The organism is Kribbella pratensis (assembly GCF_004365355.1).
Taxonomy (GTDB): domain Bacteria; phylum Actinomycetota; class Actinomycetes; order Propionibacteriales; family Kribbellaceae; genus Kribbella.
Map to the genome: position 1 here is coordinate 444087 of NZ_SODP01000003.1, position 114039 is coordinate 558125.

At 68.8% G+C, this 114039-nt stretch carries 109 protein-coding genes and 1 pseudogene (2 of these 110 running past the window's edge); 73 read left to right on the plus strand and 37 right to left on the minus strand.

What is annotated here, in order from left to right:
* From EV653_RS29900 to EV653_RS29930, 7 genes are all read left to right on the plus strand, one after another.
* On the plus strand, positions 1-5 hold the 3' portion of the coding sequence (locus EV653_RS29900; protein WP_134107662.1) for an aminotransferase class IV. 694 nt of this gene lie to the left of the window's left edge; the window shows 5 of its 699 coding nt (coding positions 695-699); the start codon falls outside the window, past its left edge; it ends in the stop codon at positions 3-5.
* A gap of 708 nt (positions 6-713) precedes the next feature.
* On the plus strand, positions 714-1619 hold the full coding sequence (locus tag EV653_RS29905) for an SPFH domain-containing protein (protein ID WP_134107664.1): 906 nt from the start codon (positions 714-716) through the stop codon (positions 1617-1619).
* A gap of 13 nt (positions 1620-1632) precedes the next feature.
* Positions 1633-1842, plus strand: a complete 210-nt coding sequence (locus tag EV653_RS29910) for a hypothetical protein (RefSeq protein WP_238160533.1) — start codon at positions 1633-1635, stop codon at positions 1840-1842.
* Complete coding sequence (locus EV653_RS29915) at positions 1835-2599, plus strand: GOLPH3/VPS74 family protein (protein ID WP_134107668.1); 765 nt, start codon at positions 1835-1837, stop codon at positions 2597-2599. Before EV653_RS29910 ends, EV653_RS29915 begins: the two co-directional genes overlap by 8 nt.
* Positions 2600-2658: 59 nt before the next feature.
* Positions 2659-3018, plus strand: a complete 360-nt coding sequence (locus EV653_RS29920) for a GntR family transcriptional regulator (RefSeq protein ID WP_134107670.1) — start codon at positions 2659-2661, stop codon at positions 3016-3018.
* On the plus strand, positions 3018-3914 hold the full coding sequence (locus EV653_RS29925) for an ATP-binding cassette domain-containing protein (protein WP_134107672.1): 897 nt from the start codon (positions 3018-3020) through the stop codon (positions 3912-3914). Before EV653_RS29920 ends, EV653_RS29925 begins: the two co-directional genes overlap by 1 nt.
* A complete protein-coding gene (locus EV653_RS29930; RefSeq protein ID WP_134107674.1) occupies positions 3911-4672 on the plus strand; it encodes a hypothetical protein in 762 nt (253 codons plus the stop codon). The genes EV653_RS29925 and EV653_RS29930 overlap by 4 nt, the downstream gene beginning before the upstream one ends.
* A 398-nt stretch (positions 4673-5070) precedes the next feature.
* Here EV653_RS29930 and EV653_RS29935 read toward each other — a convergent pair whose 3' ends face one another.
* The 4 genes from EV653_RS29935 to EV653_RS29950 all read right to left on the minus strand — a co-directional run bounded on the left by EV653_RS29935 (position 5071) and on the right by EV653_RS29950 (position 10487).
* Entirely contained in the window at positions 5071-7716 is a 2646-nt protein-coding gene (locus EV653_RS29935) for a glycogen debranching protein (RefSeq protein ID WP_238160534.1), read from the minus strand.
* A gap of 43 nt (positions 7717-7759) precedes the next feature.
* Positions 7760-8764, minus strand: a complete 1005-nt coding sequence (locus EV653_RS29940) for a LacI family DNA-binding transcriptional regulator (protein ID WP_134107676.1) — start codon at positions 8762-8764, stop codon at positions 7760-7762.
* A 75-nt stretch (positions 8765-8839) separates the two neighbouring features.
* Complete coding sequence (locus EV653_RS29945; protein WP_134107678.1) at positions 8840-9616, minus strand: LLM class flavin-dependent oxidoreductase; 777 nt, start codon at positions 9614-9616, stop codon at positions 8840-8842.
* A gap of 130 nt (positions 9617-9746) precedes the next feature.
* On the minus strand, positions 9747-10487 hold the full coding sequence (locus tag EV653_RS29950) for an SDR family NAD(P)-dependent oxidoreductase (RefSeq protein WP_134107680.1): 741 nt from the start codon (positions 10485-10487) through the stop codon (positions 9747-9749).
* A 118-nt stretch (positions 10488-10605) separates the two neighbouring features.
* Between EV653_RS29950 and EV653_RS29955 the strand changes: the two genes are divergently transcribed.
* From EV653_RS29955 to EV653_RS29965, 3 genes are read left to right on the plus strand one after another with little or no spacing between them, the layout of a single operon-like run.
* Complete coding sequence (locus tag EV653_RS29955; RefSeq protein ID WP_305000376.1) at positions 10606-12099, plus strand: DNA-3-methyladenine glycosylase 2; 1494 nt, start codon at positions 10606-10608, stop codon at positions 12097-12099.
* A gap of 2 nt (positions 12100-12101) precedes the next feature.
* Positions 12102-12656: a GNAT family N-acetyltransferase gene (locus tag EV653_RS29960; protein ID WP_134107682.1), complete on the plus strand. Its 555-nt coding sequence runs from the start codon at positions 12102-12104 to the stop codon at positions 12654-12656.
* Positions 12653-13144, plus strand: coding sequence for a methylated-DNA--[protein]-cysteine S-methyltransferase (locus tag EV653_RS29965; protein ID WP_238160535.1), 492 nt, complete (start codon positions 12653-12655; stop codon positions 13142-13144). Before EV653_RS29960 ends, EV653_RS29965 begins: the two co-directional genes overlap by 4 nt.
* 16 nt (positions 13145-13160) lie before the next feature.
* Here EV653_RS29965 and EV653_RS29970 read toward each other — a convergent pair whose 3' ends face one another.
* Both EV653_RS29970 and EV653_RS29975 read right to left on the minus strand, forming a co-directional pair.
* Complete coding sequence (locus EV653_RS29970; RefSeq protein WP_134107685.1) at positions 13161-14372, minus strand: cation:proton antiporter; 1212 nt, start codon at positions 14370-14372, stop codon at positions 13161-13163.
* Position 14373: 1 nt separating this feature from the next.
* The gene (locus EV653_RS29975; protein ID WP_134107687.1) at positions 14374-14850 is read right to left on the minus strand and encodes a cation:proton antiporter regulatory subunit; all 477 of its coding nucleotides are present in this window, start codon (positions 14848-14850) and stop codon (positions 14374-14376) included.
* 127 nt (positions 14851-14977) lie between these two features.
* On the opposite strand from EV653_RS29975, the gene EV653_RS29980 reads away from it, so the two are divergent.
* The 3 genes from EV653_RS29980 (at position 14978) to EV653_RS29990 (ending at position 19012) form a co-directional block, all read left to right on the plus strand.
* Positions 14978-15520: a PadR family transcriptional regulator gene (locus EV653_RS29980; RefSeq protein ID WP_134107689.1), complete on the plus strand. Its 543-nt coding sequence runs from the start codon at positions 14978-14980 to the stop codon at positions 15518-15520.
* A gap of 76 nt (positions 15521-15596) precedes the next feature.
* A complete protein-coding gene (locus tag EV653_RS29985; protein ID WP_134107691.1) occupies positions 15597-17618 on the plus strand; it encodes an NADPH-dependent 2,4-dienoyl-CoA reductase in 2022 nt (673 codons plus the stop codon).
* Positions 17619-17812: 194 nt separating this feature from the next.
* Positions 17813-19012 (plus strand): FAD-dependent monooxygenase, encoded by a 1200-nt coding sequence (locus EV653_RS29990; RefSeq protein ID WP_134107693.1) that lies wholly within the window; start codon positions 17813-17815, stop codon positions 19010-19012.
* A 103-nt stretch (positions 19013-19115) separates the two neighbouring features.
* Here the strand turns inward: EV653_RS29990 and EV653_RS29995 are convergent, their stop codons facing one another.
* The 5 genes from EV653_RS29995 to EV653_RS30015 all read right to left on the minus strand — a co-directional run bounded on the left by EV653_RS29995 (position 19116) and on the right by EV653_RS30015 (position 24477).
* Complete coding sequence (locus EV653_RS29995; protein WP_134107695.1) at positions 19116-19706, minus strand: TIGR03086 family metal-binding protein; 591 nt, start codon at positions 19704-19706, stop codon at positions 19116-19118.
* Positions 19707-19905: 199 nt separating this feature from the next.
* The gene (locus EV653_RS30000) at positions 19906-20496 is read right to left on the minus strand and encodes an HhH-GPD-type base excision DNA repair protein (protein ID WP_134107696.1); all 591 of its coding nucleotides are present in this window, start codon (positions 20494-20496) and stop codon (positions 19906-19908) included.
* Between the two features lie 21 nt (positions 20497-20517).
* Positions 20518-22548: an iron ABC transporter permease gene (locus tag EV653_RS30005; RefSeq protein ID WP_134107697.1), complete on the minus strand. Its 2031-nt coding sequence runs from the start codon at positions 22546-22548 to the stop codon at positions 20518-20520.
* Positions 22549-22676: 128 nt separating this feature from the next.
* On the minus strand, positions 22677-23651 hold the full coding sequence (locus EV653_RS30010) for an ABC transporter substrate-binding protein (RefSeq protein ID WP_134107698.1): 975 nt from the start codon (positions 23649-23651) through the stop codon (positions 22677-22679).
* Positions 23652-23661: 10 nt separating this feature from the next.
* Positions 23662-24477: an ABC transporter ATP-binding protein gene (locus EV653_RS30015; protein ID WP_134107700.1), complete on the minus strand. Its 816-nt coding sequence runs from the start codon at positions 24475-24477 to the stop codon at positions 23662-23664.
* Between the two features lie 97 nt (positions 24478-24574).
* Between EV653_RS30015 and EV653_RS30020 the strand changes: the two genes are divergently transcribed.
* On the plus strand, positions 24575-25492 hold the full coding sequence (locus EV653_RS30020) for a GntR family transcriptional regulator (protein WP_134107702.1): 918 nt from the start codon (positions 24575-24577) through the stop codon (positions 25490-25492).
* Positions 25493-25520: 28 nt separating this feature from the next.
* Positions 25521-26396, plus strand: a complete 876-nt coding sequence (locus tag EV653_RS30025; RefSeq protein WP_238160536.1) for a hypothetical protein — start codon at positions 25521-25523, stop codon at positions 26394-26396.
* Positions 26397-26399: 3 nt separating this feature from the next.
* Here EV653_RS30025 and EV653_RS30030 read toward each other — a convergent pair whose 3' ends face one another.
* The gene (locus EV653_RS30030) at positions 26400-27347 is read right to left on the minus strand and encodes an NAD-dependent epimerase/dehydratase family protein (RefSeq protein WP_134107705.1); all 948 of its coding nucleotides are present in this window, start codon (positions 27345-27347) and stop codon (positions 26400-26402) included.
* 164 nt (positions 27348-27511) lie between these two features.
* On the opposite strand from EV653_RS30030, the gene EV653_RS30035 reads away from it, so the two are divergent.
* The 5 genes from EV653_RS30035 to EV653_RS30055 all read left to right on the plus strand — a co-directional run bounded on the left by EV653_RS30035 (position 27512) and on the right by EV653_RS30055 (position 31567).
* Positions 27512-28972: an LCP family protein gene (locus tag EV653_RS30035; RefSeq protein WP_238160537.1), complete on the plus strand. Its 1461-nt coding sequence runs from the start codon at positions 27512-27514 to the stop codon at positions 28970-28972.
* A gap of 57 nt (positions 28973-29029) precedes the next feature.
* Positions 29030-29386, plus strand: a complete 357-nt coding sequence (locus tag EV653_RS30040) for a YciI family protein (protein ID WP_134107707.1) — start codon at positions 29030-29032, stop codon at positions 29384-29386.
* A gap of 118 nt (positions 29387-29504) precedes the next feature.
* Positions 29505-29882 carry a YciI family protein gene (locus tag EV653_RS30045; protein ID WP_134107709.1) on the plus strand — a complete coding sequence of 126 codons (378 nt, stop codon included), beginning with the start codon at positions 29505-29507 and terminating at the stop codon, positions 29880-29882.
* Between the two features lie 36 nt (positions 29883-29918).
* Positions 29919-30734 carry an alpha/beta fold hydrolase gene (locus EV653_RS30050; RefSeq protein WP_134107711.1) on the plus strand — a complete coding sequence of 272 codons (816 nt, stop codon included), beginning with the start codon at positions 29919-29921 and terminating at the stop codon, positions 30732-30734.
* Positions 30735-30940: 206 nt separating this feature from the next.
* Positions 30941-31567, plus strand: coding sequence for a superoxide dismutase (locus EV653_RS30055; RefSeq protein WP_134107712.1), 627 nt, complete (start codon positions 30941-30943; stop codon positions 31565-31567).
* A 97-nt stretch (positions 31568-31664) separates the two neighbouring features.
* On the opposite strand, the gene EV653_RS30060 is transcribed toward EV653_RS30055, so the two are convergent.
* The gene (locus EV653_RS30060) at positions 31665-32447 is read right to left on the minus strand and encodes an alpha/beta fold hydrolase (RefSeq protein ID WP_134107714.1); all 783 of its coding nucleotides are present in this window, start codon (positions 32445-32447) and stop codon (positions 31665-31667) included.
* Positions 32448-32635: 188 nt separating this feature from the next.
* Here EV653_RS30060 and EV653_RS30065 point away from each other — a divergent pair, with 188 nt between their 5' ends.
* Together EV653_RS30065 and EV653_RS30070 are read left to right on the plus strand one after the other, a co-directional pair.
* Complete coding sequence (locus EV653_RS30065) at positions 32636-33082, plus strand: phage holin family protein (protein ID WP_134107716.1); 447 nt, start codon at positions 32636-32638, stop codon at positions 33080-33082.
* Positions 33079-33420 (plus strand): DUF3618 domain-containing protein, encoded by a 342-nt coding sequence (locus tag EV653_RS30070; protein ID WP_134107718.1) that lies wholly within the window; start codon positions 33079-33081, stop codon positions 33418-33420. The genes EV653_RS30065 and EV653_RS30070 overlap by 4 nt, the downstream gene beginning before the upstream one ends.
* A gap of 18 nt (positions 33421-33438) precedes the next feature.
* Here EV653_RS30070 and EV653_RS30075 read toward each other — a convergent pair whose 3' ends face one another.
* Positions 33439-34695 (minus strand): RNA polymerase sigma factor, encoded by a 1257-nt coding sequence (locus EV653_RS30075; RefSeq protein WP_134107720.1) that lies wholly within the window; start codon positions 34693-34695, stop codon positions 33439-33441.
* Positions 34692-35596: pseudogene (locus EV653_RS30080) on the minus strand (TIGR03564 family F420-dependent LLM class oxidoreductase). Before EV653_RS30080 ends, EV653_RS30075 begins: the two are co-directional and overlap by 4 nt.
* 94 nt (positions 35597-35690) lie before the next feature.
* Between EV653_RS30080 and EV653_RS30085 the strand changes: the two are divergent.
* The gene (locus EV653_RS30085; RefSeq protein ID WP_202871891.1) at positions 35691-36224 is read left to right on the plus strand and encodes a TetR/AcrR family transcriptional regulator; all 534 of its coding nucleotides are present in this window, start codon (positions 35691-35693) and stop codon (positions 36222-36224) included.
* 54 nt (positions 36225-36278) lie between these two features.
* Positions 36279-39266, plus strand: a complete 2988-nt coding sequence (locus tag EV653_RS30090; RefSeq protein ID WP_166679663.1) for a glycine--tRNA ligase — start codon at positions 36279-36281, stop codon at positions 39264-39266.
* A gap of 1 nt (position 39267) precedes the next feature.
* Here the strand turns inward: EV653_RS30090 and EV653_RS30095 are convergent, their stop codons facing one another.
* Both EV653_RS30095 and EV653_RS30100 read right to left on the minus strand, forming a co-directional pair.
* Positions 39268-40254: a GDSL-type esterase/lipase family protein gene (locus tag EV653_RS30095; RefSeq protein WP_134107726.1), complete on the minus strand. Its 987-nt coding sequence runs from the start codon at positions 40252-40254 to the stop codon at positions 39268-39270.
* On the minus strand, positions 40251-40946 hold the full coding sequence (locus EV653_RS30100) for a GntR family transcriptional regulator (RefSeq protein WP_202871892.1): 696 nt from the start codon (positions 40944-40946) through the stop codon (positions 40251-40253). Before EV653_RS30100 ends, EV653_RS30095 begins: the two co-directional genes overlap by 4 nt.
* 107 nt (positions 40947-41053) lie before the next feature.
* Between EV653_RS30100 and EV653_RS30105 the strand changes: the two genes are divergently transcribed.
* The 6 genes from EV653_RS30105 (at position 41054) to EV653_RS30130 (ending at position 49498) form a co-directional block, all read left to right on the plus strand.
* Positions 41054-42097: an isocitrate/isopropylmalate dehydrogenase family protein gene (locus EV653_RS30105; RefSeq protein WP_134107729.1), complete on the plus strand. Its 1044-nt coding sequence runs from the start codon at positions 41054-41056 to the stop codon at positions 42095-42097.
* Positions 42094-44562, plus strand: a complete 2469-nt coding sequence (acnA, locus tag EV653_RS30110) for an aconitate hydratase AcnA (protein WP_134107731.1) — start codon at positions 42094-42096, stop codon at positions 44560-44562. Before EV653_RS30105 ends, acnA begins: the two co-directional genes overlap by 4 nt.
* Positions 44559-46331: an aldehyde dehydrogenase family protein gene (locus tag EV653_RS30115; RefSeq protein ID WP_166679619.1), complete on the plus strand. Its 1773-nt coding sequence runs from the start codon at positions 44559-44561 to the stop codon at positions 46329-46331. Before acnA ends, EV653_RS30115 begins: the two co-directional genes overlap by 4 nt.
* Positions 46332-46426: 95 nt before the next feature.
* Positions 46427-47149 carry a VIT1/CCC1 transporter family protein gene (locus EV653_RS30120; protein WP_134107733.1) on the plus strand — a complete coding sequence of 241 codons (723 nt, stop codon included), beginning with the start codon at positions 46427-46429 and terminating at the stop codon, positions 47147-47149.
* Positions 47146-48918: an FAD-binding protein gene (locus EV653_RS30125; protein ID WP_134107735.1), complete on the plus strand. Its 1773-nt coding sequence runs from the start codon at positions 47146-47148 to the stop codon at positions 48916-48918. Before EV653_RS30120 ends, EV653_RS30125 begins: the two co-directional genes overlap by 4 nt.
* A gap of 10 nt (positions 48919-48928) precedes the next feature.
* A complete protein-coding gene (locus tag EV653_RS30130; RefSeq protein ID WP_134107737.1) occupies positions 48929-49498 on the plus strand; it encodes a Chromate resistance protein ChrB in 570 nt (189 codons plus the stop codon).
* On the opposite strand, the gene EV653_RS30135 is transcribed toward EV653_RS30130, so the two are convergent.
* The gene (locus tag EV653_RS30135) at positions 49495-50421 is read right to left on the minus strand and encodes a MurR/RpiR family transcriptional regulator (protein ID WP_134107739.1); all 927 of its coding nucleotides are present in this window, start codon (positions 50419-50421) and stop codon (positions 49495-49497) included. The two genes, EV653_RS30130 and EV653_RS30135, sit on opposite strands and share 4 nt — an antisense overlap.
* A 195-nt stretch (positions 50422-50616) precedes the next feature.
* Between EV653_RS30135 and EV653_RS30140 the strand changes: the two genes are divergently transcribed.
* From EV653_RS30140 to EV653_RS30210, 15 genes are all read left to right on the plus strand, one after another.
* The gene (locus EV653_RS30140) at positions 50617-51855 is read left to right on the plus strand and encodes a C45 family autoproteolytic acyltransferase/hydolase (protein ID WP_202871894.1); all 1239 of its coding nucleotides are present in this window, start codon (positions 50617-50619) and stop codon (positions 51853-51855) included.
* Between the two features lie 43 nt (positions 51856-51898).
* The gene (locus tag EV653_RS30145) at positions 51899-52921 is read left to right on the plus strand and encodes an ABC transporter substrate-binding protein (RefSeq protein ID WP_134107743.1); all 1023 of its coding nucleotides are present in this window, start codon (positions 51899-51901) and stop codon (positions 52919-52921) included.
* A gap of 1 nt (position 52922) precedes the next feature.
* Complete coding sequence (locus EV653_RS30150; protein WP_134107745.1) at positions 52923-53984, plus strand: FecCD family ABC transporter permease; 1062 nt, start codon at positions 52923-52925, stop codon at positions 53982-53984.
* On the plus strand, positions 53981-55009 hold the full coding sequence (locus EV653_RS30155) for a FecCD family ABC transporter permease (protein WP_134107746.1): 1029 nt from the start codon (positions 53981-53983) through the stop codon (positions 55007-55009). The genes EV653_RS30150 and EV653_RS30155 overlap by 4 nt, the downstream gene beginning before the upstream one ends.
* Positions 55010-55019: 10 nt before the next feature.
* The gene (locus tag EV653_RS30160; RefSeq protein WP_134107748.1) at positions 55020-55829 is read left to right on the plus strand and encodes an ABC transporter ATP-binding protein; all 810 of its coding nucleotides are present in this window, start codon (positions 55020-55022) and stop codon (positions 55827-55829) included.
* Positions 55830-55838: 9 nt separating this feature from the next.
* Positions 55839-56813 (plus strand): threonine/serine dehydratase, encoded by a 975-nt coding sequence (locus EV653_RS30165; protein WP_134107750.1) that lies wholly within the window; start codon positions 55839-55841, stop codon positions 56811-56813.
* A 163-nt stretch (positions 56814-56976) separates the two neighbouring features.
* Positions 56977-57777 carry a COG4280 domain-containing protein gene (locus tag EV653_RS30170; protein WP_134107752.1) on the plus strand — a complete coding sequence of 267 codons (801 nt, stop codon included), beginning with the start codon at positions 56977-56979 and terminating at the stop codon, positions 57775-57777.
* On the plus strand, positions 57774-57992 hold the full coding sequence (locus EV653_RS30175; RefSeq protein ID WP_134107754.1) for a hypothetical protein: 219 nt from the start codon (positions 57774-57776) through the stop codon (positions 57990-57992). Before EV653_RS30170 ends, EV653_RS30175 begins: the two co-directional genes overlap by 4 nt.
* A 163-nt stretch (positions 57993-58155) precedes the next feature.
* Complete coding sequence (locus EV653_RS30180) at positions 58156-59607, plus strand: TldD/PmbA family protein (protein ID WP_134107756.1); 1452 nt, start codon at positions 58156-58158, stop codon at positions 59605-59607.
* The gene (locus EV653_RS30185) at positions 59604-60941 is read left to right on the plus strand and encodes a metallopeptidase TldD-related protein (RefSeq protein WP_134107758.1); all 1338 of its coding nucleotides are present in this window, start codon (positions 59604-59606) and stop codon (positions 60939-60941) included. Before EV653_RS30180 ends, EV653_RS30185 begins: the two co-directional genes overlap by 4 nt.
* Before the next feature lie 78 nt (positions 60942-61019).
* Positions 61020-63293 carry an aminotransferase class III-fold pyridoxal phosphate-dependent enzyme gene (locus EV653_RS30190; RefSeq protein WP_134107760.1) on the plus strand — a complete coding sequence of 758 codons (2274 nt, stop codon included), beginning with the start codon at positions 61020-61022 and terminating at the stop codon, positions 63291-63293.
* Positions 63294-63479: 186 nt separating this feature from the next.
* On the plus strand, positions 63480-64388 hold the full coding sequence (locus tag EV653_RS30195; protein WP_134107762.1) for a ribonuclease Z: 909 nt from the start codon (positions 63480-63482) through the stop codon (positions 64386-64388).
* Positions 64389-64492: 104 nt separating this feature from the next.
* Positions 64493-65617 carry an EfeM/EfeO family lipoprotein gene (locus EV653_RS30200; protein WP_202871895.1) on the plus strand — a complete coding sequence of 375 codons (1125 nt, stop codon included), beginning with the start codon at positions 64493-64495 and terminating at the stop codon, positions 65615-65617.
* Positions 65614-66843 carry an iron uptake transporter deferrochelatase/peroxidase subunit gene (gene efeB / locus EV653_RS30205; protein ID WP_134107764.1) on the plus strand — a complete coding sequence of 410 codons (1230 nt, stop codon included), beginning with the start codon at positions 65614-65616 and terminating at the stop codon, positions 66841-66843. Before EV653_RS30200 ends, efeB begins: the two co-directional genes overlap by 4 nt.
* A 20-nt stretch (positions 66844-66863) precedes the next feature.
* Positions 66864-68531: a phospholipase C gene (locus tag EV653_RS30210; protein ID WP_134107766.1), complete on the plus strand. Its 1668-nt coding sequence runs from the start codon at positions 66864-66866 to the stop codon at positions 68529-68531.
* 20 nt (positions 68532-68551) lie between these two features.
* Here EV653_RS30210 and EV653_RS30215 read toward each other — a convergent pair whose 3' ends face one another.
* Both EV653_RS30215 and EV653_RS30220 read right to left on the minus strand, forming a co-directional pair.
* Complete coding sequence (locus EV653_RS30215; RefSeq protein ID WP_134107768.1) at positions 68552-69370, minus strand: alpha/beta fold hydrolase; 819 nt, start codon at positions 69368-69370, stop codon at positions 68552-68554.
* Between the two features lie 16 nt (positions 69371-69386).
* Complete coding sequence (locus EV653_RS30220) at positions 69387-70364, minus strand: helix-turn-helix transcriptional regulator (RefSeq protein ID WP_134107770.1); 978 nt, start codon at positions 70362-70364, stop codon at positions 69387-69389.
* Between the two features lie 63 nt (positions 70365-70427).
* Between EV653_RS30220 and EV653_RS30225 the strand changes: the two genes are divergently transcribed.
* On the plus strand, positions 70428-71570 hold the full coding sequence (locus tag EV653_RS30225) for an epoxide hydrolase family protein (protein ID WP_134107772.1): 1143 nt from the start codon (positions 70428-70430) through the stop codon (positions 71568-71570).
* On the opposite strand, the gene EV653_RS30230 is transcribed toward EV653_RS30225, so the two are convergent.
* On the minus strand, positions 71559-72398 hold the full coding sequence (locus EV653_RS30230) for an oxidoreductase (RefSeq protein WP_202871896.1): 840 nt from the start codon (positions 72396-72398) through the stop codon (positions 71559-71561). The two genes, EV653_RS30225 and EV653_RS30230, sit on opposite strands and share 12 nt — an antisense overlap.
* A 90-nt stretch (positions 72399-72488) precedes the next feature.
* Between EV653_RS30230 and EV653_RS30235 the strand changes: the two genes are divergently transcribed.
* Entirely contained in the window at positions 72489-73046 is a 558-nt protein-coding gene (locus tag EV653_RS30235) for a TetR family transcriptional regulator (protein ID WP_134107774.1), read from the plus strand.
* An 83-nt stretch (positions 73047-73129) separates the two neighbouring features.
* Entirely contained in the window at positions 73130-74674 is a 1545-nt protein-coding gene (locus EV653_RS30240; protein WP_202871897.1) for a S1C family serine protease, read from the plus strand.
* Between the two features lie 126 nt (positions 74675-74800).
* On the opposite strand, the gene EV653_RS30245 is transcribed toward EV653_RS30240, so the two are convergent.
* Positions 74801-75634 (minus strand): NAD-dependent epimerase/dehydratase family protein, encoded by an 834-nt coding sequence (locus EV653_RS30245; protein WP_134107776.1) that lies wholly within the window; start codon positions 75632-75634, stop codon positions 74801-74803.
* A 135-nt stretch (positions 75635-75769) separates the two neighbouring features.
* Between EV653_RS30245 and EV653_RS30250 the strand changes: the two genes are divergently transcribed.
* The 3 genes from EV653_RS30250 (at position 75770) to metH (ending at position 81531) form a co-directional block, all read left to right on the plus strand.
* Positions 75770-77215: an MFS transporter gene (locus EV653_RS30250; RefSeq protein ID WP_134107778.1), complete on the plus strand. Its 1446-nt coding sequence runs from the start codon at positions 75770-75772 to the stop codon at positions 77213-77215.
* Positions 77212-77748: a TetR/AcrR family transcriptional regulator gene (locus EV653_RS30255; RefSeq protein ID WP_134107780.1), complete on the plus strand. Its 537-nt coding sequence runs from the start codon at positions 77212-77214 to the stop codon at positions 77746-77748. The genes EV653_RS30250 and EV653_RS30255 overlap by 4 nt, the downstream gene beginning before the upstream one ends.
* A gap of 168 nt (positions 77749-77916) precedes the next feature.
* A complete protein-coding gene (metH, locus tag EV653_RS30260) occupies positions 77917-81531 on the plus strand; it encodes a methionine synthase (protein ID WP_134107782.1) in 3615 nt (1204 codons plus the stop codon).
* Here the strand turns inward: metH and EV653_RS30265 are convergent.
* Positions 81416-82426 carry a hypothetical protein gene (locus EV653_RS30265; protein ID WP_134107784.1) on the minus strand — a complete coding sequence of 337 codons (1011 nt, stop codon included), beginning with the start codon at positions 82424-82426 and terminating at the stop codon, positions 81416-81418. The genes metH and EV653_RS30265 overlap by 116 nt on opposite strands.
* Positions 82427-82530: 104 nt before the next feature.
* Between EV653_RS30265 and sigJ the strand changes: the two genes are divergently transcribed.
* The 4 genes from sigJ (at position 82531) to EV653_RS30285 (ending at position 85176) form a co-directional block, all read left to right on the plus strand.
* Complete coding sequence (gene sigJ / locus EV653_RS30270) at positions 82531-83391, plus strand: RNA polymerase sigma factor SigJ (protein ID WP_134107786.1); 861 nt, start codon at positions 82531-82533, stop codon at positions 83389-83391.
* On the plus strand, positions 83388-83747 hold the full coding sequence (locus tag EV653_RS30275; RefSeq protein WP_134107788.1) for a DoxX family protein: 360 nt from the start codon (positions 83388-83390) through the stop codon (positions 83745-83747). Before sigJ ends, EV653_RS30275 begins: the two co-directional genes overlap by 4 nt.
* Positions 83744-84220 (plus strand): GNAT family N-acetyltransferase, encoded by a 477-nt coding sequence (locus EV653_RS30280; RefSeq protein WP_134107790.1) that lies wholly within the window; start codon positions 83744-83746, stop codon positions 84218-84220. Before EV653_RS30275 ends, EV653_RS30280 begins: the two co-directional genes overlap by 4 nt.
* Positions 84221-84324: 104 nt before the next feature.
* On the plus strand, positions 84325-85176 hold the full coding sequence (locus EV653_RS30285) for an HAD family acid phosphatase (RefSeq protein ID WP_134107792.1): 852 nt from the start codon (positions 84325-84327) through the stop codon (positions 85174-85176).
* A 77-nt stretch (positions 85177-85253) separates the two neighbouring features.
* Here the strand turns inward: EV653_RS30285 and EV653_RS30290 are convergent, their stop codons facing one another.
* Entirely contained in the window at positions 85254-85928 is a 675-nt protein-coding gene (locus EV653_RS30290) for a TetR/AcrR family transcriptional regulator (protein WP_134107794.1), read from the minus strand.
* Positions 85929-86026: 98 nt separating this feature from the next.
* Here EV653_RS30290 and EV653_RS30295 point away from each other — a divergent pair, with 98 nt between their 5' ends.
* Together EV653_RS30295 and EV653_RS30300 are read left to right on the plus strand one after the other, a co-directional pair.
* Complete coding sequence (locus tag EV653_RS30295) at positions 86027-86959, plus strand: SDR family oxidoreductase (protein WP_134107796.1); 933 nt, start codon at positions 86027-86029, stop codon at positions 86957-86959.
* The gene (locus EV653_RS30300) at positions 86956-87717 is read left to right on the plus strand and encodes a class I SAM-dependent methyltransferase (protein WP_134107798.1); all 762 of its coding nucleotides are present in this window, start codon (positions 86956-86958) and stop codon (positions 87715-87717) included. The genes EV653_RS30295 and EV653_RS30300 overlap by 4 nt, the downstream gene beginning before the upstream one ends.
* Here the strand turns inward: EV653_RS30300 and EV653_RS30305 are convergent.
* The gene (locus EV653_RS30305; protein WP_134107800.1) at positions 87680-88237 is read right to left on the minus strand and encodes a GNAT family N-acetyltransferase; all 558 of its coding nucleotides are present in this window, start codon (positions 88235-88237) and stop codon (positions 87680-87682) included. The genes EV653_RS30300 and EV653_RS30305 overlap by 38 nt on opposite strands.
* 60 nt (positions 88238-88297) lie before the next feature.
* Between EV653_RS30305 and EV653_RS30310 the strand changes: the two genes are divergently transcribed.
* Complete coding sequence (locus EV653_RS30310; protein ID WP_134107801.1) at positions 88298-88591, plus strand: YciI family protein; 294 nt, start codon at positions 88298-88300, stop codon at positions 88589-88591.
* Here EV653_RS30310 and EV653_RS30315 read toward each other — a convergent pair.
* On the minus strand, positions 88588-89127 hold the full coding sequence (locus EV653_RS30315) for a dihydrofolate reductase family protein (RefSeq protein ID WP_134107803.1): 540 nt from the start codon (positions 89125-89127) through the stop codon (positions 88588-88590). The two genes, EV653_RS30310 and EV653_RS30315, sit on opposite strands and share 4 nt — an antisense overlap.
* A 54-nt stretch (positions 89128-89181) precedes the next feature.
* Complete coding sequence (locus EV653_RS30320; protein ID WP_134107805.1) at positions 89182-90624, minus strand: polysaccharide lyase 6 family protein; 1443 nt, start codon at positions 90622-90624, stop codon at positions 89182-89184.
* A 218-nt stretch (positions 90625-90842) separates the two neighbouring features.
* Between EV653_RS30320 and EV653_RS30325 the strand changes: the two genes are divergently transcribed.
* Positions 90843-91658 (plus strand): SAM-dependent methyltransferase, encoded by an 816-nt coding sequence (locus EV653_RS30325; RefSeq protein ID WP_134107807.1) that lies wholly within the window; start codon positions 90843-90845, stop codon positions 91656-91658.
* Between the two features lie 335 nt (positions 91659-91993).
* On the plus strand, positions 91994-92866 hold the full coding sequence (locus EV653_RS30330; protein ID WP_134107809.1) for a DUF3800 domain-containing protein: 873 nt from the start codon (positions 91994-91996) through the stop codon (positions 92864-92866).
* Here EV653_RS30330 and EV653_RS30335 read toward each other — a convergent pair.
* Positions 92830-93585: an SDR family oxidoreductase gene (locus EV653_RS30335; protein ID WP_238160538.1), complete on the minus strand. Its 756-nt coding sequence runs from the start codon at positions 93583-93585 to the stop codon at positions 92830-92832. The genes EV653_RS30330 and EV653_RS30335 overlap by 37 nt on opposite strands.
* Positions 93586-93753: 168 nt before the next feature.
* Here EV653_RS30335 and EV653_RS30340 point away from each other — a divergent pair, with 168 nt between their 5' ends.
* Positions 93754-94131: a YciI family protein gene (locus tag EV653_RS30340; protein WP_130440784.1), complete on the plus strand. Its 378-nt coding sequence runs from the start codon at positions 93754-93756 to the stop codon at positions 94129-94131.
* A 287-nt stretch (positions 94132-94418) separates the two neighbouring features.
* Positions 94419-95000 (plus strand): adenylate kinase, encoded by a 582-nt coding sequence (locus EV653_RS30345; RefSeq protein WP_134107813.1) that lies wholly within the window; start codon positions 94419-94421, stop codon positions 94998-95000.
* Between the two features lie 77 nt (positions 95001-95077).
* On the opposite strand, the gene EV653_RS30350 is transcribed toward EV653_RS30345, so the two are convergent.
* Complete coding sequence (locus EV653_RS30350; RefSeq protein WP_134107815.1) at positions 95078-95710, minus strand: hemerythrin domain-containing protein; 633 nt, start codon at positions 95708-95710, stop codon at positions 95078-95080.
* A gap of 56 nt (positions 95711-95766) precedes the next feature.
* Here EV653_RS30350 and EV653_RS30355 point away from each other — a divergent pair, with 56 nt between their 5' ends.
* Entirely contained in the window at positions 95767-96816 is a 1050-nt protein-coding gene (locus EV653_RS30355; RefSeq protein WP_134109332.1) for a lipoate--protein ligase family protein, read from the plus strand.
* On the opposite strand, the gene EV653_RS30360 is transcribed toward EV653_RS30355, so the two are convergent.
* From EV653_RS30360 to EV653_RS30370, 3 genes are read right to left on the minus strand one after another with little or no spacing between them, the layout of a single operon-like run.
* The gene (locus tag EV653_RS30360) at positions 96800-97609 is read right to left on the minus strand and encodes a PhzF family phenazine biosynthesis protein (RefSeq protein ID WP_134107817.1); all 810 of its coding nucleotides are present in this window, start codon (positions 97607-97609) and stop codon (positions 96800-96802) included. The two genes, EV653_RS30355 and EV653_RS30360, sit on opposite strands and share 17 nt — an antisense overlap.
* On the minus strand, positions 97606-98235 hold the full coding sequence (locus EV653_RS30365) for a dihydrofolate reductase family protein (RefSeq protein ID WP_134107819.1): 630 nt from the start codon (positions 98233-98235) through the stop codon (positions 97606-97608). The genes EV653_RS30360 and EV653_RS30365 overlap by 4 nt, the downstream gene beginning before the upstream one ends.
* Before the next feature lie 20 nt (positions 98236-98255).
* Positions 98256-98615 carry a hypothetical protein gene (locus EV653_RS30370; RefSeq protein WP_134107821.1) on the minus strand — a complete coding sequence of 120 codons (360 nt, stop codon included), beginning with the start codon at positions 98613-98615 and terminating at the stop codon, positions 98256-98258.
* A gap of 38 nt (positions 98616-98653) precedes the next feature.
* Here EV653_RS30370 and EV653_RS30375 point away from each other — a divergent pair, with 38 nt between their 5' ends.
* Positions 98654-99037, plus strand: a complete 384-nt coding sequence (locus EV653_RS30375; protein WP_202871898.1) for a VOC family protein — start codon at positions 98654-98656, stop codon at positions 99035-99037.
* Here the strand turns inward: EV653_RS30375 and EV653_RS30380 are convergent.
* The 4 genes from EV653_RS30380 to EV653_RS30395 form a co-directional block, all read right to left on the minus strand.
* Positions 99025-99630, minus strand: a complete 606-nt coding sequence (locus EV653_RS30380) for a DUF1707 SHOCT-like domain-containing protein (protein ID WP_134107823.1) — start codon at positions 99628-99630, stop codon at positions 99025-99027. The genes EV653_RS30375 and EV653_RS30380 overlap by 13 nt on opposite strands.
* Complete coding sequence (locus EV653_RS30385) at positions 99627-100322, minus strand: PadR family transcriptional regulator (protein ID WP_134107825.1); 696 nt, start codon at positions 100320-100322, stop codon at positions 99627-99629. The genes EV653_RS30380 and EV653_RS30385 overlap by 4 nt, the downstream gene beginning before the upstream one ends.
* Before the next feature lie 74 nt (positions 100323-100396).
* Entirely contained in the window at positions 100397-101116 is a 720-nt protein-coding gene (locus EV653_RS30390) for an LmeA family phospholipid-binding protein (protein WP_134107827.1), read from the minus strand.
* Positions 101116-102015 carry an NAD-dependent epimerase/dehydratase family protein gene (locus EV653_RS30395; RefSeq protein WP_238160539.1) on the minus strand — a complete coding sequence of 300 codons (900 nt, stop codon included), beginning with the start codon at positions 102013-102015 and terminating at the stop codon, positions 101116-101118. The genes EV653_RS30390 and EV653_RS30395 overlap by 1 nt, the downstream gene beginning before the upstream one ends.
* Positions 102016-102061: 46 nt before the next feature.
* On the opposite strand from EV653_RS30395, the gene EV653_RS30400 reads away from it, so the two are divergent.
* Together EV653_RS30400 and EV653_RS30405 are read left to right on the plus strand one after the other, a co-directional pair.
* Positions 102062-102808 (plus strand): phosphatase PAP2 family protein, encoded by a 747-nt coding sequence (locus EV653_RS30400; protein WP_166679621.1) that lies wholly within the window; start codon positions 102062-102064, stop codon positions 102806-102808.
* The gene (locus EV653_RS30405; protein ID WP_134107833.1) at positions 102745-103416 is read left to right on the plus strand and encodes a phosphatase PAP2 family protein; all 672 of its coding nucleotides are present in this window, start codon (positions 102745-102747) and stop codon (positions 103414-103416) included. The genes EV653_RS30400 and EV653_RS30405 overlap by 64 nt, the downstream gene beginning before the upstream one ends.
* A 4-nt stretch (positions 103417-103420) precedes the next feature.
* Here the strand turns inward: EV653_RS30405 and EV653_RS30410 are convergent, their stop codons facing one another.
* A complete protein-coding gene (locus EV653_RS30410; protein WP_134107835.1) occupies positions 103421-104809 on the minus strand; it encodes a chloride channel protein in 1389 nt (462 codons plus the stop codon).
* 455 nt (positions 104810-105264) lie between these two features.
* Here EV653_RS30410 and EV653_RS30415 point away from each other — a divergent pair, with 455 nt between their 5' ends.
* The 7 genes from EV653_RS30415 to EV653_RS30445 form a co-directional block, all read left to right on the plus strand.
* The gene (locus EV653_RS30415) at positions 105265-106644 is read left to right on the plus strand and encodes a DUF2252 domain-containing protein (protein ID WP_238160540.1); all 1380 of its coding nucleotides are present in this window, start codon (positions 105265-105267) and stop codon (positions 106642-106644) included.
* Between the two features lie 51 nt (positions 106645-106695).
* Positions 106696-107523, plus strand: coding sequence for an MIP/aquaporin family protein (locus EV653_RS30420; protein ID WP_166679622.1), 828 nt, complete (start codon positions 106696-106698; stop codon positions 107521-107523).
* A gap of 89 nt (positions 107524-107612) precedes the next feature.
* Complete coding sequence (locus tag EV653_RS30425) at positions 107613-108224, plus strand: DUF1345 domain-containing protein (RefSeq protein ID WP_202871899.1); 612 nt, start codon at positions 107613-107615, stop codon at positions 108222-108224.
* A gap of 130 nt (positions 108225-108354) precedes the next feature.
* Entirely contained in the window at positions 108355-109800 is a 1446-nt protein-coding gene (locus EV653_RS30430) for a cytochrome ubiquinol oxidase subunit I (protein WP_202871900.1), read from the plus strand.
* Positions 109797-110840 carry a cytochrome d ubiquinol oxidase subunit II gene (locus tag EV653_RS30435; RefSeq protein ID WP_134107841.1) on the plus strand — a complete coding sequence of 348 codons (1044 nt, stop codon included), beginning with the start codon at positions 109797-109799 and terminating at the stop codon, positions 110838-110840. Before EV653_RS30430 ends, EV653_RS30435 begins: the two co-directional genes overlap by 4 nt.
* A gap of 64 nt (positions 110841-110904) precedes the next feature.
* Complete coding sequence (locus EV653_RS30440) at positions 110905-112764, plus strand: glycoside hydrolase family 15 protein (RefSeq protein ID WP_134107843.1); 1860 nt, start codon at positions 110905-110907, stop codon at positions 112762-112764.
* Positions 112761-114039, plus strand: the 5' portion of a protein-coding gene (locus tag EV653_RS30445; protein ID WP_134107845.1) for an NAD(P)/FAD-dependent oxidoreductase. It continues 56 nt past the right edge of the window; only the first 1279 of its 1335 coding nucleotides appear in the window; the start codon lies at positions 112761-112763; its stop codon lies off the right edge, out of view. The genes EV653_RS30440 and EV653_RS30445 overlap by 4 nt, the downstream gene beginning before the upstream one ends.

Sequence of the window (114039 nt, forward strand, 5' to 3'; positions counted from 1 at the left end):
CCTAACCCCCGCCTATAACCCCGCCCCGCCCTCGCCCCGCCCTCGCCCCTGCTCCGCCCCCGCTCCGCCCTCGCCCCTGCTCCGCCCCCGCCCCTGCTCCGCCCCCGCCCCTGCTCCGCCCTCGCCCCTGCTCCGCCCTCGCCCCTGCTCCGCCCTCGCCCCTGCTCCGCCCTCGCCCCTGCTCCGCCCTCGCCCCTGCTCCCCCCCGCTCCGCCCTCGCCCCTGCTCCGCCCCCGCTCCGCCCTCGCCCCAGCTCCGCCCCCGCTCCGCCCTCGCCCCAGCTCCGCCCCCGCTCCGCCCTCGCCCCAGCTCCGCCCCCGCTCCGCCCTCGCCCCAGCTCCGCCCCAGCTCCACCCCCGTCCCAGCTCCGCCCCAGCTCCACCCCCGTCCCGCCCGCCGACCTCGCCCCGGCCTCGCCCTCGCCTCGCCCTCGCCTCGCCCTCGCCTCGCCCTCGCCTCGCCCTCGCCTCGCTCCGCCCTCGCCCTCGCCCCGCCCCCGTCCCGGCGGCTCGAACGTTTGAGGGGTTGACCCCCGAGACGGTCGCTTGGCCCCGGAGATTCCGGGTACGCAACCGACCGTCTCGGGGGTCAACCCCTGAGAGGTTCGGTGGTCGGTGGTCGGGGGACGGGGCCGGTGGTGCGGCTGAGGCATCGCTTGTAAATGTGATATCACTTTGCTACCTTTGCGCTATTCGAGCAAGGGAGCGTGCGTGATGGTGGATGTCGCGGTGGAGATGCCGGCGCCGAAGGTGACCGAGCGGGCCGGCCGGGATCTGAACGGATGGCCGATGGCGCTGCTGGCCTTCGTGTTGCTGGTGGCCGGGGTGTCCGGGCTCATCATCGGCGCCACCCATGATCGAGGCCCGCAGGTCGTGGGTGGCATCGCGGTGTTCGTGGTCGGCCTGATCGTCGCCGCCGGGCTGACCGCGGTCTCGCCGGGCCGGGCCAGGGTGCTGCAGATCCTCGGGCGGTACGCCGGGACCGTGCGCACCAACGGTCTGCGCTGGGTGAATCCGATCTCCTCGCGGCGCGAGGTCTCGACCCGGATCCGCAACCACGAAACGGCCGTTGCCAAGGTCAACGATGCTGACGGCAACCCGATCGAGATCGCCGCGGTCGTGGTCTGGCAGGTCGAGGACACCGCGCAGGCGATGTTCGAGGTGGACGACTTCGTCGAGTTCGTCGCGATCCAGACCGAGACCGCGGTCCGGCACATCGCGAACAGCTACCCGTACGACGTCCACACCGAGGATGGCGTGCTGTCGCTGCGGGACAGCACCGACGAGATCACCGAGAAGCTGTCGGCGGAGATCGGTGCGCGGGTTCACGCGGCGGGTGTGCATGTGATCGAGTCGCGGATCACGCACCTCGCGTATGCACCGGAGATCGCCCAGGCGATGCTGCGGCGCCAGCAGGCGGGTGCGGTCGTCGCGGCCCGGCAGCGGATCGTCGAAGGTGCGGTCGGCATGGTCGAGCTGGCGCTGGACCGGCTGTCCGAGCACGAGGTGGTCGAGCTGGACGAGGAACGGAAGGCGACGATGGTCAGCAACCTGATGGTGGTGCTGTGCGGCGACCGTGACGCCCAGCCGGTGGTCAATGCCGGCTCGCTCTACCAGTGAGTGGTCGTCTGCCGTGGCTGTCGAACGCAAGAAGATCCTGCTCCGGCTGGATCCCGTGGTGCACGACGCGCTGGCCCGCTGGGCGGCCGACGACCTGCGCAGCACCAACGCTCAGATCGAGTATCTGCTCCGCCGAGCCCTGGCCGACGCCGGCCGCCTCCCCGGTGGCCTGAGCAAACCCCGCCGCCCCGGCCGCCCTCCTAAGGAGGAAGACGATGGCTAGGAAACCCACAACAATCGCGGCACGTGATCAGCTGGTGCGTCGAGTGCCTCGTGGCCCGGCTGGACCTGCAGGTGCGGGCAGAGGTGACGACAGGCGTGCGCCGAAGGTTGTTGCTCTTGGCAACCTGCAGGTTCCGGAGTCGTTGGCGGCGCGGATGTTCTTGCTGGCTTGTGATTCGGAGCGGCAGCGGCTGGTCGCTCGGGGGAAGGTTGGGAAGGTGATGCGGGCGGCGGCCTTGGTTGACCTCGTGCTGGGCGGGAATCTTGTTGATGACGGCGGGCGGGCTCGGGTGACGAACGCGCCGGTTCCGGCCGATCCCGTGCTGACGGGAGTGCTTGAGGAAATGCGGGCGGCGGGACCGCGGCGATGGCGGCATTGGGTTGAGCGGCGGCCGGGGGCGACGGTACGCCGGGTGCGCGACGAGCTGGACCGTGCACGGTTGATCAAGGTCGAGCCGCATCGCATCCTGGGGATCTTCCCGGCGGACCGCATCACCATCCGCCACCCGCTGATGCGTCGGCAGCTTCTGCAAGCCGCGCACGACACCCTCCGCGCCTCGCGGCTCGTCTCCCGGGTGGACCTCCGCGACGCGTCGATCGTCGTACTCGCGTCCACCGCGGACCTGCGCACGATCGTCACCAAGGAGCAGCGCATCCGCCACAAGGACCGCCTGGCGCAGCTCGCAGTCCGCGTCGGCCCCGTCGTACCGGCTCTGAAGAAGGCGCTCCAGCAGACGCAGTACTCCGCGGGCGGGTGACCCTGCGAGGGTCTACGGTTCGTTACTCAAGTACCTAACCAGGGAAGGGGGTGGGGGTTGTGTTCGACGACCGGAGTCCGATCTATCTGCAGATCGCGGAGCAGATCAAGAACGACATCGTGACCGGTGCGCTGGCCGAGGACGAGCAGGTGATGTCGACCAACCAGTACGCCGCCTTCTACCGGATCAACCCGGCCACCGCGGCGAAGGGGTTCGCGCAACTGGTCGACGAGGGCGTGCTGTACAAGAAACGCGGCATCGGGATGTTCGTCTCCCCGAACGCCCGCGACCTGCTCCGCACCGGCCGCCGCGACTCGTTCTTCGCCGACGTCGTCGACCCGATGATCCGCGAAGCCAAAGCAATCGGCATCCCGTTGAAAGACATCCTCCAGCACATCCGCAGCTATGGAGACGCTTGATGACCACCGCCCTGACTGTGAGGACCGAGAACCTCTCGGTGCGGTTCGCCGGGGTGCCGGCGTTGGATCGGCTCGATCTGCGGCTGGCGCCCGGGAAGATCCACGGCCTGCTCGGCCGGAACGGATCCGGTAAGAGCACGCTCGCCGCGGTCCTGGCCGGGTTCCGCCGGCCCGACGAAGGTCGGGTCCTGATCGAGGGCGGCGACCTCGGTACGCCGCAGGAGCCGTACGAGAACGCCGTCGTCACCAGCCGCGTGTGCCTGATCCGCGAGTCCGGCGACCGCCCCGAGGCAGTGTCGGTCAAACAAGCGATCGCACTGGCCGCTGCGCTCCGCCCGTATTGGGACGCCGACCTCGCGGGCGATCTGCTGGACCGCTTCGAAGTACCGCTGAACAAGAAGATCCAGAAGCTCTCCCGCGGAAAGAAGTCAGCGCTCGGCGTCGTTCTGGGCCTGGCCAGCCGGGCCCCGCTGACAATTTTCGATGAGAGCTACCTGGGCATGGACGTCCCGTCGCGGAACCTGTTCTACGACGCGCTGCTCGCCGACTACACCGAAGTACCGCGCACAGTCGTGCTGTCCACCCACCTGGTCAGCGAGGTCAGCGCGATGCTCGAAGAGGTCGTCATCCTCGACAACGGCCGCCTCGTCACGCAGTCCCCGGTGGACGCACTGCGCGGTCGGGGCGCGTCGATCGTCGGGCCGGCCGCGGCCGTGGACAAGTTCACCGCGGGCTTCACCGTGCTCGCGGAGGAGCGGCTGGGCGGCACCAAGTCCACCACGGTCCTCGGCGACCTCGACCCGGCGCTCCTCGCGCAGGCGACTGCGGCCGGCCTGGAGATCGGTCCGGTCGGCCTGCAGGACCTCTTCGTCCACCTGACCGGAGCCCGCTCATGACCACGACAGCCGAGGCGGCGCTTCCGCGGGAAGCAACCGACTGGCGCCGGCTGAAGACCGTGCTGTTGTCGATGGCAGTGGGTCTGCGGCAGATGCTCGTCGGCTACTGGATCGTGATGATCGTTGCGTTCCTGGTCATCGGGCTCGTCATACAGCTCGCGACGAGCGGCGTCACCAGCAGCATGTGGGACTACGGAACCCAGTCACCGAAGTACTTCTCGCTGGCGATCGGGGTGACGCTCACCCCGGCGTACCTGGTGTTGCTCGTTGCCCACGGCGTCACCCGGCGGATGTATGCAGTTGCCTCAGGCATCTATCTGACCGGCGCCGCGGCGGCCACCTCGATCGTGTGGGTGCTGGCCTACCAGGTGGAGCACGCGCTCTACGCGTCGCAGGGCTGGCCCGACACGTTGACCAACCCGCACCTGTTCACCAGCACCTCGCAGATCGGTCTGGTGTTCACCGAATTCTTCCTGCTGATCCTGTCCCACGAAGTGACCGGCTGGTTGCTCGGCATCACCTTCGTCCGGCTCGGCTTCTGGCGCGGTCTGCTGATGCTGCCGCTCGCGTTGATCCCCGCGGTGGCCGCCGAGTTCCTGCTCGTCGCGCAATGGCTCGCCGGCATCCTCACCAACGCCGGATATCACCGGCCGCCACTCGCCGTCGCCGTACCGTCCGTCCTTCTGGTCAGCGCGCTCGGCGTGTATGCCGGGTATCGCATTCTGCAACCGATGGCACTCAAACCTGCTAAGGGCTAAGACACGTTATGCACAGGGGGTGTGCATAACCGGGACAGTTTCTGTGGATTGCCGCGCAATCACTGTGGACGACCAAAACTGTTGTCAGGAAAGGCTTGTGCGACCTCCGCTGAGAGCGTAGAAATATCGACACGCCGCTTCGGACTGGAGCGGTGGGTCGATCGGAAACCGAGGGCCCTCGCGGTGGGGATCCCCACCGAGGTAGACCGGTGACGGGGTCTGCCGGCCTCCACGGACCCGTATCGGGAAGCTGGAGACGTCACTTTCCTTCAGCTGGTGCGGGCCCCTCCGGCTCATACTCGGAGGGGCCCGCCATCTTGAACTCGGCGGTCCGGGAAAAATGCGGAAAACAGAACCCCGAGGTCGCGAACGACCTCGGGGTTCTGCGTACGGAGTTCTCAGCGGAGTGTGATTCTCAGTTCGGTGTGAGAACCCTTCGCCGGCACCTGGACCTCCGTCCCGCGGGTGGTGGTGACGAGCTTGTACTGCGCCGACCGGCCGTCGACCGTCACACTCCTCACCTTCGCCCCGGACGGGAGTACGGCGCCGACCGTGAGCGTCGCGCCGACGCCCTTCACGGTCACATCGGTCGACAACGCCTTACCTGTAAGGCGTGCGGAGACATCGATCGAGCCGCGACCGACCCGGATGTTGCTACCGGCCACCTTCTGTTGTCCGGCCGGAACCTGCGGCACCACGGCGATCCTGCCGTGCCCGAGGTCCGGGTCGACGCCGAGCTGCTGGTGGACCACCGGCCAGAGGATGCCGTACGCGCCCCACGCCTGCAGCGCCATCGAGCGGTCGTAGAACGGCCGGCCGATATTCGCCGCCGAGTCCGGCGACGGGGCGATCTCCGGCATCGCGCCGGGGGTCTCCCAGACCGACGGGTCGAGCTGGATCCGGGCGTTGCCGGTCGTGTACGCCTGTTGCTGCTTCGCACCCATCCGGCCGAAGTTGCCTTCCGCAACGGCCATGATCGACGTGTTCAGACCGAAGATGCTGCGCTCACTCTTCACCTGCGACACGACCGGATCGCACGTTGCGCCGGGGTTGCCGGCCGGGTCCGAGGTCGCGCCGGTGCCGGTGTGGAACAGGCCGAATTCGCCTGTGTAGCAAGCCGTTTCACGCTGGTCGAGTGCGATGTTTGCGTGGTCGGTCGAGGCGAGCGGCGAGGCCGGCTGACCGGGTCGGTCCAGTACCGCCTCCATCGGTGTCACACCGATCCAGTGCCGCTGGAAGATCGGAGTGTTGTCGTTCGCCGGGTTGGCCGGGTCGTCGATCGAGTCGGCGTACCCCTTCGCCTGCGGTACCCACCACTGTGCCTCGAAGCGGGACTCGAGGTCGTTCGCGCGGGTGGTGGCCCACTGCTGCACCTTGGTGTCGTGCTTGGACGCGGCCAGGTCGGCGAGGTCGGTCAGACCGCGGATCAGGTAGACGGTGTTGTCCAGCTTCTCCACGCCCATTCCGGTGCGTTCGACGTTGCCCAGGCCCTCCGGCCAGCCGTCTCCGTCCTTGTCCAGTTCGCGGTACACGTACTGCAGGTTCCGCACGCTGAAGTCGTACATCTCGTCGCGGAACTTGTTGTCACCCGTCCACCGCCACAGCAGCGCGACCGTGCTCGGGAACTTCACCGTCTCGTCGGTGTTGCCGGCGCTCTGGTTCGAGCCGAAGTACACGGAACCGGTCGGAGTGACCTCGTGCGCGACCTTGCCGCTGCGGTTGTTCAGGATGTCGCTGACGTCGCGCAGCGCCTTGAGATGGTCCTTGACGGTGTCGAACTGACCAGCTGCGACCGCGGCGAACGCGGTGTACTCACCATCGGTCGCGAACAGCCACGGATAGTCCGGGAAGCCCGCGCCGAACCAGCGCGCGGTCTGGACGGTCCCGGCCGGTGCCGGGTAGTCCTTACCTTCGTTGACGTCCCGGATCTGCAGGTTGTGCGCCTCCTGCACCGAGTCGGCGAGGTTCTGCTTGCTCCACTCGACGCTCTGCTGCAGCAGCCGGTCACCAGGAAGGTCCACTGCGGATTGTGCGTCGATCTGCTGCCGTGCGGAGGTCTTTGCCCGCAGCAACTTCTCCGGGTTGCTCAGGGCCTTGCCGTACTCGCGCTGCGCGGCCCGGCTACCCTGGTCCGATCCGGCCACCGCGAACCAGATCGTCTTCTGCTGGCCCGCTGACAGCTTCACGTCGTACGTGAGCCGGCCGCCCGTGCCCTTGCCGACGAGCGAGTCGTCACAGCGTGCGGGCGTCGTCCCGTCCTTCGGGCAGATCACCGCGGGACTCTGCGGCCCGCGGTGGTCCGGACCAAGGGCGTGATCCGTCGGACGCAGGGACGATCCGACGAACGCGGCATAGTCGTGCGCCGTCGCGTTCGGGTACGACGGAGTGCCCTGCTCGCGGAACCGGAGCGCTCCGTCGGTGTAGTCGCCGGTGTCCGGCAGGTTGGCGTCGGCTGCGCCTGGAGTCGTCCAGTCCCACGGGTACGACTGCATCAGCTCGGAGTGCGCGTCCACGTCGAGCTTGACCGTCTTCGCCGTACTCGAGCTGAGGGTGAGGCCGACCAGCGTCGCGCGGACCCCGTCGGGGACGAAGTCCGTACGGCGTACGTCGACGGAACCGGAGTAGTCGATCCGGCTGTAGCCGTGACCGCTGGTGTACTTCGCGGCGGCGACGTCCTTGCCGAGCCAGTTGCCGTCGAGACCGAACCAGATGCCGTCGAGCAGCTTGATCGGCTGGCTCCAGAAGCCACCCATCTCGCCGCGGATGTGCCAGCCGGACGCGGGGTAGAGGCCCGTCTCGTCGCCCATCGCGTAGGCACGGTCGCCGACGACCAGCGACCGCCGGTCGGGGAGGCGAGTGGTCTCGGACAGCTCGGACGATCCGGCCGAGGCTGTCGGGGTGGAGCTGGTCCTGGACGGCCCGGCGATGGCCGAGGCGGTGCCCGCGAGGACGGTCGCGGCGGCGAGCAGGGCGATCCCGGCCGTTCGGCGTACCGGTCTGCGGCGGGGTGGAGAGCTACTGCGGTTGGTCGGATAGGGAGTCATGGCGGTTCCTCCTTCTCACGGCGCCCGGGGGACAGCGCCGAGGTCAGCCAGGGGCTGAGCTGCCCCTGATCACCAGTTCTGGTTGCAGCAAGCGTTCGCTCGGCGTGCCGTCGGGCGCGCCGGTGAGGATCGTGATCAGTTCGGCGGCGATGTCGTCCATCGGTTGCCGGAGACTGGTCAGGCCGGGGGAGACGACGTCCGCGAGCGGTGAGTCGTCGAAGCCGGTGACGCCGACCTGATGGCCGGCGGTGAGGCCACGGCGGGTGAGTTCGCGGAGCGCACCGAGCGCGAGAACGTCGCTCAGGGCAACGATCCCGTCGATCTCGCGGCCGGCGTCGAGCAGCGCCGCGGTGGCCCGGGCGCCTTCGTCGAGGCTGTCCTCGCGGCAGCGCACGGACAGTCCGCTGATCGGCAGGCCGAGTGCCTTGCATTCGTCGCGCCAACCGCCCGCGCGATCCTCGGCCAGACCGGACGTCTTCGGCCAGCCCAGGAAGGCGATCCGGCGGCGGCCGGTCTCGTACAGGTGCCGGACCGCCATCGCGGAACCGGCCGCACCGTCGACGTCCACCCACGGACCGGGCTGCGTGGTCTGCTTCCACACCCGGCCGAAGCTGACGAACGGGATGCCCTGCTCCTTCAGCCAGCCGTGCCGCGGATCGTGCGTCTCGGTCTGCGACAGCACGAACCCGTCGACGAGCCGGCGGGCGTGCAGATCGTCGTACGTCGGCATGCCGTCGACGCCGGGCGGTGCCGTGAACAGCAGGATGTGCCGGCCGGTGCGTTCGGCGGCGGCACAGAGGGCGTGCAGGAACTGGTCCATCACCAGATGGGTCTGGTTCGGCCAGTTCGGGACGCAGTAGCCGATCAGCTCGACCGCGCTGGTGCGCAGACTGCGGGCGTTACGATTGGGCCGGTAGTTGAGCAGCTCGATCGATTTGTTGACGCGTTCGAGCGTGTCCGGCCGGAGCCGGTGCGGGGCGTTAAGGGCGTTCGACACCGTCTGCACCGACACTTCGGCGTGGGCGGCGACCTGCTTGAGCGTAGCCACAGCGACCTCCCACGGGCGTTTTGAACGTTAAAAACATCCGCAGTCTGCCCCGGCCTCTCCAACACTGTCAACGGTTCAGAGCGACGGCGGCCCCTGCCGGATAATCGCCAGCGTCTCCTCGACCCCCATCGGCGCGATCCACCGCCCCCACCACGCGGCCCCCGCCGCCGCGAACGCCGCCGGCTCACCCCCACTGACCTTCACTTCGCGCGCGCCGTCGTCCAGCAGCCCGCGGACATCGTCAGGAGTGATCTGCTGCGGCGCATCCGTGCTCCCCTTGTAGGCACAGGACCCGCCCCACCGCAGAATCCGTCGCCTGACGGCAGGCACCAACATGTTCCCGCCCACCCAGACAGGAATCCGCGGCTCCTGCACCGGCCGGGCCGTCAGTTGCACGTCCTCCAAGCGGTAATGCTTCCCCGTGAAACTGACCGGCTCGCCACTCCACAGCCGGTCGATCAGCTCCAGCCCTTCGTCGAGCATCTCGGCCAGCACCTTCGGACTCTTCTCCTCCAGGAACGGATCGCCCGGATCCCCGATCCCGACCCCCAGCACCATCCGGCCGTCGGAGAGGTGGTCCAGTGCAACAGCCTCGGCCGCCACCTTCCAGGGCCGCCGCCGGGGCAACGGTGTCACCGTCGTACCGATCCGGATCCGCTCGGTCGCCACCGCCATCGCCGCCAGGCAGATCCACGGGTCGTACGTCGGCAGGGACGCGTCGCCCTGGTAGACCAGGTAGTCCTCCAGGAACAGCGCATCCCAGCCAGAGTCCTCCACCGCGCGGGCAAGCTCAGCCAGCCCCCGCGGATCCCGCCCGTCACCTACTGCCCCGACCGTCACGGAAAACTTCACAGCCCGACGCTATCCATCCCCACCGACAGCCGGGAGGCGGATCTCCAGGCCATCACAATTGCGTGCTCCGGAGCGGATCCCGCGTGACGGTCGCCTGGGCGCCCGATTGTGATGGCCTGGGGATCCGGACTCAGGCGGTGTGGCCGCCGTCGATGGTGAGTTCGGTGCCGGTGATGTACGCCGCGTGCGGGCCGGCCAGGTAGGTGATCGCCGCCGCGACCTCGAGCGGGCTGCCGAAGCGGTCCAGGGCGAGGTCCGCGATCTGCGCCGCCGCGAACGGACCGTCGGCCGGATTCATATCGGTGTTGATCGGGCCGGGCTGGACGACGTTCGACGTGATGTTGCGTGCCCCCAGTTCGCGGGCCAACGCCTTGCTCAGCCCGACCAGTGCGGCCTTGCTCATCGCGTACAGCGTCATGCCAGGACTCGTGACCCGGCCCGCGGCGCAGCTGCCGAGGTGGATCAGCCGGCCACCGTCGGAGAGCAGCGGTACGGCGGCCTGTGTCGCGGCGTACACGCCTCGTACGTTGACCGCGAGCACTCGGTCGACGTCGGCGAGGGTGAGATCACCGATCGGCGCGATCGCTCCCACGCCGGCGTTGTTCACCAGAATGTCCAGCCCGCCGAGGGATTCCGCAGCCTGTCGTACGCCGTCGCCGACCGCGACCGCATCCGCCGCATCGACCGCGAGGGCAACGGCACGCCGCCCGAGGCTCTCGATCTCCTTCACCACTGTTGCCGCCGCATCCGCGGACGCGTTGTAGGTGATCACGACGTCGGCGCCCTTCGCTGCCAGCGCGATCGCGGTGGCCGCTCCGATCCCGCGGCTGCCACCTGTCACCATTGCCTTCTTGCCAAGCAGTTCGTTCATGCCGACCAGTCCACGCGAGCCGCGATGGTGAAGCTGGCGAGAATCCGCCACCGGATCGTCGCGTCGCAAAACCGCGATCCGCCCCACCTCCATGTCGTAAAACCGCTAGCGACTGTCGGTGGCGGCAGGGATGCTGGAGGACGTGTACGAGTGCAGGGAGCGATGTGTCCGGGCCGTCCAGTCCAAGGATGCGCGGTTCGACGGGTGGTTCTTCACCGCCGTTCTGACCACGAAGATCTACTGCCGGCCGAGCTGCCCGGTGGTGCCGCCGAAGGTCGAGAACATGCGGTTCTACCCGAGCGCGGCCGCGGCGCAGCAGGCCGGATTCCGCGCCTGCAAGCGGTGTCGTCCCGACGCGAGCCCGGGCTCCCCGGAGTGGAACGACCGCGCCGACCTCGTGGCCCGTGCGATGCGCCTGATCGCGGACGGCGTCGTCGACCGCGACGGCGTGCCGGGCCTGGCCGGTCAGCTCGGGTATAGCGTGCGGCAGGTGCAGCGGCAACTGCTGGCTGAGCTCGGCGCCGGCCCGCTCGCGCTGGCTCGGGCGCAGCGTGCACAGACCGCGCGCCTGCTGATCGAGACGAGCAACCTGCAGATGGCCGACGTCGCGTTCGCCGCCGGGTTCTCGAGTGTGCGGACGTTCAACGAGACGGTGCAGGAGGTCTTCGCCCTCTCTCCGACCGAGCTGCGCCGCCGCGCCCGCCGGGGTACGACGACTGCCGCGCCGGGCACGATCTCGCTGCGTCTCCCGTTCCGCGCGCCGTTGACGCCGGACAATCTGTTCGGTCACCTGATCGCGACCGGCGTACCAGGTGTCGAGGAGTGGCGGGACGGGCACTACCGGCGCACCCTGCGACTCCCGCACGGTCATGGCGTGGTTGCGTTGCGGCCCATGCCCGACCACATCGCTTGTCAGCTCTCGCTCACCGATCAGCGCGACCTGGCGATCGCAATCAGCCGCTGCCGGCGGATGCTCGACCTCGATGCGGATCCGATCGCGGTCGACGACCTGCTGAGCGAGGACCCGGTGCTCGCGCCGCTGATCGTGAAGGCGCCGGGGCGCCGGGTTCCGCATACGGTCGACGGCGAGGAGTTCGCCGTACGCGCGGTGCTGGGGCAGCAGGTGTCGACCGCGGCTGCACGGACGCACGCTCATCGCTTGGTGGTGCAGCACGGTGAGCCGATCGAGGATGCGGCCGGCGGGCTGACGCATCTGTTCCCGACGATGCCGGCGCTCGCCGGGCTCGACCCGGAGACGCTGGCGTTTCCGAAGTCCCGGCGTACGACGTTGATGACGCTGGTGCGGACGCTGGCCGAGGGGGAGATCGATCTCGGCGCCGGTGCGGACTGGGATCGCGCACGGGAGCAACTCGCGGCGCTGCCGGGGATCGGGCCGTGGACGGTCGAGTCGATCGCGATGCGCGCGCTCGGTGACCCGGATGCCTTTGTGGCCAGTGATTTAGGTATCCGCTACGCCGCCCGTGACCTAGGCTTGCCCGAGGCCCCCAAACTCCTGACCGACCACGCCCGTGCGTGGCGGCCTTGGCGTGCGTACGCCGTCCAGTACTTGTGGGCCACCGGCGACCATGCGATCAACAAGATTCCGGAGTGAGAATGACCGACCTGACCACCGACCGTCTGTTGCTGCGTCAGTGGCGTGACTCCGACCGGGAGCCGTTCGCCGCGTTGAACGCCGACCCGGCGGTGATGGAGCACTTCCCGGCGCTGCAGACCCGAGAGCAGAGCGACGACCTCATCGACCGGAACATCCCGGAGCTCGACGGCCGCGGCTGGGGCCTGTGGGCGATGGAGGTGAAGGACACCGGCGAGTTCATCGGCTTCACCGGGCTGAACGTGCCGACCTTCGAGGCGCCGTTCCTGCCCGGCGTCGAGATCGGCTGGCGCCTGGCGAAAGGTGCCTGGGGCAACGGTTATGCGACCGAGGCGGCCCGGGCCGTGCTGGCGTACGCGTTCGGACCAGCCGGATTGAGCGGGATCGTCTCGTTCACCGCGACCACCAATCTGCCGTCGCAGCGGGTGATGCAGCGGATCGGGATGGTGCACGACCAGGCCGGCGACTTCGACCATCCTCGTGTCGAGGACGGCCACCGCCTGCAGCGGCACGTGCTCTACCGGATCACCCGCGCCCAATGGGAATCCACTCAGTGACGTACGCAGTCATCGACAGCCCGCTCGGTCCTCTCACCCTCGTGGGGACCGACGCGGGCGCGCTCACCGGCCTGTACATGGACCAACAGCGCTACCGCCCCGAGGAATCCGGCTTCGGTGACCGTGACGACTCGACCTTGCGCGCGGTCGCCGAGCAACTGGACGAGTATTTCCACCACGGCCGCACGAAGTTCGACGTACCGCTGCACCTGGTCGGCACGGATTTCCAGCGCCGGATCTGGACCGCCCTGCAGGACATCCCGTACGGCGAGACCACCACGTACGGCGGTCTCGCCTCCGCGCTCGGGCTGAAGCCGCAATCGGCCCGCGCGGTCGGCCTCGCGAACGGGAAGAACCCGATCAGCATCATCGTCCCGTGCCACCGCCTGGTCGGCTCGACCGGCAGCCTCACCGGCTACGGCGGCGGCGTCCACCGCAAACAGGCCCTCCTCGATCACGAGCGCGGACTCCAGCCACTGATCAACTGAGCCGGCGCAGGCGCATTCACGCTTGCGGTTGGCGGTCGAGCTCCTCGGCGGCGGGTTTGGTCAGTGCGGGCGATCCGCGCTTGAACAGGCGCCGGGCCAGCGGCTCGGTGTAGCGGGCGGCGATCGGGCCGAGGACGACCAGGATCAGCACGTACGCCGTGGCGAGCGGCCCAAGCTTCGGCTCGACCCCGACGGCCAGGCCGGCGATCACGATCGAGAACTCACCGCGGGCCACGAGCGTCCCACCCGCCCGCCAGCGTCCTGCGGTCGAGATGCCGGCCCGGCGGGCGGCGTACCAGCCGGTGGCGATCTTGGTGAGTGCCGTGAGTACGGCGAGGCCGAACGCGATCGCCAGCACCGGCGGGATCTTCGCGGGGTCGGTGCTCAACCCGAAGAACACGAAGAAGACTGCGGCGAACAGATCACGGAGCGGAGCGAGCAGGTTCCGCGCACCGTGCGCGACCTCGCCGGACAACGCGATCCCGACCAGGAACGCGCCCACTGCCGCCGACACCTGGAGGTGCTGCGCAATCCCCGCGACGAGCAGCGTCAGACCAAGCACGACCAGCAGCAGCATCTCGGGGTTGTCGGACGACACCGCCCGGCTGATCACCCGCCCGTACCGCAGCGCGATGAACAGCACCACGCTCACCGTCCCCAGCGAGATCAGCAGCGTCACGCTTCCACCGGCCAGCCCGACGCCCGCGAGCAGAGCGGTGAGGATCGGCAGGTAGACCGCCATCGACAGGTCCTCGAGCACCAGGATCCCGAGTACGACGGGGGTCTCGCGGTTGCCCAATCGTCCGAGGTCCCCGACCACCTTCGCGATCACGCCCGACGACGAGATCCACGTGACACCGGCCAACGCAACCGCGGCCACCGGACCCCAGCCGAGCAGCAACGCCACGGCAGCACCCGGTAACGCGTTCAGCAGGAAGTCCACCGCACCCGAGACGTACTGCGTCTTCAGCGTGCCGACCAGATCGGACGCGGTGTACTCGAGGCCGAGCAGCAACAGCAGCAGGATCACGCCGATCTCGGCGCCGGTGGCAACGAATTCCTCACTCGCTGCCAACGGCAACAATCCGCCGTGCCCGAACGCGAGCCCGGCCAACAGATACAGGGGGATCGGAGAGAATCCGAGCCGGCCCGCGATCCGGCCGAGGATGCCCAGGGCAAGGATGACCGCGCCCAGCTCGATCAGCAGAGCGGTGATGTTCTCGTGCATCTCACCCACCCGCGATCAGGTCGGCCACGGCGTCCACGCCCTCGCGCGTGCCAACCACGACCAGTGTGTCGCCGGTCGCGAACCGGAAGTCCGGCGTCGGCGAGGGCGTCGCCCCGGTGCGCCGCAGGACGGCGACGATCGATGCGCCGGTCCGGCTGCGGGCCTGGGTGTCGCCGAGCGTCCGGCCGGAGTACGGCGACTTGGCCGTGACCGGGATGTGCTCGGTGACCAGGTCGATCTCGAGCTCGCCGCGGACCGGGTCGATCCGCTCGGGGATCAGCAGTTGGGCCAGCGCGGCAGCCTCGTCGTGACCGAGCGGGACCGTGGCCTGGCAGGTGTCGTCGTCCTCCGGATCGTGGAAGCCGAGGAACCGCCGGCCGTCGTTGTGCACCACCACCGAGACGTGTTTCCCGCCCTCGGTGACCAGGTCGTGCCGCGTGCCGATCCCTGGCAACGTCGTCTTGGTCGGGTGATTCATGAGGCTCCGATCAATAGATGGCGTCTGCAACCATTCTCTCAAACCCTGAGCACCCGGTCCGGCTCCTGGATGTGACCTGGCTTGCAATCAGGTGCAGTGCAACGAGTTGCATAGGTACGCTCCGGTCATGGCGCTGGAGCACGCGATCCTGGTCTCGTTGACCGAGCGCGCCGGGTCCGGCTACGAGCTGGCCCGGCGGTTCGACCGGTCGATCGGCTATTTCTGGCCGGCCACCCACCAGCAGATCTACCGGGTGCTGCGCCGGATGGACGAGGCCGGCTGGGTGAAGCACACCGAGATCGCGCAGGAGGGCCGGCCGGACAAGAAGGTCTACCGGGTCGCGGCCGCCGGGCGGGCGGAGCTCACCCGCTGGCTGGCCGAGCCCGAGGATCCCGCCGTACTGCGGGACGGGCTCGGCGTGAAGCTCCGCGGCGCCTCGCTGGGCTCGGTGGATGTCGTCCTCAAGGAGATCGAGCGGCACCGCGCCGAGCACGCGACGCGGCTCGAGGTGTATCGCAGCATCCAGAAGCGCGACTTCCCGAAGCCGTCCACGCTGCACGGCCGCGACCTCCACCAATACCTCGTGCTGCGTGGCGGCATCCGCGCCGAAGAGTCGTTCACAGCCTGGTGCGACGAAGTGATCGAAGCCCTCCGGAAGGACAACCCATGAGCGAGCGCAGCGAGTTCATCAGAAAGCACAGTCCGTCTCGTGCCTCAGCCGCGCCCGGAGCGAAGCGAGGACGCGGATGAGTTCGTATCCGCACGTGCTGGAGCCCTTGGACCTCGGGCATGTGGTGCTGCCGAACCGGGTGATCATGGGCTCGATGCACACCGGCCTCGAGGACCGGCTGAGCGATCTGCCCAAGCTCGCGGCGTACTTCGCCGAGCGCGCGCGTGGTGGGGTCGGGCTGATGGTGACAGGTGGCTACGCCCCGAACCGCACCGGCTGGCTGACGCCGTTCGGATCGAAGCTGACCAGCCACCGACAGGCTCGCCGGCATCGCCTCCTGACCGATGCGGTCCATGACGCAGGCGGCCGCATCGCGCTGCAGATCCTGCACGCCGGCCGGTACTCGTACCACCCGTTCAGCGTCTCGGCGTCCGCTCTCAAGGCCCCGATCAACCCCTTCAAGCCCCGCGCTCTCACCGACCGCGGAGTGTTGAAGCAGCTGAAGGCGTACGTCGACTGCGCGGCGCTCGCCCGCGAGGCTGGGTACGACGGCGTCGAGATCATGGGCTCGGAGGGGTACTTCATCAACCAGTTCCTGTCCGAGCGCACGAACAAGCGGACCGATCGCTGGGGCGGCAGCCCGGAGAACCGCCGCCGGCTCGCGGTCGAGATCGTCCGGCAGACCCGGGAGCGGGTCGGCGACGACTTCCTGATCATTTACCGGCTGTCGATGGCCGATCTCGTCGAGGGCGGCCAGACCTGGGACGACGTGGTTGCGCTGGGCAAAGAGATCGAGGCCGCCGGGGCGTCGATCATCAACACCGGCATCGGCTGGCACGAGGCGCGCGTGCCGACCATCGTCACCTCGGTCCCGCGCGCGGCTTTCACGTCGGTCACTGCGGCGTTCAAGCCGCACGTGAGCATCCCGGTCGTCACCTCGAACCGGATCAACCTGCCGCAGGTCGCCGAGGAGGTGCTGGCGCGCGGCGATGCCGATCTGGTCAGCATGGCCCGCCCGTTCCTGGCCGATCCGGAGTGGGTGCTGAAGGCAACGACTGACCGGGCCGACGAGATCAACGTCTGCATCGCCTGCAACCAGGCGTGTCTGGACCACGTGTTCGCGAAGAAGAAGGCGAGCTGCATGGTCAACCCGCGGGCCGCTCGCGAGACCGAGTTGCAGCTGCTGCCGACGCGTCGTACCAAGAGCATCGCGGTTGTCGGTGCGGGTCCTGCCGGGCTGGCTGCAGCCGTAACCGCGGCGGAGCGCGGGCACCGGGTCGAGCTGTTCGAGGCGGATGCGGAGATCGGCGGGCAGTTCGGGATGGCGCGGCGGATCCCGGGCAAGGAGGAGTTCGCCGAGACGATCCGGTACTACCGGCGGCGGCTCGACCTGACCGGCGTGAAGCTGCACCTGGGCCGCCGCGCGACCGTCGAGGACCTGGCCGGCTTCGACGAGATCGTGCTCGCGACCGGCGTCGTACCGCGGATTCCGGCGATCCCCGGGATCGACCGTCCGACGGTCCTCTCGTACGCCGAAGTCGTCCGCGACGGAAAGCCTGTTGGTGAAACGGTCGCGGTGATCGGGGCCGGCGGGATCGGCGTGGATGTCAGCGAGTTCCTGACCACGCCGGAGTCGCCGACGCTGGATCTCGCGGCGTGGAAGGCGGAGTGGGGCGTCGGCGATCCGACCAAGCTCGCCGGCGCGCTCGGCGTACCGCATCCGGAGCCGTCCCCGCGGAAGGTGTACCTGCTGCAGCGCAAGCCCGGGAAGATCGGCGCCGGCCTCGGCAAGACCACGGGCTGGGTGCATCGAGCCGCGCTGAAGAACAAGCAGGTCGAGCAGATGCGCGGCGTCAACTACGAGCGCATCGACGACGAAGGTCTGCACATCACCTTCGGCCCGAAGCACGAGAAGCCGAAGGTCCTCGCCGTCGACACCGTCGTCGTCTGCGCCGGCCAGGAACCGGTCCGCGACCTCGCCGACGCTCTCCGCGCCACCGATCGCCCCGTTCACCTCATCGGCGGCGCCGACGTCGCGGCGGAGCTGGACGCCAAACGCGCCATCGACCAGGCCACTCGTCTGGCCGTCACTCTTTAGAGCGGACCTGGGGCACTCATCAACTGTCGCGCTCGCGCCGACCGCACGCTCAGCGCGGGCCGGCTGATGGCTGCGCGGCGACGTTGGTGAGTGGTGCAGGTCCGCGGCGCCGGGTGCACTAGTGCGCGGTGGCGAGGCCCGGGCTGACTAGTGCACCGTTTACGGCGTACGCGCACTAGTCAAAGGGGTGAGTGATGAAGACTGTTCTGATCTCCGGTGGTGGCATCGCGGGGCCGGCGTCGGCGTTCTGGTTGCGGCGGTTCGGGTTCGCGCCGACGGTTGTCGAGATCGCGCCGGGACCGCGGCCGGGCGGGCAGACCGTCGACCTGCGCGGGGTGTCGCGGGTCGTCGCCGAGCGGATGGGCGTGATGCCGGCGGTCTCGGAGGCGAAGATGCACGAGCGCGGGCTCGAGTACGTCCGGGCCGACGGCACGCGGTCCGCGGTGATGCACGCGGAACTGCTGGACGGCGCCGGCCCGGTCGCCGAGATCGAGATCCTGCGCGGTGACCTTGCCGCGATCCTGACCGAGGCGACGGCCGGCGTCGAGTACGTGTACGGCGACTCGGTCACCGAACTGCAGCAGGACGCGACGGGGGTGGAGGTGACCTTCGCGAGCGGGACCCGGCGGCGATTCGATCTGGTCGTCGGTGCGGACGGGGTGCACTCGCGGGTGCGGCGGCTGGCGTTCGGCGCGGAGTCGGAGTTCGTGCATCACCTCGGCGGCTACACGTCGTACTTCACCGTCGAGACGCCCGAGCCGCTGGACCACTGGTTCAAGGTGTACACCGCTCCGCGCGGTCGCTGGGTCGGGCTGCGGCCGGATCACGATCCGCAGTACGCGAAGGCCTTGCTGAGCTTCCGGTCGCCGGTCATCAGCTACGACCGGCGCGACCTCGCCGCGCAGAAGCGGCTGGTGCGGGAGCAGTACGCCGGGCTCGGCTGGCACACGTCGAAGATCCTGGCGCAGCTCGACCAGGCCGACGACTTCTACCTCGACAGCACGAGCCGCGTCGTCGTACCGGAATGGTCTCGTGGCCGGATCACGCTCGTCGGCGACGCCGGGTACTGCGGTTCGCCGATGGCCGGCCACGGTACGGCGCTGTCGCTCGTCGGGGCCTACGTACTCGCGGGAGAGCTGGCCGCTGTCGACGGCGATCACGCCCGCGCATTCCCTGCGTACCAGGCCCGAATGCAGGCGTACGTCGACCAGCGGATGGAGCTCCCGCCGGGCGGGATCAAGATGGCGATGCCGATGTCGTGGTTCGGCATCCGGTACCGCGATTTCGTCCTCCGGACGATGACGTCGAAGCTGATGTCCGGCGCGCTGGCGAAGATGACCGTGGTGAAACCGGACGCGATCGAGCTGCCGGAGTACCGAGCTCGTGTCCGGTGATTCCGCGCCTACTGCGCGGCACTCGGCACGGCACCTCGCCCCCGCGCGCCGATGCACCGCACCGAGCACCTGCTCGCGACGGCGCGGAATCACCGGACACGAGCTAGTCGAGCGGGGACACCCACTCCGGGTTGCGACCGAGCAGGCCCAGTAGCTGGTCGAGGTCGGGGGCCGTGCCGGAAACCTTCACGATCCGGTCGAACGCGTAGCCGGGTCCGCGGTTGGCCTCGGTGTCGGGGATGCGGCGAGCCAGCGTGAGCGCCATCTCGACCATGTCCGGTGGCGGGTTGTACGGGACGTCGATCGCGCGGGCGAGATCCCAGGCGTGGACGACGCAGTCGAGCTGGTGGAACGTCAGCGCGATCCGGCGCGGGAACGAGCCGAACTCGCGCACCTCCACCAGCCGGTCCAGTGCACCGCCGTCGGCGAACGCGTCAGCGACCCGCACGTTCGACCGTCGGTACGCGCCGGCCGGGTTGTCGGCCAGCCTGCCGCCGTTCCAGGTGTGGATGGAGGCGGAGCCGTTCAGGGCTGCGGCGGCGAGGCCCTCGTTCTGACTGACCACATGACGGAGGAGGCCGCGGACGGTCCAGTCGGGGCACGGCGTGGGAAACCAGAGTTGCTCGGTCCGCACCTGCATCACGACTTCCCCGAGCACTGCGCCGGCACGACGATCCAGATCCCGGATGTCCATCCGCTCTCCTCCCGTGGCTGCCCCAGCCGAGCATAAGACGGGAGGCCGCCTCCTGCAGGAAACCGCGTGGTTCACAAGGGACAACCCGCACGCAGAAAGCCCGACCTGCAACAGGTCGGGCTCCGGTGTCGCGGGATGAGGTCCTCTCCGGCAATCCAGGGACGCCGTCGGTGACCAGCCGTTCGGCGAAGCGCAGGACCTAGGCGCCGGCGACTTCCTTGGCGGCGGCTTTCGCGGCCTTCTTGAAGTTGCGGACCTCGGCCAGCGAGGCGGCGTCGGTGACGTCGGCGATCGAGCGGTGCGAGCCGCGGTCGCCGTAGTGCCCGGCGGCCTCACGCCAGCCCTTGGGCTGCACGCCGCGCTGCTTGCCGAGCATCGCGAGGAAGATCTTCGCCTTCTGCTCGCCGAACCCCGGCAGTGCCTTCAGCCGCTTCAGCACCTCGGCGCCGTCCGGCTTCGGGCGGCCGCTCAGCCAGATGTTCTCGGTCTCGCCGTCGTACTTGTCGATGATGTGCTGCGCCAGCGCGTGCACCCGGCGCGCCATCGACCCGCCGTACCGGTGGATGGCCGGCGGGGTGACGCAGAGCTCGACGAACGTCTCCAGGTCGGACGCGGCGATCTTGTGCAGGTCGAACCCGTCCATCCGGTTCGCGATCTTCCACGGCCCGGAGAAGGCGTGCTCCATCGGGTACTGCTGGTCCAGGAGCATCCCGACCAGCAAGGCGAACGGGTCGTCGTTGAGCAGCTTGTCGGCATCCGGATTGCCGGTGAGGTGCAGTTCGCGCAACATGCCGCCCATCTTGACACGACCTCAGCGCGCAGGCACCCGCGTTCGCCAGAGCAGATAGACGAAGTACGGCGCTCCGATCAGGGCGGTCAGCAGGCCGGCTGGGATCTGGGCCGGGGCGAGGACGGTACGGCCGAGGCTGTCCGCGACGCTGACCAGGATCGCGCCGAGCAGCGCCGCAACCGGAAGGATCCGCGCGTGCCGCCCGCCGACCAGAGCGCGCGCAGCGTGCGGGGCAACCAGCCCGACGAATCCGACCACACCGATCGCGGAGACAGCGGCCGCGGTCAGCAGAGCCGCCGCCAACAGCATCAGCAGTCGCGTTCGCTCCAACCGCACACCCAGGATCCGCGGGACGTCATCGTCAAGTGCAAGCAGATCGAGCTCCCGATGGGCATGCGCAACAACTGGAGTCAGGACTATCAGGGCGATCGCCACTGGCAGCACCTGCGGCAGAGTCCGACCGTACGTACTCCCTGACAACCACGTCATCGCCAAACTCAGATTCCACGGATCCGTGGCAACGATCAGCAGCGTGATGATCGCCGTCGCCACGGACGAGACCCCGACCCCGATCAGCACCAACCGGTCCGAGCTCAGTCCGCCCCGCCAGGAGATCAGATACACCAACCCGAACGTCACCACCGCCGCGACCGCCGCGACCCCGGACAGCAGCCAGATGCTTGCTGAAGGCAACAGGATGAGCGTGGCGATCGCGCCGACCCCGGCGCCGCCGGTGATCCCGAGGAGGCCTGGTTCGGCCAGCGGGTTGCGGCACACCGCCTGCACCGTCGTACCGGCGATCGCGAGCGCGGCGCCGCACAGCAGCGCCGACACAACCCGTGGGAAGCGCTGATCCAGCACGAAGGTGATCGCGCGACCCGACGCGCCGTTGATCCAGTTCGCGAGGTCACCGGTCCGAAGGAGCGCGTCACCGGTCAGCATCGCGCCGACGCCGGCCGCGACCAGCAGTACGACAAGCGTCGCCGTCACGATCCAGAACGTACGGCGACTACGCAGACCGCTGCTCGTCCCTCCGGGGGAGCGGCTCGGGCCGGAGTCGCGGTGGCGGCGGGCCAGCCAGATGAGGACGATTGCGCCGACCACCATCGTCATGATCCCGGTCGGAATCTCCACCCCGGCCTGGCCGCCGAACGCGGCCCGCAGTACGACATCCGAGGCGAGTACGACGAGGACGCCGGCGAGACCGGAGAGTGGGAGCAGTACCCGGTGCCTGAGCAGGCCGGGAACGAGCGGCGCGACGAGGCGGACGAGGACCGGTGCGACCAGGCCGACGAAACCGACCGGCCCCGCCACGGTAACGGCCGCGGCGGAGAGCATGACGGTGACGAGCGTGGTGAACACGCGGATCCGGCGTACGTTCACGCCGAGGACGGATGCGGTGTCGTCGCCGAGGGCAAGGATGTCGAGTTTCGCGGCGAGCAGGAACGCGGCGAGGATGCCTAGGGCAACGATCGGCGCCATTTGGCCGACCGCGCGCAGGTCGGTCTGGACCAGCGTACCGGCGCCCCAGGCGAACGTGCCGACCGTCTCCTCCCGGTACAGCAGCAGGAGCAGCGTGGTGACGCCGGCCAGCGCCATCGCGACCGCCGACCCGGCCAGGATCAGCCGGGTCGGCCCGGTGGAGCCGCCCACCGACAACACGAGCACCAATCCCGCGGCGGCCAGCCCGCCGACGAACGCGACTCCACCGGCGGGCAGCGCCGGCAACGACACCCCGAACGCGGCCACGATCACGACGGCCAGATACGCCCCCGCGTTGACCCCCAACGTGTCGGGTGAAGCAAGCGGGTTCCGCGCCAACGACTGCAACCCCGCTCCTGCAACCCCCAGGGCGAGACCTACCAGCGCACCGGCAAGCAACCGCGGCAGCCGAGACGCCACCAGCACGTTCGCAGCGTTGTCGGTCCCCCGCCCGAACACCAGCCGCAGCAGGTCGCCGGCGCCGACGCTTGACGTCCCCTGGATGAGATGCACGGCAGCCAGCACCACGATCGCCGCGACGGCAACCGCGAACGCACCGGCCACCCGCATCCGCCGAGGCGCGGTCCGCTCCTCCGTCTCAGGGGCCGACCCCGCAGTTGGTGGGTTGACCCCTCGGATTCCCGGGGGGCAACCCACCAACTCGGGGGTTGACCCCTGAGACGTCGGATGTTGCTGGGTCAAGACGTGACTGCCTGTACGGCGGCGTCGATGAACTGCTCGGTGGACTTCGGGCCGCCGAACATCCAGATGCCGTCGGGCAGCCGGTGGACCTTGCCGGACTTCACGAACGGCAGGTTCTTCCAGATCGCGTTGCCGGCCAGGTCGCCGCCGAACACGTCGCCGCCGTCGTTCTTGTTCGCGATGTAGAGGAAGTTGCCGTCGGGCAGCTTGGTCAGACCCTCGAGGTCGGTCTGCGCGAGCCCGTAGTCCTTGTCACCGGCGCCGGTCCACCCGTTCTTCAGACCCAGCTCGGTGGCGACCGCGCCGAGCAACGACCCGGTCGTGTGCATCCGGATCGAGATTGTGCTGCCCTGCTTCCACCCGTCCGCCATCGTGAACCCGGTGCCGGCCTTGCCCGCGTCGGCGATCTTCTGCTTGCCGTCGGCAACTGCCTTGTCGAAGTCGGCGTTCAGCTGCTTGGCCTGGTCCGCCTTTCCGACCGCCTGGCCGATGAGATCCAGGTTCGTCTTCATCTGCGGGATCGCGTTCTTCGCGTCCGCGCCGCGGATCACCAGCACCGGCGCGGCCTTCTCGAGTTGCGTGATCGTGTTCGCGGCTTCATCGGTCGTGGTGATCACCAGATCGGGGTCGAGGGCAACGATCGCGTCGACGCTCGCCTCGCCGCGGGTGCCGACGTCCTTGACCTGTGGCTCGAGCTTCGCCGCGGTGACCCAGTTCGTGTAGCCCTTGGTGTCCGCGACGCCGACCGGCATCACGCCGAGCGTGACCAGGTTCTCGGCGGCGTTCCACTCCAGCGCGACGACCTTCTTGGCGGGTGCCTTCAGGTCGAGCTTCTTGTTCCGCGCGTCGGTCAGCGAGACCGGCTGCGCGGCAGCGTCACTGGCGTCGTCGGAGGCGGCGGGTTCACTCGTGCCGCAGGCGGTCAGGCCCAGGAGGGCAGCAGCAACCAGAGCGATGGCGGTTCGTCTCATCAGAGTGCCTTCAGGTAGTCGTGACGCGGGACAGGTGCTTGCCGATGGGGCGAGTGGTGACCAGACCGGTGGCCGGATCGGTGCCGACCTCGATGGTGATGCCGTACGTCTCGGTGAGCGCGTCCGCTCGCAGTACCTCGTCCGGCGTACCGGTCGCACGCACCCGTCCCTGATCGAGTAGTGCGATCCGGTCCGCTACCGCAGCGGCCTGGTTCAGGTCGTGCAGTACGACGCCGACCGCGACCCCGTGCTCGTCGGCAAGCTCGCGCATCAGGTCGAGGATCTCGATCTGGTACCGCAGGTCGAGGAACGTGGTCGGCTCGTCAAGCAGGAGTACGCCGGTGTCCTGCGCGAGACAGGTTGCGAGCCAGACGCGTTGCAGTTCGCCGCCGGACAATTCGTCGACCGCACGCTCGGCCATCGACGTGACACCGGTGACCGTCATCGCGTGCTCGATCGCGCGCGGGCCGTCCGCGTCGTCGTTGCGCCAGCGGCTGCGATGCGGATGACGTCCGAACCCGACGACGTCGCGCACGCTCACGCCGTTCGGGGTCGGCCGGGACTGCGAGAGCAGCGTGACCTTGCGGGCGAACTCCTTCGCCGACAGGTCGAGCGCGTTACCGCCGCCGGGAAAGGTGATGCTGCCAGCGTCGGGGTGATGGAGACGGGCGAGTGCGCGCAGCAGCGTCGACTTCCCGCTGCCGTTGGGACCGACGAGTGCGGTCACGCGGGCGGGCTCGAGGTGCAGCGAGGCGCCGTCGACGACGCGCCGGCCGTGGTACCCGAGGCTCAGCTCGTCGCCGGTCAGCCCGATCGTCTCCCGCATGCGACAGAGGATAGCCTTACCTAAGCTGACCTGTCAGCACGAGTATCGTTCCGGATAGTGCGCGTACATTGTATGTGCACTATTTCGGGAGGGTCGGATGACGCAGTACGAAATGATCGCCGCCGAGCTGCGACGGCGGATTCAGGCGGGTGAACTGAAGCCGGGGGATCGGGTGCCGTCGACGCGGGCGCTGGTGCGCGACTTCGGAGTGGCGATGGCGACCGCGACGAAGGCCTTGCAGGCGTTGCAGGCCGAGCGGCTCGTGCATCCGAGCCCCGGTGTCGGGACGGTGGTCGGTCCACCTCCCCGGGCTGCGCGCCGCGCGCTGCGACCGGGCCGGCATCCGGATCAGCAAACGGATCAGCAACCGGAGCTGAATCGCGACGAGGTCGTGCGGATGGGCATCGCGATCGCGGATGCCGAAGGGCTGGCCGCGTTGTCGATGCGGCGGATCGCGAGCGAGCTTGGGGTGTCGACGATGGCGCTCTACCGGTATGTCGGCGGCAAGGACGCGCTCGTCGTACGGATGGTCGACGCGGCGATCGCGGAGTTCCCGCTCGGGACGCCGCCGGACGATTGGCGCGAGGCGATCGCGATGGTGGCGCGGGTGCACTGGGCGGCGTACCGGCGGCATCTGTGGCTCGCGAGTGCGATCAGTCTGAGCCGGCCGCAGCTGGTGCCGCGGTTGCTTCCGCACACGGATGCGGTGCTGCGGGCGCTGCAAGGTTTCGAGAAGAGTGCGGCGCTGTCGACGATGATCAGTCTGTTCGCGTACGTGCGCGGCGTGGCGCTGGTGATGGAGGCCGAGGCGCAGGCCGAGCAGGACACCGGCGTGACTGCCGACGAGTGGGTCACGGAGCAGGCCGACAAGTTGGGCGCGATGATCGCGATGGGCGATCTGCCGGCGTTCCGCGAACTGCTCGCGGACGGGTTCGACTATGAATACGACCTGGACAAGTTGTTCGAGTTCGGCCTCGACGTCTTCCTCGACGGGCTCTCCGCGCGGCTACTCTAAGTGCTGACGACTTCTCCCGGAGGTGGCGATGGAGCCGGTGTTCGCGCCGGGTGTGCCTGTGGGTGTACGGCGGTTGTACGAGCATCGGCCGGAGTTGTTCGTCGCGGCCGATGCGGCCCGCCCGAAACGGCAGACGTCGTGGTCGGTGGCGCCCGGGAACACGTTCGGCACGTTGCTCGTGTGGCTTGCGGTGTGCGTGGGCGGATGGATCCTGGCGCTGATCGTGATGGCTGCGACGCTGCCGACCGCGGTCGCGGCCTGGGCGGCGGTCGTGCTGGCCGGCATCGCCGTACTCGCCACCGGCGGGATCGTGGTGAAGTCGATGGTCGAGGACCGCGGGCACAAGGCGGTCCGGCTCCAGCACGGGAAGTACCTGCTGCCGGAGGACTTCGACGAGGCCGCGGCGCGGCTGCTCGGGCGTGCGCAGCGTGCGGTCAAAACGGTGCTTGAGGCAACAGTTACTCGCCGCGGGCTGCTCGACGAGGTGAAGAACGAGCTGGTTCTCCCGGAGCAACTCTGGGACATCGCGCAGGTGCTGCGGGAGCAGACAGTACTGCGTGCGCGGCAGAAGGACATCGCTCGCGGGATGGAGACCGCCGAGCTGGACGCCGTACTCGGACCGCAGCGCCGCGCCCTCGCGCTCTCCGTCGATGCGATCAAACGCAAGGTCGATCTCCTCGACCGGTACGCCGACCGGGTCCGCTCCGCCGACGCCGCGCTCCGCGCCGAGGCGGCCCTGGAAGACGGCGACCGCTACATCGAACTCCTCGCCCGCACCGAACCGGTCGGCGACACATCGATCGTCCAAGGCTTCACCGACGAGGCCACGGCGCTGAAGGACACGCTGACTCGCACGATCAACGCGGCGCGGGATGCAGGCAGGACGCTGGCGCTGCCGGAGTAACGGCTACTGCTGCGCGAGGAGCTGTGCTTCCTGCTCGGGCGTCAGACCGAGGCTGAGCTCAGGCGTACCGCGGTCGAGGTCCCACTGGAGGACGTCGGCCACCGTTGTCCGCAGCGGGGTGACGGGCATGCCGACCGCGCGGGCCTTCGCCGGGCTACGGCGACGCTCGCCCCACTCCGCTTCCGGGTCCATCAACGGGAAGCGCGGCGGGACCGCGTCGAGCGGGATCGGCACGATGTCGACCGTGGTGTGCGAGAGGTCTGCCGCGACCTCGATGAGCTCGGCGATCGTGGAGTCGGGGCCAATCGCGTTGAACGCGCCGGCCCGCTCGTCGGTGATCAGCTGCACCACGAGTCGCGCGACGTCGCGGCTGTCGATGAGTTGCAGCGGCGCCTCGGGCTTGGTCGGCAGCGCAACCCGTCCGCCACGAGCACCCCGGCGGATCCAGTACAACGCAGTACCGGACGAGTCGCCCGGACCGGTCACTCGGCCCGGACGGACGATCGTTGCCCGATCGCCGTACCGCTCCAGAACGTCGTCCTCGCACGCGACCTTGCAGGGACCGTACGTGTCGTTCGTCAGTACTTCGGCATCGCGCATCGGCTCGCGGCGGGGCGCGTTCTCATCGGTCCCGGCCGGCAGATCGCGGACGTACACGGCGTGGCTTGAGACGAACACATACCGCCCGCCCCGGTCACCGAGGACGTCCATCGCCTGGTCGACGTCTCGGGTCCGGAAGCCGCTCAGGTCGACCACCGCGTCCCACTCGCCCGTCCGCAGCGCGTCGTAGTCCCCGGTCTCCCGGTCGCCGACCAGCTCCGTGACCTCCGCGGGGAGCGGTGACCCGCTCTTGCCCCGGCTGAACGACGCGACCTCCGCTCCGTGCGCCAGCGCGTCCTCGACGATCGCGCGTCCGACAAACCCGTTTCCGCCCAGCACCAGAATCTGCACGATCGGTCAACCTACCGGCCGGTGCCCGGCGATTGACAACCGATTAACGCTGTAACACGTCTGAAGAGGTACAGGGTGTGGTACTTGACGCACACTGGAAGCGGACGGCGACAGGGGAGCCAATGGGGAGACGTGCGCGCGCGGCGACGAGACGGCCACGATCGGTGCCGAAGTTGCTGGGGCTGACCCTGTTGGGCGCACTGCTTCCAGGACTCGGGTTGATCGTCGGTGGCCGCCGGCGGATCGGCGCGTTCGTACTCACCCTGTTCCTCGGGCTCGTCGGCCTCGGTGTGTACGTCGGACTGACCCGGCGGGAGGAGGTCCTCGCCGCCGCCGTCGTACCGAGCCGGCTGCTGATGACGTCGGTGCTGATCGGCGCGGTCGCGTTCGGCTGGATCGTCGTCGTCGTCGCGTCGCACCGGTCGTTGCGTCCGGCAACGGGCGGCAGAGGCGGGCGGGTGCTCGGGGCCGGGTTCGTCGGGATCCTCTGCTTCGCGATCGCGGCGCCGGCTGCGATCGGCGTACAGAGTGTGCTCGCGCAGCGAACGCTCGTGCAGGACGTGTTCCAGGCGCAGGGCGAGTCCAGGTCCGCGACCCGGCCGACGACGGTCAACGTCAAGGACCCGTGGGAGGACAAGCCGCGGCTCAACCTGCTGCTGCTCGGCGGCGACGACGCGCCGAGCCGGGAGGGGGTGCGGACCGACACGGTGATCGTGGCGAGTATCGACACCAGGACCGGCAACACCGCGCTGATCTCGCTGCCGCGGAACCTGACCTTCATGCCGTTCCCGAAGGACTCGCCGCTGTACAAGTACTACCCCAACGGCTTCGGCAAGGAGGGGCTCAGCCTCGACGGCCGGCTCGAGTGGATGCTGACCGCCATGTACCAGAACATCCCCGACGCGCATCCCGGCATCCTCGGCCCGTCGGACAACGAGGGCGCCGACGTGGTCAAGCAGTCGGTCGGTGAGGCGATCGGGCTGAAGCTCGACTACTACCTCCAGGTGAACCTGCAGAGCTTCCCGGAGATCGTCGACGCGCTCGGCGGGATCAAGGTCAACGTCAACGAGCGGGTCGCGATGGGCGGTATCAGCAGCTCGCACATCCCGCCGAAGGAATGGATCGAGCCCGGCCCGAACCAGCACCTCGACGGACGGCACGCGCTCTGGTTCGCCCGCGGGCGGTACGGCGCCGACGACGACCAGCGGCAGATCCGGCAGCGGTGCGTGATCAAGAGCATCGTCGACGCGGCGGATCCGCAGACCCTCGTGACGAAGTACAAGGCGATCGCGAAGGCCGGCCGGCATCTGCTCCGGACGGACATCCCGCAGGAGCTGCTCCCGGCGATGGTCCAGCTGGCGCTCAAGGTCAAGGCCGGCACCGTCTCCAACGTCACGCTGGACCCGGAGAAGCTGCGCCTCAAGTACCTCCACCCCGACTACCAGGCCCTCCGCGACACCGTCGAGAACGCCCTCGAATCCACCCCGCCCCCGACGGCCACGCCGACCACCCCCACCCCCACCACCCGCAAGCCGACCACAACCACCACAACCCCACCCCCGGGCCCCACCCAGAACCTCGTCGACGCCTGCGCCTACAACCCCAACGGCGACCAACCCAACTGAGCGTCAGCACGGAGCTGAGGCCTCGCTCGCCAAGACCATGCTCGGTAGCTTGGCCGCATGCGCTTCGACCGCTACACCGTGATCCTGCTGACGCTGCGCCCGGACGCACCGGTGATGACGGACGACGAAGCCGCCGAGTTGCAGGACCGCCATCTCGCCCACGGCGCCGACCTGCAGGATCGCGGACTGGTGCTGGCTCGCGGCCCGCTGGCCGACCAGGACGACGAGCGCTATCGCGGCTTCTCCGTCTGGTCGGTCGACGCCGCCACCGCCCGCCGGCACGCCGAGGCCGACCCGGCGGTGCGCGCCGGCCGCCTGGCGGTCGAGGTCATGACCTGGATGATGCCGGCCGGCAACCTGCAGTTCTCGCAGGTGCGCGCGCCCAGGTCGATCGCCGAGGCAACCGCCGACTAGCGATGTAACGAATGAGGGGAGCCGGCAGTTCCGATGATTTGAGTTCGCGTGTCGATCTGGTGGCCACCCGCTCGACGTGAGAGTAAGTGATCGATCGACACGACGAGGAGCAGCAGCGATGCGCTACATGATCATCAACAAGACCGACGCCGACAGCGAGGCCGGGAAGTTGCCGCCGCCGGAGGTCGCGGAGGGGGTCGGCAACGTGGTCGAGGACCTGTCGAAGGCTGGTGTGCTGCTGTTCGCGGAGGGCGTGCACCGCAGCTCGCTCGGCGCCCGGGTGAAGGTCGAGGACGGCCGGCGTACGGTCACCGACGGTCCGTTCGCCGAGACCAAGGAGCTGGTCGGCGGCGTGATCGTCGTCGAGGTGCGCAACCGCGACGAGGCGATCGAGTGGGCCGCCCGGCTGGCCGAGGCGCTCCGCGACGAGGTCGAGGTACGCCGGGTCGTCGACGAGGCCGATTTCGGCCCGGACTCGGACATCTTCCAGAACTGAGTGTCCATTCGTGCCACCGTCGTTCGTGGAGGTGGCATGACCAACACACTGAAGGTCCCCGAGGCGGAGTTGTACTACGAGGTGCGCGGATCAGGACCGTTGGTGGTCCTGGTCGGCGCGCCGATGGACGCGGACTCGTTCGCACCCCTGGCCGACCTGCTGGCCGGTGACTACACCGTGCTGACGACCGATCCGCGGGGGATCAAGCGAAGCACTCTCGATCCCGGCGGTACGTCGCGACCCGACCAGCGGGCCGATGACCTGGCCCGGCTGATCCGGCACATCGACGCCGGGCCCGCCATCGCACTCGGCTCGAGCGGGGGAGCGGTCAGCGTGCTGGCGCTCGCCCAGGAGCACCTGGACCTGGACCTCGTCGGCGCGGTGATCGCCCACGAGCCGCCGCTCGACCGGCTGGTCGAGGACGGCGACGAGCTGCTGGCGAAGTCCGAGAAGCTGATGACCGACTACCTGGCCGGTGACGTGGTCGGGGCCTGGCAGCAGTTCTTCCGGCTGGCCAATCTCGGAGTACCGGACAAGGTCGTCGAGATGATGTTCAGCGGCGAACGCGACCCGCAGCAGGTCGCGGCCGAGCAGTTCTGGTTCTCCCATGAGATGCGGGAGACGATCACCTGGACGCCGGACCTCGACAAGCTGCGTACGGCGAACGTCGTCATCGGGATCGGCGCCGATTCGACCGCTCAGCTCTGTGAGCGAACCTCCGAGGCCCTCGCCTCTCAGCTGGGCATCGAACCCACCCGTTTCCCCGGCGGCCACACCGGCTTCGCCGACCGGCCGGAGGTGTTCGCCGAGGCCCTCCGCGCGGAGCTGAAAGTCCTTCATCAGCCTCGGTGAGACCCCTCGCGGGCCGTTGGGCGGAGTATGTGAAGCTGGGGGTGTCCGGTGTGAGTGACGTGGCATCGGGCACCGGGGTCGAGGTGGGTGCCGCGTTCGTCAGCGTGGTTCCTTGACCTCAACCGTGGTTCAAGTTTCAAGCTGGTGCCGCTGACAACAGGACATCGGAGATACCGGCCCCAGGGGGCCCCGACGAAGGAGCAGAGTTGACCACGTACACGCTTCCCGATCTTCCCTACGACTACAGCGCGCTCGCGCCGAGTATCGCCGGCGAGATCATGGAGCTGCACCACGACAAGCACCACGCGACCTACGTGAAGGGTCTGAACGACACCCTGGACAAGCTGGCCGAGGCCCGCGAGAAGGGTGACTTCGGATCGATCGTCGGGCTCGAGAAGACGCTTGCCTTCAACCTCGGCGGGCACGTCAACCACTCGATCTTCTGGAAGAACCTGTCGCCGGACGGCGGCGACAAGCCGGACGGCGAGCTCGGCGCCGCGATCGACGAGTTCTTCGGCTCGTTCGACGCGTTCCAGGCGAACTTCACCGCGAGCGCGACCACGATCCAGGGCTCCGGCTGGGCCATCCTCGGCTGGGACGCGCTGGGCAGCCGGCTGCTGATCCACCAGCTGTACGACCAGCAGGGCAACCTGCCGGCCGGCCAGACCCCGATCGCGATGCTGGACATGTGGGAGCACGCGTTCTACCTGCAGTACAAGAACGTGAAGCCGGACTACGTCAAGGCCTGGTGGAACGTCGTCAACTGGGCCGACGCCCAGGCCCGCTTCGACGCGGCCCGCGCCGGCGCCGGCGCCCTGATCACCGGCGCCTGAGAAGGCGGATCGCCACGCCATCACGATCGATCGCGCCCGCCCGGTTCCCGCTCAGCGGGGCCGGGCGGGCGCGATTGTGATGGCCGGGCGATCCGCATCACCGGCAGAAGTCCGCGATCACGGGGGCGATCGCGGTCGCCTTGATCACGTGGTTCTGACCCGGTACTTCGGTGTGCCCGGCGCCGGGGATCGCGTCGGCGAGCGCACGGGTGGATGTTTTCATCCACGCCGGGCTCTTGCCGCCGCTCACCACCTGCACCGGCTGCTGGATCGACGCCCACTGGGATGCGTCCATCGGGTCGCCGAAGCAGTTGTCGCCGACGACCTGCGCGTCGTACGGCAGGGTGTGGGCGATCGCCTTCATCGGCTTCCAGGCCGGCATCAGCTTCATCATCGTGACGAAGATCCCGGGCAGCCCGATCCCCTTGGTGAAGAAGTACTTGATCGCGTCGCCCGGCTCGAGCGCCTGCAGGTCGGCGACCCAGGTGCGCGGGATCTGGGTGCGGCTGTCGTCGACGACGTACGGCGGCTCGAACGCGACCAGCTTCTCGATCGGCAAACCGGCGGCCGTGGCCCGGAGCGCGAGCGCCGCGCCGGACGACGAGCCGTAGACGTACGCCGATCCGCCGGCCGCCTCGATCACGGCCGCGAGGTCCTCGATCTCCCGGTCGACGTCGTACGGGCCGGTGTCGCCGGAGTCGCCGCGACCGCGCCGGTCGTAGTTGTAGACGGTGAACCGGTCGGCGAGCGCCTCGGCGACCGCGGGCATCGGGCCCTGGGCGCGGGAGCAGAGCGCGCCGTCGACGAGAACGAGCGCCGGCCCGTTCCCGCGCCGGTCGTAGGCGATGGTGGTGCCGTCCTTCGAAACGACGGTGTTCATGATGGTTCCTCCTGGTGGGTGACGGTCTCACCCCTGCGTCGAGCGTGAGGATCCTCCCTCGACTATCTGTGACGTAGGTCACAACCGCTCGCACTGTGCAACCCCGGATGACAGTTCGCCGGACCCTCGGCTGCGTAGCGTGAAGTGGATCGGGTACCGGGTCGTCAGCCGAGTACGGGAGGCGGCCCATGACGGTACGTCCGCAACTCGCCCGGCACGATGCCGGGCTGAACAACCACGACGACAACGTCGGCGCGCTGGTGAGCCAGGTGACCAGCGACCTGAGCCGGCTGGTTCGCGACGAGCTCCAGTTGGCGAAGGCCGAGCTGAAGGAGAAGGGCAAGGAGGCCGGAGTCGGCGCCGGGCTCTTCGGCGGGGCCGGCACGGTCGCGGTCTACGGACTCGGCGTGCTGATTGCCGCAGCCGTGCTCGGCCTGGCCACCGCGTGGCCCGCCTGGTTGTCGGCCCTGACGATCGCCGCGGTGCTGTTCGCGATAGCAGCCGTCGCGGCGTTGCTCGGCAAGCGGCACGTCACGCGCGCCACTCCGCCCGTACCGCATCGTGCCGTCGACGGCGTGCACGAGGACCTGGAAGCACTCAAGGGACACCAGCCGGAAGGAAAGGTCACGTCATGAGCACCACCAAGAACGCAGCCCACCGCGAGCCGATGTCCGACAGCGAAACGCTGCGCGTCGACCTCGAGGAGACCCGGCAGCATCTCGCGGACACGGTGCAGGAGCTCAGTCGCCGGCTGAACGTTCCGCACCGCGTCAAGGAGACCGCCGGTCAGGCCGGCCAGAAGATGAAGGAAGTCCCCGGCGCGATGAAGCAGCTCCCCGGCGCCGCGAAGCAGCTCCCGGGCGCGGTGAAGCAGCTCCCGGTCATCGGCAAGCGCCACCCGAAGGCAACCGCAGCCATCGGAGGCGCGGTAGCCCTCGGCGTCGGAGCCTGGATGGCCCGCAGGCACAGCTAGTCGCGCAGCTAGTCACAGCTAGCAGGCTGCGGCCCGCTCGAGCAGGAGTTTTCGTTCGCGTTCGTTGCGGGTCAGAGCGGCCGCCTTCTCGAATTCCTCCCGGGCTTCGGAGAGGCGGCCGAGTTTGAACAGCAGGTCGCCGCGCACGCTCGGCAGTAGGTGGTAGTCCTTCAGCGACGGGTCGTCGGCCAGCGCGTCCACGGCCTGCAAGCCGCGCTCCGGGCCGAATGCCATCGAGATGGCGACCGCCTGGTTGAGCTCGACCACCGGCGAGGGCGTGACCTGCGCGAGTACGGCGTACAGCCCGGCGATCCGGGCCCAGTCGGTGTCCTCCGGGTCGGCGGCCCGGGCGTGGCAGGCGGCGATCGCGGACTGCAGGAGGTACGGGCCGGGCGGCTTCTCCAGCGCCCAGGCGCGGTCGATGCCTTCCAGGCCACGGCGGATGAGCAGGCGGTCCCAGCGGCGGCGGTCCTGGTCGAGCAGGAGCACCGGCTCGCCGTCGGGTCCGATGCGGGCGTTGGCCCGCGACGACTGCAGTTCCATCAGCGCCAGCAGGCCGAGTACTTCGGGCTCGGTCGGCATCAGCTCCGCGAGCAGCCGCCCGAGCCGCATCGCCTCGTTGCACAGCGCCGGACGCATCCAGTCGTCGCCCGCGGTCGCGGAGTACCCCTCGTTGTAGATGAGGTAGACGACCTCGAGCACCGACGACAGCCGATCCAGCAGATCCGGCCCGGACGGTACCTCGAACTGGACCTCGGCCTTGGCCAGGTTGCGCTTGGCCCGGACGATCCGCTGCGCGATGGTCGGCTCCGGCGCGAGGAACGCGCGCGCGATCTCGTCGGTCTTCAGTCCGCCCAGCAGCTTCAACGTCAGCGTCACGCGGGCATCCATGGTCAGCACCGGGTGGCACGCGGTGAAGACCAGCCGCAGCAGGTCGTCCTCGATGTGGTCCTCGAGGATCGCCTCCACGTCGTCCTCGACGCTGTCGCCGTCGATCTCGAGCTCGTGCCCCATCTCGGCGAGCTTGCGCTGGTAGGTCTCCTTGCGCCGGATCAGGTCGATCGCCCGGCGCTTGGCGATCGCCATCAGCCAGGCGCCAGGATTGTTCGGTACGCCGGACTCCGGCCACTGCTCCAGCGCCGCCACCAGCGCATCCTGCGCCAGCTCCTCGGCCAGGCCGACGTCCCGCACGATCCGCGCGACACCCGCGATGATCCGCGCCGACTCGATCCGCCAGACCGCGTCGACCGCCCCGTGCGCGTCAGTAACCGTCACCCGCCGATAGTAGACACGAACTCGGTCGTCCGCGCCTGTTCGGCCGGCGTACCGATCGGTGCGAGCATCAGGTCGGTGATCCCGGTGTCACGCAGCCGGTCCAGCTCCTTGCGTACCGCGCTCTCGTCGCCGGCGATCAGGATCTCGGCCGGCCCGTCGACGCCTTCGCGGTCGAGCACGGCCCGGTACTCCGGCACCTGGCCGGACAGCGCGAAGTCGGTGGCGTACTGCGTGCGCGTCGACTCGAGGTCGGCAGTCAGGCAGATGTGCAGCCCGGCAACGATCCGCGGCGCCGGACGGCCCTGCGCCGCCTTCGTGATCGACGGTACGACGTGGGTCTCGAGCGTCCTGGGGCCGGTCATCCAGGTGATCGTGCCGTCAGCCAGTTCGCCGGTGACCTTGAGCATGGCCGGACCGAGGGCGGCGACCAGCACCGGCGGCGCGACGGCTCCTTCGATGGCCACCGAGCCGACCGCGGTCAGCGTCTCGCCGTGATGGTTGACCGCTTCGCCCCGAAGCAGCGGCCGCAGTACCTCCAAGTACTCGCGGAGCCGGCGAGCCGGCCGATCGGCAGCCCGAACATCGAACCGACCATCAGTGCGATGCCGGCGCCGATCCCCAGCGTCAGCCGGTTGCCGGTCGCAGCCTGGACGGTGAGTGCCTGGCTCGCCAGCACCAATGGATGCCGCTGCGGGAACGGCACCACCGCGGTGCCGAGCTCGACCGAGGCCGCGCTGCCGGTGGCGGCGGTGCCGGCGGTGGCCAGGGTCAGCAGGGCGTCGAGGTTCGGGCCCTGGGTGAGCCAGGCGGTGTCGATGCCGCGGGCCGTCCGGATCTGCGCGCTGATCGCGCCCAGATCGCGTTGTTTGCGGGCATCCCCGAACGCCAGTCCGATCCGCATCTGCTGCTCCTCACGAGAGAATAAGTGGGGTGGCACCCCGGTTAACTCCTGGTACGATATGGGGTACCACCCCACTTATGCAAGGAGCCCGATCGTGCGAGCCGACGCCCGGCGAAACCGCGAGCTGATGGTCGCGGCCGCTGCCGAGGTGGTCGCCGAGCAGGGAGCCGAGGCTTCGCTGGAGGAGATCGCGCGCCGCGCCGGGGTCGGCTCGGCCACCCTGCACCGCCATTTCGGCGGCCGGGTCGCGCTCCTCGAGGCCGTCTTCGAGAGCAGCATCGCCGGCGTCTGCGCCCGGGCCGAGGAGCTCAGGGATCACCCGGAACCCCTGCAGGCGTTGACGATCTGGCTGCACGGCATGGTCGGCCATATCGCCACCGTCCACGGCCTCGGCCCGGCGCTGGTGATGAGCGCCGAACACGGCTCGCAGTGTCACGTCCGGATCCGCTCGGCCGGCCGGCTGCTGCTCGAGCGGGCTCAGGCGGACGGCTCGGTGCCCGCCGACGTGGACATCTCCGACCTGCTGACGCTGATCAACGGCGTCGCGCTGGCCAGCGGCCAGGACGCCGACCGGGCCGGCCACCTGCTCGACCTGGTCATCCGGGGAATAGCACCCGCGCAGGCCTAATAGACTTCGCTGCGAGAACCCCCGGAAGATGGCTTGAGGTTTGCTGTGCTCACCATGCAGGACGCGCTGCTGGCGCTGACGAAGTACTGGACCGATCGGGGCTGCATGATCGTGCAGCCGTTCAACACCGAGGTCGGGGCCGGAACGCTGAATCCGGCGACGATCCTGCGGGTCCTCGGTCCCGAGCCGTGGCGGGTGGCGTACGTCGAGCCGAGTGTCCGGCCCGACGACAGTCGCTACGGCGAGAACCCGAACCGCCTGCAGACCCACACCCAGTTCCAGGTGGTGCTCAAGCCGGACCCGGGTAACCCGCAGGAGCTGTTCCTGGAGAGCCTGACCGCGCTCGGGATCGACATCCACGCCCACGACGTGCGGTTCGTCGAGGACAACTGGGCCAACCCGGCGACGGGTTCCTGGGGACTGGGCTGGGAGGTCTGGCTCGACGGCCTCGAGATCACCCAGTTCACGTACTTCCAGCAGGCCGGCGGCATGACGCTCGACCCGGTGTCGGTGGAGATCACCTACGGCATCGAGCGGATCATGATGGCGCTGCAGGGCGTCTCGCACTTCAAGGACATCGCCTACGCGCCCGGCATCTCCTACGGCGAGGCGTTCGGCCAGGCGGAGTACGAGATGAGCCGCTACTACCTCGACGACGCCGACGTGGAATCGCAGAAGCGGCTGTTCGAGGAGTACGCGAACGAGGCGCGCCGGATGATCGACGACCGGCTCCCGGTGCCCGCGCACATCCAGGTCCTGCGCTGCTCGCACACCTTCAACGTCCTCGACGCCCGCGGCGCCGTGAGTACGACGGAACGCGCGAAGGCCTTCGGCCGGATGCGCACGCTGGCCCGCGAGGTCTCGCGATTGTGGGCCGAGCGCCGCGAGGAGCTGAAGTACCCGCTGGGTCTCGCCGAGCTCCCGCCGGCCGCGCCCGAGCCGGAAGAGTTCCCGGCGATCACCGGCACGCGGCAGTTGACGTTCGAGATCGGCACCGAAGAGATGCCGCCGTCGGAGGTAACAAAGACCGCCGAGGCCGTGCGTTCCGCGCTGGAGGAGAAGCTCGGCGCGACCCGGCTCGGCCACGGCGCCATCACGACGTACGCGACTCCCCGTCGCGTCGTCGCCTTCGTCGCCGAGGTCCAGGCCAGTGAGCCGGACGCCGAGCGCGTGGTGCGCGGACCGAAGAAGGCCGCCGCGTACGACGCCGACGGCAACGTCACCAAGGCCGCTGCCGGGTTCGCCCGTGGGCAGAAGGTCGACCCCAGCGAGCTGCACGACCTGGACGTCGACGGCGTCGAGTACGTCGCGGTGACGAAGCCGGACCCGGGTCGCGGTGCGGCCGAGGTCCTGAGCGGCGTGCTCAGCGAGATCGTCAAGGGCCTGCGCTCCGACAAGAACATGCGCTGGAACGACGCCAACCTGTCGTTCACCCGCCCGATCCGCTGGCTCGTCGCGCTGCTCGGCGACCAGGTGGTCCCGGTCTCGGTGTCGTCACTCGCCGCCGGCCGGACCACGCGGGTCCACCGGACCGCCGCGCCGCCGCAGGTCGAGATCGCCTCCGCCGAGGGGTACCTCGACCTGCTCCGGATCCACGGCATCGAAGCCGATCCGGCCAAGCGCCGGTCGCAGATCGTCGCCGCGGCGACCGAGCTGGCGAAGGGCGTGAACGGTACGGTCGACTTCGAGGGTGAGTCCGCGCTCGTCGACCAGATCGTCAACCTGATCGAGGAACCGACGGCGATCCTCGGTGGCTTCGCCGCGGACTACCTCGAGCTGCCGAGCGAGATCCTGACGACGGTGATGCGCAAGCACCAGCGCTACCTGCCGGTGCGCGACGCAGATGGCAAGTTGCTCCCGCATTTCGTTGCCGTAGCCAACGGTTCCGTGGACGAGGACGTTGTCCGGGCAGGCAACGAGGGCGTTCTGCGGGCGCGCTACGAGGACGCCGCGTTCTTCTGGCGGGCCGACCTGGAGACGCCGCTGGAGTCGATGAAGGGCGAGCTGGAGAAGCTGGCCTTCGAGGAGCGGCTCGGCTCGATGGCCGACCGTGCGGGACGTATCGGCCGGATCGCGTTGGCGCTGGCCGACAAGGTCCAGCTCGAGGGCGACGACCTGACCACGCTGAAGCGGGCGGCCGAGCTGGCGAAGTTCGATCTGGGCTCGCAGATGGTCGTCGAGCTGACCAGCCTGGCCGGGACGATGGCCCGTGAATACGCACGTCGCGCCGGTGAGACCGAAGGCGTCGCCCAGGCGTTGTTCGACATGGAGCTGCCGCGGTCGGCCGGTGACCCGGTGCCGTCGACGACTCCGGGTGCACTGCTCGCGCTGGCTGACCGGTTCGACCTGCTGGCCGGCTTGTTCGGTGTCGGTGCGAAGCCGACCGGAAGCTCGGACCCGTTCGCGTTGCGACGTGCGGCCGCTGGTGTGGTTGCGATCCTGCGCGAGCACCCGGAGTTGCGCGCGATCACTCTCGAGACAGGGTTGCAGGCAGCGGCTGCGGAGATCGGTGCCCAGGGCATCGACGTACCGGCGGAGTCGCTGGACGAGGTGGCCGAGTTCACCGTCCGGCGGTACGAGCAGCAGCTGCTCGACCGGGGCGACGATCACCTCCAGGTGGCCGCAGTGTTGCCGTTGGCAACTTCTCCGGCCGCGGCCGACGAAACGCTGAAGGCCCTGCAGAGCCTGGTCGGCAACAGCGAGTTCGCCGACCTGGTCGCCGTTCTCCAGCGGGTACGCCGGATCGTGCCGGAGGGCACCGAGGCGTCGTACGACTCGAGCAAGCTGACCGAGCCGGCCGAGGTCGTGCTGCACGAGGCGGTGCAGAAGATCGGGCAGGCGCCGACCGGTCTGGCCGACTTCGTTGCCGCCGCGTCGGTTCTGGTCGAGCCGGTCAACGTCTTCTTCGACGAGATCCTCGTGATGGCGAAGGAGCCGGACATCCGGGCCGCGCGTCTGGGTCTGCTCGCCACGATCAGCCAACTGGCCGCGCCGGTCCTCGACTGGCAGGCACTCGGCACGAGCCTCAGCCCGGCTGAGTGATTCAGTCGATTGTGAGCAGACCGGCGAGGCGCTCGCCGATCAAGCGGTAGCCGTCGGGCCCTGGATGCACCTCATCTGCATACAGGGCCCGGGCTTCGTCGGAGCTGAGGATCCTCCGGCCGTCGATCACGCGTACGCCGGGATCGGTCCGAGCGCCCAGCTCGACACATGCACGAACGTCGTCGAGCGTGAGGCCGACGGCGTTCGGCTCGCCTTCGCGGTCCGGGGCGGGCAGCGGCGTGATCACGACGAGCGGCGTCCGCGGATGGCCTTCGCGCACGGTGGCGATGAACGACTCGACCTGGCCGGGGAGCGTCCGGCCGCTGTACGTCGCTCCGCCGTGGATGTTGATGCCGAGACACATAGAGATGAGCTGGGCCGGCAGGTCGCGGATCGTCCGGGCGGCGATCGGGTCGAGGTGGCACTCGCCGGCGAAACCGAGCGAGACGCAATCCCAGCCGTTCTTCCGGGCGACCAGTGCCGGCCAGGTCTCCGATGGTCCGTACGCGCCGCCGGCCTGCGTGATCGAGCTGCCGTAGGTGATCCACCGTGGCCCGGTCGGCGCGAGGGGCTCGGCCTCGCGGTCGAATGACACCTCGCGGAGCGCGATCCGTCCCGCTTGGGGGAGCCAGATCTCGACCTCGGCCGGGCGACCTGGCAGCTCGATCCTCAGCCGCTGCTCACCCTCCAGCACCTCGCACCGCCGGTGCAGCTCGCCGTCGACCAGGACATCGACGGGTGCGATCCGGTTATAGATGGACAGCGCGGCGCGGATCTCGAGCTCGACCGATGTAGCCGAGGTGCGCCAGGCTGCGCGCACCCCCGCGGGTGTCGCCGCCCGTTCCCACAGCCGATGACCGGCGCGGTCCGGATACCCGGTCCAGTCCGACAGGCGGAGATCGCGGTCGCGAGGGTCGAGTCGCCAGAACGTCGTCCAGCCGTCGGCATCGACCTCGCGGTGCTGGTACCCGGTCCACAGATCCCTCATGATCGGACTCCTCGGATGCCCCGGAGCGACCGGGCGGCGGGTTGTTCGGCGGCGGACGTCAGGCGGGCGACCGCGCGGGCACCGAGGCTGGCCTCGACATGCGCCAGCATCACCGTCGTTGCGGTGGCGGAGTCGCCGGCCGCGATCGCGTCCACCAGCGCCCGGTGCTCCGAGTGCGTGCGGTCCAGGTCGGCCTCGCTCCGGCCGTCCTCGAGGGCCAGCCGGCGGTAACGGTCGGCCTTGTCCCACAGGCCGTCCAGGTGCTGGATCAGGAGCTGGTTGTGCGACGCGGTGTAGATCGCCACGTGGAAGCGCCGATGCGTGAGCAGCTCGGCGGATCCGGGGTCGGTGCGCAGCGGCCGCAGTTCGTCGGCCGTCTGCCGGATCAGCGCGAGGTCCTCGCGGGTACGGCGTTCGGCGGCCAGGCCGGCGGCGAGCGGGTCGAGCGAGCGGCGTATCTCGATGAGGTCGCGGGCTTCCTCGAGGGTCAGCCGGGTCACGCGGGCGTCGCGGTGGGCGTCCAGCTCGACCAGGCCCTCGGTCATCAGCCGGCGCAGGGCTTCGCGTAACGGCGTCGTACTGACGCCGAGCTCGCGGGCGAGCGCGGCTTGCGGGATGACCGCACCCGGGACGAGGTCGCCCCGGAGCACCTGCTCCCGGACGAGATCGTAGGCGGCCTCTGCCTTCGTCACCGACCCGCTCCTTTCGGTTATAACGCCAGATCGCAGCATATCAAGGCGCGAGACGGCACAGGGCGATGCCTTGACGTGAGTCGTTATAACGACTCACACTCCTGCACATGACGTATCGACTAGGAGTTCTCGACGGCGACGGCATCGGGCCGGAGATCGTCCCGGCCGCGGTCCGGGTCCTCGACGCAGGCCTGGCCGCCACGGGAGCCGATCCGGTCGAGTGGGTTCCGCTCCCGGTCGGCGCCGCGGCGATCGAGACTCACGGCAGTGCGCTGCCCGACGTCACGGTCGAGACGCTGGATAAGCTCGACGGCTGGTTGCTCGGTCCGCACGACAGCGCGTCGTACCCGGCCGAGCATCGGGCCCGGCTGAACCCGAGCGGGTTCCTGCGCAAGCACTTCGATCTGTTCGCGAACATCCGGCCGGCTCGCGCGTTCGAGGGGACGCCGGCGCTGGTGCCCGGGCTCGATCTGGTCGTGGTGCGGGAGAACACCGAGGGGTTCTACGCCGATCGCAGTACCTATCGCGGCACCGGCGAGTTCATGCCGACCAAGGATGTGGCGATCGCGATGGGGATCTTCACCCGGCCGGCGATCGAGCGGATCGCGCGGCAGGCGTGCGAGCTGGCGCTCCGGCGGGGCCGGCACCTGACGATCGTGCACAAGGCGAACGTGCTGCGGACCACCACTGGGTTCTTCCTGGAGATCTGCCGGGAGGTCGCGGCCGACTACCCGCAGCTGGACGTCGACGACTTCCACATCGACGCGATGACCGTGCATCTGGTCCGGCACGGCGCCGACTTCGACGTACTCGTGACCGAGAACATGTTCGGCGACATCCTGTCCGACCTGACCGGCGAACTGGCCGGCTCGCTCGGCATCGCGCCGTCGATCAACGCCTCCTACGACCGGGCGATGGCCCAGGCCGCCCACGGCTCGGCGCCGGATATCGCCGGCCACGGCCTCGCGAACCCGACCGCGATGATCGCGTCCGGCGCGATGCTGCTCGACTGGCTGGGCGCGAGCGAGGCCGCCGACCTGGTCAACCAGGGGCTTCGGGCAACTGTCGCCGGCGGCACGCGGACCGCGGACCTCGGCGGGACGGCGAGTACGTCCGAGTTCGCCGAGGCCGTCATCGGCGCGCTCGCATGATCCAGCAGCTCGCGGGCATCGCGCCGGACCATCTGCCCCGGACGTTGCGGATCCTGCTGGAGAACGCGCTCCGGCGCGGTACGGCGAGCGACGTACTGCGGAACTGGGAGCCGGGGGCAACCGGCGAGCTCGAGGTGTACCCGTCCCGGGTGTTCCTGCACGATACGAACGGCGTGCCGGTGCTGGTCGACCTGGCGGCGATGCGCGATGCGATGGTTGCGTTGGGCAAGGATCCGGCGCTGGTCGATCCGGTGGTGCCGGCGGAGCTCGTCGTGGACCACTCGGTGATCGCGGACGTGTTCGGCCGGCCGGACGCGTTGCGACTGAATGTGGCCCGCGAGTACGAGCGGAACGCCGAGCGCTACCGGTTCCTGCGCTGGGGACAGCAGACGTTCCGGCAACTGAAGGTCGTGCCGCCCGGTGCCGGGATCATGCATCAGATCAACCTGGAGTACCTGGCGCGGGTCGTCGAGGAGCGTGACGGGTGGGTGTTCCCGGATCTGTGTCTCGGTACCGACTCGCACACAACGATGGTGAACGGCCTCGGCGTACTCGGCTGGGGGATCGGCGGGATCGAGGCCGAGGCTGCGATGCTCGGCCAGTCGGTGTCGATGGTCCTGCCCCCGGTCGTCGGTGTGTCGCTGACCGGTGCACTGCCGGCAGGCACCACAGCCACGGACCTCGTCCTCACCATCACCGAAACCCTGCGCTCTCACGGCGTCGTCGGCAAGTTCGTGGAGTTCACCGGCCCCGCTCTGGCCGACCTCCCCGTCCCGGACCGCGCCACGATCGCCAACATGTGCCCCGAGTTCGGCTCCACCGCGGCGTACTTCCCCATCGACCACCAAACCCTCGACTACCTCCGCTTCACCAACCGCCCCGCCCGAAAGGTCGCGCTGGTCGAGTCCTACGCCCGCACCCAAGGCCTATGGCACGACCCCACCGCCAAGCTGGTCTACGACGAACACCTCACCCTCGACCTCTCCACCATCGTCCCCTCCATCGCCGGCCCCCGCCGCCCCAACCAACGAATCCCCCTCAGAACCACCAAACAAGCCGCCGAATCCGAACTTCCCATGGGCCCCCGCACCCGCGCGGGGTCGGCGGTCGAGTTGGGTGGGATCGGGCATGGGGCTGTGGTTGTTGCGGCTATTACGTCGTGTACCAACACGTCCAACCCGGCGGTGATGGTGGCGGCTGGGTTGGTTGCCAAGAAGGCGGTGGAGCGGGGGTTGGTCAGTAGGGCGTGGGTGAAGACGACGTTGTCGCCGGGGTCGCGGGTGGTGATGGATTACCTGCAGGCGGCGGGGTTGACGCCGTACCTGGAGAAGCTCGGGTTTCACCTGGCCGGGTTCGGTTGTATGACATGTATCGGGGCATCGGGTGAGCTGATCGACGACGTCGCCCACGCAGTACGCGAGCAGGACCTGACCGTGGCGGCTGTGCTGTCGGGGAACCGGAACTTCGAGGGCCGGATCCAGCCCGACGTAAAGCTCAACTACCTCGCCTCGCCGCCGCTGGTGATCGCCTACGCGCTGGCCGGGCGGATCGAAATCGACCTGCTGACCGAGCCGCTCAGTGGTGACGTTTACCTCCGCGACATCTGGCCCGAACCCGCCGAGATCGACGCGGTACTGCGGGAGGTGCTCGCCCCCGACCTCTTCCGGCACGCGTACGACGACCTGTTCGCCGGCGACGACCGCTGGCAGAATCTGGACGCGCCGCAGGGGGAGACGTTTGCCTGGGGCAACTCGACGTACCTCCGGCGACCGGACTACTTCACCAAACAAACCGATGACCTCAAGGGAGCCCGAGCACTGGTGCGCCTGGGCGATTCCGTGACGACCGACCACCTCTCACCCGCCGGCGCGATTCCGCCTGACAGTGTCGCCGGACGCTATCTGAAAGACCTCGGCGAGACCGAGCTGAACACCTACGCTTCCCGCCGAGGCAACCACGAAGTGATGATGCGGGGTGCCTTCGGCAACGTTCGACTGCGCAACCGGCTCGTCGACGGCGAAGGACCGCTGACCCGAGGACCAGACGGCGCCATCACCTCGATCTACGCGGCCGCGATGGCCTACCGCGCGGCCGGCGTACCGATCGTCGTTGTCGCAGGCAAGGAATACGGAACGGGCTCGTCCCGCGACTGGGCCGCGAAAGGCCCGGCCCTGCTCGGCGTCCGCGCCGTCCTGGCCCAGTCCTTCGAGCGGATCCACCGCTCCAACCTCGTCGGCCTCGGCATCCTCCCGCTCGAGTTCCTCCCCGGCGAGGGCGACGACCTCACCGGCGACCATCCGATCGACATAGAACTGCACGACGACAATTCAGCCACCGCACGTTCCGCCGGCCGCACCTATCGGCTTCGCGTTCGCCTCGACACGCCGCGCGAGCACGACTACTACCGCCACGGCGGCGTACTTCCCTACGTCCTGCACCGCCTCAGCGAAGGGCACACCCTGTGATCGCCTCGATCAACCCCGCCACCGGCGAGCAGCTCGCGGCCTTCGAGCCGTACGACGAAGATCGCGTCGACCGCCTGCTCAGCGCCGCACTGCTTGCCCAGAGCAACTGGCGGAGCACGTCCGCCGATGAACGCGCCGAGCTCCTGCAGTCGATCGCGGACACCCTCCGTGCGCGCCAGGACGGCCTCGCGCACCTGATCAGCAGCGAGATGGGCAAGCCGATCGCCGAGGCCGAGGCCGAGATCGAGAAGTGCGCGATCACCTGCGAGTACTACGCCGCCAACGCGGCCGGCTTCCTCGCCGCCGAACAGGTCACCGCGCAGGGCCGGATCGAGGTCGAACCGCTCGGCGTCGTCCTGGCCGTGATGCCGTGGAACTTCCCGTTCTGGCAGTTCTTCCGCTTCGCCGCACCGGCGCTCGCGGCCGGCAACGGCGCGATCCTCAAACACGCGAACACCGTGCCGCAGAGCGCGCTCGCGATCGAGTCCGTCCTCGCCGACGCCGGGATGCCGAGCGGCCTGATCGGGGTCGCGCTGGTCGAGACCGAGCAGGTCGCCGGGCTGATCACGGACCACCGGATCGCCGCGGTGACGTTCACCGGTTCCACCGAGGTCGGCCGGATCATCGCGACCCAGGCCGGTCAGGCGTTGAAGAAGCAGGTCCTCGAGCTCGGCGGTTCCGATCCGTTCATCGTCCTCGCCGACGCCGACCTGGAGGCGGCCGCACGCGCCGCGGTGAAGGCACGGTTCCTCAACACCGGCCAGAGTTGCGTGAACGCGAAGCGGTTGATCGTCGAGGAGTCCGTCGCCGACGAGTTCGTCGACCTCTTCACTGTCGAGATCGAGAAGCTCGTCGTCGGCGATCCGCTCCGTCGCGAGACGACTCTTGGCCCGCTGGCCCGCGACGGTCTACGTGACACGTTGCACGACCAGGTACGCCGTACTGTGAAAGCTGGAGCGACTCTGGTGTGCGGGGGATCTCCCGCCGGGCCGGGGTTCTTCTACCTGCCGACCGTTCTCGATCACGTGCGGCCGGGGATGGCGGCGTTCGACGAGGAGACGTTCGGTCCGGTCGCGGCAGTTGTCCGGGCCCGCGACGCCGACGAGGCGATCCAGCTGGCGAACCGGACCGAGTTCGGCCTCGGCGCCTCGCTGTGGACGTCACCCGAACGATCGGCAGACCTGGTACGGCGGATCGAGGCCGGCGCGGTGTTCGTGAACGCGATCGTCGCGTCGGATCCCCGCCTGCCTTTCGGTGGGATCAAGCAGTCCGGGTACGGCCGGGAGCTCGGCGCCTACGGGATGCGCGAGTTCATGAACGTCAAGACGGTCTGGTCGCCGCAGCCCGCGCCCCGGCTGGTGATCCGGCCGGACGAGACCGAGGTGTTCGACCGCGGCAGCGGCGTCCGCACGGTCCCGTACGTCGGTGCCTGGAACTGCGACGCGAACCGGATCACCACCGGCACCACAACGTTTGCCGTCGGCACCGAAATCCCGATGCACTCGCACAACGTCGAGGAGTCGGTGCTGGTGTTCGCCGGCCAGGCGACAGCTGTGATCGACGGCGAGCGGGTCGACCTGGAGGCGGGCGATGCGACCTGGGTGCCGGCCGGTGTGCCGCACCAGTTCATCAACCGTGGCAGGGACGAGCTGGTCATCTACTGGGTGTACGGCGGCCGGGCGGTGACCCGCACGATGACTGCCACCGGCGTGACCGTGCAGCACCTGTCGGCCGCGGACCGAGGCGCCGTTGCCGGTGCCGATAAGTAACGAGTAGACTGATGTAACAGGTGATTCAGATTAACTGAGGTTACGCAAACCTCAGTGCGGCAAGCCTCACCTACCCTGCGGAAGGAATGTCCCCCATGACCGCGGATGTTGCGGAAACCGAAACACCCGAGATCCACCACTCGCATCGCGACGTGACCGGTGGCTGGCTGCGGCCGGCGACATTCGGCGTGATGGACGGCCTGGTCTCGAACTTCGCGCTGGTCGCCGGTGTGGTCGGCGGCGGCGCGACCGGCAAGGTCGTGATCATGACCGGGCTGGCCGGTCTGGTCGCCGGTGCGTGCTCGATGGCGTCCGGCGAGTTCACCTCGGTGTCGTCCCAGACCGAGTTGATGCAGGCCGAGATCGCGATCGAGCGGCGCGAGCTGGAGATCCACCCGGAAGAGGAAGAGCGCGAGCTCGCGATGATGTACGAGGCCAAGGGCCTGCGTCCGGAGCTCGCGGCCGAGGTCGCCCGCGAGTTGACGTCCAACCCGGCGGTGGCGCTCGACGTCCACGTGCGGGAAGAGCTCGGCGTCGACCCCAACGATCTCCCGTCGCCGTGGGTCGCGGCCGGCTCGTCGTTCGCGGCGTTCGCGGTCGGCGCGGTGATTCCGCTGCTGCCGTTCCTCTTCGGGGCTGTCTCGGTGCTGCCGGCGCTGGTGCTCAGCGCGCTCGGCCTGGTCGTCACCGGCGGCATCGTCGGCAAGATCACCGCCCGCCCGTTCTGGTACGGCGGCGGCCGTCAACTGCTGCTCGGTGGCCTGTCGGCCGCCGTCACGTTCGCCATCGGTCTAGCCGTAGGAACTGGATTGTCATGAGCCGAGCACGTGGCCCGCTGGTAGTCACGGCCCTGGTGAAGCAGGTGCCGAAGGGCGACCACAGCGGCCGTCTCGACGCCGACGGCCGGCTCGAACGGGCCGGCGCGGTCGCGGAGATGAACCCGTGGTGCCGCCGGGCCGTGGCGCAGGCGGTGCGGCTGGCGCGGGAGACGGGCGGTCGCAGTACGGCGATCACGATGGGCCCGCCCGCCGCGGTCGACGTACTGCGTGAGGCGCTGGCGTGGGGTGTCGACGATGCCGTGCAGCTGTCGGATCCCGCGCTGGCCGGCTCGGATTGTCTGGTGACCGCCCGCGCGCTGGCGGCCACGATCCGGCTGCTCGACGATCCGCCGGACCTGATCCTGGTCGGCAACAGCTCGGTCGACGGCAGCACCGGAGCGGTCGGCGCCATGCTCGCCGAGCTCCTCGGCCTGCCGTTCACCGGTCCGGTCCTGTCTCTCGAACCGACTGACGGTCGTCTTCGCACCACAGTCCAGTACGACACCGGCGCGGAGGCGGTCACCATCGACCTCCCCGCGGTAGTAGCAGTAGCCGAGCGCTCCTGCGACCCCGCCAAGGCCCCCGCCGACACCTGGCCTCCCCCCGACACCGTCCGCCAGGTCACCACGCTCGACCTCCCCGAAGCCCCCTGGGGCCTATCGGCGAGCCCGACCAAGGTCGCCCAGGTCCACCCCGCCCCCCTCACCCGAAACCCCGTAATCTTCCGCGGCCAGCCACACGTCCAGGCCGACAGAGCGATCGCCGAGCTGATCACCCGCGGCTGCTTCGAAGGCCGAGTGGGCCGGCAGGCCGAACCTGTCCCCAGCCCGCACCCTGCAGACCGTGAGATCGTCGCCCTCGTCGGCGCCGGCCCCATCGAGGGAACCCGAGCCCTCCTGGGCGCAGCCGCCGCCCTCGCCGCAGAGACCGGCGGCTCGGTAACCGCCGTTCGAACACCTCTAGGCGATCAGGACCTGGCCCGTTGGGGTGCTGACTCGGTCGTCGAGCTGGATGGTGATGAGCCGCGGGCGGTGGCCCGGGCGCTTACCGGATGGCTGCGGGACAGGCGGGCGTGGGCAGTTCTGGGCGCCGCGTTGCCGTGGGATCGGGAAGTGCTTGGGCGGCTGGCTGTGACCTGTGATGCGGGGCTGATGTCCGACCTCGTCAGCTTGTCCACGAAGGATGGACGGTTGAGTGGGCTGAAGCCTTCCGGTGGCGGCACGCTTGCGGAGATCGTCAGCCACGGGACACCACAGATCGCGACCTTGAGGACCGGCTTGCTCCCACTGCGCACCCCCCGCGCCGACCGAGCGCTCGAGCACGAGACCCTCCACGTCGGGCCCGATACCGCGATCATCAGGACAGAGCGACGGACCGGCGACGACGGTGACGCGCTCGACCGCGCGGAGGTCGTCATCGGCATCGGTCGCGGCGTCCCGCCGGACAAGTACGACCAGTTAGAGCCGGTCCGTGCCCTGCTCAACGCGGAATTCGCTGCCACCCGCAAGGTGACCGACCAGGGCTGGCTTCCACACGGACGGCAGATCGGCATCACCGGCCGCAGTGTCGCCCCGCGCGTGTACCTGGCCGTCGGACTGTCCGGCAACCTGAACCACCTGGCCGGCGCCGGTCGCGCCGGGACCGTCGTGGCGATCAACACCGACCCGGCCGCGGAGATCTTCGCGCACTGTGACGTCGGGCTGGTCGCGGACTGGCAGGAGGTGATGCCGTACCTCGTCGACGGGCTGCGGTCCTGTGTCAGCGGATAACCTGTCCGGCATGGCGACCCGACGTACCAAGGCCAAGAGCCCCGAGAGCTGGCTGCTGCTCATCTACAAGGTGCCCAGCGAGTCGTCCCGGGCCCGGGTGGCGGTGTGGCGGGACCTCAAGCGACTTGGCGGGTTCTACGTGCAGCAGGCCGTGTGCGTGCTACCGGACCGCGGCGAACTGCGGGCCGGGATGGAGAAGGTCCGCGACCGGGTCACCGAGCTGGGCGGCTCGAGCGTGTTCCTGACCCTGACCGATCTGGACGACGACGCCCGCGAGCAGTTCGTCGAGGGCTTCCGGGTCCAGTCGGCCAAGGAGTACGCCGAGATCGTCGAGGAGTGCGAGACCAAGTTCGTCAAGGAGATCGAGTTCGAGCGCTTCCGCGAGAACTACACCTTCGAGGAGGCCGAGGAGATCCGCCAGGACCTGGAGAAGCTCCGCCGCTGGCTCGCCAAGGTGGAGGACCGGGACTGGATGGATGCCGACGGCAAGGAGTTGGCGAGGGCCAAGGTGGCCGACTGCGAACGGCTGCTGGAGGAGTTCGAGGCCGACGTCTACGAACGCACGGAGGGGACGGTCTAGGAGTCCCGGCTGCGGCCGCGGCGTGAGGCCGGCAGGTTCAGGGCTACTTCGTCGGCGCGGGAGAAGCCCATCAGTTCCTCGCGGAGCTGGTTCATCCGGTCGGTCGTCTTCAGCGAGCGCTCCTGGTCCTGCGCGGCCACCGCGATCACCAGGGCCTCGAGCAGGATCAGCACGGTCGCCTGGCTGGTGAACGTCCCCGGACGACTCGTCGGGGCGGACAGTACGGCGTCGACCTGGTCGCGGAGCGCCTCGCCGAGCGTGTCGGTGATGAGCACGACGCGGGCGCCGACCTCGGCGCAGAGGTCGAGGATGACGCGGGTCTCCACGATGATCCGGTTGTGGGCGATCACCACCACCACGTCCTCCGGACCGAGCGTCAGCAGCCGGTCGGCCAGCCGGTAGCCGGTGTCCGACGCAGCCCGCGCCCGGCGGCCGATGCGGGTCAGGTGGGTCGCGGTGTACGCCGAGATCCCGTCCAGGCCGGCGAATCCGCAGATGATCGTCTCGCGGGCGGAGTCGATCAGTTCAACGGCGTGCGCGAACGACTCCGGGTCGATGGTCCGTTCGGCCTGTTGGAGCCGCTCCACGTGGTCGCGCAGGGTCGCGGTGAGGATGCCCTCGGCGCCGTCGTCGAACGTCGCGAGGCTGTTGCTGAGCCGGTTCGCCGGGCTGAGCAGCGCCTGCAGCTCGCCCTGTAGCGATCGCTTCAGGCCCGGCAGCCCGTCGAAGCCGAGTGCCTTGGCGGTGCGGACCACGCTGGCGTCGCTGGTGCCGGTGGCCCGGCCGAGCTCCTCGGCGGAGGAGAACGCCGCCTCCTGCGGATGGGCCGACAGGTACTCGGCGATCTTCCGCTCGGTCGCGGTCAGCGAGTCGATCCGGCTCGCCACCCGCTCCGGCAGGGTGGGCGCCTTGGTTTCGGTCACGTCGGCTCCTCCGGCTCCCAGTCGTTCCTGTCAGTACGCAGATCATGTCATCCGGCCCGCTTTGTCACCGCCAGGTAAACGATGCGCCGACCCGTTGACAGGGATTGTAGCAATCACTACCGTCAGACGAATATTCGTAGTGAACACAACGAACGGCGCGTGTCCAGTTTTCCGTCCACCCCTGGAGCGACTTCCGTGGCACACCTTCCGACCATCGAGATCTCCGGCGCCGACGCCCGCGATCGCGGCCGCCAGTACGGCGAGGCCGCGCGGACGCTGATCGAGCGCTCGCTGGCGTTCTACGCCGAGTCCGTCCCGCGCGCCACCGGGCTGGGCTGGACCGAGGTCCTCGAGCGCGCGCCGTACTGGGTGCCGGTGATCGAGCCGCACGCTCCCGAACTGCTGGACGAGGTCCGCGGGATCGCCGAAGGATCCGGCCGCACGTTCGCCGAGATCCTCGCGCTGAACAGCCGCGGCGAACTGACCCGCGGCAACCCGTTCGCCCCCGGCGACCAGCGTGACGGCGATCAGCGTGACGGCGATCAGCGTGACGGCGACCAGCCTGTCGGCGATCAGCGCGACGACGGCTGTACGTCGTTCGCGATCCTGCCGCCGGCCAATCCGCTCGGGCATGTCTGGTCCGGACAGAACTGGGACCTGTGGGCCGGGGTCGCCGACACGATCGTGCTGCTGAGGATCTCCCGGCCGGGCAAGCCGACGGTGATCGGCCATGTCGAAGCCGGCCAGCTCGCCCGGCACGGCGCGAACTCGGCCGGTCTGTCCCTGAACGCGAACGGGCTGGGCGCCGGCTTCGGCCGCGGTCTCGCCGTACCCGGCACGTTCGTCCGCCGGATGGTGCTGGAGAGCTGGGACCTGTACGACGCCCTGCAGGTCGTCTTCGGAGTCCGCCAGAGCCTGTCGAGCAACCTGCTGCTGACCCACCGCGACGGTTTCGCCATCGATGTCGAGACCACGCCCGGACGGCACGGCTGGATGTACCCGACCGACGGACTACTTGTCCACGGCAACCACTTCCAGGCGTTCGTCCCAGCCCAGATCAACGACACCTACCGGCCGTTCTCGGTGGATTCGCTCTACCGGGTGCCGCGCGTCGAGGAGGGCCTGCGTCAGGTCCGCGTCGACGGCACCACCGAGAAGGCCGTCGAGACCATCGTGCAGAACACGATGAGCGACCACTTCAGTCATCCCAACGCCGTCTGCCAGCACGTCGACCCGCGCCGGCACGAGCTCGACCGTTACGCCACGATCGTGTCCAGCCTGGTCGATCTGACCACTGGCACCTACCGGCTGACTCCCGGCCTGCCCTGCGCCAACAGCTACCAGCAGGCTCCCTGGAACCTCTACGACGGCCCCGGTCTGTCCGACCGCCCGGACGTCGACGACCCGGCCCTGTCCCGCATCGCGGCCGGGTGAATCCCACCCCTGCAAGGCATTGTCGACATCAGGAGCGAATGCCATGTCCCACCGAACCTCGAGGTTGCGGCGTTTCGCCGTCGCCGTCACCCTGACCGCCGCCGCGGTCGCCCTGTCCGGCTGCGGCGGCTCCGCCTCCACGTCCGCGACCGGTGCGGCGCCGAACGCCGACCGGGCAGCCGCCGCCGAAGGCGTCAGCCCGGACGTGAACCTGGACCAGTGCGGTAAGGCCACCCGCACGGTGAAACACGACCTGGGCACCACCACGATCACCGGTACTCCGACCCGGGTGGTGGCCCTGGAGTACTCCTTCGTCGACGCGCTGGTCGCGGTCGGGATGTCGCCGGTCGGGGTTGCCGACGACGACCAGCCGAAGCGGATCATCCCCGCACTGCGCGAGAAGGTCGGGCCCTACAAGTCGGTCGGCCTGCGGGCGACGCCGAACATCCAGGTGATCACCGCGCTCAAGCCGGACCTGATCGTGGCCGACAGCGGCCGGCACAAGGCCATCTACGCGCAACTGTCGAAGATCGCACCGACGATCGCCTACGCCAGCCTGAACGGCAACTACCAGCAGGTGCTGGACAGCGAGATGTCCACTGCCATCGCGCTGAACAAGTGCGACCAGATGAAGACCCGGCTGGCCGAGCACGCCAAGACGATGGCCGACCTGAAGGCGACGGCGCCCGCGGACGAGAACCGCAAGGCCCTGTTCGTGCGCGCCTCGGAGAAGGGCTTCACCGGGTTCCCGCCGAAGGCCTACACCCCGGGCGTGCTGTCGGCCATCGGTATCAAGTCACCGCTGCCGGACAGCTCCAGTGATGCGTCGGTCTCGCTCACCTTGGAGACGCTGGTCGCGACGAAGCCCGACGTGATGTTCATCGCTCCCAACGACGGGCCGACGCTGCGGGACCAGTGGAAGAAGAGTCCGCTGTGGAAGGAGATCCCGGCGGTGAAGAACAACGCGAGCTACGACGTGGACCCGAACGAATGGTCCCGTTCGCGCGGTCTGATCGCCTCCGAGGTCGTTGCCAAGGAAGCCGTCAAGATGCTCTACGGGAAGTGACATGAGCCTGTCCGTGGGCACTGTGCCCGAATCGACCGAGGACGTCGCCCACCGGCGTCCGAAGATCGTCACCAGCAAGCAGCGGGTCACCTGGGTGTCGCTGGTCGTCCTGGTGCTGCTCGTGGCCGGGATCGCGTGGGGCCTGTCGATCGGCAGTCAGCACATCTCGTTGTCACACCTGCCGGGAGCGATCTTCAACGCCAACGATTCCGACGAGCTGATCCTGCAGTCGATCCGGATGCCGCGGGTGGTGCTGGCGCTCTGCGTCGGCGCCGCCCTGGCGGTGGCCGGCGCGTTGATGCAGGCGGTCGCGGCCAACCCGCTGGCGGCGCCGGAGATCATGGGAGTGAACGCCGGCGCGGTGTTCGTCGTCGTACTGGCGATCACCGTGGTTCCGTCGCTGTCGGGTGCGCCGACGATCCTGCTGTCGTTCGGTGGCGCGGCCGCGGCGGGCGTATCGGTGATGCTGCTGGCCGGTTCCGGGCGCGGCCGGGTCAGCCCGGTGCGGATGGCGCTCGCGGGTGTGACCGCGAGCAGTCTGTTGATCTCGTTGACCCAGGTGCTGATCATCTTCGACGAGAACTCCACCGACAGCGTGCTGTTCTGGTTGGTCGGCGGGGTTAACTTCGCCGGCTGGCAGGACGTACGCAACATGCTCCCGTGGCTCGTTCTCGGTCTGCTCGGCGCGTTCGCCATGGCGCGGCCCCTGAACCTCCTGGCTCTGGGCGACGATATGGCGCGCGGGCTGGGCCAGAACGTCGAACGGACCCGGACGTTGGGGTCAGCGCTGGTGATCGTGTTGTGCGGCGCGGCGGTGTCTGTCGCCGGACCGGTCGCGTTCATCGGCCTGGTGGTGCCGCACATCATGCGCCGCCTGGTCGGTTCCAGCTACACGGTCCTGTTGCCGTTGTGTGCGCTGGGCGGCGGCGTCCTGGTGCTGTACTCCGACATCGTGTCCCGCTACGTGAAGCCGCCGTTCGAAGTCCCCGCCGGCGTGGTCACGGCCCTGCTCGGCGCACCGATCTTCGTCTACCTGGCCCGGCGACAGAAGGTGACCTCATGACCAGCACGACCATCGTCGCGCAGCACGTCCGGCGTACGTCGCTGGCCAAGCGGCATCCCGCCGCACTGATGGCATCGCTCGGAGCCCTGGCGATCGTGCTGAGTATCTACAGCCTGAAGATCGGGGCGACCGAGGTATCGTTCGGCAACGTCCTGCACGCCCTGGTCGGCGACAGGTCCGACCAGGCAGCCGCGATCGTGTTCGACTTCCAGGTGCCGCGAGTCTTGCTGTGCTGGTTGATCGGTACGGCGCTCGCGGTGTCCGGCGCCGTGATGCAGGGCGTGATCCGCAACCCGCTGGCGGCCCCGGACATCATTGGCGTCACCAAGGGTGCGGGCTTCGGCGGCATGTTGCTGCTGCTCGCGATCCCCGGCGTCCCGGTGGTGGCCGTCGTACCGGCGGCGTTCACCGGGGGACTGGCGGCCGCGGCGCTGGTGTACCTGCTCGCCTATCGGCGTGGTGCGACTCCGGTGCGGATCGCGCTGGTCGGCATCGCGGTCAGTGCGGCGTTCGAGGCGGGCATCCGGTTCTTGCTGGTGCGCAAACCTCTTGATGTCAGCGCGGCGCTGATCTGGCTGACCGGAAGTCTGTTCGGCCGGTCGATGAGTTCCGTCCTGGAGATCCTGCCGTGGGTGCTCGTGCTGGTGCCGCTGATCGTGGTGTGGGCGCGCAAACTCGACGTACTGGGCCTCGGCGACGACCTGGCCGCCGGCCTCGGTGAACCGGTCGAGAAGACCCGTCGGCTGCTGCTGTTGTTCGCGGTCGCGTTGGCCGCGGCCGCGGTCGCGGTGGCCGGCACGATCGGCTTCGTCGGCCTGATCGCTCCGCATATGGCTCGGCGCGTGTTCGGCGGCAAACACCTGGCGTCGATCCCGGCCGCAGCCTTGTTCGGCGTACTGCTGATGCTGTTCGCCGACATGATCGGGCGTGGTCTGGCGCCGCCGCTGGAGATTCCGGCCGGCCTAGTCACGGCCGTGGTCGGTGGCCCGTACTTCCTGTACCTGCTCGTGAAGACCGGAAAGTAGGAGACCCGCCATGCGTCTGCAGGCACAAGGCGTTCAGCTCGCCTATGACCAGAAGGTGATCGCTCGCGATCTGACCTTGACCATCCCCGACGGGAAGGTCAGCGTGCTGATCGGCCCGAACGGCTCCGGCAAGAGCACCGCGTTGCGGGCGCTGGCCCGGCTGCTGCCGCCGGCCAAGGGCAGCGTGATCCTGGACGGGAAGTCGATCCACGACACGCCGACCAAGGAGGTGGCCAGGCTGCTCGCGATCCTGCCGCAGGTCCTGGTCACGCCCGAGTCGATCTCGGTCGAGGACCTGGTCTGGTTCGGTCGGCACCCGCACCGCACCTCGCTGAAGGTGCCGAGCCCGGCCGACAAGGAAGCGGTCGAATGGGCCATGTCGGTGACCAGCACCGCCGAGTTGCGTCACCAGCACGTCGACCAGCTGTCCGGCGGCCAGCGGCAGCGGGTCTGGATCGCGCTGTGCCTGGCCCAGGGCACCGACCTGATCCTGCTCGACGAGCCGACGACGTACCTGGATGTCGCCTACCAGCTCGAGGTGCTGGACCTGTTGCACCAGCTCAACCAGGAGCAGGGCAAGACCGTCGCGATGGTGCTGCACGACTTCAACATGGCTGCGGAGTACGCCGACCACGTGTTCGTGATGAAGTCCGGCGCCCTCGTCACGCAGGGATCGCCGGAGGACGTGTTCACCTGCGACATCATCCGGGACGTCTTCGGAGTGGAGTCCAAGGTCGTGCCGCACCCGGTGAGTGGTAAACCGATGTGTATCCCCCTGCGTGCCGGGCTCCGGGCCCAGCTGTCAGTGGCAACCGGATAGGAGCACTGCATGACGTTCACCCCCGCGGAAGCGGCCGAGCGATCGGAACGGGTCGCACCGAGGCTGCGTGAGCACCTGCCACCGACGCCGTTCGTGCGGTACGGCGCGCTCAGCGACGAGCTCGGCGCCGACCTGCTGGTGAAGAGCGAGCACCTGCAGCGCACCGGCTCGTTCAAGGCCCGCGGTGCGATGGCGAAGATCCTCACCCTGACCGACGAGCAGCGGCAGGCCGGGGTGGTGACCGCCTCGACCGGGAACCACGGACTCGGGGTCGGCAACGCGCTCGCCACGCTGGGCGGGCACGGCATCGTCTACCTGCCGGAGAACGCGTCGCCGAGCAAGGTCGCCGCGCTGCGCCGGCTCGGTCTGGAGATCCGGGCCGAGGGCAACGATTCCGGCGTACTCGAACCGAAGGCACGGGCCTATGCGGCCGAACACGACCTGACCTATGTGCCGCCGTACAACGACCCGGACATCATCGCCGGCCAGGGCACGGTCGCCGTCGAGATCCTTGAGCAGCTCGCCGGCGAACCACTCGACGCGGTCGTGGTAGCGGTCGGCGGCGGCGGGCTCATCAGCGGCGTCGCGTCGGTGCTCAAGAAGCACCTGCCCGGGATCACGGTGTACGGCGCCTCGCCGGTGCGCGACGACGCGATGGCAGCGTCGGTGCGGGCCGGGAAGATCATCCAGGTCGACGCCCAGCAGACGCTCTCCGACGGTACTGCGGGCAGCGTCGAGCCGGGCAGCATCACCTTCGACCTGTGCCGTGAGCTGGTCGACGACTGGGTCCTGGTCAGCGAGGACGCGATCAGCTCGGCCCTGCGGACCGTGATCGACACCGAGCACCAGTTGATCGAAGGCTCGGCCGCGATGGCGTTCGCGGCCGCGCGGGCACGCCGTACCGAACTGGAAGGCAAGCGGGTCGCCGTGGTGTCCTGCGGCGGCAACATCTCCGCGAACACGCTGGTAGCGGCCCTGGCCTGACCCTCCCGCCGACGCACCCGAGGTGACTCCCTGATCACCTCGGGTGCTTCGGCATGCCCGGATCCGGCCGCGTCCACCGGAACCCAGAGCGCATTGACACACTCAGAACGGCGTAACTATCGTTGCTTGCAACATATGTTTCATCAACCTGAGGATGTGAGAGATGGACGCGGCAACGTGGGGGTTGATCGTCGCGACGTTCGTCGCGTGTTTCGTGGAGATGGTGGAAGCCACCACGATCGTCATGGCGATGGGCTACACGCGGAGCTGGAGGTCGGCGCTGATCGGCACGTTCGCGGCGCTCGGTGCGCTCGCGGTGGTGACGGCCGCGGCCGGCTACGCGCTGGCGAACTGGCTCCCGGAGTCTGCGCTGCAACTGGCCATCGGCGGTCTGCTGCTGATCTTCGGACTGCAGTGGCTCCGCAAGGCGATCCTCAGGTCGTCCGGACGCAAGGCCGTCCATGACGAGGACGCGATCTACCGCGAGGAGGTCGAGGCGGCCAAGTCCGCCGGCGAGAGCAAGGGCGGCCTGGATCTGTTCGCCTTCATGGTCTCGTTCAAGGGTGTGTTCCTGGAGGGGATGGAGGTTGTCTTCATCGTGCTGACCTTCGGCCTGAACGCGAACAACATCCCGGCTGCCAGCCTGGGCGCCGCCGCGGCCGTGGTGATCGTGCTCGGCATCGCGATCGCGCTGCGCCGGCCGCTGTCGATGATCAACGAGAACCTGCTCAAGTACGGCGTCGGCCTGCTGCTCGCCTCGTTCGGGACCTACTGGGCGGTCGAGGGCATCGGGATCTTCCGCGACGGCCGCGAGAGCCTGAACTGGCCGGGCCACGACCTGATGATCCTGGTTCTGCTGGCCGCCTGGCTGCTGCTCAGCCGGATCTTCGTGGCCGCGCTGCGCAAGCCGGCCGCTCCGGCGCCGGTCGGCGCCTCTGACCTTGCGGTGGAGGTGAAGAAATGAAGTTCCTCAAGGCCTTCGGGCAGTTCTGGTACGACTTCATCATCGGCGACGACTGGAAGATCGCGGTCGCCGTGGTGCTCGCGCTGCTCGTCCTGTTCGCCGCGATGACGGCGAAGCTGTTCGGTGACACCGGACTGACCCTGCTGGGTGGCGCCCTGATCATCGTGGCTTTCAGCATCAGCCTGGCGATCGACGTCCGGCCGAAGAAGCGCTGAAACGCCTGTCCCTGTTGACGTTCGGCCCCGGTCCGCGCAGTTCGCGGACCGGGGCCGACTGGTGTCCGCCGAACGCCTCTGTAGTGCTCACGACCTCTATTCAAAATCTCGTAGCATCTGCTACGGTGAGGTTTCACCCCGTCCCCAATCGGAGGTCCGAGTGATGCGAGACACCGCCGAGACCGTGCTGGCCCTGCTGCCTGCGGACGTTCAGTACGGCGACATCCGGGTGGTCCGGCGTACTCACGAGCAGGTTCTGGTCGAGCTCGACGGTCCGGGTGAGGTCGGCTACGACGACTCGCTCGGCCTCGGACTGCGCGTGCTGATCGGCGGGCGGTGGGGCTTCGCCGCCACCCACCGGCTGGACCCTGACGGCCTCGACAGTGTGATCGCGCAGGCGGTCGGCCAGGCCCGTGCCGCCGGCGGTGGCGGCCAGGTCGCCCTCGGCGATCCGGTCACGACGCGGGCGACCTGGTCGTCGCCGCTGCGGGTCGACCCGTTCGACGTACCGCTGTCCACCAAGCTCGACCTGCTGTCCGCCGCCGTGAAGGAGGCGTCGACTGCCGGTCCGCTGGTCCAGCAGATCGAGGCGTCGATCGACCTGTACCGCGACGAGAAGGTATTCGCGAACACCGAGGGCGCGCTGATCGAGCAGACGCTGACCGAGAGCGGCGGCGGCCTGATGGTGAACGCCGGCAACGGCGACGACCTGCAGCGCCGATCGTTCCCGCAGGGCGTCCCGCGGCAGATCCGCGGCCAGCGCGGAGACTTCGCCACCGCGGGCTGGGAGCACGTCGAGTCGCTCGGCCTGGTGGAGAACGCGGCCCGGGTCGCGGCCGAGGCGGTCGCGCTGCTGACCGCGCCGCAGTGCCCGGACGAGGTCACCACACTCATTGCTGGCGGCAACCAGTTGGCCATGGTCCTGCACGAGTGCGCCGGTCACCCGATGGAGGCCGACCGGGCGCTGGGCACCGAGGCCAGCCTGGCCGGCGGGACGTACGCGACGCCGGAGCGGCGTGGCAACTTCCGCTGGGGCTCGCCGATCGTCTCGGCGTACGCCGATGCCACCATCCCCGGCGGACTGGGTTCGTTCGGGTACGACGACGAGGGGATTCCGGCCCAGCGGACCCAACTGGTCAAGGACGGCATCTTCCTCGGCTACATGTCCGGCCGCGAGTCGGCGGCAGCACTCGGCGACCAGCCGACCGGCGCGTCCCGGGCCGACGGCTGGCAGCGGCTGCCGCTGGTCCGGATGACCAACATCTGCCTGGAGCCGGGGGAGTCGTCGCTCGAGGAGATGATCGCCGGCACCAAGCGCGGCATCCTGGTCGACACCAACCGCGGCTTCTCGATCGACGACCAGCGGATGTCGTTCCGGTTCACCACCGAGCTCGGCTGGGAGATTCGCGACGGCAAGCTCGGCCGGTTGCTGAAGAACTGCAGCTACCAGAGCGTCACACCGCAGTTCTGGGCCGGGCTGGACGCGCTGGGCGGTCCGGATGAGTGGAAGGTGCACGGCGTCCCGTCGTGCAACAAGGGCGAGCCGCTGCAGGTGGCTCATGTCGGTCACGGCACGGTGCCGGGACGTTTCCAGAACGTGCAGGTGGGACGATGAGCATCGAGCGGACAGACATCGAGCAGGCGCTGGACATTCTCGGGCCGGGGACCCGGCTGGACGTGCTCGGCGAGAACGCCGAACTGTTGCGGTACGCCGAGTCCGAGATCACCGCGCAGCACAGCGAGCGCAGGCTCCGGGTCCGGGTCAAGGTGAACCGGGGAGGCCGGACCGCCGGAGGCACTCTGGAGACCCTCGAGCCGGCCGCCGTCCAGATCCTCGCGGACCGGCTGACGGCAGCCCTAGCCGACCTCCCGGCCCCGTCCGGTGAGCCCGAGCCGACGGCGGTGGCTTCGGTTGCGGCGCCCGACGGCGAGCCGATTGTGGTGGAGCCCGCGACGTCGGTGCTGGACTGCGATCCCGCCGTCCGGCACGCATGGTTCGCCACGGTCCGCGACGGTCTCGACGAGTCCGCCCGCCTGGGCGGCGCGATCCGGTACGACGTACTGGACCGGGTGGTCGCGGACGCAGCCGGCCTGTTCCGTTCCGAAACGTTGACCAAGGCATCGATCCAGGCGATCGCGAAGCAGGACGGGCAATCCGCGAGCGTCAAGCTGGTGCACCGCGACGCCGATCTGATCCCGGTCGGCGACATTCCCGGCCGGCTGCGGGACGCGTTGCGCCCGTTGCCGGTGCGTGAGTCCTTCCGGGGCACCTGCCGGGTCCTGCTCAAGCCGTCCGCGGTGAATACGCTGATCGCGACCTTCGGGCACTGGGCGCTCGGCGCGCAGCACTACGCGAGCGGCCGGTCGGTGCTGGCCGGCCGGATGGGACAGCAGGTCGTCAGTGAGCACCTGACCCTCGTCGACGACGCGACCGACACGGCCGGGCTACTGAGCGGCTTCGATGCTGAAGGCAACGTTCGGCGGCGGACGCCGTTGATCGACCGTGGCGTGCTGACCGGTGTGGTGTCCGACCGGCGCCGGGCCGAGCTGACCGCTGGTGTCCCGACCGGTCACGCGGTGCCGGACGGCTGGCGCTTCGGGGGAGACCCGGTGCCGTCGCACCTGCTGCTGGACGCCGGAGAAGCGAGCGAGGACGAACTGCTTGCCGAGTGCGGCAGCGGTCTGGTGGTCAACCGGCTCGACTACCTGCGAGTGCTGCACCCGAAGCAGACGCTGGTCACCGGGACTACCAGGGACGCGACCTATTGGGCCGAGGACGGCAAGCTGGTCGCATGGCATCCGCAGCTGCGTTTCACCTTCCGGATGGACGAGGTGCTGAACGCAGTACTGGCGGTCGGCGCCGTCCGGGAGATCGGCGATCAGACGTTCATGGACAGCGTGGTCGTCCCGTCGTTGCTGATCGACGCCGGTCCGCTCGTCCTCACCTGAGCCGGCAGCGCCCCGGGCTTGCGTGCTCATAACCGGCGCGGGGCGCTGCCGTTCCACCCATCGACAGTCGAGGAGCCGATGACGCCGATGACGCCGATGACGCAGAAGGCAGGCCGGACGGCGAGTATGGTCGAGGATCCGCCGCAGGTCGACGTCCGTACGGCGGCGCAGCTGTTGCGGTCGGAGTACGGCCTGGACGCCGTGGTGACCGAGCTGCGCAGTGAGCGCGACCGCAACTTCCTCGCCGAAGCCGGCAGCCGGCGGCTGGTGGTCAAGGTGTCGAACTCAGGGGACGATGCGGCCCAGATCGCGATGGAGTGCGCCGCCATGGAGCACGTCGCGTGCGTCGATCCCGAACTGCCGATCCCGCGACTGATCCCGACCACGACCGGTGGGCCGGTCACCAGCGTCCGAGCTGCTGACGGTCGCACACATCTGGTCCGGGTCATCACGGTTCTTCCCGGCGAGGTCGCCGACCTGACGGCCCTGCCGGAATGGTTCGCGACCGGCTTCGGCGTGATCAGCGGCCGGTTGACCCGTGCGCTCCAGGGCTTCGGACACCCGTCGGCACATCGCCGGCTCGACTGGGATCCGCGCCACGTCGCCGACCTGCGGCCGTACGCGGACGGTCTGCCTGATGTACGGCGGCGCGCCCCGATGCAGCGCCTGCTCGATCGTTTCGCCGGTCTCGGCGAGGCGACCCGCAAGCTCCCGGCGTCGGCCCTGCACGGCGATGTGACATTGAGCAATCTGCTGCTGGCCGACGGCGGCATCTCCGGCGTCATCGACTTCGGCGACATGCACCACACCGCGCGCGTCGCCGACCTCGCGATCGGGCTTACCTCGTTGCTGCGCGAGTCCGGAGATCTCTGGGCTGACGCCGGTCGCTTCCTGGACGGCTATCAGCGGGTGCTGCCGCTCGAGCCCGCCGAAGTCGAGCTGATCGGCGAACTCGTCCTGGCCCGCTCCGCCGCCAGCGTGCTGATCTCGGCCTGGCGCGCGCCGCTCTATCCCGACAACGAGGAGTACCTGACCAGTCTCGTCGTCGGCAGTTGGCGCATCCTCGACCAGCTCGGCGAACTCGAACAGAGCGAGCTGGCCAACCGCTTCCACCACCTCTGCGGCACATCGCGCGTCGTCACCGCACCCGATGCGACGTTGCTGGTACGCCGGAAGGCGGTCCTCGGCGGCGAGCTGTCGCCGTTGTTCTACCGCCGGCCGTTGCAGGTGGTCCGCGCCGAAGGCCCGTGGATCCACACCGCCGACGGCCGCCGGTACCTCGATGCCTACAACAACGTTCCCGTCGTCGGGCACACCCACCCGGCCGTCGTACAAGCGATCTCGCGGCAGGCCGCCGTACTGAATCTGAACTCGCGGTACCTGCACCCGCATGTGGTCGAGCTTGCCGAGCGGCTGGTCGCGTCGATGCCGGACGGCCTGGACACCTGCGTGTTCGCCAACTCCGGCAGCGAGGCCAACGATCTGGCTTGGCGGATGGCCAGGGTCGTGACCGGACGCGGTGGTGCGATCGTCGCGGACCTGGCGTACCACGGGGTCAGCGAGGCGACTGCGGCCTTCTCCACCAACACCTACCCCGCCTCGGCCAGACCCTCCCACGTCGCGGTCTTCCAGGCACCGCGAGATCCCGGGGACGACGGACCGGCGGCGATCGCGCGCGTCGGCTCGGCCCGGGCCGAGCTGCAGCGGGCCGGTCATGATCCGGCGTTGCTGGCCGTGGACAGCGTGTTCAGCAGCGCGGGGATCCTGACACCGCGAGACGACTTCATGCGCGGCTTGCAGGACGCGGTGCGGGCGGCCGGCGGCCTGTTCCTGGCGGACGAGGTGCAGGCCGGCTTCGGACGCGGCGGACGGAACCTGTGGCGATTCCAGGACTTCGGGCTGACACCCGACTTCGTCACCCTCGGCAAGCCGATGGGGAACGGTCATCCGGTCGCGGCGCTCATCACCCGGCGCGAGATCGCCAAGGCGTTCACCGAGGTGGACGAGTACTTCAGCACGTTCGGCGGCAACCCGGTGTCCTGTGTCGCCGCGCTCACCGTGCTGGATGTGATCGAGCAGACCGGGCTGGTCGCGCGTTCCGGCACGGTCGGAGCAGAGTTGCGTGCGGGCCTGGAGGAGCTGGTGCCGGAGCTGCCGGTGCGCGGTCAAGGACTGATGGTCGGGGTCGAGTTGCCCGATGCGGCAGGCTTCGCCGAGCGGTTGCGAGATCACGGCGTGCTGGTCGGGACGACCGGGCCTGGCGGGGGAGTGCTGAAGATCCGGCCGCCGCTGATCTGGACCTCCGCAGAGGTCGATCGTTTCCTGGTCGCGTTCCAGCGGGCACTCGATTAGCTAGTGCCTCGTCAAGAAAGGTTGTGGTCGTAACGACCGCTCGCCGGCCGCAACAGGAAGGGTTATCCGCGCGTGTTGTGCCTTCTCGGCTGGTGTACGAGGTGAGAAGGCACAACAGCAGGGGAGAACCCCTCGGGTCGGGAATACAACCCGAACGTTGCTTGACGAGGCACTAGTCTTGGGCGGGTGCGTGAACTCGTCGTGCTCGGGACCGGCAGCCAGGTGCCGTCGCGGGAACGTACGCAGAACGGCTACTTCCTGCGCTGGGACGACGAAGGATTCCTGTTCGATCCGGGGGAGGGCACCCAGCGGCAGATGCTGTACGCCGGGGTCGCGGCCGGAGCGATCACGCGGTTGTGCATCACGCATTTCCACGGCGATCACTGTCTCGGTATGCCGGGCATCGTGCAGCGGTTGTCGCTGGACGACGTACCGCATCCGGTCCGTGCGCACTATCCGGTGTCCGGCCAGAGGTACTTCACGCGTCTGCGGTACGCCGCGTCGTTCTACGAGCGGGCCGAATTGCGGGAGGAGCCGGTCGAGGAGGACGGGCTGCTGTCGGTCGGATCGTTCGGGCAGTTGTGGGCACGCCGGCTGGAGCACTCGGTGGACTCGTTCGGATACCAGTTGATCGAGCCTGACGGGCGGCGGATGCTGCCCGACAGACTCGCTGCCCACGGCATCGTTGGCCCGGCCATCGGTCGGCTCCAGCAGGCCGGCTCCCTCGACGTGGACGGCCGTACGGTGCGGATCGAGGACGTCAGCGAATCGCGCCCGGGGCAACGGTTCGCGTTCATCATGGACACCCGCTTGTGTGAGAACGTACTGCGCCTGGCCGAGGACGCCGACCTGCTGGTGATCGAGTCCACGTACCTCTCGTCCGAAGCCGATCTGGCCCGTCGTTTCGGGCATTTGACGGCCCGGCAGGCAGCCCGGGTCGCGGCGGAGTGTGGCGTTCGCAAACTCGTCCTGACCCACTTTTCCCAGCGTTATCAGGAACCTGAGCGTTTTCTCAGCGAAGCCGCGGCCGAGTTCGACGGCGAGATCGTCGTTGCCTCCGACCTGTCTCGCACCGCGGTACCGTCGCGCCGCTAGGGCGAACAGTGGATGACGAGAGGGCCAACAACGGCGCTCCGCGGCAACCTCGTGATTAGTATCGGCGACGAATGGATCTGCCCAAGCCTCAGGAGCAACAACTCGTGCGCACCCCCCGTCCGCTGCCGGCGGCAGTCTCGCTGATAGCCGTAGGCGCGGTCGTCGCATTAGCGATCTGGCGGCCCTGGCAGGGCTCCGCCGCCGACGCGGCCGGTGGCCCACCCGAGGTCGCGGTGTCCCGCAGCCAGTGCGGCCAGGGCTGGACCGATGCGAGGACCGGCCGGCAGACGATCACCCTGCACAACACCGGTGACGCGTCGGCCGAGGTCGACCTCGTCGAGGTCGGCAGCAACAAGGTGTACGGCGAAGTCGAGGGCCTGGGGCCGAACACGTCCGCACCGATGGACGTGCAGCTCGGTGCCGGGAGGTACGCGATGCGCTGCCTGATCGAGGACACCGACGCGATCACCGGCCCGACCGTCACCGTCGTGGGCGACGGGAAGGCCGGCCCGGCCGTGGTGCCGGTCACCAAGAACGACATGCTGCCGCTGGCGAAGCAGTACGAGGCCGCGGTCGCGACCGGCGTCGCCGGCCTGGTGGTCAAGACGGACAAGCTGCGTGCGGACGTTGACGCGGGCAACCTTCTCGCCGCCCGGGCCGACTGGCTGCCCGCGCATCTGGCGTACAACTCGCTCGGTGCGGCGTACGACGCGTTCGGCGACTTCGCGGACAAGATCGACGGATCGGGCGGCTTCCACCCGCTGGAGAAGGGTTTGTGGCACAACGCCTCCGCCGCGGCCCTGAAGCCGATCGCGGACCAGTTGGCGGCCGACGTACACGGGCTGCAGAAGGATCTGCCCAACGAACAGGTGGATCCCAACGATCTCGGGCTCCGCGCCCACGAGATCATGGAGAACGCGCTTCAGTTCGAGCTGACCGGCGAGAACGACCAGGGCAGCGGTACGTCGCTGAACACCGCACTGGCCGACTTGAACGGTACGGCGACCGTGCTGGCCATCGTCGACCCGGTCCTCAAGCCCCGCGACCCCGATCTTCCGCAGGTGCAGCTGTGGGAAGCCCGGGTCCGGGCCCTGCTGACCGCGCACCTGAACACTCCGGTCGCGCAGTTGGACCGCACAACCCGTGAGCAGCTCAATGGCGCCGTCGGCGAATTGCTGGAGAAGCTCGCCTCCGTCGCTGCGATCTGTGATGTTCGGAGGGCTGGATGACCGGCTTCGACCGTCGCTCGTTCCTGCGCGGCACACTGGCCGGCGCCGGCGCCGCAGCCGTGACCGGCGTCGGAACCGCGGCAATGGCCGGCCTGGCCGGCTCCACGGCCGCCGCGGCCCCGACCACCGCGGTGCCGTTCCATGGCGAACACCAGGCCGGCATCACCGACGATCCGCAGAAGCAGGCGATCTTCGCGTCGTTCGACGTGATCGCGGCGAACAAGAGCGAGCTCACCGAGCTGTTCAGGACGGTGACCGAGCGGGCGAGACTGCTGACCGCGGGCGGTGCTCTTCCGCCGCTGGGTATCACCGGTCCGCCGGCCGATTCCGGCGTACTCGGTCCGGAGATGCCGGGCGATGATCTGACGGTCACCGTCGGCGTCGGGGCATCGCTGTTCGACGCGCGGTACGGCCTCGCGGATCGCAAGCCGGCGAAGCTGAAGCCGATGAAGGAATTCCCCAACGACAGCCTGGACGAAAGCCAGTGCCACGGGGATCTGAGCCTGCAGTTGTGCGCGACGGAGAGCGACACCGTGCTGCACGCCCTACGGGACATCGCCCGGCACACGCGCGGAGCGATGCAGCTGCGCTGGCGGGTCGACGGTTTCCAGAACCCGCCGCGGCCGTCGGGGACGCAGCGAAACCTGATGGGCTTCAAGGACGGCATCGTGAAGCCGGCCGTCGCCGATCACGACAAGCTCGTCTGGGTCGGCAAGGACGGCATCGCCAACGGCGAGCCGGCCTGGACCGAGGGTGGCAGCTACCAGGTGCTGCGGCAGATCCGGATGCTGGTCGAGTTCTGGGACCGGGTGTCACTCGGAGAGCAGGAGAACATGTTCGGCCGGCGCCGCGACTCCGGCGCACCGCTGGACGGCAACAACGAGACCGACCTCCCGGACTACGCTGCCGATCCGACCGGCGGCGCGATCCCGTTGACCAGCCACATCCGGCTGGCCAACCCACGCACGACCAGTACCGCGGCCAGTCAGTTCCTGCGCCGCGGCTACAACTACGACAAGGGCACCGACGCGGTCGGTGACCTGGACATGGGGCTGCTGTTCTGCTGCTACCAGCAGGACATCGCCCGGCAGTTCGAGGCCGTGCAGACCCGGCTGATCGACGAGCCACTCGTCGACTACCTCCGGCCGGTCGGTGGCGGCTACTTCTTTGTTCTTCCCGGTGTTCGGGACGGCAACGACCACTTCGGGCGGTCGTTGCTCGCATGATTTACCTAAGAGGAGAAGGCATGCGCGCAAGACTCCGTGTGCTCGCTACGGCCGGCGTGGCCGCGACGAGCCTGTTGCTGGTCGCCTGTAGCGGCGCCGGCACCAATCAGGGCGTCGCCAGTGGGGGCGGCGGCAAGGGGAGTGTGAGCAGTCAGGGCGGTAGCGCACAGGTGGGCGACGCCGCCTTTTCGTTCCCGACGGTCCGTCCGTCGACGCCGATCCAGCACGTCGTGGTGATCTTCGGCGAGAACATCTCGTTCGACCACTACTTCGGTACCTACCCGAACGCGGCCAACACCGACGGCACGCCGTTCAAGGCGGCCCGGAACACTCCGAAGGTCAACGGGCTGTCGAAGAAGCTGCTGACGGACAACCCGAACGCCTACAACCCGAAGCGGCTGACGCCGTCGCAGGCGCTGACCTGCGACCAGAACCACGGCTACGGTCCGGAGCAGAAGGCCGTCGACGGCGGCAAGATGGACAAGTTCGTCGAGAACACCGAGACCGACAAGTGCACCGGTCAGCCGGTGCTGTTCGGTGAGCCGGGCCTGGTGATGGACTACTACGACGGCAACACCGTCACCGCGATGTGGAACTACGCGCAGCACTACGCGCTGAACGACAACTCGTACAACACGGTCTACGGCCCGTCCACCCCGGGCGCGCTGAACCTGATCGCCGGCCAGACCCACGGGGGCCAGGCCGTCGACCCGAAGACCGGCAAGCCGACCACCGACGCGTACGTCGTCCAGTCGCCGGACAAGAACGGGATCGGCACGATCACCAACGACCCCGACCCGTACTACGACGACTGCTCGAACAACAACGGCAAGTCGACGAACAACCTGGCCGTGATGCACGGGCAGAACATCGGCGACCTGCTGAACCAGAAGCACGTCACCTGGGGCTGGTTCCAGGGCGGCTTCAAGCCGACCGGCACCGCCAACGGCAAGGCAGTCTGCGGCGCGGCGCACCCGAACGTCGGGGGCATCGCGGCGAACGACTACAGCCCGCACCACAACCCGTTCGAGTACTACAAGTCGACGTCCAACCCGAGTCACCTGCCGCCGACCTCGGTGCAGGCGATCGGTCACACCGACCAAGCCAACCACCAGTACGACACGTCGGACTTCGACGCGGCGCTGGCGGCGAACAACCTGCCGGCGGTCAGCTTCCTGAAGGCCGGTGAGTACCAGGACGGGCACGCCGGGTACTCCGACCCGCTGGACGAGCAGGCGTTCATCGTCAAGGAGATCAACCAGCTGCAGAAGTCGAAGGAATGGTCCTCGACCGCCATCGTCCTGGCCTACGATGACTCCGACGGCTGGTACGACCACCAGAAGTCGCCGACCGTGAACGGCTCCAAGGACGCGGCGCTCGACCAGGCCGCGACCTGCGGCAAGGACCCGGTCGCCGGTGGGTACGCCGACCGCTGCGGCTTCGGTCCGCGCCTCCCGCTGCTCGTGGTCTCGCCGTACGCGAAGACCAACCACGTCGACCACACGGTGACCGACCAGAGCTCGGTGCTCAAGTTCATCGAGGACAACTGGCGCACCGGCCGGATCGGCGACCACTCGTTCGACCAGCGCGCCGGCAGTCTGAACGGCATGTTCAACTTCCGGCAGCGCCCGAGCAAGAACAAGCTGATCCTGGACCCGAAGAGCGGGGCCGTCGTCAGCAACCACTGACCATCGGTCAGTAGGCAGCGTCAGTAGGCAGCGCCCTGATCGGCGAGAAAATCGTCGATCAGGGCGTTGACCTCTTCCGGGGACTCGAGCGCGGCCAGATGCGCCGACTGCTCGAGTACGACGAAGCGCGCGCCGGGGATCGCATCGGCCATCTGCTCGGACTCCGCCGGCGGGAACGTCGGGTCCTCGCCGCCGGCGACGACCAGGACCGGCGTGCGGATCGTGCCGAACAGCTCGCGCTGGTCGGGGCGGCGCGGGACCACGCTGGTGACCGCGTGCCGGCCCGAGGTGATGTTCACCTTCGCGGCGAGTTCGTTGACCGTGGCAACGACTTCGGGTTTCTCGCGTCTGGCGGTCGGGCCGAGGAACGCGTCCCGCACCGGCGCCTTGAGCGGTCCGCGGATCCCGCCGAGGAGTTGCGCGGAGCGGGTCAGGACGCCGTACTCGAATCGTTGCCTGCGGCCCGCGGGTGAGGCCGTGGCGTTCATCAGGACCGCGATGCCGATCCGGTCCGGATACAGGGCGGCGAACGTGCCGCCGATCATGCCGCCCCAGCTGTTGCCGATCAGGTGTGCTCTGCCGACGCCGAGGTCGTCGAGGATCTGGGCGATCACCTGCGCGCAGTGGTCGAACGTGAACGGTCCGGACAGCGGTTGGCTGGCGCCGTGGCCGGGGGGATCGACGAGGATCACCTGGAAGCGGTCGGCGAAGTGCGCGGCCTGGGCGGACCAGAGCGTGCCGTCCATCAGCAGGCTCGGCCAGAACAGCATCGCGGGCCCGGATCCGTCGATGCGCAAGCGGATCCGGCCCAGCACGGTCTCGACGTACCGATCCTGCATGCCTGAACGGTACCGGTCAGGACGATGGGAGCGAGGCCGCCAGGCGCGTCGCCAGCTCGCGGACGCGCTCGATCAACTCCGGGGGTGACTGGATCTCGAAGGGGTGATCCAGCCGGCCGAGGTAGAAAGCGATCTCGTCGAGGGAGTTCGCGCCGGTCTCGACGAGCGTCGTCGCCGCCTCCATACCAAACGGTTTGGTATGGGCGCCGTCGATCGGAGTCACCGACGCGACGCTGGGCCCGAAGCGGTCGGCCACCTGCTCGGCCGGTGCGTGGACCAGGATGCGGGCCTGGTAGCGGTATCCGCCGTACGCGACGCCGCGGTTCGTGGTCGCGATGTCCGGTACCTCTTCGCGTGGCGTGAATCGCGGGCCGGTCGGGATCCGCGGCTCGAGGCGGTCGAGGCGGAACGTGCGCCAGTCGGACCGCTCGAGATCCCACGCGACGAGGTACCAGCGCCGGCCGGTGTGCACGAGCCGATGCGGCTCGGTCGTCCGGGTGGTCGCCGTACCGTCGTGGTTGCTGTAGTCGAACCGCAGCCGCTGATGGTCGCGACAGGCGGCCGCGACTGCGAGCAGCACGTCGGGTTGCACGGACGGGCCGCCCGCAGGCGTGACAGCGACCTGCTGGAGGAGCTCGATCCGGTGCCGCAGCCTGGAGGGCAGCACCTGCTCGAGTTTCGTGAGGGCGCGGACCGACGACTCCTCGGTGCCGGCGACGGTGCCGCTCGCCGCGGCGCGCAGTCCGATGGCGACGGCAACGGCCTCGTCGTCGTCGAGCAGCAGCGGCGGGAGCGCTGCGCCCGAGCCGAGCCGGTAGCCGGCGACACCCGGTAAGGCGTCGACCGGATAGCCGAGGTTGCGGAGCTTGTCGACGTCCCGCCGGACGGTCCGGACGCCGACGCCGAGCTCATCGGCCAGGGCAGCACCGCTCCACTCCTTGGGCTGCTGCAGGAGCGAGAGGAGTTTGAGGAGCCGGGCCGAGGTCTCGAGCATGTCTTGCATTCTGCCAGCCGGTTAGGACCGAAGCTGTCCTAAGTAGGTGGAAGAGTTCTAGCCATGATCAAGCCCTTCACGATCGACATCCCGCAGAGCACTCTCGACGACCTCGCCGCGAAACTGGCGAGCACCCGGCTCCCCGCACCGCTACCCGGTGACGGCTGGGACACCGGCGTACCGGTCTCCTGGCTGTCCTCGCTGGTCGACTACTGGCGGACCTCCTACGACTGGCGCGCGGCCGAGAAGGAGCTGAACTCGTACCCGCAGTTCACCACCGAGATCGAGGGTCAGCAGATCCACTTCCTGCACGTCCGGTCGGCCGAGCCGGACGCACTGCCGCTGATCCTGACGCACGGCTGGCCGGGGTCGATCGTCGAGTTCCTCGACCTGATCGGGCCGCTGACCGACCCGGTCGCCCATGGCGGCCAGGCTTCGGACGCGTTCCACCTGGTGATTCCTTCGCTGCCCGGCTTCGGGTTCTCCGGCCCGGTGTCCAGCGCCGGGTGGTCCAGAGAGCGGGTCGGGCAGGTGTGGGCCCTGCTGATGGAGGAGCTCGGCTACGAGCGGTACGGCGTACAAGGTGGTGACATCGGTGGCGCCGTCTCGCCGGCGGTCGCGCGTGCGGCTCGCGACCGGGTCGTCGGCGTACACACGAACGGCGGGCCCTCGCTGCCACCGTTCCCGCTGCCGGAGGAGGAGCTGAAGACGCTGACGCCGCTCGAGCAGGACCGGATCGCGCGGATCGGCGGCTTCCTGCAGAAGGAGTTCGGCTACATCTCGATCCAGTCCACCCGGCCGCAGACGCTGGCGTACGGACTCGTCGACTCGCCGGTCGGGCAGCTGGCCTGGATCATGGACAAGTTCATGGCCTGGACGTGGCCCGCCGAAACCTTGCCGGACGCAATCATCGGCAGGGACCGGCTGCTCACGAACGTGATGATCTACTGGCTCACCGGCACCGCCGGCTCGGCCGCGTACGTCGGATACGCGCAGCAGGAGGCGTGGGGGACCAAGCTGGAGAACTCCGGGGTGCCGACCGCCGTGCTCGCGTTCGCCCACGACGTGCCGATCCGCCGGTACGCCGAGCGGGACAACAACATCACCCGCTGGACCGACGTCGACCACGGCGGTCACTTCGCCGCACTGGAGGAGCCGGAGATCCTGATCGACGACGTCCGCGAGTTCTTCGGCTCACTCCGCTGAATAGTCGGTCGACGTAGTCAGGTGGGCCCAGGCGGCGGCTTCCTCGGCGCGGGAGGTGGATGCGCGGTCGGCGTGGGTGAGGGCGTCCTTGCCGAGGAGGAGCCGGAGGGGTGGGTTGTCGAGGTTCGTGACCTGCAGGATCGCCTCGGCAGCCTTCGCCGGGTCGCCGGGCTGCTTGCCGTCGGTCTCCAGGCGGTAGCGGTTCATCTGGCCGACGGTGGCGTCGTAGTCCGGGTGCACGTCCGCGAGCTGCATCGACGAGCCGCCCCAGTCGGTGCGGAAGGCGCCCGGCTCGACGATCGTCACCTTCACGCCGAACGGCCGGACCTCGTTGCTGAGCACCTCGGAGAAGCCTTCGACCCCGAACTTCGCGGTCTGGTAGGCGCCCATGCCGGGGGTCCCGCCGACCCGCCCGCCGACCGACGAGAACTGCAGGAAGTGCCCGCTCTTCTGCTCGCGGAACACCGGCAGCGCCGCCTTCGTCACGTTGACGACGCCGAACAGGTTGGTCTCGATCTGCGCCCGGAAGTCGTCGTCGGGGGTCTCCTCGATCGAGGCGCTGTTCGCGTAGCCCGCGTTGTTCGCGACCACGTCCAGCCCGCCGAACGTGTCCAGAGCGGTCTGGACGGCGGCGCGTGCGGCCGCGGCGTCGGTGACGTCGAGGGCGACGGCGCGGATCTGCTCGCCGTACTTCGCGACCAGGTCGTCGAGCTGCTCGGGTTTGCGTGCGGTGGCGACGACCCGGTCGCCGGCGGCCAGCACGGCCTCGGTGAGGGCGCGGCCCAGCCCGCGGGAGCTGCCGGTGATCATCCAAATTCTGCTCATCATGTCCAGTCCTAACTAACTGGTTGGTTGTTTAATTCCACGCTAACCAACCAGTTGGTCGAAATCAACTGACCAGTTGGTTAGCCTGGTCGTATGCAGCAACGCAACGCCGACCGGACCAAGGCGCGCATCCTGGCCGCCGCCATCGAGGAGTTCGCCGCGCGCGGGATCGCCGGCGCGCGGGTCGACCGGATCGCCGAGGTGGCCGGATGCAACAAGGCCATGCTCTACGCGTACTTCGGCAACAAGGACGGGCTGTTCGACGCGGCGTTCAGCGCCTCCGTGGACCGGTACCTCGACGAGGTGGGGTTCGACGCCGACGACCTCCCGGCGTACGCGGGGCGGGTGTTCGACTACTTCGAGGCGCATCCGGACCGGCTGCGGCTCTCGACCTGGTACCGGCTCGAGCGGCCTGACGGTGAGCCCTTGGAGGCGATCGTCGCGGTCAACCACAGCCGGCTGGACGAGCTGCAGCGGGGGATGCGGCGGCGGGTCGTCACACGGCAGTTCACCGCGGTCACCCTGCTCTCGCTGATCCAGGCCATCGCGACGAGCTGGTCGTCGATGAACCCGGAGTACGGCGCCGACCTACCGAGCGCGACGGTGCGGCGGCGGGCCGTGGTGACGGCCGTGGAGAAGATTCTCAGCTGATTCATTGGCTGGCCCGATGGAGTTCTCAGTCTGGCGCGCTCTACTCGTAGGCAGAGGGAACTGGCTGAGGAGGGCACGGGAAAATGAACGAAAGCGCTGGAACTGGACCGCACGACGGTGGGCAGTACGGCGGTTGGCCGCCGGCGCACGGCGGGTACCCGCAGTACCCCCAGAACGGGCCGTACCCGACCAACCCGCAGTACCAGCAGGGGTCGCCGTACCAGCAGGGTCCGCAGTACAACCCGCAGTACCCGTTCCCGCCGAAGCCGCCGAAGAAGCGTGGCCGCCGGTTGCTGGGAGCCGGGGCGCTCGGGCTGGCCGCCATGGTCGTCGCGGGATCGGTTGCCTGGGGCATCGACCAGCACTCGGCCGCGAACAGCTCGCAGCTGTCGCAGAAGGCGTTCGACGCCTCGTCCGTCGCGGCCAAGGTGTCGCCGGGCCTGGTCGACGTGAACACCGTGCTCGGGTTCCAGAACGCACGGGCTGCCGGCACCGGGATCGTGCTCACCGCCGACGGTGAGGTGCTCACCAACCACCACGTGGTCGAGGGCGCGACGTCGATCACCGTGACCGACATCGGCAACGGGAAGACGTACGGCGCGAGCGTCGTCGGGTACGACGAGCAGCACGACATCGCCGTGCTGAAGCTGAAGGACGCGTCCGGGCTGCAGACCGCGAAGACCGGCAACTCCGACCAGGTGAAGCTGGGCGACCAGGTGGTCGGCGTCGGGAACGCGGGCGGCGTCGGCGGTACGCCGAGCTTCGCGGCCGGGAAGGTGACCGGACTGAACCAGGCGATCACCGCGACCGACGAGAACGGGCAGGACCCGGAGAACCTCACCAACCTGATCGAGACCGACGCGAACATCCAGGCCGGCGACTCCGGCGGCCCGCTGGTGGACGCGAACGGCGAGGTCGTCGGCGTGGACGTCGCCGGCGGCAACGGGAACAACGGCGGCCACGGCCGCCCGGGTCAGACGGCGGTCACCTCCGGCGCGAGCGCCGCGGCGACGCTGGCGGCGGCCGGGGACGGCACCGGGTTCGGCGACGGATCCGGGAACGGCAACGGCTTCGGCGACGGATCCGGGAACGGGAACGGCTTCGGCGACCCGTTCGGCGGTAACGGCTTCGGCGACGGGCCGGGCAACGGACCCGGTTCGCAGAACGGCTCGGGCGATGGTTCCGGCGACGGTTCTGGTGACGGGTCGGGGAACGGGTTCGGGAACGGGCAGGGCGGTTCCGGCGACGGGTCGGGGACGACTGCCCAGGGGTACGCGATCCCGATCAACCAGGCGCTCGACATCGCGCAGCAGATCGAGAACGGCAAGTCGTCGGACGTCGTGCACATCGGCGCCTCGCCGATGCTCGGAGTCTCGGTCGTGACGAGCCAGGGCATCACCGGCGCGGTCGTCGGCGACGTCGTCGCGGACGGTCACGCGGACGAGGCGGGCATCGAGGCCGGTGACGTGATCACCTCCTTCGCCGGTCACACCGTCGACTCGCCCGACACCCTGTCGGAGCTGCTCAACAAGCAGCACCCCGGCGACAAGGTCGAGGTCGGCTGGGTCGACCAGTCCGGCCAGACCCACAAGGCCACCATCGAACTGATCACAGGCCCGGTCCGCTAACTCCAGCGCTACCCCCCGCTGCCGGCGGACCGACCGATCGGGCCCCGACGCTCTCCTCCCCCTCAGAGCGTCCGGGCCCGATCTCTTTTGTCCGGGTTCGCCGGCGAGGGTCCGGGCGGGAGGGCGTCAGGCCAGGAAGCCGGTGCGCCAGGTGGGATATGCGGGTGACCACCTGAGGCTGTGCGCGTAGGTGTTGGTGGCACCACGAGCCCAAGGGGTGCGCGAAGTGGGCTGGGGGTCTGACGGGGCGGGGGCACCGACTGATTGTGCGAAGGCAGGGAGCCAAGTGGTGGCGGGAGCCGGCTCGTCGTCGACGACGTTGACCAGGCCGGAGGGCCAGGTCAGGGCGGCTGCGGCGGCTGACGCTGCGTCCTGGACATGGAGAAAGCTGGTGACGTCGGCGGTGGCGGGGAGTTGACCGGACCTGGCCAGGTCGGCCATCAGGGCGCCCTTGGTGTACCAGGTGTCGGGGCCGTAGAGCATGCCGTAGCGCAGTACGACCCACTCGGGAGCCTCGGCGGTGACCGACTCGAGGGTGGCGACCGCCTCGACCATCCCGCGGCGGTTCTCGTCGTCGGCGTGCAGATCGAGCGGCGTGGACTCGTCGGCAGGCGTCTCGCCCGGTTCGTACGCCCACGCGACGCTCTGCGAGATCACCCGTCGGACGCCGGCAGCGAGCGCAGCGTCGACCAGGTTGCGGGTGCCCTCACGCCGGATCCGGCCGTTCGCGGCGAAGTCGCGCGACGTGAGGTCGGTCAGCTGGTGCATGACCACATCCGGCCGGGCGGCAGCAACCACCTCGCGGAGCGCGGCGGCGTCGTACACGTCGCCCCGCACCGTCGTCACGCCGGCCACCTGTGATCGCCGCGACAACGCGGTCACCTCGTGGCCGTCGGCAACCAGCAGCGGTACCAGGCGACGGCCGATAACGCCGGTCGCACCGGCGATGAAAATCCTCATCCAACCAACCTAGGCAACGCCGCCCCCGGCGAGCTGGTCCAATCGGCGGGCAGTTCGCCGGTCCACTTCCGATCGCGGTGAACAAGCGTTTACTATTCCTGAGTAAACAACTGTTCACCCCTGTGAGGACTCCGCGTGACCGTCCGCCCTGCCGCTCACCCACGCCTGATTCTGGCCGCGCTCGCGTTCTGCGGTGTGCTGGTCTCGATCAGCCAGACCATCGTCGTACCGCTCCTGCCCGAGCTCCCGGGGATCACCCACAGCCCCGCGTCGGACGTGAGCTGGCTGATCACCGTCACGCTGCTGACCGGTGCCGTGTTCACCCCGCTGCTCGGCCGCGCCGGCGACATGTACGGCAAGCGCCGCGTGCTGCTGATCGCACTGTCCTCGATGGTCATCGGCTCGTTGCTCTGTGCAATCAGCGCGAACCTGACCGTGCTGATCGTCGGCCGCGCGTTCCAGGGCGCCGCGGTCGCGGTGGTCCCGCTCGGCATCAGCATCCTGCGCGACGAGCTGCCCCCGCGCCGGGTGATCCCGTCCATCGCGATCATGAGCTCGACGCTGGGCATCGGCGCGGCGTTCGGCATCCCGGCCGCGACGCTGGTGGTCGAGTACGCGAACTGGCATGCGATGTTCTGGATCAACCTCGGCCTCGGCCTGCTCGACATAGTCCTGGTGCTGCTGATCGTCCCCGAATCGGCGGTCCGGACCAGCGGTCGCTTCGACATCGTCGGCGCTCTCGGCCTCAGTGCGTTCCTCGTCTGCTTCCTCCTCGCAGTCTCGAAGACCACTGCCTGGAGTACGTCGACCCTCGTCATCCTGTACGCCGTCACCGTGCTGCTGATCCCGATGTGGGGCTGGTACGAGCTGCGGACAAGGAGCCCGCTCGTCGACCTCCGCGTCTCTGCGCGTCCCGCCGTGCTCTTCACCAACCTGGGCGCGCTGCTGATCGGGTTCGCGTTCTACGCCAATTCGCTGTCGACCGCGCAGCTCGTGCAGGAGCCGACGTGGACCGGCTACGGGCTGGGCGAATCCATCGTGGTCAGCGGCCTGTGTCTGCTGCCGGGTGGCGTGGCGATGGTGTTGCTGTCGCCCTTGTCCGCCCGGATCTCCAACGCGCGCGGCCCGCGGTTCACGCTCGGGATCGCGTCGGTGCTGATGGCCGCGGGGTACGTCGTCCGGCTGTTCACCAGCAGCAACGTGCCGGGGATCGTCATCGGTGCGACGGTCGTTTCTGCCGGCACCGCCGTTGCGTACTCGGCGCTTCCGGCGCTGATCATGCATGCTGTGCCGGTGACCGAAACGGCTGCCGCGAACGGCCTCAACACGCTGATGCGCACGGTCGGGCAGGCGATCTGCAGCACGATCGTCGCGACCGTGCTGGCGAACGTGACGATCGCGAGCGCCGGCCGGGTCGCGCCCGCGCTCTCGGCGTACCGGATCGTTTTCGTGATCGCCGGTCTGGCGGCCGTGGCGGCGGCGGGGCTGGTTTTGCTGATCCCGGTACGTCGTCGCGAGCCGGCGTACGAGGCGACGGGCGGCGTGACGGGAGATGTGACGAGTGAGGTGACACGGACGTGACCGATCCGGGGCGGACGGCGATCCTGCGCGCGGCGCGGAAGGCGTTCGCGCGCGAGCCGTACAACGCGGTCACGCTGCGCGGGGTCGCCGCGGACGCGGGCGTCAGCGCCGCCCTGATCGTCAAGCACTTCGGCGGTAAGGAAGCGCTGTTCGAGCGGGTTGCCGATTTCACCGAGGCCGCCCAACTGCTGCTCGCTGCGCCGAACGAGCGGCTCGGCGAGCACGCCGTCCGGACCCTCGTGGAGTACCGCCGGCAGAACGACCAGGACCTGCTCGTCCGGGTGGTGTTCGCGGCGGGCAAGGGTGACGAGCGCGCCCAGATCCGCGAGCATTTCCGCGACCAGGTCACCCGCGCGTTCGCCGCCCGCCTGACCGGTCCGGACGTCGACCTGCGGGCCGCGCTGATCACCGGCCAGCTGCTGGGTCTCGGTGCCGCGATGGCGATCGACCTGGACGGTCCGATCGCTGCCGCCGACCTCGACCGGGTGGCCGCCCTCTACGCGCCGGGCCTCCAAGCCCTGATCACGCCTTGAGACACCGTCTTAGAATGTGATCTGAGGTGCTGGTTGCGGGCTGTGCCGCCGCTACGATGGGCCGTCCAGGCCGAGAGGCGCTGCAACGGGCCGATGGTCCGCCACGCTCGACCTGAGTGCAGACACTGCAAGGGCGCCTCCGGAGATCGCTTCTGGAGGGGACGGCAGATGAGTGAAACCGCGTTGCGCGAGCTGCTGGATCAGCGGATCGTCGTGCTCGACGGTGCCTGGGGCACGATGCTGCAGAACGCCAAGCTCCAGCCCGCGGACTTCCAGCCCGAGCGCTACAACGACGCGACCCACGACGTCACGGGCGACCCGGACCTGGTCAACCTGACCCGGCCGGACGTGATCCTCGACGTCCACCGGCAGTACCTGGCGGCCGGCGCCGACATCACCACCACGAACACGTTCACCGCGTCGAGCATCGGCCAGGCCGACTACGGCCTGCAGCAGTACGTGCGCGAGATGAACCTGGCCGGCGCCCGCCTCGCCCGGCAGGCGGCCGACGAGTTCGCCACCCCCGGGAGCCCGCGGTTCGTGGCCGGTTCGATCGGCCCGCTCAACGTCACGCTGTCGCTGAGCCCGCGGGTCGAGGACCCGGCGTACCGCGCGGTGACCTTCGAGCAGGTCAAGGCGACGTACGCCGAGCAGATCGCCGCGCTCGCCGAGGGCGGCGTCGACCTGCTGCTGATCGAGACGATCTTCGACACGCTGAACGCGAAGGCCGCCGTCGCCGCGGCCCGCGAGGTCGCGCCGCACCTGCCGCTGTGGATCTCGGTGACGATCGTCGACCTCAGCGGCCGCACGCTGTCGGGTCAGACCGTCGAGGCGTTCTGGAGCTCGGTCGAGCACGCCAAGCCGCTCGTCGTCGGCGTGAACTGTTCGCTCGGTGCCGCGGAGATGCGCCCGCACGTCGCGGACCTCGCCCGGTTCGCCGACACCTACGTCGCCTCGCACCCGAACGCCGGCCTCCCGAACGCCTTCGGCGGGTACGACGAGCAGCCCGAGGAGACCGCGGGCATGCTCGAGGAGTTCGCGCAGTCCGGGCTGGTGAACCTCGTCGGCGGCTGCTGCGGTACGACGCCGGCCCACATCAAGCAGATCGCGGCCGCAGTGCGGGACGTGCAGCCGCGGCCCGTCGTACCGGCCGATCACACCACCAGGTTCTCCGGGCTCGAGCCGTTCAAGATCAGCGCCGACACCGGGTTCGTGATGATCGGCGAGCGGACCAACGTCACCGGGTCGGCGCGTTTCCGCCGGCTGATCGAGGGCGACGACCACCAGGCCGCGGTCGACGTGGCGCTCGAGCAGGTGCGCGGCGGCGCGAACCTGCTGGACGTGAACATGGACGCCGACCTGCTCGACAGCGAGCAGGCGATGACCACGTTCCTGAACCTGATCGCGACCGAGCCCGAGGTGGCCCGGATCCCGATCATGATCGACAGCTCGAAGTGGACGGTCCTCGAGGCCGGGCTGAAATGCGTGCAGGGCAAGGGCGTGGTCAACTCGATCAGCCTGAAGGAAGGCGAGGAGGAGTTCCTCGAGCGCGCCCGGAAGATCATGGACTACGGCGCCGGCGCCGTGGTGATGGCCTTCGACGAACAGGGGCAGGCTGACACGGTCGAGCGCAAGGTCGCGATCTGTGGTCGCGCGTACGACCTGCTCACCGGGATCGGCTTCCCGGCCGAGGACATCATCTTCGACCCGAACGTGCTGGCCGTCGCGACCGGTATGTCCGAGCACAACAGCTACGCGAAGAACTTCATCGACGCGCTGCCGCTGATCAAGCAACGCTGTCCGGGCGTGCACATCAGCGGCGGCATCTCGAACCTCTCGTTCTCGTTCCGCGGTAACGACATCGTCCGCGAAGCGATGCACTCGGCCTTCCTGTACCACGCGGGCAAGGCCGGGCTGGACATGGGAATCGTCAACGCCGGCCAGTTGGCCGTCTACGAAGACATCCCGAAGGACCTGCTCGAACTGGTCGAGGACGTGATCTTCGACCGGCGTGACGACGCCACCGACCGCCTGGTCGCCTTCGCCGAGAACGTGAAGGGCAAGGGCACCAAGCGCGAGGTCGACCTGACCTGGCGCGAGGGCACCGTGCAGGAGCGGCTGTCGCACGCGCTGGTCCACGGCATCGTCGACTACATCGAGGCGGACACCGAGGAAGCGCGCAAGCAGTTGCCGCGTCCGCTCGAGGTGATCGAGGGTCCGCTGATGGACGGCATGAAGATCGTCGGCGACCTGTTCGGGGCCGGCAAGATGTTCCTGCCGCAGGTGGTGAAGAGCGCGCGGGTGATGAAGCGTTCGGTCGCCTACCTGGAGCCGTTCATGGAGGCGGAGAAGGAGCAGGCCCGGCTCGAGGGTCGCGCGGAGATGGTCCGTGACCAGGGCAAGGTCGTCCTGGCGACCGTGAAGGGCGACGTCCACGACATCGGCAAGAACATCGTCGGCGTGGTGCTCGGCTGCAACAACTACGAGGTGATCGACCTCGGCGTGATGGTGCCGGCGGCAAAGATCCTGGACACGGCCGTTGCCGAGGGCGCCGACGCGGTCGGGCTGTCCGGGCTGATCACGCCGTCGCTCGACGAGATGGTTGCCGTCGCCAACGAGATGCAGCGGCGCGGGCTGAAGCTGCCGTTGCTGATCGGCGGGGCGACCACGTCGAAGCAGCACACCGCGGTCAGGATCGCCCCGGCGTACGACAAGACCACTGTGCATGTGCTGGACGCGTCGCGGGTGGTCGGCGTGGTGTCGGATCTGCTCGACGAGGAGCGGGCCGAAGAGCTTGCCAAGCGCAACAGTCTTGAGCAGGAGCGGCTCCGTGAGCAGCACGCGAACAAGCAGCGCAGCCCGCTGCTGACCCTGGCCGACGCGCGGGCGAACAAGGAGCCCGTCGAGTACGGCGAACTGCCGGTCCCGGCGTTCACCGGCCTGCGCCGGGAGACGCCGTCGCTGGAGACGCTGCGCGCGATGATCGACTGGCAGTTCCTCTTCCTGGCCTGGGAAGTGAAGGGCAAGTACCCGGCGATCCTGGACAATCCCGTCGCGTGCGAGCTGTTCGACGACGCGAACACGCTGCTGGACGAGATCATCGCCGACGGGTCCTTCCGGGCCGAGGGTGTGTACGGGTTCTGGCCGGCCCACAGCGAGGGCGACGACATCATCCTCGACGGTCTCGACCGGTCGTTCCCGATGCTGCGGCAGCAGACCGAGAAGCCCGCCGGGCGGCACAACCGCTGCCTGGCGGACTACGTCGCGCCGGCCGGTGACCACCTCGGCGGGTTCGGCGTCGCGATCCACGGCGCGGAGGATCTGGCGAAGTCGTACGAGGAGAAGAACGACGACTACCGGGCGATCATGGTGAAGGCGCTGGCCGACCGGCTGGCCGAAGCGTTCGCCGAGTGGATCCACCTGGAGGCGCGGAAGGCGTGGTTCGAGCCCGACGTACAGCCGGTGCTGGAAGATCTGCACGCGGAGCGGTTCCGCGGGATCCGGCCGGCACTCGGGTACCCGGCGAGCCCGGACCACACCGAGAAGAAGGAACTGTTCGAGCTGCTCGAGGCGGACAAGCTCGGCCTCGGGCTGACGGAGTCGTTCGCGATGACGCCGGCCGCGGCGGTCAGCGGCTTGATCTTCGCGAACCCGGCCTCCCGCTACTTCAGTGTCGGCCGCCTCGGTCGCGACCAGATCGAGGATTACGCCGTACGCCGTGGTCTCCCGGTCGAAGAGGTTGAGCGCTGGCTCCGTCCGAACCTGGCGTACGACCCGAAGTAGACGACAGGGCATCGCCTGCCGGTGACAGGGCTGCATCATTGGTCAGCATGGCGAGCCGGGCGTCCACGGCCGTGCGGGTGACGGGTTCGGCCGTGGTTGCCCGTACTGCGCGGGCGACCGCCGAGGCGGGCGTGCCGCTGCCGGGATTGCCCTGCTCGACCGCGGCGAGGAAGTTGTTGCGGAGATCCTCGGCGAGCCGGTAGCGGGACACATCCGAGCGGATCCCGTGGACGGCGCCGGCCATCTCGATCACCGCGTCCCAGCGGCGGTCCGGGGGCAGCCGGATGAGTTCGTCGGAGATCACCGAGAAGTCGGACGCGGTCGCCTCGCGCCCCTGCAGCCGGGTGATCTCGGCGATGACATCGCGTGCCGCGGACGCGGCCGGCTCCGTGCCGGCGTACGAGAAGACCGGCTCGGGCACGTCGTCGAACAGCATCAGCTCCGCCGACTCGGACAGCTGCCACACGGCTGCCAGCCGCGCGGGCGTGGTCCATACGTCGCTCAGCCCGGCGTTGAACGCGGCTTCCGGATAGGCCTTGGAATCGGTCAGGTCCGGCAACGGAGCGGTCAACCCGACGACCTGGGACGTCATCTGACCGGTCGCCTCGCCCAGGGCCGCCCATCGTTCCTGCGCCTTGGCAGGAGCGAGCTTGCCGGTGGCCGACTTCTGCTCGTAGGCCTCGGCGACCGTGTCCGCATGACGCGCAGGCAGGAACAGCGGACTCTTGAGCGCATGCAGGCCGCTCACGCCCGCGTCGGGGCTCGGGATGAATCCGTCGTCGCGGACGACGACCAGGCCGTTCCAGCGCACATCACGATCGGCGACCTGACCGACGGCCTCGACGATCGACCACGCCCACGAGTGCTGATCGGAACCCAGCTCCAGAGCCGCCACGGTTCTCCGTCCCTCGACAGTGCGGAACGCCGGACACCATAGCTTGCGCGGGATTCAGATCCGGGTGGTGTCACACTTCCGCTTCGTGAACACTCGAAGAAGGTATGAATGAGCTGAGTTCCACCGAGGTGTTCCTCCGGCATCGGGAATTGTTGTTCTCGATCGTCTACAACATCCTGGGCAGCGTCGCGGACACCGAGGACGTGCTGCAGGAGACCTGGCTGGCCTGGTCGCGGCGCTCGGGCGTGGACCATCCGCGCGCATACCTCGTCCGGATCGCGGTCAACGCGGCGCTCGCTCGCCGTACCGCGATCAACCGGCGCAAGGAGGAGTATGTCGGGCCGTGGCTGCCGGAGCCGGTGGTGACACCGATCGATCCGGTGGAGCGGAGCGAGGCGGTGTCGCTTGCGGTTCTCGTCGTCCTCGAGACCCTGTCGCCGCTGGAGCGGGCGGTCTTCGTGCTGCACGAGGTGTTCGGGTACCAGCTGGCCGAGATCGCCGACATCATCGGTCGTACGCCGGCCGCCGTACGGCAGCTTGCCCATCGGGCGCGGGAGCACGTCCAGGCGCGTCGACCGAGGTTCGCCGCTGATCCGCAGGTACAGCTCGAGGTCACGCAGCGGTTCGTCGACGCGATCGTCGGAGCGGATCTCACCGCGCTGATGGAGGTCCTCGCACCGGACGTCACGCTCTGGGCGGACGGTGGCGGCAAGGCTCGGGCCGCCGGCCTGCAGCCGATCCTGGGCCGGGATCGGATCGCCCCGCTGATCATCGGCGACCGCGTGCGCCGGCCGGTTCCGTCGCTCGACGTTCAGTACCGGACTGTGAACGGCGACCCGTCGGCGCTACTGCTGACCGGTGACACTCCGTTCGCGGTCATCGTGCTCGAGGTCGAGGGCGACCAGGTGACCGCCATCTACGCGATCACCAACCCGGACAAGCTCGCACACGTGGAGGTCCGATGACCACCGCCGCTGTGGTCGTGGTCGCGGTGACCGTTGCCATCAACGCCTTTTCCGGGATTGCCGCCTTGCTGCACTGGCAGGCGATCCTGCCCGGCATGGTGAAGGCGGGGGTACCCGAGTCCTGGCTGACGTTCCCGATCGGCACGCTCAAGACAGCTGGGGCGGCCGGGTTGCTCGTCGGGCTGCTGGTCCAGCTTCCCGGGCTGATCCTCGCCGCCGCGATAGGGCTCGTCCTGTTCTTCGTCTGCGCTTTGTACACGCACGTGCGCGCTACGGACTACACCGCGCAGTTCTTCCTCGCCGTGTTCTTCCTTGGCATGGCAGGCGCCTCGCTGGTGTTTACGCTGGCCGCATGACTGTGACCGTGCGGCCTGCTGTTGCTGGGGACTCCGATGGTGTGGCGTCGATCTGGTACGACGGCTGGCGGGACGGGCATCTCGGGCACGTGCCGGATGAACTGGTCGCGGTCCGGACCGAGGAGTCGTTCGGAACGCGTGCTGCGCAACGGGTTGCCGACACCACCGTCGCGTTGGTCGGGGACGAGGTCGCGGGGTTCGTGATGGTGGTAGGGGACGAGGTCGAGCAGGTGTACGTGGCGCGTGATCACCGCGGATCGGGAGTAGCCGGGGCGCTACTCACCGAAGCCGAACGGCAGGTGAAAGCCAACGGACACGGGGAAGCCTGGCTTGCCGTGGCGACCGGGAACGGGCGGGCCCGCCGGTTCTACGAGCGCAATGGCTGGGCCGACGGCGGCGCGTTCGACTACCCGGCCGCAGTGGAAGGCGGAACCATACCCGTGCCATGCCACCGTTACGTGAAGTCCGTCTGAACAGACGCAGGATTCCCCTGCACTTCGGGCTGTTGCGCGGTCAACCGGGCCGGACCGGGGTTAGTTTGCTTTCGCAAGCATTCCCGTACTCCGAAGAGGTCACCATGGCATTCCGTTCCTGGCGCCGGCCGTCCCGCCGGATGGTTCTGACCAGCGTCGCAGCAGTCGCGATGACATCGGTCGTCGGCGGGGTCGCGTACTCGGCCGGCGCCGCGAACCCGCAGCCGGCCATCCAGACGTCGACCCCGCGCAGCGAGAAGCAGGTCACGAACATCGACGTACTGCGGCAGCAGTTGCGCAACTACTACGGCGATCCGCTCGGCAGCGGCACGTTCGCGGACACCAGCAACTACGCCAAGGAAGCCCGCTCGGTGGCTGCGGCGGGCACGCGCTGGATCTCGGCGCCGCACCACACCCGCGAGACCAAGGCGATCCTGCTCGACGTCGACGACACCTCGCTGGCGACCTGGAACTACGAGATCTTCAGCAACTGGGCGTTCAACCCGACGACCAACGCGGACTACGTGCTGAACCAGCGGTTCCCGGCCGTTCCGGGCATGGTCGACCTGGTGAAGACGGCCGCGCGGGAGGGATACGCGATCTTCTTCCTGACCGGCCGTGGCGCCGCGCAGGAGAAGGCCACGCTGGGCAACCTCACCGCGGACGGCATCGGCGTCGACGCCGGCTTCCCGGACCCGACGACGCTGCGCAACGGTGAGGACGGCCTGTTCACCAAGCCGGCCGTCGCCGACTACCCGGACTACCTGAAGAAGGCCTGCGCGGCCGACCCGAACGGTTCGTGCACGACGATCCACTACAAGTCCGCGACGCGCGCGCACATCGAGTCGCTCGGCTACGACATCGTCGCGAACTTCGGCGACCAGTTCTCCGACCTCAAGGGCGGCTTCGCGGACCGCACCTTCAAGCTCCCGAACCCGAACTACTACCTGCCCTGACCACGGGCCCGACCGGCTCGCGCCGGCAGGCATGATCGACGACCGGCGCCGCGTCCACGTGGACGCGGTTCCGGTCGTCACTTCGTGGCGCGGGGGAGGGCGCCGTACAGCAGGGTGCGGAGGGAATCGGTCAGGGCCGGCTCGAACTGCAGCCGGATGGCCTCGAGGGACGGGTCGGCCTCGTAGGCGGCGAGGATGGCCGGGACAGGATGTGAGTGGGACCAGATCGCGCCCGCGAGCAGGCTTGCGGTCGCGATGAACCGGCCGGCCCCGTCCCGGCCCAACTCCGGCAGTACGCCGACGACCGCCGTGATCATGTCTTCGTACGACGCGGCGGCCGCGCGCTTGAACGCCAGCGCTGTCTCGGTCGTGATGTTGCGCTCCAGGACCGCCGCCTGCGCACTGAACAGGTCGCAGAGCACCGGCCGCTCCGCCAGCGTGCCAACGATGGCGCTGATCAACTGCTCTGCCCGATCGTCGATCGACAGCTCGGGGAGCGCGTCGCCGACCGTGGCATCCAGATCCTTCACCCAGGCCGCGAGCTCGCTGCTCGACAGCTCCAGCAGAACGGCCTCGCGGGAGTCGAAGTAGTTCAGCACGTTGGACTTGGCCAGGCCGACGCGGCGGCTCAACTCGTTCAGGCTGACGTCCGCGACCGGCATCTCGGTCAGCATCGTGGCGGCCGTCGCCAGGATCGCGCGCCGCCGCTCGGCCCGCTGCTCGTCGCTCCGGGCCCGCTGGAATGTCTTCACACCCACATTCTACAGACCATCGGTCTGTTGTTATCGGACCAGCGGTCTGATAACGTCATGGCCATAACAGACCATCAGTCTTTTACGGAGTGTGGATCATGTACGACGTTCCCGATCAGACCGGCAAGCTCGTTGTCGTCACCGGCGCCAACAGCGGCACCGGCAAGGAGGCCACCAAGCGGCTCGCCGCCGCGGGTGCGCGGGTGGTGATGGCGGTCCGGACTCCGGCCAAGGGCGAGGCTGCGAAGGCCGAGATCCTCGCCGCGCACCCGGATGCCCAGCTCGAGGTGCGACGGATCGACCTCGCGGACCTGGCCTCGATCCAGGAGTTCGCCGAGAAGCTCACCGCCGACGAGTCGCATGTCGACGTGCTGGTGAACAACGCCGGCGTGATGGTTCCGCCGACCCGGTTCGCCACCAAGGACGGCTTCGAGCTGCAGTTCGGATCGAACTTCCTCGGTCCGTTCGCGCTCACCGTGCGGCTGCTGCCACTCGTTCTGGCAGCGCCCGCGCCTCGGATCGCGACCATGGCCAGCGGTGCAGCGAACTTCGGCCGCATCCACTTCGACGACCTGCAGTGGGACCACCGATACCGGCGGACCGCGGCGTACTCACAGTCGAAGCTCGCCGACCTGATGATGAGCAACCAGCTGGCCAGGCTCTCCGCCGATCGCGGTTGGGGCTTGCTCAGTGTCGCCGCGCATCCCGGCTACACCCGCACCAACCTGCAGAGCGCCGGCGCCGCGCTGGGCCGGGAGCGGCCGTCGCTTCTCAACCGGGTCGGCATGCGCTTCAACCCGCTCCCGAAGCAGGACGTCGAGGTGGGCGCCGAGCCGCTCCTGTTCGCGGCCGCCGACCCTGCTGCCGAGGCCGGCGGCTACTACGGTCCTTCGGGCATCTTCGGTCTCGTCGGTCCCACCGCCGTGGCCAAGCAGCCGAAGGCCGCTCTCGACGCCGAGACCAGCGCTCGCCTCTGGAAGGTTGCCGAGGGCCTGACGGGCGTTTCGCTCCCGTCTATCCTGCCCAAGTGACTGAGTGGTCGAGCGGGGGAGTCTACGAGTCGTACGTCGGCCGCTGGAGCCGGCTCGTCGCGACGGAGTTCATCGAGTGGCTCGAGCAGCCGGCGGCGTTGCGCTGGCTCGACGTCGGCTGCGGCACGGGTGCGCTGACGAGCACGGTCCTGCGCACGGCGGATCCAGCGGCCGTGCTCGGGGTCGACCCGTCGAACGGCTTCATCGACTACGCCCGGCAGTCGATCCACGACGAGCGCGCGAGCTTCGACGTACGATCGGCGGCCGAGCTGCCCGACGGCCCGTTCGACGTGGTGGTCTCCGGCCTCGTGCTCAACTTCGTCCCGGAGCGGGTCGAGGCCCTGCGCCGGATGCGCGAGATCGGATCGACGGTCGCGGTCTACGTCTGGGACTACGCCGAAGGCATGCAGGTGATGCGCTACTTCTTCGACACGATGCTCGCGTTGCGCCCACAGGACCGTGAACACGACGAGGGCGTCCGCTTTCCTTTCTGTACGGCGGAAGGTCTGGAAGGCCTGTTCCGCGAGGCGGGGTTCGCCGACGTGCGGACGCGCGCGATCGACGTACCGACCGTGTTCACGTCGTTCGACGACTACTGGACGCCGTTCCTCGGCGGGACGGGTGTCGCGCCGGTGTACCTGCGCAGTCTGGACCCGGCGGATCAGGACGCGATGCGTGAGGGCGTGAAGGAGCGGTTGCCGATCGAGGCGGACGGCTCGATCAGGTTGACGGCGCGGGCCTGGGCCGCGATCGGTTGAGGTAGTCGTCGCGCAGGTAACCGAACAGCAGGTCGTCGGTCCACTCACCCTTCATCCAGGTGTTGGACAGCCGCAGGCCTTCCCGGGTGAACCCGACCCGCTCGAGCAACCGCGCCGATGCAGTGTTGCGCGCGTCGGCCTCCGCGGAGACCCGGTGCAGCTCCCGCTCGACGAAGAGGTACTCGAGCAGTCCGCGCACAGCCTCGGACGCGTACCCCTTCCCTTGGTACTCCGCTGCGAACGTGAACCCGAGATCGGCCTGCATCAGGTTCTTGTGCAGGTTCACACCGAGGTCCCCGATCAGTACGCCGTCCAGATCGACGGCGTACTGGAACCAGCCTGGCGCTTCCGGATCGGCCTGCCCGAACCGTTCGACCGACTCTGCGGCTTCGGTGAGCGGCACCGGCGCGTCCCACCCCTGGTAGCGGGCGACGTCAGGATCCGAGCGGTACGCCGCGAACCGCTCGGCGTCCGCTGGCGTGAAGCGGCGCAAGGTCAGCCGTTCGGTACGCACGAACATCGGGCCATCATGTCAAAACCGCGCGCTCGGCTCCGTCCTATTACCGAGAGGAGCGCGCCGATGAAGTTTCTACTGATCCTGCAGGGTGACGGTGAACCAGGCCTGCAGCGTGACGAGTTCGAGCGAGTTGCGCACGACGCCGGTGAGCTGGTCGGCGGCGAACTGCTGGCCGATCCGCAGCTGTCCGTCCGGCTCCCCGACTGCCGGCCGACGCGGATCGACGGGTACTACGTCGTCGATGTGGAGAGCCGTGAACGAGCGGTCGAGCTCGCGCGCCTGCTACCAGACGCGCGAGCCGCGGGCCGCTCCGTAGAGATCCGCGCGGTGATGCAGCCGACCGCTGCGGACTTCTAGACCACCTTGAACCACAGGCTGGTGGCCATTGCGGTCTCGGTGACGCTCATGCGTTCGAGCCGGACCGTGCGGCCGCCCGGGTAGTCGAACAGGCGCGTGCCATCGCCCAGCATCGTCGGCGCGAACAGGAGCAGGACCTCGTTCAGTTCGCCGGCCTCGATGCACTGTTTGGCGATGTTGGCGCCGATCACGTTCACGTACTTGTCGCCGGCCGCCTCCTTCGCCTGGGCGAGTGCCTTGGTGAAGTCGTCGACGTACGTGACATCGGGCTCCGCATCCGTCGGCGGGCGGTGCGTGACGACGTACAACGGCCCGCTCCACCCGCCGCCGAACGCCTGACCCTCGCCGGACTCACCTTTGAACGGATCGTCCCCGTCGTGGGACCGGCGGCCGACGAGGATCGATCCGATCCGCGGGATCAGCTCGTCGACCTCCGGATTGGGCCCGAGGTACGGCCGCATCCACTGCATGTCACCATCCGGCCCCGTGATGAAGCCGTCGACCGACATCGTCACCGAGTACAAGACCTTCGCCATATTTCCTCCTGCTCGTTCGTTGGTAGGTGTTGAGACGAACGAGCCGGAGAAAACTCATCGCGACGCGGGGCCGACGTCTGCGGGTTTCAGCGGACGGTTGTGCGGTGTCGCCTTGCTGTACTCGTCGGCGCCGACGTCAGCCGTGCCCGTGCGCGGGTGGTCGTCGAGGTCGCGAGTGACGGTCGGGTACGTCTTGGTGGCCACGTCGATCGCCGGGCTGCCGGCCGTGAGTCGACGTACGCCGTCGCTGCCGGCCGCGAGCTTCGGATCCTTGCGGGCCGATCCGCCCGCGGGGACGGTGCCGTCGGACGCGGCGCCCCAGCAGAGGTTGCCAGCGAACGCGATCCCGTCCAGGTAGGGCATCGAGACCAGCTGCGTGCCTGCGTCGCCGACGAGGAGGTTGTCGGTGATCGAGCAGCCGAGCGGCGGCAAGGGACGCTGCGATTCGCCACTGATCGCTGTGCCACACGATTGGACGGTGTTCAGCGCGATGGTGACCCGATCAGGTGCGTCGTTGCCGCGTCGGCTCTCGGGGGAGTCCTCGGGCTTGTGGTCGCGGACACTGCCGCTGCCGAGCACGATCCCGGAGCCGGCGATCCGTTCGACGTAGTTGTTCACGATCAGGTGGTCGTTTCCGTAGATGCGGATTCCGTTGCTTCCGGTAAGGACGAAGTTCGCGTCGACGCGGGACCTGTTGCCGTGCCGGAGCACGATCCCGCCGAGGCTGTCGCGGATCGTGTTGTGCCGGATGGTGTTGCCGGTCGACTTGACCGAGATCGCCTCCGGGTCGCCATTGCAGCGCTCGAACAGGTTCTCCTCGACGATCGCTCCGGCGTCGCTCAACGACCGGCCGCTGAGTCCGAGCCGGATCGGCTCGCCACCGTTGTCACCGGCGTACGTGTGGTCGGAGAAGTAGTTCCGGACGATCTGCACGCTGCGGGCCATGCCGTCCGAGCCGGGGCCCTCGACGCCGAGGAACACGCCGAGCTTGGATTTCCCGTGGAAGTGGTTGCGCTCGACAACGGTCGCGTCAGCGCGCACCATCACCCAGTGCGAGCCCTCGATATCGCCGAGCTGGATGTCGTTCCGGCTGATCCGGATGTGCTGACACGTCGTCGGCACTTCGAATGTGGTCTGCTGCCGAAGCGTGAACCCGTCGATCACGACGTACGACGAACCCGCGAGCACGAACCCGTTGTTCCCGGTCAGCGTCACGCCGCCGACCGACTCCGCGCGGACGGTGATGGGCGCGGCCGCGGTCCCGTGCTTCGCGCTGATGGCGATGGTCTCATCACCGGGTACGGCGTACGTGCCGTTGGCCAGCACGATCTCGGCGCCCGGCTTGGAGGCCGCGATGGCCTTGCGGAGCTCGTCCAGCGTGCGGGCCAGGACGGCTCGTGCTCGGGTGGTCGTGGCGCTCGCGGGTCTGGCGACAGTTGCCGCGGTGAGACCTAGGCCGCCGATCAGGAACGTGCGGCGGTGCAGGTTCGGGGGCATGGTTCCTCCTGGGAGGTTGGGACGGTAGTCGCTCAGTGTGGAGGGCGTGGAGGAGGCTGGCAAGCGCTTACCGCATGGGTCGCGCGGATCTCCCGTGGGGCGGGACAGCCATACCCGGAGGTTCCACAACCAAGCCCCGGTGCAGCGCTCGGCCCATTTGCTGGATAGCCTTCCGGCAATCCCGGTTTTCGGATGACGGAACGGAGGTGGAGCAGGTCATGGCGGACTATGGGCAGTTGGACCTGATCGACCTCGACCGCGCGTCTCAGGCGCGGGTCTACGACCTGCTGCTCGGCGGCAAGAACAACTTCGAGGTCGACCGGCGCTTCGTCCAGGAGTTGCTGAAGATCGCGCCCGAGCTGCCCGAACTGACCAGACAGAACCGGCGCTGGCTGGCCGAGGCGGTCGGCCGGATGACGACCGATGGCGGGATCGACCAGTTCCTCGACCTCGGCGCCGGCCTGCCGACCGCGCTCAACACGCACGAGGTCGCCCAGCGCGCGAACGCCGCCGCGAAGGTCGTGTACGTCGACAACGACCTGACTGCGATCTCGCACGGTCAGGCCCTGCTCGCCGACGACAAGCGCAGCTTCTTCGCCGGCGTCGACCTGACCGACCCGGCCGCCGTACTCAATCATCCGGACGTGACCGCGGGGCTCGACCTCACCCGACCGGTCGGGATCCTGCTCGGGCTGGTCCTGCACAACGTCCCGAGCCCCAAGGCTGTCCAGGTCATCGCGGATTACCTGGCCGCCGTGCCGTCCGGGTCCTATCTGGCGCTCACCAATCCGCTCAACCCGCGCGACGGTGGCCGGCTCGCGGAGTTCTCGACCGCGATCGAGGAGAAGCTGCAGGACGCCTTCCCGCAGATCCGGTTCCGCACCAGGGCCGAGACGGCGGAGCTCCTCGGTGGGCTCGAGCTGGTCAAGCCCGGGCTCGTCGACCTGACCGCGTGGTGGCCGCAAGACGAACAGACGCTCAGCTCCACCGGCGCGGGCCAGCTCCTCCTGGTCGCCCTCGGTCGCAAGCCTTAGTGTCCCGTGAACGATGTGGCTTGGCGCTATCGGCGCCCAGGCACGCACCTCGCGGCACTTGCCCAGCGCCCACGATGCTCCGCATCGAGGCCACTGACCAAGCACCCCGATGCACGCACCTGAACGCCGCTATCGCTCAAGCCACATCGCTCACGGGACACTAGGAATTCACTGGTGTCCGGCTGTCGGCCGGACCATGATGGGTCGCATGTCTGCCAAGGCTGCTGCCGCTCACTGATCGCATCGCGCCCGATGAAGCCTGGCGCGCGACCTGATCACGCCCGTCCCGCGGACGGGCCCCGAAGCGTGCAGTCCTTCAGCCTTGGAGCTTGCGTATGAGTACCCAGTTCGAGGTCGCGTGCGACGAGTCGGGGTTCTCCGGAACCAACCTGCTCGACCCCGCCTCACCCGTCATCACCCATGGGAGCGTCGATCTCGACGTACCCGCGGCCGCCGGCATCATCGCAGTACTGCGAACCCGCCTGCGCCAGCGCACGGAGTACAAGTCCAACCAGCTACTACGACCCGAGCAGCGGCCCGCACTCGAGTGGCTGCTCACCACGCTCCGCGGGCATGCCCACGTCCACGTCATCGACAAGACCTCGTACGTCGCGGCGCGGGTCGTCGAGCTGTTCACCGAGGAGCCGTCGTACGGCGCCGGCACGAGCCTCGGGACGGATCATTCCGGGACCGTGGCTGCGCTGAGGGAGCGGACCGGGTTCCTCGCGGCGTTCGTGGAGCTGGCCCGGACCAAGCGCGTGCGACTGATGGACCACGACGCTGTGGACCGGTTCTTCGCGACGATGCCCGCCGACGTACCTGCGTTGCGTGCGGTGACCCGGGCCCGGGTCGAGAAGGTGATGCAGCGGCTGATCGACGAGGATCCGGAGATCCCGCCACCACTCGAGCCGCTGGTGCCGGCGCTCGCCGAGACCGTCCTGTACTGGAGCGCCGGCCATCGATCGGTCGCCGTGGTGCACGACGAGCAGAGTGCGCTGACCCCTGGCCGGGTGGCGAGGCTGGGAGCCTTCCTGGCCGAGCAGGCGGAGCCGCCACCGTTGCACTCGTTCACCCAGGTCGATTCCAAGCACGATCCGCGGGTGCAGGTGGCGGACTTCCTCGCCGGGATCGCGCGGCGGCGTACGCCGGACCTGGAAGAACTGCTGGAGCCTTACACCTGTGCGGCGACGAAGTCTTCCCAAGTGTGAGTCCCGATGTCAGCGCCGGTCAGGGTGAGGTTGGCGCCGGCTCGATACACCTTGCCGGCCTTGCCGGGCACCCGGACCGGGAGTGACAACCGGTGCTTGCCGGTGGCCCGCAGATAGTCGTGAGCGAGCTCTGACAGGCTGTAAACCTTCGGCCCGACCAGGTCCGGGACGAGGCCCTGCGGCTCACCGAGTGCGAGCTCGACGAGGCGCTGGGCCACGTCCCGGCCGTCGACCGGCTGGAACCGGACGCCGCCCGGCATCGGCAGGACCGGCAGCTTCGTCATCATCCGGGCTGTGTTCCAGGCGAAGTCGTGCAGCTGGGCGACCCGCAGTACGGACGACGGCACCGACGACTGCAGGACGGCCTGCTCGGCGCCGAGCTTCGACTTGAAATACGTCAGCGGCAGCTGGTCGACGGCGGTCACCGAGATGTGGACCAGGTGCCCGACGCCGGCCTGCTCGGCCGCCTTGACCAGGTTGCGGGTGCCGATGTCGTCGCCCTTCGGCCCACCGGCGAGGTGCAGGATGACGTCCACGCCGTCCACGGCCTGGTCCAGTCCGTCGCCCTTCAGCAGATCGACCGCCAGGTACTCGACGCCGTCGCCGCGGTCGTGGGCGTGCCGGCTCAGAACCCGGACCTTGCAACCGGCGGCCTGCAGCAGCGGTACGGCGTGGCGCCCGATCGTCCCGGTCCCGCCCGTCACCAGAATGGTGCTCATGATGTGTTCCTCTCTTCGCGTCTAACCGGCTGACGGATTCCGCCGGGGGGAGTGTGACCGGATGTGAGCTGGAATACATCGAGGAGAAATGTCGAGGTCTGTGGAGGGCCTCCGACGTCATCGGTGCCGGGGCGCAGTACGGCGTACCGGCTCAGACTGGAGGTCAAGATGAAGTACGTGGTTCTGATCCACTCCAACCCGCAGCCGTGGGGTCACCCGACGATCGACTTCACCGAGGTGGGGCGGTCGATTCCGGCCGACGAGCGGGAGGCGATGGGCAAGGAGTTCGACGCGATGCTCGCCGAACTGTCCGCGTCCGGTGAGCTGGTCAGCGGGCTGGCGCTGGACGCGCCGTCGACGACGCGGACATTCCGTTGGGAAGGCAAACGACCGGTGAGCACCGACGGTCCGTACGCCGAGTCGAAGGAGCAGCTGGCCGGATTCTTCGTGCTGGACTGCGCGACACGGGAGCGGGCCGAGGAGCTGGCGGCGAAGTTCGCGGGGCCGGGCGACATCATCGAGCTGCGCCCAGAGATGATCTTCTGAGCTGGAGTTCTGCGATGGACGGCACTGGGATCCGGTGAGTTGCGGCGACGGTCAGCCTGCCCAGGCGACTTTCAAAGCGACGCGGCAGATGTGCCGCGGGGCCGGCCGGATCCCATGGTGCCGATCCGGCCGTTCTGCCCGTCCCCGTGGGATTTGCTCGAGAAGTACTGATTCCGGACAGTTATGCGCGGTGTGACATATTCCCGCGAACCGGAGTGACGTACGCCGTACCGTCGTCGCGGAAGGTCCCATATTCTTTGGGACTTACCGAGGGTCAGGAGGGTGCCGTGACCACTGTCTTGCTGATGGGGCCGCCGGGGGCGGGCAAGGGGACGCACGCCGGTCACCTGGCCGAGCATCTCGGGGTGCCCGTCATCTCCACCGGTGATCTGTTCCGCCGCAACATCGCGGACGGCACCGAGCTCGGGCGGACGGCCAAGCGGTACCTCGACGCGGGCGAGTACGTGCCCGACGAGGTCACGAACGAAATGGTCCGCGACCGGCTTGCGGCGGCAGACGCCGATGCGGGCTTCGTCCTGGACGGCTACCCACGCACCCTCACCCAGGCCGGCGTACTGGACGACATCCTCGACGAGCAAGGGCGTGAGCTCGACGCGGCGCTGGTCCTCCAGGTTGCGGTCGAGTCGCTGGTCCATCGGCTGCTCCGCCGCGCCGAGATCGAGCACCGCTCCGACGACACCGAAGTGGTCATCCGGCGCCGCTTCGAGATCTACCACGAGCAGACCGCTCCACTGATCCACTTCTACGCCAACCGCGGCATCCACCACGAGGTCGACGCTTCCGCCGACATCGACACAGTCCGCTCCCGCGTCTGGCAGGTCGCCATCCAACTCAAGCAGGCCGCGTAACAGAACACCCCGCCGAGCGCTTCGCCGTGCGGCTGTTCTGGCGGTTTGTGGTGGAGAAGTACGGCGTGCGGCCGGGGTCAGGAGCGCCAGACGGGGGCTACTGATTTGCGGTAGGTGCGGCCGAAGAGGCCTGTGATTACGGTGAGGACTGGTTTCGGGACGGTGTGGGTGATGGCCTCGGACTCCTCGGGGCCGGCGCCGTCGAGGGCCCAGGCGAAGAAGGTGCCGCCTTGGACCGGGCCGACCTTGGCGAACTCGCGGCCCATCGCCTTCATCTCGGGGCTGTCCTTCTTCGCCAGGTAGACGGGCTCGATCTCCGCCTCCTCGTGTTCGAGGTGTATGACGGTGACCCGCTGGAGCTCACGCATCGCGATTTCGGCGGCGACCGCATCCGCATGGCTCGCGGACTTCCGCAGCTCGCCCATCGCCGTACGCGCCGCGGCGAGTGCGTGCGCCATCGCGTCGTGCTCGGCATCCAACTGCGCCAGCACGTCGCGGCTCACTCCGACCTTCTCCAGCGCCGGCCACGCGGTGTCGTGTTCACCCTCGTGGTGCCGGGTGAGCTGCTCGTCGAAGTTCTGCCAGGCCGTCGCCAACTGCTCGGCCCGCTCGCGGTCCCCGTCCGGGAACCGCCCCAACGCGTCCAGGAAGCGATCGAGATCCCGTCGTACGGCGGCATGGATCGCCTTGTTCATACTCATTTCCCCCATGACCGGGAGTATGCGCCCAGGGAACAACCGTTGACCAGCGCAAGTTGTTGGTGAGTATGCATGGTGAGTACAAGGTGCCTGGTGGGAAGCTCGTTGTGGCGGATCTCGATGTGGTCGACGAACATGTCCGGACCGCTCAGATCTCCGGCGACTTCTTCCTCGAACCGGACGATGCGCTCGAGCGGATCAACGGCGCCTTGGCCGGCCTGCCGATCGCGTTGCCCGCGGCGCAGATCGCCGCGCGGGTGCGTGGCGTGTTGGGCGACGGCGTCGAGATGCTCGGGTTCTCCCCGGAGGCGGTCGCGGTCGCCGTACGGCGTGCATTGACCGGGGCAACCGGTTGGCGTGACCACCAGTGGGAGTTCGTGCACGATGTACCGCGGGAGCCCGCGTTGCAGATGGCGCTCGACGAAGTACTGACCGAGCAGGTCGGGTCCGGTGAACGTCCGCCGACGCTGCGTGTCTGGGAGTGGGCGTCGAACGCGGTGATCATCGGAAGCTTCCAGTCGCTGCGCAACGAGGTCGACCTGGACGGCGCGGCCCGGCACGACGTGACCGTCGTACGGCGGATCAGCGGCGGCGGCGCGATGTTCGTCGAGCCGGGGAACACGATCACGTACTCGCTCTACGTTCCGGAGTCGCTCGTCTCGGGGCTGTCGTTCATCGAGTCGTACGCGTTCCTCGACGACTGGGTCATTGGCGCGCTCAACGATCTCGGCATCGCGGCGACGTACCAGCCGATCAACGACATCACGTCACCCGCCGGAAAGATCGCAGGCGCCGCGCAGAAGCGGTTCGCGGGCGGCGCGGTGCTGCACCACGTGACGATGGCGTACGACATGGACGCCGGCAAGATGCTCGAGGTACTGCGGATCGGCCGGGAGAAGCTGTCCGACAAGGGGACCACGAGCGCCAACAAGCGCGTAGACCCGCTGCGCAGCCAGACCGGTCTCGAGCGTGCGGAGGTGATCTCGCGGATGGTCGGGACGTTCCGGAACCGCTACGGCCTGGACGGCGCGACGATCGACGACGCGACCGTCGAGCTCGCCCAGGAACGGGTTGCGGAGAAGTTCGGCACCGAGGAGTGGCTCACGCGGGTGCCGTGATCGGCACGGCGTTGCCGCTGACCCGCACGCGGTTGTCATGATCTGACAGCTCGACCGTCATGAGGCTCGGCCGACCCAGGTCGTCGCCTTGGTGCAGCGTGATCGTGGGCTGACCGAGCCCCAGCTCGCGCAGGTAGGCGCCGAACGCGGCCGCGGCCGCACCGGTCGCCGGATCCTCGACGACCCCACCGACCGGGAACGGATCCCGCACGTGGAACGTGGTCGGCGACTCCCGCCACACGAGCTGCAGCGTGGTCAGGTCGCGCTCGAGCATGTACGCCAGCAGGCGATCGAAGTCGTAGTCCAGATCGGCAAGTTGTTGCCGGGTCGCCGTACTCAGCACGAGATGCCGCGCTCCGGCGTACGCGATCCTGGCCGGCAGGTCCGGGTCGAGGTCCGTCGCCTTCCAGCGCAGGATGTCGAGGACATCGGTCAGGTCCCCGGCCGGCTCGACGGACGGCTCGACGCTGGTGAGCGTCGCGCGCAGGCCGTCGTCCACCGTCACCGGCACCAGCCCGGCCTGGGTCGAGAACACGAACTCGCCCGGCCCGTCCCGCTCCGCCAACGCGACCGCGGTCGCCACCGTCGCATGCCCGCAGAACGGCACCTCGGCCTTGGGCGAGAAGTACCGCACCGATCCGTCGACGACGAACGCAGTCTCGGAGTACCCGACCTCCGCGGCGATCGCCTGCATCGCCTGGTCGTCCAAACCCCGGGCGTCGAGCACCACCCCGGCCGGATTCCCACCGGCCGGATCGGAGGTGAATGCCGCGTAGCGAAGTACTGTCGTCATCGTCGAACGATCTCCACATGAGTTGCCCGCGGTGAGGTGATCGTGCTCGCGACCTTGTAGTTGCCTAGGGCATCGGTCACGTTGTCGAGCAGCCGCTCGCCGGCGCCGGCCAGGATCGGCACGACGACGACATGGAGGACATCGATCAGGCCGGCTCGCAGGTATTGCTGGACGGTCGTCGCGCCGCCTCCGATCACCACGTCCTTGCCGTCAGCCGCGGTAAGAGCCCGGTCCAGCACCTTCTCCACCGGTTCGTCGGTGAAATGGAACGTCGTGCCGCCCTCCATCGACAGGTCGGGACGCAGGTGGTGCGTGTGCACGAAGACGTCGTGGTGGTACGGCGGGTTGGGCCCCCACCACCCGGTCCACGACTCGTCCTCCCACGGACCGCGGAACGGCCCGAACATGTTGCGCCCCATGATCGTCGCGCCGGAGCCCTCGGGATACCGGCTCACCTGCTCCGCGTCGATCCCGCCCCGCCCGGCATCACGGTCCTCGAAGGCTGCGAACATCCAGTCGTGCAGCCCCTCCATCCGATCCCCGAACGGCGCATCCATCCGCTGCCCGAGCCCCGTGCTGTACCCGTCCAGAGTGATCGTAAAGTTCTCGACCCGCACCTTCGCCATGACCAGATCCTCTCCCAGAACTACCTCGTCCAGTCCAACTGAGGCTCCGGAATCGCCAAGCCGCGCCCGAATTCCTTCGCCTCCTCCCGCGCCCGGTCGTCTCCCCGCCGATACCGGAACACGCGCCCCGGAAACACCACGAAGATCTCCCGGTCGTCATGGAAGTCGGCGTACCAACCGGGACTGTCGAGCACTCGCGACAACACCTGGGCCAACTCCTCCCCGCGCTCCACTTCGAACTCCAGCAGAGACCACACCGACGGTTGATCGGCTGACGCATTACCGACGACAGTCCGGCTGATCTTCCGCACCCCCAACTGGAGCCCGTCCAGCTCGGTCCCGACCTTCAGGCTCTCGAGAATCAACACTCCGTCGTACATGACCGCGACCCTACGGACCGGCGCCGACAATTGCCGGTATGGAGATCGGGTACGTCATTTTGTACGTCGGGGAGCTGGAGCGGTCCGTGGCGTTCTATCGGGATGTGGTGGGGTTCGCGTACAAGTTCACCGATGCGGGGTATGCGGAGTTCGACGCCGGGGGAGTGCGGTTCGCGTTGTACGAGCGGCGGCGTGCGGAGTGGCTGACCGGGCGTGGCGTGACGCCGGGCGCGGGTGGGGAAGTGGTGGTGATGGTTGACGGCGTGGACGCGTACGCCGAGCGGCTGGTCGCGGCCGGCGTGCAGGTGCTGAGCGGGCCGGCGGACCGTCCGTGGGGACATCGGACGGTCCATGTTGCCGACCCGGACGGTTTCGTCGTCGAGTTTGCGGAGGAGATCCCGCGGGCCCGTCAGCGACGGTAGTTGTTGTGCCAGCGGCGCTTGGACATGCCGCTGATCAGGACGATCCAGAACACGCCCCACAGCAACCACGGCGCGGTCAGGGCGACCGAGCTGATCACCAGGCCGATCATCAGGAACGGCATCAGCATCAGCAACGGCGGCGGTGGACCGGGCCTGCGTCGCACGCCGGCCGGGCCGTGTTGCGCGACCTGCAGCTCCCGAGAGGTCGGCAGGTCGTCGAACAGCGGCTCGAGCTCGTCGTTGTACCGCGATCGTGTCGCCTGCTCGCTGCGTTCCTCGAACTCGGCCTGCGTCAGCCGCCCGGCGACGAAGTGATCACTGAGCAACGACACGGCCTGATCCCGCTCGGCGTCGCCGATCCGCACCCGCTTCGCAGGTACGTCGTTGTGGCGCCGAGCGTCCTGCGGCTCGTCGAATCCGATCTCGCGCCAGTCGCCGACCCAACCGCGACCGCCCCAGCCGTTCTGCTGCCAGTCCCCCGGGCCGTTCCAGCCCGATCCGTTCCAGCCAGGCCCGTTCCAGCCCTGCCATTCGCGCCCGCGGCGGGCGCCGGGACCGCCCCGATGGGATCGGCCCCGGTCCGCCGATGTCATGCCCGTTCCTGCTCGTTGTTCTCGGGGCTGTCGTCGTCCTCGGCGAGGATGCCGTACAGCCTGCGGCGCAGGTCACCGACCGCCTCGCGGGCCTTCGCCTGCTGTTCCGGCGTACCGCTGGCCATGATCTGCCACATCGCGCTCGCGACCTGCCCGAGCACCGGCTTGAAACCGTTCTCGTCGTCGGCGGGAGCGCTCATCGCCTCCCACGGCGCGGACACCTCGTCCTGGTGCGTGGCGACGTACGCACGACCCTCGTCGGTGAGCTGGAACGTCCGCCGGCCGACCTCGGCGTCCGCCGTCACCAGGCCCTCGTCCTCGAGCTGCTGCAGCGTCGGGTAGATCGAGCCGGGGCTCGGCTTCCACACGCCGCCGCTGCGCTCGGCGATCTCCTGGATGATCTGGTAGCCGTTCATCGGCTGCTCGGCCAGTACGGCGAGGATCGCCGCCCGAACGTCACCCCTGCGGGCCTTCGGACCGCGCCACCGCGGCGGCGGACCCCACGGCGGACCGAACATCTGCCCGCCGCCGAACATCCCCCACTGCGGCCCGAAGCGCTGCTCGTGCCCCCGGTGCCCGCGTCGTGCGCCGGTCATCGCCGCGCGCAACTCCTCAACAATGTCGTCGAAGTTCGAACAATGCCGCGCGAACTGCTGCCAAGGCCAGCCCGCGGCGAACGCCGATCCGGTCATCTCGACCACCCGTCCCTACGAAAGTGATTGCGATAGTTCGACGATATATCGCGAACCATCGCAACCCAAGGGAGTCAGGAGTTGAACTTCAGGTCCTGTACGGCGGCCGTGAGGATGACGGAATTGTCCTGGACGTTGACCCCGGTGACCTGGGCGCCGAACGGGAGTTTCGGGATCTCGATGCCGTCGGCCAGGCGGTTCTGCAGCGCGGTCCGGAGGACGGCCGGGATGCCGTCCGGCAGTTGGTCGACAGACAACGCCAGGCGGCCGTTGCTGATCTGCGGAGTGATCGGTACGTCAGCGCTGGATCCGCCCAGCGTCAGCTTGGCGTGCAGCTTGCCGTCGACCGCGACGACGCTCAGCCCTTGCAGCCCGGTGGCCGCGACGGCGAGCCTGCTCAACTCGCGCGGCGAGAACTGAAGTCGCAGGTCGGTCGCGTCGATGGTCACCGCACCGGACTGCTGCGTCAGCAGTGAGCGCGGCACATGCACGTTGTGCATATCGACCGTGAGCTTCTCACCCGGGATCCTGGACAGCTTCGGCTGTCCCATCGTCAGCGTGACCTTGGAGAAGTTCTCCTTGAACAGCTGCGGGAAGAACCCGAAGCCCCCGATCTTCACCGAGGTGTCGGCCGAGCGTACGTCGTACTTCGCGGCCTCCTTGGTGGCCATCGAGGCGAGCTGGTTCTGCGCGACCACCGCGGCGATCCGGTCCACTACGACCGCCAGCACCGCCAGCACGACCAGCGTGACGATGAGGCGGCGAAACCCGCGGCGTGGCCTGTTGGAGCTCATTACTTGCCCTTCCCGATCATTTCCCGGAGTGCGTCGTCGGTCGCCGTCGGTTGGAGGCCGAAGGCAACAGTTGCGGCGGTGGAGTCGAGCACGAACGGCCGCTGCCACTGGTACTGCATCTCCACCATCTCCCGCGCGGACGGATCCACCAACCCGGCCAGCTTCAATATCCAGCCCGGCATCGCGGCCACCTTTGCCTTCGGTGCGCCTGCCATTAGGGCGGCGCGGTCGGCGAGGTGGCGGACCGACACCGGCCCCGGAGTCGGCGCGTGCCAGGCGCGTCCCCACGCGCTTTCGTCGCCCGCGACGGCGATCAAGGTCCGCGCGACGTCACCGACGTACGTCCAGCTGTGCGGCGCGTCCAGGTCGCCCGGCATCATCCCGCGCTTACCGGCGATCACCTTCGGCAACACGGTCACACTGAACGGCGACACCGCGCCGGCGCCGAGGTAGTCCGACCCGCGCACCTCCGCAGTACGAATCCGCCCGGCGTGATGCGCTTCGAGCGCATCGGTCCAGAGCTTCGTCCGCACTCGCCCCTTCACGGTGTTGGGCAGCAACGGCAGATCCTCCGTCATCGGCCGGTCGACAGCGCCGTACCCGTAGAGGTTCCCGGTCGTCACGAGCACCGCACCTGACGCTTCCGCCGCTCCGATCAACGCCGCACCCAGCGGCGGCCACTGCGAAGTCCACTTGTCGTACGCCGGCCCCGCACACGAGTAGATCGCCGTCGCTCCGTCGACGTACTTCGTCAGCTCCGTACTGGCATCGGCAGCGATCCGCTCGACGCCGTCCGGCCCGCTCCCGGACCGGGTGATCACCCGAACCCGTTCCCCTTGCTCGACCAGTAGCCGGGCTACGACACTCCCGACGGCACCCGCACCGACAACGACCTGCACCCGATTCCCTTTCGTCAGGACCGCCCTCACAGTACAGATCATCGAGTTGGCCTTGATTCCGGACTCGATGGGGTACTGGTTGACCATGGCGATGCGGCGGACGGGCGTGACGGCGGTCGTCCGGGCGCGGGGTTGGCGGTTGATCCGTGGTGTCCTGGCGATGCTGGCGTTCGCGCTGCCTGTGGTGCTCCTGGGATTGGCGGTGCGACAGCAGTTCGATCCGTTGATCAGAGCCGACGACGCTGCCAGCCGGGCGGCCACCGGGTTCAGCGTTCGGCATGGGCTGCTGCCGGCGCTGACCGTGATCCAGCTCGTCAGCCAGCCGATCTTCGTGTACCTCGTGGCGACCGCGGTGGCGGCCTGGGTGTGGACGTCCAAGAAGCTCACGGGGCGGGCGTTGTGGGCGTTCGTGACGATGATGGTCGGCTGGGGGATCGGCGGCCTTTCCAAGCCGATCACGCAGCGCGCCCGGCCGGTCGTCGATGGTCCGGTGCCGCATGCCGAGGGCTATTCGTTTCCCTCCGGTCATGCTCTGAACATCACCTTGGCGGCCGGCGTCCTGGTCTTCCTGCTCTGGCCGCTGCTGTCCGCCGCCCAGCGCCGCGGCGCCGTCGTACTCGCGATCGTCGTGCCGGTGATCGTCGGCCTGGACAGGCTCTTCATCGGCGCGCACTTCCCGTCCGACATCCTTGCCGGGTACATCCTCGGTCTAGGCATTATGTTCTCCTCATGGATCGGGTTCATCGGCAAGACGGCGTCCACCTCCTCACCCGGGCCGTCGCACCCGGCGTAGCGCTCGGTGGACTCATCATCGGCATCGGGCTGGCGCTGAAGGGACCACTCGACGGGATCTCCCACAGCGAAGAGGCGGTCAACAGGGGCCTTGCCGCCGACCGGAGCGGAACCTGGAACACGATCACCGCAGTGTGGTCGCAGATCGGCAACACCGCGGGCGTGATCGCGGTGTGCATCGTCGTGTCGTCCCTGCTGTTGTGGCGGACCCGGAACCTGCGCCTCGCACTCGTCGCACCGGTAGCGATCGCCCTGCAGGGCCTGATCTTCGTCATCTCGGCCAAGGTCGTCGACCGCGACCGCCCGCAGGTGGACAGGCTCGACCCGTCACCACCGACCGCGAGCTACCCCAGCGGCCACGTCGGCGCGTCGACCGGCCTGTACTTCGCGTTCGCCCTCCTCGCGCTGGGCATCGAAAACCAGTGGTTGCGCTGGACGACGGTGGTTCTCTGCCTCGCGATGCCATCGATGGTGGCGTTCTCACGGGTGTACCGCGGCATGCACCACCTCACCGACGTCGGCGCCGGAGCCCTCAACGGCGCCATCTGCGCCCTCCTCGCCTACGGCTGGTACCGCACCTGCACCCGAAGCCGCACCTCACGCCGATAACGGGTCATGGCGTCGGGCCGGCAGGTGCTGCGGCTTTCTTGCCCGGGGTCGGGAGCAGGTTGGTGATGACGAAGGCCACCGCTACAGCCACTACGACCTGCGGTGTCACGGTCACACCGTCCGCACCGAGCAGCAGGGTGGCCAGCAGCGTGGAGGTCATCGGCAGCCGCAACATCGCGGCACACATGGCTCCGATGCCCATGCCGATCGCCGGCGCGAGACTCATGCCGGGCAACCCACCCGCGGCGATACCCAGCACCGCACCGAGGAACATGGCGGGGAAGATCGGTCCGCCACGGAACGCGCTCAGCGAGAGCCCGTAGGTGAGGGTCTTGCAGGCGGCGAGCAGGATCAGCACACCGACCGAATAGTCCGAGGCGTGTTCGACCAGTTCGGGCAGCGCAGTTTGGCCGGAGAACAACACCTGGGTGAAGCTGCGGTCGGAGATCAGCTGGTAGGCCATCGCGGTCAGGCCGATGAGAAGGCCAAGAGCCGCCGTCACCAGCACCCGGTTCACGTGCACGACCGGACGCAGCGACAACCCGATCCAGCGGATCACCCAGCCCAGTAGGGCCCCGGCCGCGCCCATGGCCAGTGCCCAGGCCATCGTGGCGACCGTTGGATCCACCGCCGGCGGCACGGACGTCAGGGACAGCGAGAAGCGGCCGAGTCCCGTCCAGTTGTCCAGACCGACGAAGACCAGAGCGCCGACGCCGGAGGCCAGTAGTCCTGGCAGCGCCACCAAGCTCAGCGTCGCACCCCCGACGCCGGCAGCCTCCATGATCAGGAATGCGCCGAGCACGGGGGAGCCGAGCAGGGTGCTGATCGCCGCGAAGCTGCCCGCCGCCGCCATGATCGTCACAGCCATCGGCGGAGCGTCTTTCCGGACCAGATGCACGGTCAGCGCCGCCAGGCCGCCACCAATAGCGATGAGGGGAGCCTCGGGTCCCAGGACGGCGCCGAGACTGAGGGTGGTCAGGGCGGCGAGGATGATGCCGGGCAGGTCCCGGTCAACCGGTGGGCCCCCGCCGGTCTTGAACCCGAAGGCGGGGGAGTGCCCGCAGTTGCCGGGCAGGTGCCGGATGGTCAAACCGGTCAACACTCCACACAGCGCCAACCAGGGCACCGGCCACCACGCGGGCACGCCACCGGTGAAGAGTTGCTGCGGAAGATCGTCGAACAAGGAATCCTGGATCGCGCCGACCAGGGCCAGGAAACCGTAGGCGGCCGCCGAGATCGGAATCCCGAGGATCGCGGCGAGCACCAGCGCGATCAGGTACTGCTTCGAACGGATGACCTGGGACGGGTCCATCGCCGGTGGACCGGCCAGCGGCTCAGAGGACGGCCGGCTGACCGCGGCTGAACCCCCTGCGGGGCGTTGTGAGTCGGTCATCAGACCCGACTCCGGGGAGAGAACAGTCCGGGCTCACCTCGCGACTGTCCGACCGAATCCGAACAGGATGGACCGATCGACACGACGGACTCCTCTCAGCCGCCTCCACCTTCCACCTGGTGGGCGATCGACGCATCCTCCCGGCCGGGTGATCTCCGGCGTACTGGTTCAGCTCTCCGGTGTCGTAGCGGCCCTGCCACGCGGCGCGACCGCTGTATGCCTTGACGCCGCCAAGTTCGGTCTCCGGTCACCCCGCAGGGGTGATGCCGCGCTGCACCTCTCGGTATCAGTCTGGGGCGTACGCCCGCCACGATCCGCTGGATCTGGTTCGGCTTTTCTCGACGGCGCGGGCGGCAGGGGGATCTATGACTGTGAAGTCCGGGGGTGGCAGAGTAGCGAGCCCCGCCGCGCGGGCGTTCCGTGGAGATTCGAAGCGGGCCGGGACACTCGGGCAATTGAGCCGTGCCGACCGGGTCGCCCTGGGGATGGATGCGCGGAGCGTCACTCCGCGGGAGTCGCACGCCGAGTTCCAGCCCGGCGGATCGCGGGATCCTGTGGGGCTGCTGCTGGAGCAGTCGAAGTCGCGGGTCCCGGACCTGGTGCCGATCCGGCACGGGCGGATGCTGGTGTCGGCGTTCACGTTCTACCGGGGGGCCGCGCTGCCGATGGCGGCCGACCTGGCCACGACGCCCACCTCGGGACTGCACGTGCAGCTGTGCGGAGATGCGCACCTGTCCAATTTCGGCGCGTATGCATCACCGGAGCGAGAGCTGGTCTTCGACGTCAACGACTTCGACGAGACGCTGCCCGGACCGTTCGAATGGGACGTCAAGCGCTTGGCGGCGAGCCTGGCAGTGGCGGGACGGGACAACGGGTTCGGACGAAAGCGTCGCCGGAAGATCGTCCTCGCGGCGGTGAAGGCCTACCGGAAGGCGATGCGTGAGTTCGCGGAGCAGACGTTCCTGGAGGTGTGGTACGCGCATCTGGACATCGAAGATGCCATCGGGCAGTTCCGATCCCAGATGAAGGCCAAGGGTTTCAAGACCACCGAGAAGATGCTGGCCAAGGCCCACACCCGCGACAGCACCCAGGCGTTGCACAAGCTGACCACGGTGGTCGAGGGCCGTCGGCGGATCATCAGTGCCCCACCGATGGTCGTCCCTGTCGAGGAGCTCTTCGCCGATGTGCAGGCCAGTGCGGTGTATCAGCAGATCCGCACCGTGCTGGGCAAGTACCGGCGTACGCTGCAGTCCGATCGGCGGCGCATGCTCGAGGAGTTCACGCTGGTCCAGGCGGCCCGGAAGGTCGTCGGCGTGGGCAGCGTCGGCACCCGGGCCTGGATCGTGCTGATGGACAGCGGAGACGGAGTCGAACCGGTGTTCCTGCAGGCCAAGGAGGCGCAGCCGTCGGTCCTCGTGCAGTACTGCGGGCGGAGCCGGTACACGAACCAAGGCGAGCGCGTGGTCGCTGGACAGCGCCTGATGCAGGCTGAAAGCGACATCTTCCTCGGCTGGACCCACACGCCAGGTCCGGACGGGGTGGACCGCGACTATTACGTTCGTCAACTCAAGGACTGGAAGTTCTCCTTCCCGATCGAGCAAGCGGGTCCCTCGGGCATGGCGGTCTATGCCCGCGTGTGCGGGTGGACGCTGGCCCGCGCTCACGCTCGTTCCGGCGATCGCGTCGCCCTGGCCGCCTACCTCGGCGGCTCGGACGCCTTCGACCACGCGATCGCCGACTTCGCCGAAACCTACGCCGACCAGAACGAGCGCGACTACGTCGCGTTCCAGAGCGCCGTCGACGACGGCAGAGCCGAAGCGACCACCGACATCTGAAATCGAGCCTGTGCGGTCCGCCCGGACAGCCGACAGGAATGGATGATTGCCATGGCAGAACCCGCTATCGATCCCGATGCAGAGCACAGGGCGTCACTCGGGCGCCGGTACTTCGTCCGGTTCGAGGAAGACACCCTGCGGCAACGGCCGTTGTGGATCCGGCTGATCATCGAGTTCCTGGGCACCTTCGTACTGGTGACGGTGGCGGCCGGGTCGGGTGTGATCAATCATTACGTCGGCAACGCACCGATCAGCAGGACCGCGGCGGTGATCGCGCCCGGGGCCGTGGTGATGGCGATGATCTACGCCTGGGGCCCGCTGTCGGGCCTGCACATCAACCCCGCTGTGACCTTCGCCTTCGCCGCCCGGGGAGTGTTTCCCGCCAAATGGGTGCTGCCGTACTGGGCGGTCCAATTCGCCGGCACCATCTGTGCCGCGCTGTTCCTGCAGTTGATGTTCGGCCACGTCAGCGCGGGCGGGAACTACCCGATCAACACTCCCGGCGGGGAGTGGAAGTCGCTGGTGATGGAAGCCGTCCTGACCGTGATCCTGGCCAGCGTCATCCTCAACACCGCGACCGGCGGCCGTAGCATCGGCCACAACGCGGCCATCGCGGTCGGCTCGACGGTCGCACTGCTCGGTTTGTTCGCCAGCCCGATCAGCGGCGCGTCGATGAACCCGGCCCGCACCCTCGGCCCCGACATCGTCGGCAACGACTACACGGGGTGGTGGATCTATGTAGCCGGCCCGATGATCGGGGCCGCAATCGCCGTGGCGATCATCGGAGCCGTACGCGGACTGCCCGACAAGGACGAGCTCGAGGCCGCCGAGGGCGGCGCCCTGCCGATGACCAGCACCCCGACCCGCGCCAACGACTGACCGGACAAGTGGGTTGGGTGGGTGCTACGGATGCTGTCGGCGGCGGGGAGTCTGGGCAGCCGGTCCGGGGGGAGGTTCGGTGGCCGAGCGTGACCGCCGTACTGGTGGCCATGTTGTTGACGCTCGCGCGGCCGAAGGAGATGCGGCTGGCGCCGGTGTGGGTGCTGCCGGCGGTCGAGATCGTGCTGCTGGCGGTGCTGATCGCACGGGATCCGGGGCGGATCGACAAGCGGTCGTCGCTCCTGCGCGGTGTGTCGATCGTGGTTGTGGCCTTGCTTGTGCTGGACGCGATGGTGGCGACTGTGCGGCTCATCGCGGTGCTGATCCGCGGCGGGTCGATGACGAACTCACCCGAGGCACTACTCGCGGCCGGCGGGGTCGTGTGGTTGTCGAACCTGATCGTGTTCGCCCTGCTGTACTGGGAACTGGACGCCGGCGGCGCCGCCAAACGCGCCCACCGGATGCCGCGGTACCTCGACCTCGCCTTCACGCAGCAGCTCAGCCCGGAGGTCGCCCGACCAGGTTGGCGCCCCGGCTTCGGCGACTACCTGTACCTGGCGATGACGACATCCACCGCGTTCAGCCCGACCGACGTGATGCCCCTCGCCCTGTGGGCCAAGATGGCCATGGGTTTGCAATCGATGATCTCCCTGGCCGTCGTCGGCCTCGTCGTAGCCCGCGCAGTCAACGTCTTCACCTGACGTCACCAGCCCGGTACTGAACCTGGTCTGACGAATCACTCCCACCGGATGATGCCGCCGCAGTCCGATCCCCGAAGACTCGGGACGGCGCGGCGTGGGGACCGAGCCCGGGTCGCGCCGGGAGGCTCGGATGATCGTGAGCGAGACAGTCACCATGGCCGTCGCGGCCGCCGTGAACCCGGTCCCGTGGGCCCGGGCTCAGATGGCGTTCACCCTCGCCTTCCACATCATCCTGGTACCGCTCGGGGTGTCCTGGGCTTTCATGACCTTGATCGCCAACTACCGGGCGATCAAGCGCGGCGACCACGACGCGCTGGTGCTTGCACAACGGTGGTCGAAGTACATGGCTGTGACGTTCGCCGTCGGTGCGGTGACCGGGACCGTGCTGAGCTTCGAGTTCGGCCTGCTCTGGCCACGGTTCATGGGGATCTACGGCGACGCGTTCGGCATCCCGTTCGCGTTCGAAGGGCTGTTCTTCTTCACCGAGGCGATCTTCGTCGCGATCTACATCTTCGGCTGGCGCCGGCTGAAGCCGTGGACGCACTTCTGGACCGGCGTACCGATCGTGCTCGCCGGTGTCTTCGGCGCGATCTCGGTGGTCGCCGCCAACGCATGGATGAACGCGCCGGCCGGCTTCACGATGAACGCGAACGGCGAGATCACGAAGGTCGAGCCGCTCGAGGTGATCTTCAACGACGCGATGCCGTTGCAGGCCGCGCACATGGTGATCGCGGCCTACCTGGTCGGTGGTTTCCTGGTCGCGTCGGTGTACGCGACCGGTATGCTGCGCGGCCGGAACGACCGCTACCACCGGATCGGATTCACCATCGCGTTCACGGTCGCCGCGATCATGACCCCGATCCAGATGGGAGTCGGTGATGCGCTGGCCCGGTGGGTGTACGCCAACCAGCCGGTGAAGTTCGCCGCGATCGAGTTGGTGCCGACGACGGCTTCCGACGTACCCGAGACGTTGCTCGGGCGGCTCACGGCGGCCGGCACGATCTCGGGTGGGATCCCGATCCCGGGGCTGGCGTCGTGGTTGTCGGATCCGGCAACCGGCAAATCGACCGTCGTGCAGGGGTTGAGCAGCGTGCCGGTCGACCAGCGCCCGACCGTCCGGGAGACCGACACCGTCCACCTGGCGTGGGATGTCATGGTCGGGCTCGGCACCGCCCTGTTCCTGCTGTCGGTCTGGTACGGCGTCACGTGGCTCGTCCGCCACCGGATGCCCAAGAGCAGATGGTTCCTCCGCATCGCCGCGTGCACCGGCGTCCTGGCGGTGATCACAATGGAGGCGGGCTGGATCGTCACCGAGGTCGGTCGGCAGCCGTGGATCGTCTACAACCGGATGAAGGTGGAAGAGGCGGCAACCGCGAACTCCGGGGTCTGGATCACGTTCATCGCCGTCTTCGTGCTGTACGCCGCGCTCGGCGTGACGACGATCCTGGTGCTGCGAGGGATGAGCCGGCGCTTCCGCCGGGCAGGCGGTTTCGTCGAGGGCGACACGCCGTACGGACCCACGGAGCCGGCCGCGGCCGGCGAGACCTCTGAGGCGGTCGAGGAGCGGACGCCATGAGTACGACGATCGGCATCGTGCTGCTCCTCGCCCTTGCGGCCTACGCCGTGTTCGGCGGCGCGGACTTCGGCGCCGGGTTCTGGGACCTGACCGCGGGCGGGTCCGCGCGTGGTGCGCAACCGCGGGCCGTGATCGAGCGGTCGATCGGCCCGGTGTGGGAGGCGAACCACGTCTGGCTGATCTTCATCTTCGTCGTGACGTGGTCCGCGTTCCCGTCGGCGTACGCGTCGATCATGCTGACGATGTTCGTCCCGTTCACACTGGCCGCGCTCGGGATCGTGTTACGGGGCGCGAGTTTCGCCTTCCGCAAGGTGGTCGTGACGCTGCGTTCCCGGCGGATCTTCGGCGGGGCGTTCGCGTTGTCGTCGGTGCTCGTGCCGTTCTGCATGGGGGCGATCGCGGGTGGCATCGCGTCGGGTCACGTGCCCTCCGGTGGTAAGGCCGGCGATCCGATCGACAGTTGGCTCAACCCCGTCTCGTTGGTGACCGGGATCCTCGCGGTCGTGGTCGCGGCGTACCTGGCGGCCGTGTACCTCGTCTGGGACGCCCGGCATTTCCGCGAGTACGCGATGGGCGAGTACTTCCGCCGCCGGGCGGTGGTGAGTGCCGTTGCCGCTGCCGTGGTCGCGGTCGTCGGCCTGTTCGTCCTGAACGCCAAGGCGTCGCACGTCTTCGACGGCCTGACGTCGAGAGCGCTTCCGAGCGCGATCCTCAGTGTGGTCTGCGGAGTCGGCGCGCTGGTGCTGTTGATGAGGTACGCCGCCCGTGGTGCGCGGATTCTCGCCGTACTCGCGGTGGCCGGGATCATCGTCAGCTGGGGCATCGCCCAGTGGCCGTTCCTCCTGCCGGAGAGCCTGACCGTCTCGGCGGCCGCTGCACCTAGTGGCACGTTGCTGGCGCTGCTCGTGGCGGTCGGGTTGGCACTGCTGATCGTCGTACCCGGGTTCGTCCTGCTCTATGTGCTCCACCAGCGCGCATTGCTCCCCGAAGAGGGGACCGAGGACATCGGCGACCGTCCAATCATCATCACTGGCGGGTGATTCGTCGCTCCGGCCGGCCGGACATGGTGGATTCAGGCCCGCCGTCTGTGAAGGAGCCCTCGCTATGACCTCGACCTCACCGTTCCCGCCGATCGCCGATTACGCCTTCCTCTCGAACTGCCACACCGGCGCGCTGGTCGCCCCGGACGGGTCGGTCGACTGGCTCTGCTTGCCGGCGTTCGACCAGCCCAGTGCGTTCGGGAACCTGCTCGATCGCGGCGCCGGGTCGTTCCGGTTCGGCCCGTACGGGATCAACCAGCCGACGGCTCGGATGTATGTGCCGGGCACGAACGTGATGACGACCACGTGGCACACGCCGGCCGGCTGGCTGCTGGTCCACGACGCACTGACGATGGGACCGTCGCAGGGACCCGACGCCGTCACCCCGCACACCCGGCCACCGGCCGACGTCGACGCGGACCACATGTTGATCCGGACTGTTGAGTGCCTCGACGGCGCGGTGGAGATCGAACTCGTCTGTGAGCCGGCCTTCGACTACGGCCGGGTGCCGGCCGAGTGGACGATGGTGGGCGACGACATGCACGCCGCGGACGCGTCCGGCGCCGGCCAGACCTTCCGGCTGAGCACCGGCATGCTGATCGGGATCGAGGGCGGATCCGCCCGGGCCCGGCACGTCATCTCCAAGGGCGAGAAGGCGTACTGCGCACTCTCGTGGGCCGACGGACTGGCGTCACCGGCCGACCTGGACGACGCGGTGGCACGCATCGACGCGACGATCGTGTTCTGGCGCAACTGGCTGTCGAGGGCCCGGATCCCCGACCACCGGTTCCGGCATCCGCTGGAACGCTCGGCCCTGACCATCAAGGGCTTGACCTACATGCCGACCGGATCGACGATCGCCGCGCTCACCACCTCGTTGCCGGAGACACCGGGCGGCGAACGCAACTGGGACTACCGCTACACCTGGATCCGTGACACCACGTTCACCCTGCAGGCGCTGCACTACCTGAACCTGGACTGGGAGGCCGACGAGTTCATGCAGTACGTCGCCGACCTGGAGCCGAACCCGGACGGCGCGCTGCAGATCATGTACGGCATCGACGGCCGCCGCGACCTGGCCGAGACGACCCGCGACGACCTCACCGGCTACGAGGGCGCGAGCCCGGTGCGGATCGGCAACGGCGCCTACAATCAACGGCAGAACGACGTGTACGGCGCGGTGCTGGACTCGGTGCTGCTGCACACCGTCCGGAGCAAGCGGCTGCCGCGCCGGCTCTGGCCGCTGGTCGAGTCGCAGGCGCAGTGCGCGATCGCGACCTGGCACGATCCCGACCAGGGCATCTGGGAGGCCCGCGGAGCACCTCAGCACTACGTCTCCTCGAAGCTGATGGGCTGGGTGGCCCTGGACCGTGCGTCCAAGCTGGCACGGATCCGCAACGAGGAGGGCCTGGCCGAGCTGTGGGCGAAGACTGCCGAGGAGATCCGTGAGGACATCCTCGAGCACGGGGTGAGCGACCGCGGCATCCTGCGTCAGCACTACGACACCGACGCGCTGGACGCGTCGATCCTGCTGGCCCCGCTGTTCGGCTTCCTGCCGGCCACCGACGAGCGGATGCGGGCGACCGTCGAGGCGATCGACAACGAGCTGACCGAGAACGGGTTCGTCCTGCGCTACAAGACCGACGAGACCGACGACGGTCTGTCCGGCAAGGAAGGCACGTTCCTGATCTGCTCGTTCTGGCTGGTCTCCGCGCTCGCGATGATCGGCGAGCTCGACCGCGCCCGGAGCCAGCTGGAGCGGCTGTTGCGGATCCAGTCCCCGCTCGGTCTGTACGCCGAGGAGTACGAAGTGGACAAGGCCCGGCACCTGGGCAACTTCCCGCAGGCGTTCTCGCACCTGGCCCTGATCGGGGCGGCCGGCCGGATCATCCTGGCCGACTTCCGGGAGGAGTTGTCACTGTGACCGCGCAGCCGGAGGAAGGCCCGCACGTCGTGGTACTCGGCGGAGGCTTGGCCGGGGTCGGGTGCGCGCACCGCCTCGGGGACGAGGGGGTCCGGGTCACGCTCGTGGACCGCAACGACTATCACCAGTTCCAGCCGTTGCTCTACCAGGTCGCCACGTCCCAACTGCCGGCCGAGGACATCGCCCGGCCGCACCGGACTATTTTCCGCGAGCACCCGACAGTCGAGATCCACACCGCGGACGTCGCGACGATCGACGTCGCGAACCGCACTCTGACGCTGTCCGACGGCGACCGGATCACCGGCACGCACCTGGTCATCGCGGCGGGCGCCCGACCGGAGTACTTCGGAGTACCGGGCGCGGCCGAGCACGCGTTCCCGCTCTACTCGGTCGCCGACGCGGAGCGGTTGCGGCAGCACCTGCAGTCGACGATCCACACCGGCTCGGAATCAGCGGGGGCCCTTGACGTCGTGGTGGTCGGCGGCGGCCCGACCGGCGTCGAGATCACCGGAGCACTGACCGAACTGATGGCCGCGCTGGTTGCCACGGAACGGATCTCGAAGCCAGGGACGATCACCGTGGTCGACCGCGGCAAGAAGTTGCTCGGTGCGTTCTCCAAGAAGTCGCACAAGTACGCGCGCAAGCGGCTCACCGAGCACGGCGCCGACCCGCGACTGGAGACGGGAGTCGCCGCGGTGCACGCGGACCGGGTCGAGTTCGACGACGGGTCCACGATCAGCACCCGGACGGTCATCTGGGGCGGCGGTGAGTCGGCTGCGTCCGTCGTGGGCAGCGCGACGGGGCTGCCCACGGGACGCGGCGGGCGGATCGACGTACGGCCGGATCTCGGCGTGGACGGGCATCCGCACGTCTATGCGATCGGCGACGTCGCGAACATCCCGACGAAGGACGGCAGCACCCTGCCGCAGCTCGGCTCGGTCGCACAGCAGTCGGGTGTGTGGGTGGCCGACAACATCTTGCGCGAACTGCACGGGGACAAGGCCAAGCCGTTCCACTACAAGGACAAAGGCATCATGGCGATGATCGGCCGGAACGCCGCCGTCGCCGAGGTCGGCAAGCGCCGGCACCAGCTGGAGGGCCCGCTGGCCTTCGCAGCCTGGCTCGGTGTGCACGCGATGCTGCTGAGCGGTGCGCACAGCAAGGCCGACGCGTTCATGTCCTGGGCCTGGGACTACTTCGACCGCGACCATGCCGCGACCGTCGAGTGGTCCACCGCACCACAGCGGATCGCTTGGGGGGACGACTCCGCCGACG

Bases quoted from the DNA above. Each gene is read 5' to 3' on its own strand.
- EV653_RS30220 (WP_134107770.1), bottom strand. From the start codon at position 70,364: ATGCTCGAGACCTCGGCCCGGCTCCTCAAACTCCTCTCGCTCCTGCAG.
- EV653_RS30230 (WP_202871896.1), bottom strand. From the start codon at position 72,398: ATGATGAGCAGAATTTGGATGATCACCGGCAGCTCCCGCGGGCTGGGC.
- EV653_RS29925 (WP_134107672.1), top strand. From the start codon at position 3,018: ATGACCACCGCCCTGACTGTGAGGACCGAGAACCTCTCGGTGCGGTTC.
- metH (WP_134107782.1), top strand. From the start codon at position 77,917: ATGAGTGAAACCGCGTTGCGCGAGCTGCTGGATCAGCGGATCGTCGTG.
- EV653_RS30310 (WP_134107801.1), top strand. From the start codon at position 88,298: ATGAAGTTTCTACTGATCCTGCAGGGTGACGGTGAACCAGGCCTGCAG.
- EV653_RS30060 (WP_134107714.1), bottom strand. From the start codon at position 32,447: ATGAACACCGTCGTTTCGAAGGACGGCACCACCATCGCCTACGACCGG.
- EV653_RS30275 (WP_134107788.1), top strand. From the start codon at position 83,388: ATGACCACCGCCGCTGTGGTCGTGGTCGCGGTGACCGTTGCCATCAAC.
- EV653_RS30155 (WP_134107746.1), top strand. From the start codon at position 53,981: ATGACCAGCACGACCATCGTCGCGCAGCACGTCCGGCGTACGTCGCTG.
- EV653_RS30210 (WP_134107766.1), top strand. From the start codon at position 66,864: ATGCGCGCAAGACTCCGTGTGCTCGCTACGGCCGGCGTGGCCGCGACG.
- EV653_RS30005 (WP_134107697.1), bottom strand. From the start codon at position 22,548: ATGCGGGTGGCCGGTGCGTTCGCGGTTGCCGTCGCGGCGATCGTGGTG.
- EV653_RS30145 (WP_134107743.1), top strand. From the start codon at position 51,899: ATGTCCCACCGAACCTCGAGGTTGCGGCGTTTCGCCGTCGCCGTCACC.
- EV653_RS30175 (WP_134107754.1), top strand. From the start codon at position 57,774: ATGAAGTTCCTCAAGGCCTTCGGGCAGTTCTGGTACGACTTCATCATC.
- EV653_RS29905 (WP_134107664.1), top strand. From the start codon at position 714: ATGGTGGATGTCGCGGTGGAGATGCCGGCGCCGAAGGTGACCGAGCGG.
- EV653_RS30180 (WP_134107756.1), top strand. From the start codon at position 58,156: ATGCGAGACACCGCCGAGACCGTGCTGGCCCTGCTGCCTGCGGACGTT.
- EV653_RS30225 (WP_134107772.1), top strand. From the start codon at position 70,428: ATGATCAAGCCCTTCACGATCGACATCCCGCAGAGCACTCTCGACGAC.
- EV653_RS30405 (WP_134107833.1), top strand. From the start codon at position 102,745: ATGGATCGGGTTCATCGGCAAGACGGCGTCCACCTCCTCACCCGGGCC.
- EV653_RS29915 (WP_134107668.1), top strand. From the start codon at position 1,835: ATGGCTAGGAAACCCACAACAATCGCGGCACGTGATCAGCTGGTGCGT.
- EV653_RS30420 (WP_166679622.1), top strand. From the start codon at position 106,696: ATGGCAGAACCCGCTATCGATCCCGATGCAGAGCACAGGGCGTCACTC.
- EV653_RS29990 (WP_134107693.1), top strand. From the start codon at position 17,813: ATGAAGACTGTTCTGATCTCCGGTGGTGGCATCGCGGGGCCGGCGTCG.
- EV653_RS30370 (WP_134107821.1), bottom strand. From the start codon at position 98,615: ATGTACGACGGAGTGTTGATTCTCGAGAGCCTGAAGGTCGGGACCGAG.
- EV653_RS30150 (WP_134107745.1), top strand. From the start codon at position 52,923: ATGAGCCTGTCCGTGGGCACTGTGCCCGAATCGACCGAGGACGTCGCC.
- EV653_RS29995 (WP_134107695.1), bottom strand. From the start codon at position 19,706: ATGGACATCCGGGATCTGGATCGTCGTGCCGGCGCAGTGCTCGGGGAA.
- EV653_RS30430 (WP_202871900.1), top strand. From the start codon at position 108,355: ATGATCGTGAGCGAGACAGTCACCATGGCCGTCGCGGCCGCCGTGAAC.
- EV653_RS30375 (WP_202871898.1), top strand. From the start codon at position 98,654: ATGGAGATCGGGTACGTCATTTTGTACGTCGGGGAGCTGGAGCGGTCC.
- EV653_RS30335 (WP_238160538.1), bottom strand. From the start codon at position 93,585: ATGAGCACCATTCTGGTGACGGGCGGGACCGGGACGATCGGGCGCCAC.
- EV653_RS30340 (WP_130440784.1), top strand. From the start codon at position 93,754: ATGAAGTACGTGGTTCTGATCCACTCCAACCCGCAGCCGTGGGGTCAC.
- EV653_RS29980 (WP_134107689.1), top strand. From the start codon at position 14,978: ATGGCGCTGGAGCACGCGATCCTGGTCTCGTTGACCGAGCGCGCCGGG.
- EV653_RS30355 (WP_134109332.1), top strand. From the start codon at position 95,767: ATGCATGGTGAGTACAAGGTGCCTGGTGGGAAGCTCGTTGTGGCGGAT.
- EV653_RS30330 (WP_134107809.1), top strand. From the start codon at position 91,994: ATGAGTACCCAGTTCGAGGTCGCGTGCGACGAGTCGGGGTTCTCCGGA.
- EV653_RS30130 (WP_134107737.1), top strand. From the start codon at position 48,929: ATGGCGACCCGACGTACCAAGGCCAAGAGCCCCGAGAGCTGGCTGCTG.
- EV653_RS30305 (WP_134107800.1), bottom strand. From the start codon at position 88,237: ATGTTCGTGCGTACCGAACGGCTGACCTTGCGCCGCTTCACGCCAGCG.
- EV653_RS30020 (WP_134107702.1), top strand. From the start codon at position 24,575: ATGACGCAGTACGAAATGATCGCCGCCGAGCTGCGACGGCGGATTCAG.
- EV653_RS30410 (WP_134107835.1), bottom strand. From the start codon at position 104,809: ATGACCGACTCACAACGCCCCGCAGGGGGTTCAGCCGCGGTCAGCCGG.
- EV653_RS30320 (WP_134107805.1), bottom strand. From the start codon at position 90,624: ATGCCCCCGAACCTGCACCGCCGCACGTTCCTGATCGGCGGCCTAGGT.
- EV653_RS30050 (WP_134107711.1), top strand. From the start codon at position 29,919: ATGACCAACACACTGAAGGTCCCCGAGGCGGAGTTGTACTACGAGGTG.
- EV653_RS30160 (WP_134107748.1), top strand. From the start codon at position 55,020: ATGCGTCTGCAGGCACAAGGCGTTCAGCTCGCCTATGACCAGAAGGTG.
- EV653_RS29975 (WP_134107687.1), bottom strand. From the start codon at position 14,850: ATGAATCACCCGACCAAGACGACGTTGCCAGGGATCGGCACGCGGCAC.
- EV653_RS30015 (WP_134107700.1), bottom strand. From the start codon at position 24,477: ATGCGGGAGACGATCGGGCTGACCGGCGACGAGCTGAGCCTCGGGTAC.
- EV653_RS30010 (WP_134107698.1), bottom strand. From the start codon at position 23,651: ATGAGACGAACCGCCATCGCTCTGGTTGCTGCTGCCCTCCTGGGCCTG.
- EV653_RS29970 (WP_134107685.1), bottom strand. From the start codon at position 14,372: ATGCACGAGAACATCACCGCTCTGCTGATCGAGCTGGGCGCGGTCATC.
- EV653_RS30385 (WP_134107825.1), bottom strand. From the start codon at position 100,322: ATGACCGGATCGGCGTTCGCCGCGGGCTGGCCTTGGCAGCAGTTCGCG.
- EV653_RS30245 (WP_134107776.1), bottom strand. From the start codon at position 75,634: ATGAGGATTTTCATCGCCGGTGCGACCGGCGTTATCGGCCGTCGCCTG.
- EV653_RS30125 (WP_134107735.1), top strand. From the start codon at position 47,146: ATGAGCCGAGCACGTGGCCCGCTGGTAGTCACGGCCCTGGTGAAGCAG.
- EV653_RS30090 (WP_166679663.1), top strand. From the start codon at position 36,279: ATGCAGGACGCGCTGCTGGCGCTGACGAAGTACTGGACCGATCGGGGC.
- EV653_RS30025 (WP_238160536.1), top strand. From the start codon at position 25,521: ATGGAGCCGGTGTTCGCGCCGGGTGTGCCTGTGGGTGTACGGCGGTTG.
- EV653_RS30285 (WP_134107792.1), top strand. From the start codon at position 84,325: ATGGCATTCCGTTCCTGGCGCCGGCCGTCCCGCCGGATGGTTCTGACC.
- EV653_RS29930 (WP_134107674.1), top strand. From the start codon at position 3,911: ATGACCACGACAGCCGAGGCGGCGCTTCCGCGGGAAGCAACCGACTGG.
- EV653_RS30435 (WP_134107841.1), top strand. From the start codon at position 109,797: ATGAGTACGACGATCGGCATCGTGCTGCTCCTCGCCCTTGCGGCCTAC.
- EV653_RS30170 (WP_134107752.1), top strand. From the start codon at position 56,977: ATGGACGCGGCAACGTGGGGGTTGATCGTCGCGACGTTCGTCGCGTGT.
- EV653_RS30000 (WP_134107696.1), bottom strand. From the start codon at position 20,496: ATGTTGCGCGAACTGCACCTCACCGGCAATCCGGATGCCGACAAGCTG.
- EV653_RS30365 (WP_134107819.1), bottom strand. From the start codon at position 98,235: ATGGCGAAGGTGCGGGTCGAGAACTTTACGATCACTCTGGACGGGTAC.
- EV653_RS30325 (WP_134107807.1), top strand. From the start codon at position 90,843: ATGGCGGACTATGGGCAGTTGGACCTGATCGACCTCGACCGCGCGTCT.
- EV653_RS30105 (WP_134107729.1), top strand. From the start codon at position 41,054: ATGACGTATCGACTAGGAGTTCTCGACGGCGACGGCATCGGGCCGGAG.
- EV653_RS29985 (WP_134107691.1), top strand. From the start codon at position 15,597: ATGAGTTCGTATCCGCACGTGCTGGAGCCCTTGGACCTCGGGCATGTG.
- EV653_RS30185 (WP_134107758.1), top strand. From the start codon at position 59,604: ATGAGCATCGAGCGGACAGACATCGAGCAGGCGCTGGACATTCTCGGG.
- EV653_RS30040 (WP_134107707.1), top strand. From the start codon at position 29,030: ATGCGCTTCGACCGCTACACCGTGATCCTGCTGACGCTGCGCCCGGAC.
- EV653_RS30070 (WP_134107718.1), top strand. From the start codon at position 33,079: ATGAGCACCACCAAGAACGCAGCCCACCGCGAGCCGATGTCCGACAGC.
- EV653_RS30440 (WP_134107843.1), top strand. From the start codon at position 110,905: ATGACCTCGACCTCACCGTTCCCGCCGATCGCCGATTACGCCTTCCTC.
- EV653_RS30165 (WP_134107750.1), top strand. From the start codon at position 55,839: ATGACGTTCACCCCCGCGGAAGCGGCCGAGCGATCGGAACGGGTCGCA.
- EV653_RS30295 (WP_134107796.1), top strand. From the start codon at position 86,027: ATGTACGACGTTCCCGATCAGACCGGCAAGCTCGTTGTCGTCACCGGC.
- EV653_RS29960 (WP_134107682.1), top strand. From the start codon at position 12,102: ATGACCGACCTGACCACCGACCGTCTGTTGCTGCGTCAGTGGCGTGAC.
- EV653_RS30350 (WP_134107815.1), bottom strand. From the start codon at position 95,710: ATGGGGGAAATGAGTATGAACAAGGCGATCCATGCCGCCGTACGACGG.
- EV653_RS29950 (WP_134107680.1), bottom strand. From the start codon at position 10,487: ATGAACGAACTGCTTGGCAAGAAGGCAATGGTGACAGGTGGCAGCCGC.
- EV653_RS30240 (WP_202871897.1), top strand. From the start codon at position 73,130: ATGAACGAAAGCGCTGGAACTGGACCGCACGACGGTGGGCAGTACGGC.
- EV653_RS30065 (WP_134107716.1), top strand. From the start codon at position 32,636: ATGACGGTACGTCCGCAACTCGCCCGGCACGATGCCGGGCTGAACAAC.
- EV653_RS30360 (WP_134107817.1), bottom strand. From the start codon at position 97,609: ATGACGACAGTACTTCGCTACGCGGCATTCACCTCCGATCCGGCCGGT.
- EV653_RS30120 (WP_134107733.1), top strand. From the start codon at position 46,427: ATGACCGCGGATGTTGCGGAAACCGAAACACCCGAGATCCACCACTCG.
- EV653_RS30235 (WP_134107774.1), top strand. From the start codon at position 72,489: ATGCAGCAACGCAACGCCGACCGGACCAAGGCGCGCATCCTGGCCGCC.
- EV653_RS30215 (WP_134107768.1), bottom strand. From the start codon at position 69,370: ATGCAGGATCGGTACGTCGAGACCGTGCTGGGCCGGATCCGCTTGCGC.
- EV653_RS30190 (WP_134107760.1), top strand. From the start codon at position 61,020: ATGACGCCGATGACGCCGATGACGCAGAAGGCAGGCCGGACGGCGAGT.
- EV653_RS30095 (WP_134107726.1), bottom strand. From the start codon at position 40,254: ATGAGGGATCTGTGGACCGGGTACCAGCACCGCGAGGTCGATGCCGAC.
- EV653_RS30280 (WP_134107790.1), top strand. From the start codon at position 83,744: ATGACTGTGACCGTGCGGCCTGCTGTTGCTGGGGACTCCGATGGTGTG.
- efeB (WP_134107764.1), top strand. From the start codon at position 65,614: ATGACCGGCTTCGACCGTCGCTCGTTCCTGCGCGGCACACTGGCCGGC.
- EV653_RS29935 (WP_238160534.1), bottom strand. From the start codon at position 7,716: ATGACTCCCTATCCGACCAACCGCAGTAGCTCTCCACCCCGCCGCAGA.
- EV653_RS30380 (WP_134107823.1), bottom strand. From the start codon at position 99,630: ATGACATCGGCGGACCGGGGCCGATCCCATCGGGGCGGTCCCGGCGCC.
- sigJ (WP_134107786.1), top strand. From the start codon at position 82,531: ATGAATGAGCTGAGTTCCACCGAGGTGTTCCTCCGGCATCGGGAATTG.
- EV653_RS30390 (WP_134107827.1), bottom strand. From the start codon at position 101,116: ATGAGCTCCAACAGGCCACGCCGCGGGTTTCGCCGCCTCATCGTCACG.
- EV653_RS30315 (WP_134107803.1), bottom strand. From the start codon at position 89,127: ATGGCGAAGGTCTTGTACTCGGTGACGATGTCGGTCGACGGCTTCATC.
- acnA (WP_134107731.1), top strand. From the start codon at position 42,094: ATGATCCAGCAGCTCGCGGGCATCGCGCCGGACCATCTGCCCCGGACG.
- EV653_RS30045 (WP_134107709.1), top strand. From the start codon at position 29,505: ATGCGCTACATGATCATCAACAAGACCGACGCCGACAGCGAGGCCGGG.